This is a genomic window from Acerihabitans sp. TG2 (assembly GCF_035013185.1).
Classification (GTDB): domain Bacteria; phylum Pseudomonadota; class Gammaproteobacteria; order Enterobacterales; family Enterobacteriaceae; genus Acerihabitans.
The window spans coordinates 172,617-279,563 of the sequence record NZ_JAYGJO010000003.1; the positions used below are offsets into that span (position 1 = coordinate 172,617).

At 51.0% G+C, this 106,947-nt stretch carries 93 protein-coding genes, 3 tRNA genes and 2 pseudogenes (1 of these 98 cut by a window edge); 46 read left to right on the forward strand and 52 right to left on the reverse strand.

The window, feature by feature from the left end; translation table 11 throughout:
* The 9 genes from SJI19_RS04040 to SJI19_RS04080 form a co-directional block, all read right to left on the reverse strand.
* Positions 1 to 786, reverse strand: the 5' portion of a protein-coding gene (locus tag SJI19_RS04040; RefSeq protein ID WP_323476983.1) for a ketose-bisphosphate aldolase. It extends 75 nt beyond the left edge of the window; the window shows 786 of its 861 coding nt (coding positions 1–786); its start codon is at positions 784 to 786; its stop codon lies off the left edge, out of view.
* 104 nt (positions 787 to 890) lie between these two features.
* Positions 891 to 1,982, reverse strand: coding sequence for a PTS fructose transporter subunit IIC (locus SJI19_RS04045; RefSeq protein ID WP_323476984.1), 1,092 nt, complete (start codon positions 1,980 to 1,982; stop codon positions 891 to 893).
* A 25-nt stretch (positions 1,983 to 2,007) separates the two neighbouring features.
* A complete protein-coding gene (locus tag SJI19_RS04050) occupies positions 2,008 to 2,322 on the reverse strand; it encodes a PTS fructose transporter subunit IIB (protein WP_323477077.1) in 315 nt (104 codons plus the stop codon).
* Between the two features lie 23 nt (positions 2,323 to 2,345).
* Entirely contained in the window at positions 2,346 to 2,816 is a 471-nt protein-coding gene (locus SJI19_RS04055; RefSeq protein WP_323476985.1) for a fructose PTS transporter subunit IIA, read from the reverse strand.
* A gap of 30 nt (positions 2,817 to 2,846) precedes the next feature.
* Positions 2,847 to 4,412: a transcription antiterminator gene (locus tag SJI19_RS04060; RefSeq protein WP_323477078.1), complete on the reverse strand. Its 1,566-nt coding sequence runs from the start codon at positions 4,410 to 4,412 to the stop codon at positions 2,847 to 2,849.
* A gap of 527 nt (positions 4,413 to 4,939) precedes the next feature.
* Entirely contained in the window at positions 4,940 to 7,360 is a 2,421-nt protein-coding gene (locus tag SJI19_RS04065) for a glucose/quinate/shikimate family membrane-bound PQQ-dependent dehydrogenase (RefSeq protein ID WP_323476986.1), read from the reverse strand.
* 147 nt (positions 7,361 to 7,507) lie between these two features.
* A complete protein-coding gene (locus SJI19_RS04070) occupies positions 7,508 to 7,741 on the reverse strand; it encodes a thioredoxin family protein (protein WP_323476987.1) in 234 nt (77 codons plus the stop codon).
* A 51-nt stretch (positions 7,742 to 7,792) separates the two neighbouring features.
* A complete protein-coding gene (locus SJI19_RS04075; protein WP_323476988.1) occupies positions 7,793 to 8,854 on the reverse strand; it encodes a permease in 1,062 nt (353 codons plus the stop codon).
* A gap of 98 nt (positions 8,855 to 8,952) precedes the next feature.
* Positions 8,953 to 9,498: an RNA polymerase sigma factor gene (locus tag SJI19_RS04080; protein ID WP_323476989.1), complete on the reverse strand. Its 546-nt coding sequence runs from the start codon at positions 9,496 to 9,498 to the stop codon at positions 8,953 to 8,955.
* A gap of 795 nt (positions 9,499 to 10,293) precedes the next feature.
* Here SJI19_RS04080 and SJI19_RS04085 point away from each other — a divergent pair.
* Positions 10,294 to 11,013: a polymer-forming cytoskeletal protein gene (locus SJI19_RS04085; RefSeq protein WP_323476990.1), complete on the forward strand. Its 720-nt coding sequence runs from the start codon at positions 10,294 to 10,296 to the stop codon at positions 11,011 to 11,013.
* A gap of 86 nt (positions 11,014 to 11,099) precedes the next feature.
* Here the strand turns inward: SJI19_RS04085 and SJI19_RS04090 are convergent, their stop codons facing one another.
* The 3 genes and pseudogenes from SJI19_RS04090 to mntA all read right to left on the reverse strand — a co-directional run bounded on the left by SJI19_RS04090 (position 11,100) and on the right by mntA (position 13,302).
* Entirely contained in the window at positions 11,100 to 12,260 is a 1,161-nt protein-coding gene (locus SJI19_RS04090) for a dienelactone hydrolase family protein (RefSeq protein WP_323476991.1), read from the reverse strand.
* 213 nt (positions 12,261 to 12,473) lie between these two features.
* Positions 12,474 to 12,995: pseudogene (hepT, locus tag SJI19_RS04095) on the reverse strand (type VII toxin-antitoxin system HepT family RNase toxin).
* Positions 12,889 to 13,302 carry a type VII toxin-antitoxin system MntA family adenylyltransferase antitoxin gene (gene mntA / locus SJI19_RS04100; RefSeq protein WP_323476992.1) on the reverse strand — a complete coding sequence of 138 codons (414 nt, stop codon included), beginning with the start codon at positions 13,300 to 13,302 and terminating at the stop codon, positions 12,889 to 12,891. Before mntA ends, hepT begins: the two are co-directional and overlap by 107 nt.
* Positions 13,303 to 13,674: 372 nt before the next feature.
* On the opposite strand from mntA, the gene iclR reads away from it, so the two are divergent.
* Positions 13,675 to 14,505 (forward strand): glyoxylate bypass operon transcriptional repressor IclR, encoded by an 831-nt coding sequence (gene iclR, locus SJI19_RS04105; protein WP_323476993.1) that lies wholly within the window; start codon positions 13,675 to 13,677, stop codon positions 14,503 to 14,505.
* A gap of 67 nt (positions 14,506 to 14,572) precedes the next feature.
* On the opposite strand, the gene aceA is transcribed toward iclR, so the two are convergent.
* Both aceA and aceB read right to left on the reverse strand, forming a co-directional pair.
* Complete coding sequence (aceA, locus tag SJI19_RS04110) at positions 14,573 to 15,880, reverse strand: isocitrate lyase (protein WP_323476994.1); 1,308 nt, start codon at positions 15,878 to 15,880, stop codon at positions 14,573 to 14,575.
* A gap of 30 nt (positions 15,881 to 15,910) precedes the next feature.
* Positions 15,911 to 17,509: a malate synthase A gene (gene aceB, locus SJI19_RS04115; protein WP_323476995.1), complete on the reverse strand. Its 1,599-nt coding sequence runs from the start codon at positions 17,507 to 17,509 to the stop codon at positions 15,911 to 15,913.
* Between the two features lie 1,082 nt (positions 17,510 to 18,591).
* Here aceB and SJI19_RS04120 point away from each other — a divergent pair.
* The 11 genes from SJI19_RS04120 (at position 18,592) to SJI19_RS04170 (ending at position 31,571) form a co-directional block, all read left to right on the forward strand.
* Entirely contained in the window at positions 18,592 to 20,538 is a 1,947-nt protein-coding gene (locus tag SJI19_RS04120) for a BglG family transcription antiterminator (RefSeq protein WP_323476996.1), read from the forward strand.
* 106 nt (positions 20,539 to 20,644) lie between these two features.
* Positions 20,645 to 20,968, forward strand: coding sequence for a PTS lactose/cellobiose transporter subunit IIA (locus SJI19_RS04125; protein WP_323476997.1), 324 nt, complete (start codon positions 20,645 to 20,647; stop codon positions 20,966 to 20,968).
* Positions 20,969 to 20,976: 8 nt separating this feature from the next.
* Positions 20,977 to 21,285, forward strand: coding sequence for a PTS sugar transporter subunit IIB (locus SJI19_RS04130; protein WP_323476998.1), 309 nt, complete (start codon positions 20,977 to 20,979; stop codon positions 21,283 to 21,285).
* Positions 21,286 to 21,356: 71 nt separating this feature from the next.
* A complete protein-coding gene (locus tag SJI19_RS04135) occupies positions 21,357 to 22,643 on the forward strand; it encodes a PTS sugar transporter subunit IIC (RefSeq protein ID WP_323476999.1) in 1,287 nt (428 codons plus the stop codon).
* Positions 22,644 to 22,789: 146 nt separating this feature from the next.
* Entirely contained in the window at positions 22,790 to 24,199 is a 1,410-nt protein-coding gene (gene ascB, locus SJI19_RS04140) for a 6-phospho-beta-glucosidase (protein ID WP_323477000.1), read from the forward strand.
* A 77-nt stretch (positions 24,200 to 24,276) separates the two neighbouring features.
* A complete protein-coding gene (gene uidC, locus SJI19_RS04145; RefSeq protein ID WP_323477001.1) occupies positions 24,277 to 25,542 on the forward strand; it encodes a glucuronide uptake porin UidC in 1,266 nt (421 codons plus the stop codon).
* Positions 25,543 to 25,696: 154 nt separating this feature from the next.
* On the forward strand, positions 25,697 to 27,481 hold the full coding sequence (gene uidA, locus SJI19_RS04150; RefSeq protein ID WP_323477002.1) for a beta-glucuronidase: 1,785 nt from the start codon (positions 25,697 to 25,699) through the stop codon (positions 27,479 to 27,481).
* Positions 27,482 to 27,853: 372 nt separating this feature from the next.
* Positions 27,854 to 28,789 carry a zinc-binding alcohol dehydrogenase family protein gene (locus SJI19_RS04155; RefSeq protein ID WP_323477003.1) on the forward strand — a complete coding sequence of 312 codons (936 nt, stop codon included), beginning with the start codon at positions 27,854 to 27,856 and terminating at the stop codon, positions 28,787 to 28,789.
* Positions 28,790 to 28,927: 138 nt separating this feature from the next.
* Complete coding sequence (locus SJI19_RS04160) at positions 28,928 to 29,836, forward strand: DMT family transporter (protein WP_323477079.1); 909 nt, start codon at positions 28,928 to 28,930, stop codon at positions 29,834 to 29,836.
* Between the two features lie 127 nt (positions 29,837 to 29,963).
* A complete protein-coding gene (locus SJI19_RS04165) occupies positions 29,964 to 30,269 on the forward strand; it encodes a hypothetical protein (RefSeq protein ID WP_323477004.1) in 306 nt (101 codons plus the stop codon).
* 288 nt (positions 30,270 to 30,557) lie between these two features.
* A complete protein-coding gene (locus tag SJI19_RS04170; protein WP_323477005.1) occupies positions 30,558 to 31,571 on the forward strand; it encodes a Gfo/Idh/MocA family oxidoreductase in 1,014 nt (337 codons plus the stop codon).
* A gap of 326 nt (positions 31,572 to 31,897) precedes the next feature.
* On the opposite strand, the gene SJI19_RS04175 is transcribed toward SJI19_RS04170, so the two are convergent.
* Both SJI19_RS04175 and SJI19_RS04180 read right to left on the reverse strand, forming a co-directional pair.
* Entirely contained in the window at positions 31,898 to 32,215 is a 318-nt protein-coding gene (locus SJI19_RS04175; protein ID WP_323477006.1) for an NIPSNAP family containing protein, read from the reverse strand.
* 55 nt (positions 32,216 to 32,270) lie between these two features.
* Complete coding sequence (locus SJI19_RS04180; protein ID WP_323477007.1) at positions 32,271 to 33,044, reverse strand: glucose 1-dehydrogenase; 774 nt, start codon at positions 33,042 to 33,044, stop codon at positions 32,271 to 32,273.
* Positions 33,045 to 33,200: 156 nt separating this feature from the next.
* Here SJI19_RS04180 and SJI19_RS04185 point away from each other — a divergent pair, with 156 nt between their 5' ends.
* Positions 33,201 to 34,055, forward strand: coding sequence for a LysR family transcriptional regulator (locus SJI19_RS04185; RefSeq protein WP_416347499.1), 855 nt, complete (start codon positions 33,201 to 33,203; stop codon positions 34,053 to 34,055).
* Between the two features lie 165 nt (positions 34,056 to 34,220).
* Here the strand turns inward: SJI19_RS04185 and SJI19_RS04190 are convergent, their stop codons facing one another.
* The 3 genes from SJI19_RS04190 to SJI19_RS04200 are packed head-to-tail and all read right to left on the reverse strand — an operon-like array spanning position 34,221 to position 36,756.
* Positions 34,221 to 35,303 (reverse strand): 4-oxalomesaconate tautomerase, encoded by a 1,083-nt coding sequence (locus tag SJI19_RS04190; RefSeq protein WP_323477008.1) that lies wholly within the window; start codon positions 35,301 to 35,303, stop codon positions 34,221 to 34,223.
* Positions 35,303 to 36,022 carry a 4-carboxy-4-hydroxy-2-oxoadipate aldolase/oxaloacetate decarboxylase gene (locus SJI19_RS04195; protein ID WP_323477009.1) on the reverse strand — a complete coding sequence of 240 codons (720 nt, stop codon included), beginning with the start codon at positions 36,020 to 36,022 and terminating at the stop codon, positions 35,303 to 35,305. The genes SJI19_RS04190 and SJI19_RS04195 overlap by 1 nt, the downstream gene beginning before the upstream one ends.
* Positions 36,019 to 36,756 (reverse strand): PIG-L deacetylase family protein, encoded by a 738-nt coding sequence (locus SJI19_RS04200; RefSeq protein WP_323477010.1) that lies wholly within the window; start codon positions 36,754 to 36,756, stop codon positions 36,019 to 36,021. Before SJI19_RS04200 ends, SJI19_RS04195 begins: the two co-directional genes overlap by 4 nt.
* Positions 36,757 to 36,888: 132 nt before the next feature.
* On the opposite strand from SJI19_RS04200, the gene SJI19_RS04205 reads away from it, so the two are divergent.
* The 4 genes from SJI19_RS04205 (at position 36,889) to SJI19_RS04220 (ending at position 43,097) form a co-directional block, all read left to right on the forward strand.
* Entirely contained in the window at positions 36,889 to 38,115 is a 1,227-nt protein-coding gene (locus SJI19_RS04205) for a LysR family transcriptional regulator (RefSeq protein WP_323477011.1), read from the forward strand.
* A 260-nt stretch (positions 38,116 to 38,375) separates the two neighbouring features.
* A complete protein-coding gene (locus SJI19_RS04210) occupies positions 38,376 to 39,755 on the forward strand; it encodes an aromatic acid/H+ symport family MFS transporter (RefSeq protein ID WP_323477012.1) in 1,380 nt (459 codons plus the stop codon).
* Between the two features lie 14 nt (positions 39,756 to 39,769).
* The gene (locus tag SJI19_RS04215; protein WP_323477013.1) at positions 39,770 to 41,035 is read left to right on the forward strand and encodes a gallate dioxygenase; all 1,266 of its coding nucleotides are present in this window, start codon (positions 39,770 to 39,772) and stop codon (positions 41,033 to 41,035) included.
* Positions 41,036 to 41,165: 130 nt separating this feature from the next.
* Positions 41,166 to 43,097 (forward strand): FAD-binding monooxygenase, encoded by a 1,932-nt coding sequence (locus SJI19_RS04220; RefSeq protein WP_323477014.1) that lies wholly within the window; start codon positions 41,166 to 41,168, stop codon positions 43,095 to 43,097.
* A 107-nt stretch (positions 43,098 to 43,204) separates the two neighbouring features.
* Here the strand turns inward: SJI19_RS04220 and SJI19_RS04225 are convergent, their stop codons facing one another.
* Positions 43,205 to 44,038, reverse strand: coding sequence for an oxidoreductase (locus SJI19_RS04225; RefSeq protein WP_323477015.1), 834 nt, complete (start codon positions 44,036 to 44,038; stop codon positions 43,205 to 43,207).
* Positions 44,039 to 44,196: 158 nt separating this feature from the next.
* Here SJI19_RS04225 and SJI19_RS04230 point away from each other — a divergent pair, with 158 nt between their 5' ends.
* Complete coding sequence (locus SJI19_RS04230) at positions 44,197 to 45,108, forward strand: AraC family transcriptional regulator (protein ID WP_323477081.1); 912 nt, start codon at positions 44,197 to 44,199, stop codon at positions 45,106 to 45,108.
* A 206-nt stretch (positions 45,109 to 45,314) separates the two neighbouring features.
* Here the strand turns inward: SJI19_RS04230 and SJI19_RS04235 are convergent, their stop codons facing one another.
* From SJI19_RS04235 to SJI19_RS04280, 10 genes are all read right to left on the reverse strand, one after another.
* Positions 45,315 to 45,449, reverse strand: coding sequence for an IS3 family transposase (locus tag SJI19_RS04235; protein WP_323477082.1), 135 nt, complete (start codon positions 45,447 to 45,449; stop codon positions 45,315 to 45,317).
* A gap of 70 nt (positions 45,450 to 45,519) precedes the next feature.
* Positions 45,520 to 46,566, reverse strand: coding sequence for a type VI secretion system baseplate subunit TssG (tssG, locus tag SJI19_RS04240; RefSeq protein ID WP_323477016.1), 1,047 nt, complete (start codon positions 46,564 to 46,566; stop codon positions 45,520 to 45,522).
* Positions 46,566 to 48,341 carry a type VI secretion system baseplate subunit TssF gene (gene tssF / locus SJI19_RS04245; RefSeq protein WP_323477017.1) on the reverse strand — a complete coding sequence of 592 codons (1,776 nt, stop codon included), beginning with the start codon at positions 48,339 to 48,341 and terminating at the stop codon, positions 46,566 to 46,568. The genes tssG and tssF overlap by 1 nt, the downstream gene beginning before the upstream one ends.
* 14 nt (positions 48,342 to 48,355) lie before the next feature.
* Positions 48,356 to 51,439 (reverse strand): ImcF-related family protein, encoded by a 3,084-nt coding sequence (locus tag SJI19_RS04250; RefSeq protein WP_323477018.1) that lies wholly within the window; start codon positions 51,437 to 51,439, stop codon positions 48,356 to 48,358.
* On the reverse strand, positions 51,436 to 52,587 hold the full coding sequence (locus SJI19_RS04255) for a hypothetical protein (RefSeq protein ID WP_323477019.1): 1,152 nt from the start codon (positions 52,585 to 52,587) through the stop codon (positions 51,436 to 51,438). The genes SJI19_RS04250 and SJI19_RS04255 overlap by 4 nt, the downstream gene beginning before the upstream one ends.
* On the reverse strand, positions 52,584 to 52,850 hold the full coding sequence (locus SJI19_RS04260; RefSeq protein WP_323477020.1) for a PAAR domain-containing protein: 267 nt from the start codon (positions 52,848 to 52,850) through the stop codon (positions 52,584 to 52,586). The genes SJI19_RS04255 and SJI19_RS04260 overlap by 4 nt, the downstream gene beginning before the upstream one ends.
* Positions 52,851 to 53,290: 440 nt before the next feature.
* Positions 53,291 to 54,175 (reverse strand): DUF6396 domain-containing protein, encoded by an 885-nt coding sequence (locus SJI19_RS04265; RefSeq protein ID WP_323477021.1) that lies wholly within the window; start codon positions 54,173 to 54,175, stop codon positions 53,291 to 53,293.
* 497 nt (positions 54,176 to 54,672) lie between these two features.
* On the reverse strand, positions 54,673 to 55,557 hold the full coding sequence (locus SJI19_RS04270) for a DUF6396 domain-containing protein (RefSeq protein WP_323477022.1): 885 nt from the start codon (positions 55,555 to 55,557) through the stop codon (positions 54,673 to 54,675).
* An 80-nt stretch (positions 55,558 to 55,637) separates the two neighbouring features.
* A complete protein-coding gene (locus tag SJI19_RS04275) occupies positions 55,638 to 57,443 on the reverse strand; it encodes a phospholipase D-like domain-containing protein (protein WP_323477023.1) in 1,806 nt (601 codons plus the stop codon).
* Between the two features lie 12 nt (positions 57,444 to 57,455).
* Positions 57,456 to 60,155: a type VI secretion system tip protein VgrG gene (locus tag SJI19_RS04280; RefSeq protein ID WP_323477024.1), complete on the reverse strand. Its 2,700-nt coding sequence runs from the start codon at positions 60,153 to 60,155 to the stop codon at positions 57,456 to 57,458.
* 507 nt (positions 60,156 to 60,662) lie between these two features.
* Between SJI19_RS04280 and SJI19_RS04285 the strand changes: the two genes are divergently transcribed.
* The gene (locus SJI19_RS04285; protein ID WP_323477025.1) at positions 60,663 to 60,818 is read left to right on the forward strand and encodes a hypothetical protein; all 156 of its coding nucleotides are present in this window, start codon (positions 60,663 to 60,665) and stop codon (positions 60,816 to 60,818) included.
* Here the strand turns inward: SJI19_RS04285 and dapF are convergent.
* Positions 60,810 to 61,661 (reverse strand): diaminopimelate epimerase, encoded by an 852-nt coding sequence (dapF, locus tag SJI19_RS04290; protein ID WP_323477026.1) that lies wholly within the window; start codon positions 61,659 to 61,661, stop codon positions 60,810 to 60,812. The two genes, SJI19_RS04285 and dapF, sit on opposite strands and share 9 nt — an antisense overlap.
* A 205-nt stretch (positions 61,662 to 61,866) precedes the next feature.
* Positions 61,867 to 62,898, reverse strand: coding sequence for a LacI family DNA-binding transcriptional regulator (locus SJI19_RS04295; RefSeq protein ID WP_323477027.1), 1,032 nt, complete (start codon positions 62,896 to 62,898; stop codon positions 61,867 to 61,869).
* 481 nt (positions 62,899 to 63,379) lie between these two features.
* On the opposite strand from SJI19_RS04295, the gene SJI19_RS04300 reads away from it, so the two are divergent.
* Together SJI19_RS04300 and ascF are read left to right on the forward strand one after the other, a co-directional pair.
* Positions 63,380 to 64,810 (forward strand): 6-phospho-beta-glucosidase, encoded by a 1,431-nt coding sequence (locus tag SJI19_RS04300; protein ID WP_323477028.1) that lies wholly within the window; start codon positions 63,380 to 63,382, stop codon positions 64,808 to 64,810.
* Positions 64,811 to 65,151: 341 nt separating this feature from the next.
* Entirely contained in the window at positions 65,152 to 66,606 is a 1,455-nt protein-coding gene (gene ascF / locus SJI19_RS04305) for a PTS cellobiose/arbutin/salicin transporter subunit IIBC (protein WP_323477029.1), read from the forward strand.
* A 618-nt stretch (positions 66,607 to 67,224) separates the two neighbouring features.
* Here the strand turns inward: ascF and SJI19_RS04310 are convergent.
* Positions 67,225 to 68,409 (reverse strand): MFS transporter, encoded by a 1,185-nt coding sequence (locus tag SJI19_RS04310; RefSeq protein WP_323477030.1) that lies wholly within the window; start codon positions 68,407 to 68,409, stop codon positions 67,225 to 67,227.
* A gap of 234 nt (positions 68,410 to 68,643) precedes the next feature.
* Entirely contained in the window at positions 68,644 to 69,495 is an 852-nt protein-coding gene (locus tag SJI19_RS04315; protein ID WP_323477031.1) for a hypothetical protein, read from the reverse strand.
* A gap of 325 nt (positions 69,496 to 69,820) precedes the next feature.
* Here SJI19_RS04315 and SJI19_RS04320 point away from each other — a divergent pair, with 325 nt between their 5' ends.
* On the forward strand, positions 69,821 to 69,943 hold the full coding sequence (locus SJI19_RS04320) for a hypothetical protein (protein WP_323477032.1): 123 nt from the start codon (positions 69,821 to 69,823) through the stop codon (positions 69,941 to 69,943).
* Positions 69,944 to 69,971: 28 nt separating this feature from the next.
* Positions 69,972 to 70,348: pseudogene (locus SJI19_RS04325) on the forward strand (IS1 family transposase); the annotation flags it as partial.
* A 357-nt stretch (positions 70,349 to 70,705) separates the two neighbouring features.
* Here SJI19_RS04325 and SJI19_RS04330 read toward each other — a convergent pair.
* Positions 70,706 to 71,581, reverse strand: coding sequence for a hypothetical protein (locus SJI19_RS04330; protein ID WP_323477033.1), 876 nt, complete (start codon positions 71,579 to 71,581; stop codon positions 70,706 to 70,708).
* A gap of 347 nt (positions 71,582 to 71,928) precedes the next feature.
* On the opposite strand from SJI19_RS04330, the gene SJI19_RS04335 reads away from it, so the two are divergent.
* Positions 71,929 to 72,945, forward strand: a complete 1,017-nt coding sequence (locus tag SJI19_RS04335; protein ID WP_323477034.1) for a helix-turn-helix domain-containing protein — start codon at positions 71,929 to 71,931, stop codon at positions 72,943 to 72,945.
* Positions 72,946 to 73,382: 437 nt separating this feature from the next.
* Here the strand turns inward: SJI19_RS04335 and SJI19_RS04340 are convergent, their stop codons facing one another.
* Positions 73,383 to 74,144 carry an SDR family oxidoreductase gene (locus SJI19_RS04340; protein ID WP_323477035.1) on the reverse strand — a complete coding sequence of 254 codons (762 nt, stop codon included), beginning with the start codon at positions 74,142 to 74,144 and terminating at the stop codon, positions 73,383 to 73,385.
* A 34-nt stretch (positions 74,145 to 74,178) separates the two neighbouring features.
* Positions 74,179 to 75,144 (reverse strand): alpha/beta hydrolase, encoded by a 966-nt coding sequence (locus SJI19_RS04345; RefSeq protein WP_323477036.1) that lies wholly within the window; start codon positions 75,142 to 75,144, stop codon positions 74,179 to 74,181.
* A 110-nt stretch (positions 75,145 to 75,254) separates the two neighbouring features.
* On the opposite strand from SJI19_RS04345, the gene SJI19_RS04350 reads away from it, so the two are divergent.
* The 7 genes from SJI19_RS04350 to SJI19_RS04375 all read left to right on the forward strand — a co-directional run bounded on the left by SJI19_RS04350 (position 75,255) and on the right by SJI19_RS04375 (position 81,656).
* A complete protein-coding gene (locus SJI19_RS04350; protein ID WP_323477037.1) occupies positions 75,255 to 75,866 on the forward strand; it encodes a TetR/AcrR family transcriptional regulator in 612 nt (203 codons plus the stop codon).
* 157 nt (positions 75,867 to 76,023) lie between these two features.
* Positions 76,024 to 76,212 carry a YjfB family protein gene (locus tag SJI19_RS04355; protein ID WP_323477038.1) on the forward strand — a complete coding sequence of 63 codons (189 nt, stop codon included), beginning with the start codon at positions 76,024 to 76,026 and terminating at the stop codon, positions 76,210 to 76,212.
* Between the two features lie 325 nt (positions 76,213 to 76,537).
* Entirely contained in the window at positions 76,538 to 77,788 is a 1,251-nt protein-coding gene (locus SJI19_RS04360) for an MFS transporter (RefSeq protein ID WP_323477039.1), read from the forward strand.
* Between the two features lie 461 nt (positions 77,789 to 78,249).
* Positions 78,250 to 78,678, forward strand: a complete 429-nt coding sequence (locus tag SJI19_RS04365) for an aminotransferase class I/II-fold pyridoxal phosphate-dependent enzyme (RefSeq protein ID WP_323477040.1) — start codon at positions 78,250 to 78,252, stop codon at positions 78,676 to 78,678.
* Positions 78,596 to 79,438, forward strand: a complete 843-nt coding sequence (locus tag SJI19_RS04370; protein ID WP_323477041.1) for a PLP-dependent aminotransferase family protein — start codon at positions 78,596 to 78,598, stop codon at positions 79,436 to 79,438. Before SJI19_RS04365 ends, SJI19_RS04370 begins: the two co-directional genes overlap by 83 nt.
* A 446-nt stretch (positions 79,439 to 79,884) precedes the next feature.
* Entirely contained in the window at positions 79,885 to 80,043 is a 159-nt protein-coding gene (locus tag SJI19_RS24775; RefSeq protein WP_416347496.1) for a helix-turn-helix domain-containing protein, read from the forward strand.
* Positions 80,044 to 81,173: 1,130 nt separating this feature from the next.
* Positions 81,174 to 81,656, forward strand: a complete 483-nt coding sequence (locus SJI19_RS04375; protein ID WP_323477042.1) for a hypothetical protein — start codon at positions 81,174 to 81,176, stop codon at positions 81,654 to 81,656.
* 107 nt (positions 81,657 to 81,763) lie between these two features.
* On the opposite strand, the gene SJI19_RS04380 is transcribed toward SJI19_RS04375, so the two are convergent.
* Positions 81,764 to 82,117: a nuclear transport factor 2 family protein gene (locus tag SJI19_RS04380; RefSeq protein WP_323477043.1), complete on the reverse strand. Its 354-nt coding sequence runs from the start codon at positions 82,115 to 82,117 to the stop codon at positions 81,764 to 81,766.
* A 64-nt stretch (positions 82,118 to 82,181) separates the two neighbouring features.
* On the opposite strand from SJI19_RS04380, the gene SJI19_RS04385 reads away from it, so the two are divergent.
* Positions 82,182 to 83,150: an AraC family transcriptional regulator gene (locus tag SJI19_RS04385; protein WP_323477044.1), complete on the forward strand. Its 969-nt coding sequence runs from the start codon at positions 82,182 to 82,184 to the stop codon at positions 83,148 to 83,150.
* On the opposite strand, the gene SJI19_RS04390 is transcribed toward SJI19_RS04385, so the two are convergent.
* The 7 genes from SJI19_RS04390 to aspA all read right to left on the reverse strand — a co-directional run bounded on the left by SJI19_RS04390 (position 83,067) and on the right by aspA (position 88,521).
* The gene (locus SJI19_RS04390; protein ID WP_416347500.1) at positions 83,067 to 83,384 is read right to left on the reverse strand and encodes a phage integrase central domain-containing protein; all 318 of its coding nucleotides are present in this window, start codon (positions 83,382 to 83,384) and stop codon (positions 83,067 to 83,069) included. The genes SJI19_RS04385 and SJI19_RS04390 overlap by 84 nt on opposite strands.
* 128 nt (positions 83,385 to 83,512) lie before the next feature.
* Complete coding sequence (locus tag SJI19_RS04395; protein WP_323477045.1) at positions 83,513 to 83,899, reverse strand: hypothetical protein; 387 nt, start codon at positions 83,897 to 83,899, stop codon at positions 83,513 to 83,515.
* 146 nt (positions 83,900 to 84,045) lie between these two features.
* Positions 84,046 to 84,121, reverse strand: a tRNA-Phe gene (locus tag SJI19_RS04400).
* Positions 84,122 to 84,228: 107 nt separating this feature from the next.
* Positions 84,229 to 84,804: a division control transcriptional repressor DicD gene (dicD, locus tag SJI19_RS04405; RefSeq protein WP_323477046.1), complete on the reverse strand. Its 576-nt coding sequence runs from the start codon at positions 84,802 to 84,804 to the stop codon at positions 84,229 to 84,231.
* Positions 84,805 to 84,846: 42 nt separating this feature from the next.
* Positions 84,847 to 86,580 carry a protein-disulfide reductase DsbD gene (locus SJI19_RS04410; RefSeq protein ID WP_323477047.1) on the reverse strand — a complete coding sequence of 578 codons (1,734 nt, stop codon included), beginning with the start codon at positions 86,578 to 86,580 and terminating at the stop codon, positions 84,847 to 84,849.
* Positions 86,556 to 86,939, reverse strand: coding sequence for a divalent cation tolerance protein CutA (gene cutA, locus SJI19_RS04415; RefSeq protein WP_323477048.1), 384 nt, complete (start codon positions 86,937 to 86,939; stop codon positions 86,556 to 86,558). The genes SJI19_RS04410 and cutA overlap by 25 nt, the downstream gene beginning before the upstream one ends.
* A 142-nt stretch (positions 86,940 to 87,081) precedes the next feature.
* A complete protein-coding gene (aspA, locus tag SJI19_RS04420) occupies positions 87,082 to 88,521 on the reverse strand; it encodes an aspartate ammonia-lyase (RefSeq protein WP_323477049.1) in 1,440 nt (479 codons plus the stop codon).
* Positions 88,522 to 88,871: 350 nt separating this feature from the next.
* Between aspA and SJI19_RS04425 the strand changes: the two genes are divergently transcribed.
* The 4 genes from SJI19_RS04425 (at position 88,872) to SJI19_RS04440 (ending at position 92,144) form a co-directional block, all read left to right on the forward strand.
* Positions 88,872 to 89,348, forward strand: coding sequence for an FxsA family protein (locus tag SJI19_RS04425; RefSeq protein ID WP_323477050.1), 477 nt, complete (start codon positions 88,872 to 88,874; stop codon positions 89,346 to 89,348).
* Between the two features lie 218 nt (positions 89,349 to 89,566).
* Positions 89,567 to 89,860: a co-chaperone GroES gene (locus tag SJI19_RS04430; protein WP_323477051.1), complete on the forward strand. Its 294-nt coding sequence runs from the start codon at positions 89,567 to 89,569 to the stop codon at positions 89,858 to 89,860.
* A gap of 61 nt (positions 89,861 to 89,921) precedes the next feature.
* A complete protein-coding gene (gene groL / locus SJI19_RS04435) occupies positions 89,922 to 91,571 on the forward strand; it encodes a chaperonin GroEL (RefSeq protein WP_323477052.1) in 1,650 nt (549 codons plus the stop codon).
* Between the two features lie 216 nt (positions 91,572 to 91,787).
* Positions 91,788 to 92,144 (forward strand): DUF4156 domain-containing protein, encoded by a 357-nt coding sequence (locus tag SJI19_RS04440; protein ID WP_323477053.1) that lies wholly within the window; start codon positions 91,788 to 91,790, stop codon positions 92,142 to 92,144.
* Positions 92,145 to 92,293: 149 nt separating this feature from the next.
* Here the strand turns inward: SJI19_RS04440 and epmB are convergent, their stop codons facing one another.
* Positions 92,294 to 93,322, reverse strand: a complete 1,029-nt coding sequence (gene epmB / locus SJI19_RS04445; RefSeq protein WP_323477054.1) for an EF-P beta-lysylation protein EpmB — start codon at positions 93,320 to 93,322, stop codon at positions 92,294 to 92,296.
* A 41-nt stretch (positions 93,323 to 93,363) separates the two neighbouring features.
* Here epmB and efp point away from each other — a divergent pair, with 41 nt between their 5' ends.
* From efp to SJI19_RS04460, 3 genes are all read left to right on the forward strand, one after another.
* Positions 93,364 to 93,930, forward strand: a complete 567-nt coding sequence (gene efp, locus SJI19_RS04450) for an elongation factor P (RefSeq protein WP_323477055.1) — start codon at positions 93,364 to 93,366, stop codon at positions 93,928 to 93,930.
* Positions 93,931 to 93,986: 56 nt separating this feature from the next.
* Positions 93,987 to 94,112, forward strand: a complete 126-nt coding sequence (locus tag SJI19_RS04455; protein WP_323477056.1) for an entericidin A/B family lipoprotein — start codon at positions 93,987 to 93,989, stop codon at positions 94,110 to 94,112.
* Between the two features lie 161 nt (positions 94,113 to 94,273).
* Positions 94,274 to 94,405 carry an entericidin A/B family lipoprotein gene (locus SJI19_RS04460; protein ID WP_323477057.1) on the forward strand — a complete coding sequence of 44 codons (132 nt, stop codon included), beginning with the start codon at positions 94,274 to 94,276 and terminating at the stop codon, positions 94,403 to 94,405.
* Positions 94,406 to 94,440: 35 nt separating this feature from the next.
* Here SJI19_RS04460 and blc read toward each other — a convergent pair whose 3' ends face one another.
* Entirely contained in the window at positions 94,441 to 94,965 is a 525-nt protein-coding gene (gene blc / locus SJI19_RS04465; protein WP_323477058.1) for an outer membrane lipoprotein Blc, read from the reverse strand.
* A gap of 247 nt (positions 94,966 to 95,212) precedes the next feature.
* Between blc and epmA the strand changes: the two genes are divergently transcribed.
* Entirely contained in the window at positions 95,213 to 96,190 is a 978-nt protein-coding gene (gene epmA, locus SJI19_RS04470) for an elongation factor P--(R)-beta-lysine ligase (RefSeq protein ID WP_323477059.1), read from the forward strand.
* On the opposite strand, the gene mscM is transcribed toward epmA, so the two are convergent.
* The 3 genes from mscM to rsgA form a co-directional block, all read right to left on the reverse strand.
* Entirely contained in the window at positions 96,187 to 99,492 is a 3,306-nt protein-coding gene (mscM, locus tag SJI19_RS04475) for a miniconductance mechanosensitive channel MscM (protein WP_323477060.1), read from the reverse strand. The genes epmA and mscM overlap by 4 nt on opposite strands.
* Positions 99,493 to 99,522: 30 nt before the next feature.
* Positions 99,523 to 100,392 (reverse strand): archaetidylserine decarboxylase, encoded by an 870-nt coding sequence (gene asd, locus SJI19_RS04480; protein WP_323477061.1) that lies wholly within the window; start codon positions 100,390 to 100,392, stop codon positions 99,523 to 99,525.
* Positions 100,393 to 100,456: 64 nt separating this feature from the next.
* On the reverse strand, positions 100,457 to 101,503 hold the full coding sequence (rsgA, locus tag SJI19_RS04485; protein ID WP_323477062.1) for a small ribosomal subunit biogenesis GTPase RsgA: 1,047 nt from the start codon (positions 101,501 to 101,503) through the stop codon (positions 100,457 to 100,459).
* Between the two features lie 103 nt (positions 101,504 to 101,606).
* Between rsgA and orn the strand changes: the two genes are divergently transcribed.
* The 3 genes from orn to SJI19_RS04500 all read left to right on the forward strand — a co-directional run bounded on the left by orn (position 101,607) and on the right by SJI19_RS04500 (position 102,541).
* Positions 101,607 to 102,152, forward strand: coding sequence for an oligoribonuclease (gene orn, locus SJI19_RS04490; RefSeq protein WP_323477063.1), 546 nt, complete (start codon positions 101,607 to 101,609; stop codon positions 102,150 to 102,152).
* A gap of 190 nt (positions 102,153 to 102,342) precedes the next feature.
* A tRNA-Gly gene (locus tag SJI19_RS04495) sits at positions 102,343 to 102,417 on the forward strand.
* Between the two features lie 49 nt (positions 102,418 to 102,466).
* Positions 102,467 to 102,541 (forward strand) — tRNA-Gly (locus SJI19_RS04500).
* Between the two features lie 190 nt (positions 102,542 to 102,731).
* On the opposite strand, the gene SJI19_RS04505 is transcribed toward SJI19_RS04500, so the two are convergent.
* Complete coding sequence (locus SJI19_RS04505) at positions 102,732 to 103,448, reverse strand: glutamine amidotransferase (RefSeq protein WP_323477064.1); 717 nt, start codon at positions 103,446 to 103,448, stop codon at positions 102,732 to 102,734.
* 451 nt (positions 103,449 to 103,899) lie between these two features.
* On the opposite strand from SJI19_RS04505, the gene fraE reads away from it, so the two are divergent.
* Both fraE and SJI19_RS04515 read left to right on the forward strand, forming a co-directional pair.
* A complete protein-coding gene (gene fraE, locus SJI19_RS04510) occupies positions 103,900 to 104,943 on the forward strand; it encodes a fructose-asparagine asparaginase (protein WP_323477065.1) in 1,044 nt (347 codons plus the stop codon).
* A 713-nt stretch (positions 104,944 to 105,656) separates the two neighbouring features.
* On the forward strand, positions 105,657 to 106,226 hold the full coding sequence (locus SJI19_RS04515; RefSeq protein ID WP_323477066.1) for a chorismate mutase: 570 nt from the start codon (positions 105,657 to 105,659) through the stop codon (positions 106,224 to 106,226).
* Positions 106,227 to 106,310: 84 nt separating this feature from the next.
* On the opposite strand, the gene SJI19_RS04520 is transcribed toward SJI19_RS04515, so the two are convergent.
* Positions 106,311 to 106,523, reverse strand: coding sequence for a hypothetical protein (locus tag SJI19_RS04520; RefSeq protein ID WP_323477067.1), 213 nt, complete (start codon positions 106,521 to 106,523; stop codon positions 106,311 to 106,313).
* Between the last annotated feature and the right edge of the window lie 424 nt (positions 106,524 to 106,947).

The window sequence follows — 106,947 nt, forward strand, 5'->3', positions numbered from 1 at the left end:
CGGCTCCGGATAAATGGCGTTCGGATCCCACCAGGTTTCACGGCTAAGCACTTCACGAGCTTTTTTGAAATAGGCAAATTTCATGTCGCTGGAAATATTGATCTTGCCGACGCCCAGCGTCACCGCTTCCGCTATCTCCGCGTCCGGATTGGCGGATCCGCCATGCAGTACCAATGGGATGGTGACCCGCTGCGAAATATCCCGCAGGATATGCATCTGCAGTTCCGGTTTGAGATCCTTGGGATAGATGCCGTGCGCGGTGCCGATGGCCACCGCCAGCGTATCCACCCCGGTGCGTTTGACAAAATCCTCCGCCTGCGCCGGTTCGGTATAAATAACCTTGCTGACCCCGCCCTCGATGGTGGTGCCGGTATCGCCTATAGTACCCAGTTCGCCCTCGACCGACACCCCGACTGCATGCGCCAGTTTGACCACCTCGGTCGTCAGGGCCACGTTGTCTTCATACGGCAGTAGCGAACCGTCGATCATGACCGAGGTAAAACCACACTGGATCGCACGCATCACATGAGCGATAGAAGCGCCATGATCCAGGTGAATCACAAACGGCACAGGGCTACGCAAGGTTCTTTCCCGGACATAAGCGAAAAACTCGTCGGTAACGAACGCCAGTTCGCTGGGGTGAATCGAAATGATCGCCGGGCTATTGGTCGACTCCGCTTCCTCGACCACCGCCCGGATAAAGCAGCTGTCCGCCACGTTAAACGCGCCGATGGCAAAGCGATGTTCGCGTGTAGGTTTCAGCATCTCGTGCATGGAAATAAGCATGTTCATTCTCCTTCAAGAGTAAGATTAGGGGTAAAGTTTTCCCGCATCCGTGAACATCACGGATGTGTGGTGCGTAAACCGGTGGTGGTCAGGCGTCAGGCTTTTTATTCAAGGGTGAACTTGATGTCTTCATCGCGAACGTTGTGATCTTCCACATCATCGAACTCTTCATCAGCCTGGGTAACGGTCTTTTTGATAAGCGAAAGCATCACGCCGCAAATCACCGTACCAATACCGAGCGCCAGGCAGAACATCAGGGGCTTGGTAAACAGCGGCACCACAAACAGGCCACCGTGCGGCACTGGCGCCTCGACACCCCACACCATGATCAGACCGCCGGCCACCATCGAGGCGACCACGCAACTGGCCACCACCCGCAGTAGATCCCGCGCGGCTATCGGAATCACCCCTTCGGTGATCATGCAGATGCCCATGGGGAATGCCGCTTTGAGTGCCTCTTTTTCCGCTTTGGTGTATTTATGGCGCGTCAGCAGGAAAGACAGTGTGATGCCGAATGGCGGGATAATGGAGCCGACGAACTTCACCGCTTCCGGCCCGTAAATACCGTCCACCAGCATGCCATCGGCAAACAGCGACATGGTTTTATTCACCGGCCCGCCGAAGTCGAAGGTCGCCATGGCGCCCAGGATGGCCCCCATGAGAAACTTCGATCCACCTTGCATCGACTCCAGCAGATGTATGAGCACCTTCTGAAGCCAGACTATTGGCTGACCGATAAAGGTCATCATCAGCAGCCCGGCGATAATGGTGCTAAGTACCGGCAGGATCATCACTGGCATCAGGCCTTGCATCGACGTGGGTAACTTGATGGTTTTACGCAATAACAACACCGTATACCCCACCAGGAAACCGCCGAGGATGCCGCCGATAAATCCGGTCTGGATCTGAGCGCAGATGAAACCGATGATCAGCCCCGGCGCAAAGCCGGGCCGGTCGGCAATCGAATACGCAATAGCTGCGCTTATCATCGGCACAATAAGTCCCATGCCCCAGCCGCCGATCTGGTTCAACATCCAGGCAAAACTGCCGGTTTTGCGTGCAACGTCGGGGCCACCAATCACCTGGCCGAGCGCGATACAGATGCCGGCGGCGACGATCAGTGGGATCATCCAGGAAATACCGGTGAGCAAATGCCCCTTTATTTCCTGTCCAAGTTTATTTTTGTTGTTGCTCATAATGTTTTTCCCGAGAAATGTATATTCAGGCTTGTGTTAATGAGTGAGTCACTTTCTCCAGAAATTTAGCAGGGGATTTAATAACAATGTCTGTTTTTACCCGGACCACCGGTTTTCCTTTAAATCGTTCTTCACCTTTTATTTTTATATCCACCGCGAGAATAACCACATCGGCTGCGGCGATATCCTCAGGGGATAATTCATTTTCAGTACCGATGGTGCCCTGGGTTTCAACCTTGATATCGTAGTTAAGCGCTTTGGCACCTTTTATTAATTTTTCGCGCGCAATGTAGGTATGCGCAATGCCCGCCGTGCAGGCGGCTACACAAACTATTTTCATCATATGCCTCGTCTTTGTGTGAGTTAACAGAGGTCTGTTTCCGCGTATTGGCTGAACAGTTGGATAATTTTTTCGGGGTCGGACTCATCCAGTAGCTGATCAATCACCTCATCATCGGCCAGAGCACTGGCAACCTGAGACAGCAGGCGAATATGGGTCGTGTTCTGATCTTCCAGACGCACGGCAAAAAGAATAATGCAGCGGACCTGACTGCCATCCAGTGTTTCCCATTCGATATCCCGGCAGGTGCGGCCAATCGCCAGGGTGGTCTGTTTGACGGCGGATGATTTGCCATGGGGAATGGCAATATGGTTTTCAAAGCCGGTGGAACCTTCAGCTTCACGCAACCAGACATCACGGATAAACGCCTCTTTTGAACTGATAGCACCGTCGTCGTACAGTAGGTCGGTTAATTCGGCAATCGCCTCTTTTTTATTACTGGCTGTCATGGTTAATTTTACGCGATTGGCATTGAGAATTTTAGTAATGTCCATCAATTTTACCTCACCACTACTTTAAGAAAATTAATGCTCAGCCGCCGATAACTGACTCACCGCCTGATACAATTTGCTGGCGATCACTTTATCCGTGACGCGCTTGATATCGTCATCATTAAAAAATGCCGAAACATAGATGATGGGTATTTTATCTTCTCCCAGATGAATGGTGGATATCACCATATCAATCTCTTCCTGCTGACAAAATCCGACCATATTACTGGCTGATACTACCCCGACGATGGTCCAGGATGGAAACGCACGCAGAATTCGACTTTTTAATAAATGGGAGGTGCCGACCCCGCTGGAGCAAACCACCAAAATACGCTTACAGGCAATTTGCCGCTCCAGCGCCGCCTGGAAATGTACCGTCAGGTAACCGACCTCATCTTCGGAAATCTCCTGTAATTGAAAACATTTGCACAGCTGTTGAGTGGCGAAATCGGTAATCTGGTTAATTTCCTGGAATTCTTTTTTTATATCGTCCAACAATGGATTACGGATAAGAATATTATATTTAAGTCGATTAAGTAGCGGCCTAATATGTATCAGTAAACCCTCATACAGTTGAGTGTCGCTACGCAAATCGAGACTAATCAGATCAGAAAAGATATCAATTAAATTCATGGTCAGACGGCGAGATTCGTTATTAGATAATTGATACTCTATGGCCGGATGATTGGCGCGCTCCTCGATAACGATACCGGACGAAATAATATATTGATAAATAAACCAGACCTCATCGGAGGGTAACCGATTATTGACCCGCTGTTCGATTTGCTGCACCATCTTGGCAGCAATAGCGAAAATACGTTTATCCACCTGTTGGTGCCGCGTCCCTTCGCTCAGCATTAACGAGTTACCCAGCGCCATACGGTGCATCATAATCAGGATATGGGTAAAAATATTAATATAATAGGGCTCACCCAGCGGATAAGAGAGTTGCCGCTCCATGTCCTCTAACAGTTGTTGGACAAAATCAATATCATGTTCACCGAAATAATGGACCAGGGCCTTGTAGCTGCCGGGGTCGAGTCTGGAATGATTAATACTGCCCGGCTCTTTATGGTTCATCACGCCATTAATCAGCGAGACCATTGCCTGTCGTACATTGTTCTCGCTGCCTTCGATATGGGTACCACTTTGGCTGCGTATCAGCATCAGGCCCAGCGGATTGATCCAGCTTTCGATGATTCTCAGATCATTGACGATAGACGCACTGCTGATAAAATAGCGCTCGGACAATTTACTGATCGAGGTTTCCTGTGGTGTGTCGCTCAGCAGTTGTGTGGCGATTTTTATCCGTCGCGAGTTATTGACCAGCAGGTCCAGATCGCCGTCGTCTGGTGTGATCTGTTGCTCAAGCAGGAGCAAATGCTGAGCATCATCGGCGATCAGCATAATGCCGGCCCCCACTTTTTTGTCTGGATGAATATTCCAGGCCGAAAGGAAAACCTCAACGAACTGCATGTCGCGATGGACGGTTTTTTCTGATACATCCAGATATTCGGCTATGTTTTTTACCGTGACATACTCTTGATGCTGTAGTAAATATTTCAATAATTTATTTTGTCGCGAGGTAAGTGGTTGCATCATATTACCCTTGCATTGTGCGTCAAATTTGCTGGCGATTATATTTTTGTGTGGTTGCTTGAGACGATTCCCTTGGTTATTACTGCCGGTCAATGACAGCGGTCAGTGGATAATAGTGACTGTAGAGGTTTAAGGAAATACCAACAATACTAAAGATTGTCCGGTGGATTGGACATTATTAAAACATCATGAGGTGTCGGGATTTAATTGTGATTTTAATCACATATTCTATGGATTAATTAATGTGATGATGATCTCATTTAATGGCTAATAAACCTTGGCGGGCGTGGTTACCTAATAATAAACAATAACACGGGTGTGATTGAATAGATCAAACATTTACTTACAATAAGATAGGGAATGGAATCGATACGCAGCGCCACCTGAACATAAAGATGGCCTGGTTGAATAAAACGATAGTTTGCCCGCAATCATGATGAACCGATCCGGCCACACCCTACCGGAGTAGGGCGATGGCATTCTCACGCTTATGCCATGGTTGTCCGTCAGCCTTGCGGGCGTGAGGGTTATTTTGCGTCCGGTAATGCATAAGCAATAACATAATCGCCCAGCTTGGTGCCAAAGGATCCGTGGCCGCCGGCGGCGATCACCACATACTGCTTGCCGTTGACCTCATAGGTCATGGGTGTCGCTTGACCCCCGGCGGGCAGCCGCGCTTGCCACAAGGCTTTACCGTTGGAAACATTAAACGCGCGCAAATAATTATCTGCCGTGGCGGCGATAAACAACACATTGCCCGCGGTGGACATCGGCCCGCCCAGCATCGGCATGCCCACTTTGAACGGCAGCGGCAGCGGCGAACTGTCGCGCACGGTACCAATGCGTTTTTTCCAGACAATATCATTGGTCTTCAGATCAATGGCGGAAATATACCCCCACGCCGGCTGTTTGCAGGGCACACCCAGCGGTGACAAGAACGGGTTGAGTGTCACCCCAAAAGGAACCCCGTACTGCGGCTGAATACCCGCTTCGGTACCGGAACCGCCTTTGCTATTATCTTTAGGCTCCATTGGATTGTTCGGCCCGCGCGGCATCAGCCTTGATACGAACGGCAGCGCCATTGGGTTGGTTATGGCAATTTGACGATCGGTATTCACCGAGATACCGCCCCATTCAAACATCCCCAGGTTGCCGGGGAATACCAGCGTACCTTGCACGGAAGGTGGGGTAAACGGGCCGTCATAACGCAAGCGATGAAACATTACGCGGCAGATTAATTGATCATACAAAGTGGCACCCCACATATCCTTGCCGCTCAATTTTTTCTGTGGGCGATACGTCAGGTCGGAGTAGGGCTGGGTCGGCGACACATGATCGCCTTTGGCTGCACCTTGTGGCACTGGGGTTTCCGGTGCAGGGACGACCGTTGCGCCAGTGCGGCGATCGAGCACAAAGATATTGCCGGTTTTGGCCGGGACATAAACCACCGGAATGGTGTGGCCGCTGTTATCGGTGATATCAGCCAGAGTGGGCTGCGCCGGTACATCCATATCCCACAAATCGTGGTGCACAGTCTGGTAAAACCAGGCCAGTTTACCGGTAGTGGCATTGAGCGCCAGCAGGCCACTGGCAAAACGCTCCATTTCCGGGGTGCGGTTGCCGCCCCAAATATCCGGGGTGGCGACCCCCATGGGCAAATAGACCAGATCCAGTTTGGCGTCATAGGCGGCCGGTGCCCAGGAGTTGGGCGAGTTGGGCGTATAAAGCTGCTGGCCTTCGGGCAGGATATTAGGATTTTTGTTGCCAGGATCAAACGCCCACAGCAGTTTGCCGCTGTTCACATCAAAACCGCGAATCACCCCTGATGGCTCGCGGGTGGAGTAGTTATCGGTCACCGCGCCGGCAATGACGATCACGTTATGGGTGACGATCGGCGGCGAGGTGGGCTCGTAGGCGCCGGCTCTGGCGAACGGCATATTGTTTTGCAGGTTCAGTTTGCCGTTATCAGCAAAATCAGGGCACAGTTTGCCGCTGTGTGCATCCAGCGCGTACAGATGCCCGTCGTTGACCGGCAAGAGAATACGCTGAGCACACAAGGCGGGGCTGGCTGCCGTGGCATCGGCCTGCGCCGTGGCGCCTTGGGTCGCGGCCGGTGCGCTGTCATGATAAGACACGCCGCGGCAGGTGACATGCTGAAATGACGGGTCGGTTTTCAACTGTGGGTCAAAGCGCCATTTCTCTTTACCGGTGGCCGCATCCAGGGCAATCAGCTTTTGGTGCGGCGTACATAAGTACAGGCTATCGCCGATTTTTATTGGTGTGACTTCATCGGTCGTTTCTACGGGATCCGAGGCGGTTTTCATATCGCCGGTACGAAATACCCAGGCTTGTTGCAACCGATCGACATTTTTATCATTGATCTGGTCGAGCGGTGAGTAACGTGTTCCTTTCTGGGTGCGACCATAGGCGGGCCAGTCGCTATCCGCAACGCCACTGGATGATTTGACGGCGGTGGCTTGGGCCGGACTGAGGGTGCCATTGATCTCCTGGGGGTCGTTAAATATCGCATACCCCAACACGGCGACGGTAATGGCCAGCGAAGCCACCAGCGCACCTCGTGCCATCCCCCCCCGTCCCGCCTGGCGATAAATCAGATGGCGATAAATCACCGGCAGTGCAATCCACAAACCAAAAAAGAACACCACATCCAGGCGCGGGGTCAGTGCCCAAAAATCGGGGCCGACTTCCCATAACCCCCACAAGGTTGTGCCCAGCAAGAACACCGCATACAACAGCAACACCGCAGGGCGGCGGCGATACAGTAGCCACGCGCTGGTCAGCATCACCAGGCCGGCAATAATGTAATATATCGAGCCGTGCAGTTTGACCAGCCAAATACCGCCAATCAACAGATATAGCCCGCTCAATGCAGCGAACAGAGCAGTCATTATGACAAGAACTCTTGATAATCCTGGCTTATTGAGCATTAGAATGATCCCCACATAAATTTACATAGTGATCTAAAGAGTAAGATAAATTCGTGGAATTGCGATGTTAATGCCAGATATTCATCAACAGTATAAGGCAATAGGGCACCAGCGCCGCCACAGGCGAGGCCAGAACCCCAGCTCAGTTCAGCTTAGCCATTCCGTCACGGTTTTATGTGTAGGAACCCCGCCGGCATGCACCACCGCGCCGTCGATCACCACTGCGGGTGTACTCATTACCTCATAAGACATAATGGTTTGTATATCTTCTACTTTTTCTAGTGAGACCAGAATACCCCGTTCTTTGGCAACGGCTTCAATCAGCTTGGCTGTTGCTTTGCAGTTGGCACAGCCTGAACCCAACACTTTAATATTTTTCATGATAGATCTCCTGATGGTTAATAGGGTCGGACGAATGACATCTCATGACATCTATAGAACAGCATTAAAAACATACCCAACCAGCAATATGCCGCAGGCCACCACCGTAGCAAACGTGATAATCAGAGGGGGTTTGAGGACTTTTCTGAGGATAATCATTTCCGGGGCTGACAGCGCAATGATGCTCATCATAAAGGCCAGTACGGTTCCAAGCGTAGCCCCTTTGCCAATCAGCGCTTCCACTACCGGAATGATCCCGGCAGCATTGGAATACATCGGGATGCCAAGCAACACGGCGGCAGGCACCGACCACCACGCGGCATCACGACCCATAATCGACGCCATAAAGTCTTGCGGAACATAGCCATGAATACCGGCCCCCAACGCAATACCGGCAATAATATAGGGCCAGACCTTGCCGACGATCTCACGGATGTGGTGGCGTCCGGTGTCAAAGCGCTGTCCCCAAGAAAGCGAGGCTTCTGTCGCAGGGGTTGCGTTTCCCTTAGCGATTTTTTGCACCCAATCTTCGAGAAAACGCTCCATGTTGAGTTGGCCAATGACCACCCCTGAGAAGATGGCGATCAGCAGGCCCATACTCAAATAGAGGGCCGCGACTTTCCAGCCGAACATGCCAAATAACAGCACCAGGGCAACTTCATTCACCATGGGGGCTGAGATAAGGAAAGAAAATGTCACACCCAGCGGCACGCCGGCCGACAGGAAACCGATAAACAACGGTACCGCCGAACAGGAACAAAATGGCGTCACAATGCCAAGACTGGCGGCCAGAACGTTGCCGATACCCAGTCGTTTGCCCGAGAGCATGGCTCGCGTTCGTTTTGGCGCAAAAAAAGTCTGAATGATGCCCATCGCGAACACAATCCCGATCAACAACAACATGACTTTGGGTGTATCGAAGAAAAAGAAATGCAGGGCTTCCCCCAGATGGCTGGCGGTGGTCAACCCGGTCAATCCGAGCAAGGCATTGGCGAAGGTGTCCAGATAAGCATAGGCCACCCCCCACGCCGGTATTAACACGACAAGGGTAACAACCCAATTGCGTAAGGATAGGGTGGGCGAGTGTGGCTGAGGGTGAACATTGTTTTGCATGGCGGATTCCAGTTTATTTCGCTGCTCTATCTAGAAGACGAATGAACTGGGAAAACGATGCTGCAAATCGGTAATTAATGTGAGGACCGAGAATTAAATTAAGAGAGCGGACCGCGAGGTTTATGGCAACACACTTTCCCATCCTCATCGAAACGGACCTGACAATGAAGCAGTAACGCGGCATGCAGACGCTGCCGTGCTCGCATCAACCGCGATTTCACGGCTGACAAGCTAAGTCCATGGTTATCCGCGAAGACCTGATGTTTCATGCCGTGCAAATCGCATTGCGATATGATGTTGTGGTCCTCGATACTCAGCGCGGCGAGATTGCGCATGAGACAGTCATCGAGTTGCTCAACCGGGTCGCGCTCGCCTGCTGGGGGTGCCGCCAGATCATCCGTCATTACACTCTGCGGTTTCGCTAACCGACATTGATCGATCACAGCATGGCGCGCAACCTGAAACAGCCAGGCCCGAGGGTTATCCAATCGGCAGAAATCTGCGCCTTGGCGTAAGGACTTCAGAAATACATCTTGCAGCAGGTCATCGGCGCCATAAGGGTCGCCAAGGCGATGAATCAGATAACCGCGCAGTTCCTTTTCATGGGCATGCCAAGCGGTTAAAATACAGGGATAGGTACTCATATTTTCTCCACACCAGACAGGTCACACTTTATTGAATGTCGACCCAAAACTGTGCACCCACTAACCCGCAACCACTGCGACATCTAGCAACCTCCACCCTAAACGCTTGCCCAATGCGGGCGCGGATCTCATCCGCAGTATTCATTATATATACTACTGCATATAGTGTACGGGTCGTACTGATAATGCCCACATCAAAAGGGTAAACACGGTCTTTTCGGCCCCCCGGTCGTTGTGTTACACTCCTGAAAATAGCCTATCAGGCAAAAACGGATTGGAAAAAGTGAGAGATAATAATTGAGGATTGTTACTTTTTTAGATTGCAATAATCAATATGGGAATTATCATTTTTGATATTTTTATGCTGATAGTGATACTTATTTACAAGAACAACTCTATTTTGTGTGATGGGTTCGATCATTATAATGACAATATAAATTGAGTAACTGTCGCTATTCAGCTGAAAAACATTACAAAAAGCATCTCATCGTTATGGTCTTTATTATCAGCCAGACAACAGCGTAATTTTCCAGGCCGGCGGTACACACAATATTCGGCATCGCCGCCCCTCATCCCTATTTGGGTTAAGTCCAGGAAAGTGAGTCTACGGCGGGATAACGATAAAAACCGATGCGATAGCGACGCGGGACAGTCAGGCGCGTTATCATCGATGTTTAAGCGACACACGGCAAGGTTGTCAATCAGCGTTGAATGTTGACCAGCAAACAGTGCTGAATATGAGTCATACCTCAGAGGTGGACCACGCCTCCAGATCGTCAGTCTGGGAGACACTTTATGAATTGGCGTTACCTCTTTTTTTACATAGGGATCGCTTTCTGGATTTTTGCGTTAATCAGTATGGTCATTCATCCCACGTATTTTACGGTTGCCTTTAGTGTTCTGGCATTAGGCTCATTTTTACTGCACCTTTTACTGCACCGCATTCAGGAGAGTATCTTTACTATGTTTGGAAAAAATAAAACGGTCGTTGATGTGCCTCTGGTGAGCAAAATCACTGCTGCTCCTGTGGTCAAAAAAGAACAGCCAACGGAAGAAACGCAGAGAAATACCATGATTGCCAGCAAAACACGTTTTGACGGCAATATCATCGCCACCGGGCATGTTTATATTTACGGTGAGGTGTATGGCAATATTGATGTGAGCGACGGCCTGGTTAAGGTTATGCAAAATGGATTTGTGAAAGGTAACATCACCACGGGGGACCTGATTATCGATGGCACGACGAACGGGGAGTGCCATGCGACATCTATCAATATTTACGATCACGGAAACGTGAATGGCACTCTGGTGTATGCCACGCTGTCGATAAAAGAAGGCGGTGTTTTCGTCGGTAAAGCAGAACACCTATCGGAAACCAAGGTCATTGACACCCCAGCCAAACGCCCAATGCCCAGTGAAATGAACATTGTTAAAATGAGTGAGTCGCCTTCTCTTTCAGCGCCCAAGCCCCTTCAGGCCAAAAAAGAGGCCATACCACTGGCAAAGAACCACTAGCGTCACCACCGTTTTTTTCCGCCTCGCGGCAGTTGCTCAAAAAAACAGGGGTTCCGACGACATGGGATGATCGTGCGGGTAGGATGTCAAGGCTTCAACCAATGATCCAACCAAGGAAAAACGACATCCTGCTGCTCTTTATAAAATACATGTCCCAACGCCGGCCAAATCCTGGTCATCAAACGCGCATCCGCCTGTTGCGAGCGCCACACGGTGTGGACTTTGGCATAGGCTTGTTCCACCGATGTCTGTGGGAACAGTTTATCTTTTCCACCATTAAACAAAAGCATCGGTTTTGGCGCCGCCAGACTCGCGATATCGGGAAAATCCAGTTTGTTCGCAATACCCGGATGAAGCATGTAGAAAGCGGACTGTCCACGCAGAACATTGTTGCCGGGCGTCATTAACCCCTGATAACTGCCAAACCACGAAATCGCTGCGGTGACCGCGACCTTGTCGGACAGTGCGGCAAGTTGCCAGGCTCGATAAGCACCCATTGAGAAACCCACTACACCTATTCTATGGCGGTCCACCGACGGCAACGTCGCCACAAAATCGACGGTACGCATATCCTCGTAGGCCATGTTACCGGCCAACGATCGGCCAAGATTAAAAAAATTACTCGCTAGCGCCTGTTGTTGTTCGTAGGTCATCGGGCCACGATCGCCCCAGCCAAGGGCATCAATGGCAAAAACCACATAACCCCGTTTTGCGAGTTCATCGCCCACAAATTTCCCGCTAAAAAACTTTTCCGACCACGCTTGGGCCGATGCCAATTGGGCTGGGTTTCCCCACGGGCGAATCATTTTCTCTTTGCCAATATCAAATTTAGACCCATGATCATGTAACAACACAATTGCCGGGTGTGGACCGTGGCTTTTGGGGGTCAATAGTATTCCCTGAATCCGGCTTTCATCGGTAATGTTAAGTGCAATTTTTTTAGCGAGATAACTTCCGCGATCCTGCTGATCAAGGGTCTCGGCGGCGAATGCGATGGTTGAATCTGGCGTCAGCAAGGCTTGACGCAGAATTTTCCGGGTCTGGGTACGCCACACTGAAAAATCATGGTATTTTCCGGCTAACCACGAATCCTGGAAGGTCATCTGCTGTTTAAGTTGAGGATAAAATACGGGAAGATTATCTGAGGTTATGGCTGATGTTTGATAGGTCGCTGGGCTTGCCTGTAAGGCGCCCGACGTTAGCATCACTGCCAACACTAAAGTCCGGGTGAAGATACCTGATGTCATGTAGTCCCCTAGAAATAAAACGGCGTTCCATTTTTAAATGATCATTTTATGGTGGTGACGATTCATTTCTGTGGCGGGGGTTATAAAATCAGAAAAAAACACATTGGTTGGCAATCGTGCGGCAAAATACCTTTGTTTCACCTTCAATCTATCTGCTACGCTCCAATTTCAGACAGTGATGAGATGACAATAAAAGTGGCACAAGGGGGGTAGCTAATGCTGTTCCAACCAGTCCAGTCCCTGCACAGCAAAGGTAAACAACTGGTCGCTATATCCCTGCCTAATTACGCTTCGGATGATCTCGGGGTTAATGTTGAGATAATCATGCACCAAGGCATTACGCAGCCCGATAATCTTACGTCAGCCTATCAATTCATCTGCGGGTTGGACTCCTCGCTGGGTTAGAATCTCAAAAGCCTGATACGCATCCTGGGGGCTGTATCCCGCTAGCGCTTTGGCCGAGTGTTTCGCCACGCCGATACTGGCCTCAATAGAGACTTGCAGGGAGCGCTCGGCAGCCCGGTACTCTAAGTTTGACAGGGGGCGCTGGTCGAGCAAGGTGCGCAGTTCGAGCAATTCGGCTTGATAGCGATTTAGGCTAAGCCGCAGGGCAGTGATATAAGTATTATCAGCCATGAGTATCCCTATTATAATTAAGTTCCATTTGTGACATGACACGAGCCTCTTCCTGTAGCCGTCGACCTTCATCCCGAGTGTACAACGGGTGGTTGGCATCCACTACCGCAAAGGCTAGCGGGGTAGGCGCTTGATTGATATCCAGCACCGATAGTTTACCCTCGTCCAGTCCTAATGCCCGCTGCCAGTCAAGCGCCAGAAGTTCGGGCCGCAGGCGGTTGTCGAGTGGATCTGTCAGTTTCACAGGATTGAAGGCTACCGCCAGGTCCCAGTCGCTATAAGGCCCTGCATCGCCCTTAGCCTGTGAGCCATAGAGCCAGAGCACGACTACCTCCGGGTTAGCGGCGGCGAGTTCGACTAACCGGTCAACCTGTATCGGAGTCGTCTTGTTCCCTTTTCCATTCATGGTATCAACCTTTCAACACTCAGCGTATAGGTGGATTAGTCCCGCAATAGACATATTTCGAAGCCGTAATCTTCACTGCATTTTTCATACAGTTTGTCCGTTCTATTCAACATGGCCTTACCTTAAGGTTCCAACACTGAAAAAGGACGCGCCATATTAAGCAATAAGAACCCCCTAATGATAAAACAAATGCGCACTCAGGGCGCTGATATTATCGACATGCCCGGGTTATGGACCAAGGGACGGCCTCGTCACCCACAGTGAAAAGCGCTTTAACGCGAAAGAAGATACACATTTTGGCCATATTCAGGCATATTGCCATAAGGTATAAAACGAAAATGCATTCCAGAATAGTGTGGAGAGGTCAACTTTATGGCGATCGATAACCCGGTTAAACGTATAAAAAAAACCAGAGTGAATGTGCCTTCCGGCGCGACTCCCGCTGGACAGATCCAATCGCTGACCCGTGGGTTAAAATTATTGGAATACATTGCTGAATCCCACGGCAGCGTGGCGCTAACCGATCTCGCCCAGCAGGCGGGACTGCCCAACTCTACCACCCATCGCCTGCTGACCACCATGCAACAGCAGGGTTTTGTCCGTCAAGAAGGGGATTTGGGACTGTGGACTATTGGTTCCCATGCTTTTGTGGTGGGTAGTAGCTTTTTGCAAAGCCGTAACCTGCTGGTGATGGTCCATCCGATGCTGCGGCAGTTGATGGAGCAATCGGGTGAAACGGTGAACCTGGCGGTACTTGATACCAGCGACTACCAAGCGGTGATTATCGATCAGGTGCAGTGTACCGCCCTGATGCGGATGTCAGCGCCTATCGGCGGTAAACTGCCCATGCACGCCTCCGGCGCCGGCAAGGCGTTTCTTGCTACGTTGCCCGATGAGCAGGTGGTACAACTGCTGCATAAAAAAGGCCTGCATACCTACACCCCGCATACCCTGAGCGCGCCCCATAACCTGAAAGAGGCGCTGTCGCAAATCCGCAAGCAAGGATTTTCTTTTGACGATGAAGAACATGCGCTGGGATTGCGCTGCGTGGCGGCCTGCATTTATGACGAACATCGCGAGGTTTTTGCTGCGATCTCCATTTCCGGCCCGGTGTCCCGTATTACCGACGATCGGGTCATCACCCTGGGCGCGCTGGTGATGCAGGCCGCTCGCACCATTACCGCCCAGTATAGCGGCGCTTAAACAAAAAAGACCGCCAACGGCGGTCTCGTTCAATGGCCGGTTTGCTGTAAACCGGCCTCTACAGGCATTAAAACTGCTGTTCTTCCGTCGAGCCGGTGAGGGCCGTTACCGAAGAGGCGCCGCCCTGGATAATGGTGGTGACTTTATCGAAATAACCGGTGCCCACTTCCTGCTGATGAGACACAAAGGTATAACCCCGTTCGGCGGCGGCAAATTCCGGCTGCTGCACCTTTTCCACATAATGTTTCATGCCCTCGCCCTGTGCATAGGCATGGGCGAGATCAAACATGTTAAACCACATGCTGTGGATCCCGGCCAGGGTGATGAACTGGTAGCAATAGCCCATGGCTGACAGGTCGTCCTGGAAGCGGGCGATTTGTCGGGCATCCAGTTTTTTCTCCCAGTTAAACGACGGAGAGCAGTTATAGGCCAGTAATTTCCCGGGGAAACGGGCATGAATTGCCTGGGCAAAGCGCCTGGCGTGTTCAATATCCGGGGTTGAGGTTTCACACCAGACAATATCGGCATAAGGAGCATATGCCAGACCGCGGCTGATGGCCTGTTCAACGCCGGCATGGGTACGATAAAAACCCTCCGGGGTGCGTTCGCCACTGATAAAAGCTGCATCATAAGGATCGCAATCAGAGGTGAGCAGATCGGCGGCATCAGCATCGGTACGTGCCACCAGCAGCGTCGGTACACCAAGTACATCGGCGGCCAAACGCGCTGCCAACAGCTTTTGCACGGCCTCCTGGCTGGGTACCAGCACCTTGCCCCCCATATGGCCACATTTTTTAACCGCCGCCAGTTGATCCTCAAAATGTACCCCGGCGGCGCCGGACTCAATCATGGCTTTCATCAGTTCGAATGCATTGAGCACGCCGCCGAATCCCGCTTCAGCATCGGCCACTATGGGTAAAAAGAAATCGGTATAACCGGTTTTGCCGGGCTCGACGCCGCTGGCCCACTGGATTTGATCGGCGCGACGAAAAGTATTGTTAATGCGCGCCACTACCGAGGGAACCGAGTTGGCCGGGTAGAGGGACTGGTCTGGGTACATGCTGCCGGCCAGGTTGGCGTCCGCCGCGACCTGCCAGCCGGATAAATAAATCGACTCAATCCCGGCCTTGGCCTGTTGCAACGCCTGGCCGCCGGTGAGTGCGCCGAGGCAATTCACATAGCCCTTACGTGCACCGCCATGCAGCAGTTTCCAGAGTTTTTCCGCCCCATGGCGCGCCAACGTACATTCGGGATTAATGGAACCACGCAGACTTACCACATCTTGCGCACTGTAAGGCCGGACAATGCCTGCCCAGCGCGCTGTTTTCCATTCTTCTTCCAACTGCTGAACTTGTTGAGTACGAGAGATGACCATGATAAGTATCCTTTTTATTATGAGGTAGGGTTAAGGCAATAAGGCATAACCGGGCAACGTCAGGAAATCGATCAGTTCTTCCTGGGTGGTGATCCGCTCCATCAATTGTGCTGCGTCGTTGAAACGTCCGCTGTCAAAACGCTCGGCTCCCAGTTCCCGACGTATCACCTGCATCTCTTCGTCCAGCATGCTGCGAAATAAGGTGCGGGTGACCGTGCAACCATTGCTCAAAGGCTTTTCATGGAAAATCCATTGCCATATAGAGGTACGGGATATTTCGGCGGTGGCCGCATCTTCCATCAGGCCGTAGATCGGTACGCAGCCGTTGCCGGAAATCCAGGATTCGATATATTGCACCGCCACCCGAATATTGGCCCGCATGCCGGCATCAGTCCGCTCCCCGGGGCAGGGGGCCAGCAGTTCCTCGGCGCTAATAGGCGCATCCTGCTGCCGGGAAACGTCAAGCTGGTTTTGACGCGGCCCCAGAACACGGTTGAAGATATCCATAACCGAATCAGCCAGCCCAGGGTGGGCAATCCAGGTACCGTCATGGCCGTTGCCGGCTTCCAGCTCCTTATCGGCCCGCACTTTTTCCAGCACCCGGCGATTTTGTTCCTGGTCCTTGCTGGGAATAAATGCCGCCATACCGCCCATGGCAAAGGCGCCGCGCCGGTGGCAGGTTTTGATCAGCAGGCGAGAGTAGGCGCTCAGGAACGGCTGATCCATGGTCACCGATTGACGATCCGGCAGTACACGGTCGCCATGATTTTTTAATGTTTTGATATAGCTGAAAATATAATCCCATCGTCCGCAGTTGAGTCCGACGATATGATCCCTCAGGTGGTAAAGAATTTCGTCCATCTGGAAAACCGCCGGTAGAGTTTCAATCAACACCGTGGCCTTAATGGTGCCACGAGGCAATTGGCAGTAGTCTTCACTAAAGCTGAACACGTCGCTCCACCAAGCTGCTTCCTGCCAGCTCTGGGTCTTCGGCAGATAAAAATAGGGTCCGCTGCCTTTGGCCAGTAGTGGGCGATAGTTGTGGAAAAAGTAGAGAGCAAAATCAAACAGTCCGCCAGGTATGGCCTCTCCTTGCCACAATACGTGCTTTTCCGGCAGATGCAGGCCGCGTACCCGGCAAACCAGCACGGCGGGGTCGGGTTTGAGCTGGTAGATTTTACCTGCGTCATTGGTATAGGTAATAGTGCCGTTAACCGCATCGCGTAAATTGATTTGGCCGTCGATCACCTGGGCCCAACCGGGTGCCAGAGAATCCTCGAAATCCGCCATAAACACTTTTACGTTGGCGTTGAGTGCATTAATCACCATTTTTCTTTCTACTGGACCGGTTATTTCCACCCGCCTGTCCAATAAATCTGCCGGAATGCCACGGATTTTCCACTCTTCATCATGAATGGAAGTGGTTTCCATAAGAAATCCAGGCAAAGCACCATCGTCGATTTTTTGCTGCCAGACGGTGCGTTCCGCCAGCAGTGCCTGGCGCTTTGCCGAAAATCTGGTTACCAGCGCTACCAGAAATTCTACCGCTTCAGCGGTCAGTATATGTTTTTCCGCCGCGCCAATCGGCTGTGTGAATGTCAATTCCGATCCGATTATCTGTTGCGTCATGCCGTTTTTCCTCTGCTGTTTTCCGCACCAATGTCTTTTGCCTGCCGCTGGATGCCCCTTGGTGTGGGGACTGCTCTTTAAATAGGTACTGCTCATCTTTTGTGCCGACGACCCAGCATACCCAGTTAAATATAAAAATCAAAAATGATTTCCATTTTTAATTACTTTTTTAATTTTTGATTTATTATCAATAAGTTACTATGTATTTATAAATAATTATTTTGAGAAGTAACTTCCATTATAAAGTTAAACTGCATTTAACTCTTTATTTTTTCGAGGAATTTAAGGTATGTGAGCGAATCTTACGGTTTGGAAATATCGGATAAACCTCAGAGGGCGCGTTGTTAGCCGTCGCGAATGTTGCACAAGGGTGCTGACATCGAGGGATCAGGCTATGCGAGGTTTGAAGGCCGATCTGGGCGCTTAACACGCAGTGCGGTTCCGTACTTGTAAAAAACGTATACCAGACCAAGCCGAAAGCAAGAATAGCGCGTTATTAAGCCACCCGGGATAACCCTACTCAATAAAAATGCTGTAGTTTTAACCGAAGGCTATTTTGACGGTAAATTGGATGCAAGCAATGACAGGCGTGCCATGGCTATTTTCGCGTTAGAGAGTCATTTACTGATATTGCGGTGTTGGGGAAAATGAAAAAATATTTCTTGTTATTGACAATGGAGGAAGATAAGTACTTGTAACCGAATGATTTTTCGCGTGTGTAAGCTTTCTATTTGGCCGATTTCAAAGCAAAATTGAGTTATTCAATAACACCATGAAAAAGTAAAACGTTGACGTACTCAGGCGCGTAGAAAACCAATATCGTTATGATGCAGACGTGGTTGCTTCGAAAATAATGGATCATTGACATGAAGTATGTATTTTTTATATTTTTAATGTTTGTCACAATATCGCTCAAATACACTTGTCATAAGTTATTTTAATTGTGAGGTGGATCGCATTTTGTATATTACGGTTATCTGCATCCAATTTTTACCAGATTCGTTTATGTGATTATCTGGGTGGATTTGTCCATTTTTTATATATATAATCATCAATATTTTCATTATCAAAAGAAGAAAAATATGTTTTTCGAAAAATGTAATGATAAAATTAATTATAAATTTTATTCTATTGTTAATGAATTTCTAGATAAAAAATATCATACTGCATATGAATTGGCCAAAAAAAATAGTGTAAGTGAGAAAACTATTAGGATGAGAATAAAGGAATTGAATGATATTTTAATATTAAACGGAGCGATTATAAATTCAAAATCTAAAATGGGATATCAATTAGCTATTTTGAATGAAGAAAAATTTAGCGAATTTAATGAAAAAATAGAACGGAATGATAAAAAGAAAACACCCACAACCTCTAATGAAAGGGTGCTCTATGTTTTGGCATTACTATTAAATCGAAATGAATATATAAAGTTGGAGGAGATCTGCGATTTATTGTATGTTTCCAGAAATACGATGACATCAATTTTGAAAAAAATAGACTGTATTCTTGATGTTTATAATTTATCACTTGATAGAAGGCCTTATTATGGAATAACCATACAAGGGAAAGAAATTGATAAAAGAATATGCATAGCTAATAATTTGCAGAGACGAAGTGGATTAAATAAAGAGAATGGCCACAAACAGTTAGAGCTGAAAATCATTGGTAAAATAGTTCTTGATATGATCTATAATCACGGATTACGTATTTCTGAAATATCGTTGGATAATTTTATTTTGCATATATATGTATCGATTGTGCGCGTCAGACAGGGATTTATCATGTCTATCGATAATGATAAAATATGTTCCTTGATTGATGCGGATACTCTTTTTGTAGCAAAAGAGATCGTATCAAAAATACAGGAAGAAATCAGTGTCAATTTCCCTGAGCAAGAAACGGTTTATTTGGCGTTGCATATGGAAGCTAAACTTTCACCTAGGTCGGGCAAAAATATAGCATCTAACATTATTATATCTGGAGAGATAGATAGTTTATCGCTTGCAATGTTAGACGTTATTTTTGGTAGTTTTAAAATTGACTTCCGTAATAATCTTGAATTACGAATGTCCCTTAATCAACATATGGTGCCATTTGATATAAGAATGCTATATGGCATTCCGTTGAAAAACCCTCTTCTTGATGAGATTAAAAAAGAGTATGCCTTAGCTTACACTATTGCTATAACTGCGTGTATTGTTTTAAAACAACATTATAAGAAAAATATTCCTGATGATGAAATAGGATATTTTGCTATGATTTTTGAACTGGCGCTTGAAAAGAAAAACACTGTTATTGAAAAAAAGAACATTGTCATTGTGTGTTCCTCTGGAAAGGGAACGACGCAATTGTTTATGTATAAATATAAGCAGGCTTTTGGTAAATACATAAATAACATATACGAGTGTACCGCTTACGAGTTGGTTTCTTTTGATTTTAAGGCGAATAATATAGATTATGTTTTTACGACTATCCCTATTAATATGAGTGTACCCGTACCTGTATTTGAAGTGAACCCATTTCTAGAACAAAAAGATATTGTCACCTACAGTGAGATGTTTAAGATGGGTAGTAACGAATTTTTGAAAAAATATTACAGCAAGTCTTTGTTTTTGAATAATATTAATGTTAAAACCAAGAAAGAAGCGATAAAAGTTCTTTGTGAACATACAAAAAAATATGTTGAACTTCCTGATGAGTTTTATGATGCTGTAATAAAAAGAGAAGATTTAGGACAAACTGATTTCGGCAATTTGGTTGCTATTCCACATCCGTTTCAAGTGATCACCAAAGTCAATTTTGTCACGGTGGGGATATTAAAAGAGTCATTATGGTGGGGTAATAACGAAGTGCAGGTCATCTTTCTTATTGCACTCTCCGATGAGGAAGATGAAGACATAGAACGGTTTTATCAATTGACTACAAAACTATTGTTCAATAAAGAACACATTGATTTTCTTATTGAAAATCAGAAGTTTGAGGTAATGATCGACTTACTTGGCTCCGGATCCAGTCCAAGTGAATGACCTCGCGAAATCAGTATTTACCACATTGAAAATGGTAATTTTGGGGTTGGAGTTTTCAAACAAAAATTTGTAGAGTAAAGACAAATAGCCATTAGGAGAAGTCAGCGTGTCGGACATTAGCTTGGAAGATATCATAACCGAACTTGTTGTTAATAGTGGCAGTGCGAAAAGCAAAGCAATTCAAGCTATTAGAGCTGCAAAATTGGGGGACTTTGAAAAAGCCGCATTGAAAATAAAGGAAGCAACCGAATCTCTACAAAATGCACATCGCTTCCAAACCGAAATCATTCAGGCAGAGGCCAGAGGAGAGAACAAATGCGAAGTCTCTCTTATTATGGTCCATGGGCAAGATCATTTGATGAATGCCATTACAACAAAAGACCTTGCGATTGAAATTATTGATCTCTGTAAAATCATTTATAAAAAATAAGGGTAAAAATGATCTATATCACATTAATATGCGCAGCGGGTATGTCAACGTCCATGCTGATGGCAAAAATGCAACAAAGTGCCGAGAAAAATAATATTTCAGCAAAAATTGTCGCCATGCCTGAAGCCAAATTTGAAAATTACAACGAGCCTACTGAAATACTACTTTTAGGTCCGCAGATTGCGTATCTCGAGGATGATGTCAGAGAAAAATACGAACCTAAAGGAATCAAAGTTGCAGTGATCGATATGGTGGATTATGGCACCATGAATGGTGAAAAAGTTCTCAAAGATGCTCTGGCTTTGTTGAATAGCTGATCTCAGTTTTCTGAGGTTGATACTTAAAATAAGGACGGCCAAAATTATAGATTATTTTGGTAGGAGTCTATATGTTTAATTTTGACTTTGATAAAAAAACGATTACAGGTAAAATTAATCCAATAGTAAATAAATTACAGACCAGTAAATTGGTTAACGGTATTACTGGCGGTATGATGGGCGCGATGCCGATTACTATTCTCGGTGCGTTTGCCGCTCTCTTACTTAACCTTCCCATACCCGTCTATAAAGAATTTATTGCAAGTGTTGGGATAGCCAGTGCTTTAAAAATAATAATCATGTTTACCACAAACTTCCTGGCAGTAATTTTTGGTGTGGCTATCGCTGGGAGTTATGCTAAACAACATCAAGAAGATGGCCTTTTCTGTAGTCTGCTGGCCTTGATTTGCTTTTTCATTGTCACGCCCGTAACCATTCCAGATAAGGGATTTGTTTCAATCCCAATGCAGTGGTTGGGGGGGACGGGTATTTTTACTGCAATGGTTGTCAGTCTGTTGTCGACCAGAGTGTATGTTTTTCTCAAAAGAAAAGGATTCACTATAAAGATGCCGTCGAGTGTTCCACCGGTGGTAGCCAGTAGTTTTAGTAGCCTAATACCCGGGTTTGCATCTATTATTTTGTTTGCCATTATTGCAACGCTGTTTTCCGCCACACCGTTCAAAAACATGCACCAGTTTGTTTATTCATTTTTGCAAACGCCGCTTGAAGGTTTAGGCGGTAACATTTTCACAATACTCATTGTTTGGACCTTCGCGCAACTTCTGTGGTTCATGGGCATTCATGGCACAATGGTGGTGTACTCAGTCTTTCTGCCAATATTGACCTCATTGGATGCAGTTCAATTGGCAGCCTACTCGGTTGGCGCCCCGTTACCGAATATTACTGGTCGATCATTTATAAGCACTTATACCATGTCGTCAAGCGCCATTGGTTTTACACTGCTTATGTTGTTTGCATCCAAAAGCCAACGGTACAAAGCCTTGGGGAAACTGACTACTATTCCAGCTCTATTTGGTATATCTGAGCCGTTAGTCTTTGGGACGCCACTGGTGTTCAACTTTAGATTCGCCATACCTTTTATTTTTATGAATGCGCTGGCGTTATTGATAGCCTATGTTGCAACTTATTTGGGTATTGTGCCAAGAGTCGCAGGAATAACACCAATATCGGGCGTACCCATTATTCTTAGCGGGATTATGGAAGGAAGTTGGAAAATCGCAGTATTACAAGTGTTTTTGGTCGGCATACAGGTGCTTGTCTGGTACCCGTTTTTTAGAAAAGCTGACAAGGAATCTTATATTCTTGAGAAAAACGGAAAGCAAGAACCTACTGAATGAAATCCGTGGAATATATTAATTAATTACCCTTATGCATTATCAAACAATAAGAGTGTTATAGGATGAGATTACGGCAATACCTAACTCATCAATATGTTCATAGCGAAAGAATATACGGTAGTGCCTAATATTATAGAGAGATGATAATGAGCAAATGTTTTCCTGACAATTTCCTCTGGGGAGGCGCCATTGCCGCAAATCAAGTAGAAGGGGCTTATTTGACTGATGGCAAGGGACTCTCTACTGCGGATCTATTGCCGCATGGCATCATGGGTGAACGACAGTTACGCACGCCTGGGGATAGCAATATCAAGGATATAGCGATCGATTTTTACCACCGCTATCGGGAAGATATCGCCCTTTTCGCCGAGATGGGTTTTACTTGTTTACGCATTTCCATCGCTTGGACGCGGATCTATCCGCAAGGTGATGAGGATACGGCAAATGAGGAGGGGCTGGCTTTTTATGATCGTGTGTTTGACGAACTGGCAAAATATAATATCCAACCAGTGGTGACATTATCTCATTATGAGATGCCTTACGGGCTGGTTAAAAACTATGGTGGTTGGGGTAACCGGCAAACGATCACTTTCTTTGAGCGTTACGCACGCACTGTTTTTTGCCGTTATCGTGACAAGGTGAAATATTGGTTAACATTCAATGAGATCAATATGTCGCTTCATGCCCCCTTCACCGGCGTTGGTCTACCCAACACGAGTGATAAATCGGCAATTTACCAAGCGATCCATCATCAATTAGTGGCGAGTGCGCGCGCGGTCAAGGCCTGTCATGCGCTAATATCAGATGCCAAGATCGGCAGTATGCTGTTGGGAGGGATACTTTATCCGCTAACGTGTAAACCGGATGATGTGATCGAGACCTTACAGCAAAACCGTGAATGGTTATTCTTTGGGGATGTGCAGGCCCGTGGTGCCTATCCCGCTTATATGACGCGTGTGTTTTCTAAACACGGCATCAGGTTATACATCACCGACCAAGACCGTCAGGATCTGCAGGAAACTGTGGATTTTATTTCCTTCAGCTACTATATGAGCGGTTGTGTCACAAAAGATCAAGAACTGAATCAACAGGCACGCGCCAACATCTTAAATATGGTTCCAAATCCTCATCTTCCACATTCCGAATGGGGCTGGCAAATTGATCCCGTTGGCTTGCGCTATCTGTTAAATGTGCTTTATGACCGCTATCAGAAACCACTTTTTATTGTGGAAAATGGTCTCGGTGCCAAGGATGTTTTGACCGAAGATGGCTCAATACAAGATGAGTATCGGATCAAATACCTCAATGATCACCTTTATCAGGTTGGCGAAGCGCTGGAAGATGGCGTTTGTATTTTAGGTTATACCAGTTGGGGACCTATCGATCTCGTCAGTGCCTCGAAAGCTGAAATGTCGAAGCGGTATGGGTTTATTTATGTCGATCGCGATGATGATGGCAATGGCACCTTGGTGCGTCGACGTAAAAAAAGTTTTTATTGGTATGCCGAGATTATTAAAAGTTGTGGAAAAACGTTGAAAGCGCCTCACATTGAATAATATATATTTACAATATCAATCAATATTTTAAATATAAATAAAAAATAGAATCTGACCCTATCAATAGAGAGTGAAATATGATGGTAAATAAACACAGTATATTAATGCTTATTTTGGTATTGATTACAACCACGATTCACGCAGCTGAAATAAATGATGATGAAGATACTCTGCGATTTCGCTTGAAAAATGATTTTCGCCGGGCCGACCGTCCTAGTGCTGGCGCTTCGGCTAGTGATATTTATGGCTGGGTGCAAGGTGGAATGGTAGATGTCAATACTCATTACTACAATGACTTTATCGGTGCATCCGGGGGGGGATATTATGTCTATAAACTCGGAGCCAAATCAAGATGGAGTACACGAGGTTATCTAGCAGATCACGATAGTTTCGGCATCGCGTTAGGGGCAATTAAACTTAAGCCGGCAGAAAATATACACATCAAAATTGGTCGTTTTAGCACTGATAATGGATATGGGAGTTTGCCGTATCGAGTGCCGCTGATTGCTGGAGGATCGACACGGACCATGCCGACAATTTCACAAGGAATTCTCGGACGTTACGATCCTACTGAAAATATCGACCTCTGGGGAATGTGGCGGACACGTGTTTTCTATTGGTCGGATGCGGCCGTTGGGGTGCGTGACGAAGGCGTATATAATACCTCAACCGGGCGTTACGATATTCACCGCCCGCGCTCATTTCTCGCTGCAAGTTGGCATGATGCCAGCAGTCGTTACTCCGTCGGAGCATCCATGCAGGAGGATGTTTCCAACCAATATCAAACTATTGTTGAGAAAAAATTTCTTCTCGATAACAAAAACAGTATCAAAGTTGAGATGCTGGCATTTTATGCCCAAGTTGACGGTATTTCGCGGGCCAATAGTTATTATGATAATACGTCGGTCTATTCTGGTCAGGTGACCTATGCCATGAATGATATCAGTTTTTTTAGTTCAATAGGTAAGCTGACACATGCACTACCTGGATCCATCGTTGATACTGACATCGGTTACCCAAACTCGCTTAGTATCGATAGAAATAAAGAAGATATGCTTTCATGGCAGGTCGGTGTTCAATATTTCTTTCAGCCTAATTTCAGCGTAATGCTTGCCCCGCTTATGACACGTGGTTATGAGGATTCACAACGAACCATTGAGATCCACGGCCAAGGCGTACTCGCCGGTGTGTTTTATAATGTGACCGAAGGGCCTCTGTCCGGCATGAAAATGTATGTTGCATCCGACGTGGCAAAAGAAAAACGTAACGGAAGTAGTTTAGGCAATTCACTGCACTATTGGGATGTTAAGGCTGGAATACAATATGACTTTCTCATGAAATAAATATCTAGAATTTTATTTTTTATGCAAGTTATTATTGAAGAACACATCAGTATATTATTATAACGGCGGAGGGTAGCTCGCATGTTTATCTGTCGAGTGAGATTGGTAAAAAATTCGCCTCCTATGCGCTATTTATCAATATATGGAGTTTAACATGCTAAGACCCATTGAAAATGATGTACGTGAATGCAAAAAAATCGACGGATTATGGGACTTCAAAATAGACCAACATCGATGCGGGCATAATGAGGAGTGGTGGAAAAAGCCATTGCAGGAAGCCAGAAAAATTGCCGTGCCCGCCAGTTATAACGATCAATTCGCCGATGACGCGGTGCGTGACCACGTGGGCGATGTATGGTATCAAACCACGGTAAGACTGCCTCAGGGTTGGGATAATCAACGTATTGTTCTCCGGTTTGACGCTGTTACCCACCGAGGCGCCGTTTGGGTTAATGACACCTTGGTCATGAACCACCAGGGAGGCTATACACCTTTTGAGGCTGATATCAGTTCCTATGCCGTTGGTGAACGGGTGTTCAGGTTGACCGTGTGTGTCAATAACGAATTGTCCTGGCAGACCATTCCGCCTGGCATGGTCGTGGAACAAGGCGGGGTGCGCAAACAACATTATTTTCACGATTTTTTCAACTATGCAGGCATCCACCGCCATGTTTGGCTTTATACCACTCCCAAGAAATTTATTCGAGATATCACGATAACCACCGATTTACATTCACCGCTTAACCAAGGGTTGGTGAACTACCACATTGACGCGGTGGGAGAGGTAACGTGTCAATTAGTTGATCGTGACAACATCGTTGTGGGGGAGAGTAAAGGGAAGGATGGCACCCTGATTGTTAATAATCCCGTACTGTGGCAACCAGGTAACGCCTATTTATATACCTTGCAGATCGACACTGAGCACGATAGCTACGCATTACCCGTCGGCATTCGAACCGTCAGGGTAGAGGGTGATAATTTTCTTATCAATAACGAACCTTTTTATTTTACCGGCTTTGGACGTCATGAAGATGCGGATCTGCGAGGTAAAGGATTTGATAATGTCTTGCTGGTCCACGATCATGCGTTGATGTCATGGATCGGGGCAAATTCTTATCGTACCTCCCATTATCCTTACGCGGAAGAAATGCTGGATTGGGCGGATGAGCACGGTATCGTTGTGATCGATGAAACGCCCGCGGTGGGGTTTAACATGTCATTGCCCATGATCAGAAATTTTGCCCGGCCTGAAAAGCTCTTTGGCCCCGAGACCCTTAACGATGAAACTCAACGAGCGCATCAGAATGCTATCTGTGAACTCGTTGCTCGTGATAAAAATCATCCCTCTGTAGTGATGTGGAGCCTTGCCAACGAGCCTGATGCCAGGGAAGCCGCTAGTCGCGACTATTTTCAACCTTTGGTAGAAGTGGCAAGAAAGCGTGATCCTTCTCGGCCTATTTGTTGTGTCAATATCACTAAATCTTCTGTACACGAGGATAAAATCAGCGATCTTTTTGATGTGTTGTGCTTGAATCGTTATTATGGATGGTATGAATATCCAGGTGATTTGGTTGCGGCGGAAATAGCATTATCCGATGATCTTACCGCATGGCATGAAAAACACGCTAAACCTATCATTATCACTGAGTACGGTACTGATACTTTGGCTGGATTGCATTCAGTCCATGGCGACATGTGGTCAGAGGAATATCAATGTGCGTTTCTCAATATGTATCATAAGGTATTCGACCGGCTACCGTTCGTCATAGGCGAACATGTATGGAATTTTGCCGATTTTGCGACGTCACAAGGAATTGTGCGCGTTGGGGGAAATAAAAAGGGCGTTTTCACCCGCGATAGACGCCCCAAATCAGCTGCTTTTGTTTTGAAGGCACGGTGGACAACGATGTCCTATGGGCGTAAGCCAAACCGAGAGTGAAAATGCGTTTATACGGGGCTGCGCTCGTGACGCGCATGTCCCGTAGCTCACGAGGCGTAAGTCGCCTTGTCGACGTGGTGGGATCACCACCAACCTGGTCGGCGAGTTTGATCTCGCCAATGGGACCAAAACCACTGATGTCCACGAGCAGCACAAACCGCACGAAAATCAATCGAATATAGATATATTTTACAATTAATTCATCATGTTGTGGATGATTAACCATGCTGCGAATTGTCAGCTTCGCATCGTGTATTTTGTCGAAGGTTGTGTTTTTATGTGTATTTTGCACATTTATCATTGACGTCATTCAGCGGTAAGCATAATGTGTGCATATTACACTTATTATCTCATTCACTGAAGGTGACAAAAATGAAAGCAGCTGTGGTTTCTATGGCGGGAAAACTGCCGGTATACGATGATTTTCCTGAACCTAAAGCCGATGACAACCATTTGGTGGTCACGGTGAAAGCGACCGCGATGAGCCAACTGGCCAAATCCCGCGCCGCCGGCACCCATTACAGCTCAACGACACAGTACCCCTTTATCACCGGGGTTGATGGCTCGGGGTATCTCAGCAACGGTGACCCGGTATACTTCCTGGCGTTGACTTCGCCCTGGGGCAGCATGGCGCAGAGAACACGAGTGGGGGTCAATAGTATCGTGCCGCTACCCGCAACACTTGACCCGGTACTGGCCGCCGCGCTGGCCAATCCCGGCATGTCGTCCTGGGCGGCATTAACGCGCCGTGCGCAGTTGCGCAAGGGTGAAACTGTGTTGATTAATGGTGCGACCGGCACTTCTGGTGGTCTGGCAGTCCGCATCGCACGCCATCTTGGTGCCGGTAAAATCATTGCTACCGGTCGCAACCGTGAGGTGCTGGAGAAACTGCGCACGCAAGGTGCCGATATCACGCTGACGCTGGATGCCTTGCCGGCGGAACTGCCTGCGCTGATGGCCGAGGGCATTGACGTAGTGCTGGATTATCTTTGGGGCCAGAGCGCACTCGACATCATGCATGCTGCCGTTGCCGGTGGCGAAAAGGTGGTGCGCTTTGTACAAATCGGTTCGCTGAGCGGCCAGGATATTTCGCTACACAGTAAATTGCTACGCTCCTCTGGGCTGACCCTAATGGGTAGCGGCCTTGGTAGCGTATCGAACGCAGAGCTGGTTGCTTGTATCGGCGAACTTCTGCAAGCCGCCGCGCAGAGCGATTTTTCCATTCCATTCCAGATACGTCCGCTAAGCGAGGTGAACAACGCCTGGGGCGAGGATGATAGTCGTTGCCGCACGGTGTTTACGCTGTGATAAGCTGCGAGTGATCAGGCGTTTTTGCCATCGCTGGTTTTCAGTTGGCATCGACGCTCAATCACCTGCTGACCTTAGCATGGCTGAAGAATTAATGGAGGCTTTTTGACCCATTCTGAGGTTAAACGCCTGACCGGCATGGCCTGCGTATTTATAGCGTCAATTCTGTGGGGCACCACCGGAACGGCGGCCACGTTTGCACCTGAACTCAGCCCGCTGGCTGTCGGTGCCGTAGCGATGGGCATCGGCGGTCTGCTGCAGGGCCTGATCGCCGCCGACATCATGGTACGCCAACGCCAACAGATCGCTCGTCAGTGGCCTTATTTGCTTACCGGGGCGCTGGCTGTGGCCGTGTACCCGCTCGCATTTTATGCCGCCATGCGTTATGCCGGCGTAGCGGTGGGGACCGTCATCTCGATTGGTTCGGCTCCGCTGTTGTCATCGCTAATTGAATATCGCCTGGATGGGCTGCGCCTGACCCGCAAATGGATATGCGGGGCGGTCATCGGGGTCGCTGGTATGGCGCTGCTTTGTCTGGCGCAACGTGGTGCGCATCCTGCGGGTGGTGGTGAGCATGCCACAACAGGCATGCTGCTGGGTCTGGTGGCCGGGTTCACCTACGCCCTGTATTCCTGGTCTGCACGTCGACTGATGTGCAAAGGCATCGCGCCCCGGGCAGCCATGGGCGCGACCTTCAGTGCCGGTGGTGTTCTACTGATGCCGGTCCTGCTGATGACCGGTGCGCCGTTGTTACACTCTTGGACGAATGCTGGCGTAGGAATCTACATGGCGCTGATCCCGATGTTCTTCGGGTATATCTGCTACGGAATAGGGTTGGCCCGGATAAGCGCCAGCACAGCGACCACGATCACGCTGCTTGAGCCCGTGGTGGCAGCGGTGCTGGCGGTGATGCTGGTTGGCGAAACACTCCCCCTGAGTGGCTGGATCGGCATCGGGCTGATTGTCGCTTGTCTGTCTATTATTACCGTACCGGCAGGGCTGCTTATCCCGCGCTGGCGTGGCCCAAGGCGTCCAGCACGGTTTTAACTGCTTCTTTTGATCCCGCACGGTAAACCGGCTTTACACCAGCGATAAATGCCTTGTGGTACGTTGACGCCACCTATTTTATCGAATTAGGGGGCGGAAACTACCGGTTAACGCTGGAGCTTCAGTAATGTCTTCTTCTGTGGCACAGGACGGACCGATTGTGACCATCAAGTACAAAAAAAGTTATGTCGTGTGCATGCTAAAGGGCGCCGGTACTGGGTCTGATCAGAACGTGGCAACCTCGACGTGTTATGCCATGAACTCGTCATCTGGATTGGTCTTGGTTTGCGCCAACGGCGAACGGCGGCTCTGCCCACCCATCAAGAGTCACCGCGATCTTAGCGAAGTGAACACCCTGCTGCGTCGAACTCGCGTACGATCAGTGACAGACTTTCTCCACGGTCAAGCGGAGAAGTTTAGCCGCGCCAGATGATCTGTGACCGAGCAATCCCTGTTCTAAGGGGCGGGGGCGTGACGATCGTTCAGGTGCAAGATGGCAACGATTGAGAGAGATGACGGGAGCAATAATTTACCTTATCCTCATATCCTTCAGGTCTTGAATACTGCTCATATTCACTTTACTGATAGTTGGGCTCGTCGGTCGCCTTTGCTACAATCCAGCATTGATCGCGATTGAGCATTTGGTGTTGTCGCAGCAATCTTTCTCAAGAACGACCTACCCATCCTGGCTTGTATAAGCCCACAGTATTAGAGATAACGCATGGAAACGATTCGCTGGGGCATGATCGGTTGCGGTGAGGTTACCGAGGTAAAAAGCGGGCCTGGACTTTACAAGGCTGCGCATTCCACGCTGTTGGGCGTGACCAACAGAACGTTAGCCAAGGCCGAGTCATATGCATTACGTCATGGTGTGTCCCGGGTCTACCCGGATGTGGCTGCTTTGCTGGCCGATCCCGAGATTGATGCGGTGTATATTGCTACGCCGCCGGCCGAACACCAGGCACTGACCTTGCAGGCAGCTGCTGCCGGCAAACATGTGTACGTGGAAAAACCGATGGCAATGAACCACGACGAGTGCAAGGACATGATTGCTGCTTGCCAATCCGCCGGTGTACGGCTCTATGTGGCGTTCTACCGTCGTGCCATGCCGCGTTTCTTGCAGGTGAAGGACTGGATCGATCAGGGTGCCATCGGCACTGTGTGTACAGTGAGCATTCTGCAGCGCCAGAAACCGGCACCCAACGAACTCTCACCAGAGACGTTGCCCTGGCGTTTGCATGCTGATGTGGCTGGGGGCGGCAAATTTTTGGATATGGGTGTGCATGTGCTCGATATGCTCGCATTCTGGTTTGGGCCGGTCAGCGAAGTACAGGGTCACGCCAGCAATCGTGGCGGTCTTTACGATGTTGAAGACACCGTCACTGCGACCTGGCGCCATGCTAATGGTGTCACAGGTGTCGGTAACTGGTGTTATGTGGGCCACGATGATGCCGATCGCGTTGAAATTACCGGCACGCACGGTCGCATCGAATTCGCGTTTTTTGCCGATTCACCATTACGCCTGGTCACCTTGGCAGGGGTGAAGGAAACCGCTATCGCCAATCCGACCCATGTGCAGCAACCCTTTATCCAGGGTATTGTCGACGATCTTAATGGCATAAGTGGTTACCCGGGTGATACTCAAGCCGCAGCGCAAACCACTGCCGTCGTCGATAGGATCCTGGATTCGTTTCGCCGAGGAACGGCGGGCCCCGTGCTGGGGACCAACCGCTGAGGGGTAACAGTTATAAAAGGAATTAAATAGGGTTCAGGAATACTGAATGCCTTAACTGTGCATGGGTTTCATGTATTCCTGATCTGGGCAAGGCGTCGGGCGGTCATGCAACCCCCTATTGACAATGGCAAGATTACTGCTGGACGATATCACTGCATAAGAGAAGTGATAGGAAACTGGCAACGTGTGCATCCTTTGGGCAGACGGCACCAGTTGAACAAGCTTCAGGCGCGTTAGTGGGTACAGTGCTGCAATGACTGCCAAGACATAAGGCGCGGCTGTGGCGCGAGTCAATGTTGTATTGTTCAGGCGGTTAAGCATTCCGTTCAGTTGAGTGGCGAACCCGCACCTGGCGAGAGGGTCTGGACCTCGACCCGCGTGATCTGCGACATGTCGAAACCGGCCATGTCCTGCGCGAAGCCCGGACTCGCCATGTAGGCCCGGATGGCCTGCTCTGGGTCGATGCCCTTAGTGAAGCGGAGCAGAGCCACCACTTCGCGAGAGTTCTCTGCAACCGTGAAAAAACCTTCGGTGGTGATGCCTAATGCGCCGAGGCTGGCGATGTGGGCGCGCCAGATCGCAAGGTAAGCGATGGTGGCGTTTTCGCACGCCAGAAAGTAACGGCGTAACTGATAAGTCGTCATTTGACGATCCTCGATGTGTCGATAGTTCCAAAAATGGAATGCGTTATACCGCGCGTCAGGATGCAGTGTGGAGATGTTTCCACACCCCACCGTAAGTGCCAAGCTCACTGAAACCGCCATCGGCGGCCAGGTCAATGCCAGTGATGAAGCTGGAGGCGTCGCTCGCGAGAAAAAGAACTACCTCTGCCATCTCCTCGGGACGGCCCGCGCGACCTAGCGGTGTCAGCTCAACCAACTCGCGAAATAGCGTACCGGCAGGGTCCATCATTGGCGTTGCTATTACTCCGGGATGGAGCGCGTTGACACGGATGTTGGCGGGCGCGAGCTCGATCGCCGCTGATTTTGTCAGGCCACGCACCGCCCATTTGGACGTAGAATAGCCAGCGACCGGGTGGCCCATGATGCCGGCAGTGGAGCCCAGGTTGACAATACTGCCGCCACCACCGTGCTTCATCAGCGGCGCGCACGCCTGTATGCCAAGAAATTGTCCCGTCAGGTTGACGTTCAACATGCGATCCCATTCCTCCCGCGTGGTATCGGTGAGTGCATGGCGAACGTTGGTGCCCGCGTTGTTAATGAGAATGTCGAGCCGGCCTGTCCGTTCCTCTATTTCGCTTACCACCCTCTGCCAAGCCCCGGCATCAGTGACGTCAAGACGTTCGAAACTGGCACCCTTACCGATCTCTGCGGCGAGTGCGTGGCCTTCTTCCTCCAGCACGTCGCACAGGAACACGCGCGCGCCCTCACGAACGAATAAGCGCGCCTCTGCCTCGCCTTGTCCGCGCGCGCCACCCGTTATCAACGCGACCTTGTGCTCAAGCCTACCCATGTCATTTCTCCTGGTTCTGTGGTACTCAGTCGATTGATCGGCGCAAACGCGCCGAGATCCCAAGCGAGCACTATAATTGAGAAGTTTTATTTGGATAATCCGCTAAATTCTGCGAACATATCCAATCAGGAGTGTGGAATGGATCGATTAGAGAGCATGTCTGTGTTTGCCCGTGTAGCACAAGCGGGCAGCTTCAGCGCAGCAGCCAAGGTGTGCGGGTTATCCCCTACCATGGTTGCAAATCACGTTCAGGACTTAGAGCGCCGGCTTGGTACCAAGCTGATTCAGCGCACGACTCGCAGGCAAAGCCTGACGGAGGTGGGTCAAACCTTCCTCGCCGATTGCTTAGACGTGCTTGCCCGCGTCGAGACGGCGGAGGACGCGGCGCGAGAACGGCATAGCCGTCCCTCCGGGCATCTGCGGGTAAGTGCCACTGTGTCGTTCGGCACAAGCGTCGTGACGCCGCTTATTCACGATTACCTCAGGCTCTACCCAGACGTGGAAGTCGACCTACGGCTAACCGATCGGGTCGTTGACCTGACTGAAGAGGGCATCGAGGCCGCATTCCGCTTCGGCGATCTACCCGATAGCGGGCTGATTGCCCGGCCACTGCGCCCTTGCTTTAGGGTAGTTTGTGCATCACCCGACTATCTCGCGAAGCATGGTGTTCCGCTCACCCCAGCTGACTTGGCACAACACAATTGCCTCTTGTTCCGCGATGGGGCTCCGCGCAATCACTGGCAGTTCTCCGGTTTGTTGCCCGTCCAAGTGTCGGGCCGCTTCGTTGTCGATAATGGAACGGCATTGCTGTCGGCGGTGAGGGATGGCTTAGGTGTGGCGCTGCTGGCGGATTTCGAAATAGCCGATGATATTGCTACGGGGCGCCTGGTTAGGCTGTTGCGCGATACCGCCACTCCGGCATGGCCGCTGGCTCTCGTTCACTTGGCTGACCGGCGCATGACGGCCAAGCTAAGCCGGTTTGTTGAACTCGCTCTTCAACGATTGGGGTGATCAGTGACTGACCCGAGAGATCCCAGTGTGCGCCCACCGATGTAGGAAATAATGGCAGGCTAAGAATTATCCCGCCGCCGTAAAGGCCGGTATTGACCCTTTTTGATCGTCCGACGTGACTGGGTGATTCACAACCCTGGTTTTGTGGGGGGATATCTTCACCCCCTACCTACCGTCCCAGAGCGATCCCGGAATAGCCACCTGACCATCAAACAACAGGCGAGCCGTACGGACCAATCCGCTACTCACTACGTTGCCGTTCGCGTCGCACTGCAATATCACGCTAAATTCCCCACTGGGGTGTTCGATCGCCAGGCGGTGTGTTGCCTCGGTGCCGACCTGCGCCAGGCCCGCAGTGATACTGCCGGCAATCAGACAGGCTGTCGCCACGCTTACCGCCCCCAGCACGCCGATAGACGTGTGGCAGCGATGCGGGATAAACGTGCGGGTAGTGAGGGTGCCTCCCTGTGTCGGCGGCGCGATCAGCGTCATTTTTGGTACGGTACGCTGGCGCACATCACCGAGATGCATTTTTTCTCCGGCTTGCAGACGAATCGATTCCAGACGGGCTTTCAGTTCTTCGTCCTTATCCAGCGCGTCGCAGCTTTCATAGCCTGTTCGATCCAAATCGGCCGCGCTGAGCAACACCACCGGCATCCCATTGTCGATGCAGGTCACCTCAATACCATCAAAACAATCACGCGCCTGCCCGGTGGGTAACAGCGCACCGCAGTTGGAACCGGCAATATCCTCGAAGTTCAGGATTTGTTCAGCGCCGCACCCTGGCACGCCGTCAATCCGGGTATCCCCTTCATATTCCATCATTCCATCTGGCGTGGTGACCACCGCTTCGGCGATGTTGCCGGTGTTTACCATAAAAATCCGCACCACCGTGGTCTGGTGTTGTACTGCCACCAGACCTTTTTCAATGGCGTAGGGCGCGATAGCGGCAAGGATGTTGCCGCAGTTTTGACCATAATCCACTACGGCCTTATCAACATTGACCTGGGCAAACAGATAATCGACATCGGCCTTAGGATGTGACGACGGCGAGATAATAGCGACTTTACTGGTCAGCGGATCGGCGCCGCCGATGCCATCAATCTGTCGGGCATCCGGGGACCCCATGATTGCCAACAAAACCCGGTCGCGCAGGATGATGTCGGCAGGGAGATCGGCGGCTAAAAAGCAGGCGGCCTTTGAGGTTCCACCACGCATCAACACACAGGGAAGCCGCGTCTGTTTCATCAGAGTTCACTCCGCAGTTGTTCAAGTGAATCCACATAACGCAGGCCTTTCTCCGCCAGTTGCGCTCGCATCTGATAGATATCCAGTCCCAACTCGCCTGCAGCCAACCGCTGGCGCTTGCCCTCTTCCAGCTCAACGCGTTGGTGCGCCGCCAGAGCGACCGCCGGCGCCTGTTGGCGGGAGACAATCACGACGCCGTCGTCGTCCGCCACCACGATATCGCCGGGATAGACTAACTGCCCGGCGCAGATCAGGGGAACATTCACCGAACCCAGCGTGGCTTTAACGGTGCCCTGGGCATAAACAGCGCGCGACCAGACGGGAAAGTTCATGTCGCGCAGCGTCTGGCTATCACGAATACCAATGTCCCCGACCAATGCCACCACGCCGCGCGCCTGCAAAGATGTCGCCAGTAGATCGCCAAAAAAGCCATCGTGACACTCGGAGGTCGGCGCAACCAGCAGAACGTCGCCCGGCTGGCATTGCTCTATGGCAACATGAAACATCCAGTTATCACCTGGTGAAACCAGTACCGTGACCGCGCTGCCCGCAATGGATTTCCCTTGCTGCACCGGACGGATGCGCACATCCAGTAATCCCTGACGTTGCTGGGCTTCATGCACCGTTGCCACGCCATAACTGGCGAAGCGAGACATTAATGTCGCATCGGCGCGCGTTATATGGCGTACCACCACGCCTTTTTTACCCGTCAGACTCATGATAGATCCTCCGTGACGCGTGGGAACAGGCTCTGATACCCCTCGGCATAACTGATAACATGGGCGCTGGCGATACCCACGTTACGTTTTGCCTGCACTGCGCGTTGCAATGCCGCTCGGGTATAGTATTCCCACAGATGCTCCTGACCCTCCATACACTGGATAGCCGCGTATTTTTTATCCCACACGGTGGTGATATCCAACAGCACGTCCGGTTTCCAGAGGCATTGTTCGGATTGATGCGGTTCGAAACAGTATACCGGCGGCGCGCCTATGATGGCTTCTCCAGGACGATATCCTTCAGCCTGCGCAATGATGCGCGCTTCCTGAGTCAGGTTGGACGCCCGTGGATGATCATAGTTGTAGGGATCGCTAACCGAATGCGTTAAGACAAAATGTGGCTGTACACGTCGGAAGACATCTGCCAGCCGAAACAGATCCTCCTTGTCAGCGTATAGCGGGTAATCACCGAGGTCAAAAAACTCAATACTGGCACCGAGGATCTCTGCTGCGGCCTGCGCTTCCGCGCGTCGCGTCAGTTTAACGTCCTCTTCGCTCATATTGCCCCGGCGCCACAGCTTCGCTGATTCGCCACGCTCGCCAAAGGACAGACACACCACATGAACCTGATAGCCTCGCGCAACGTGCAGGGCGATAGCGCCACCGGCGCGCCAGACAAAATCCGCGGAATGAGCACTTACCACCAGGGCATTTTTTTCTGCGTTATTCACCATTATTGATTCCTGCGTTGGCCGTTTATTTCATCCTGGCATGGGCTACGCCACTTTGGATAATGCCTTTCATTGCGCAGGCTATGATTTTTATTTATGTTGTGATCTTCCCCTCGACGATGACAGGGTACGGAAATGAAAAATAAAAATGATGATAATTCGATAAAAGTCATGCAAATAAGGGCTTTTTGTATGATTGCCGATCGTGGAACGGTTTCCGCCGCCGCCGATAATTTATTTCGCACCCAGTCAGCCATCACCCGTTCAATACGCGATCTGGAACTGACGCTGTCCGTACCGTTGTTTGAACGTCACGCCAGCGGTATGTTATTGACGGAAATGGGGAAATGCGTATTGCCACGCGCCCGGCGCGCCGTTCAGGAATTGCACCAGGCGCCGCAGATGTTGCACCGGCTAACACTGCGTGACACCGCCCGGCGTAATGATGCAGAACCGATTTGGTTATTCAATCTGCGCCGCTTGCACATTTTTTTGGCGCTCTACCGTTTGCACCATACCCAGAGCGTGGCCAGCGCGTTAGGGATCAGCCAACCTGCGGTCAGTGCCGCCTTGAAGGTGCTGGAGAAAGGGGCCGGCATGCTGCTGTTTCAGCGAACGCCCAAAGGAATGATGCCCACCCCGGCTGGCCGCGAAATGGCACCGTTTATCAGCCGCGCCCTGAATGAGATCCGCCGCATTCCGGAAGAAATTGCCGCTTATCAAGGGGCGTTGACCGGTACGGTACACATCGGCGCGCTGCCATTGTGCCGCAGCAGTCTGCTCCCTCGAGCCATTTGTCAACTGTTGACTCGCTATCCCGGCATTAAGGTGGTGACCAATGAAAGTGCTTTCAGTGCGTTGGTGACAGAGCTACGTGCGGGCGATATTGATTTTATTCTGGGGGCATTGCGACAGGATGAAGCCGTGCTGGATATTCACAACCAGGTGCTGTTCGAGGAAGATCTGATCTTGCTGGCGCGGCCTCAGCATCCACTGGCGGGACGCCCGCTGGTCCCAGCCGATCTGCATGCCACGCAATGGATCTTACCACGCGATAACACCCCCTCGCGCCATCTACTTGACTGCGCCTTTCAGTCCCTGGGGATGGCTGTCCCCCTGCCCATGGTGGAAAGCGGCGATTTAGCCATCGTACGCGGCCTGCTGCTCAATTCGGATATGGTGGCGGCGGTGTCATCTCATCAGTTGGAATATGAACTCAGCGCCGGCATTCTGCAGCCCTTACGTTTGAATCTGCCCGATACGCGACGGCAAATAGGCCTGACCTTTCGTCAGGGCGCGCTGCATTCTCCAGCCGCGAAGGCACTGCTGCAGTGTATTAGCGAAGTGGTGCAGCCAGTCTGACCCCTAGCCTGGCAGGCTAAACAAAATTCATATGTCTTTTATTAACAACCTTCGACTAAACGCCCGTGTACAGAGTTTGGTGCAGTATTTTCCCTGACTGAAACTTTGCTATCTTTATCACAATATAAACCTAACTCATACCTCTAAAAGTCTTTTTTGACAGACACTTTTCATCAGCGCGCTTAACGTGCTACAGGATTGTTAAATTTCTCTCACTCTACCTTTAGCTGCCATTAGTGGCATGACAGAGAGCGTACCCGATGAATGAAAACAACCTGGTCAACGTGAAGTCATGGATTGACGCGCAGCCTATCACCCCCTTCCAATGGCGTGTGCTGGTGCTATGTCTGATTATCATTATGTTTGATGGTTATGATGCGGCGGTAATGGGATTTATCGCCCCGGCCCTGATTGAACAATGGGGAATTAGCCGTGCTGCTATGGGCCCCATCCTAGGCGCCGCGATGTTCGGCGTGGCGCTTGGCGCGCTGATCGCCGGCCCTCTCTCCGATCACTATGGTCGCAAGTACACCATCCTGCTTGCCGTACTGATATTTTCCACGTTTAGTCTTGCCTGCGCCTTCGCCTCCTCACCGCCGCAGATGGCGCTATTACGCTTTATCGCCGGACTGGGTCTGGGTGCGGTGATGCCCAACTGTGTAACGCTGTTGGCGGAATATATACCGGAGCGCCGCAAGGGGCTGATGATAACGCTGATGTTCAGCGGATTTAATATCGGTTCTGGTCTCGGTGGATTTATTGCGGCAGGCTTGCTGGCGCATTATCACTGGCAATCCGTGTTAATTCTTGGTGGGGCGGTGCCTCTGCTGATGTTACCGCTGTTTTTCTGGCTGTTACCCGAGTCAGCGCTTAATCTGGTGTCGCGCAAAGTGGCGCATGAAAAAATCGCCATGCTGCTCAATCGTATGGGCGGCACTTTCGCTGCTGAAACCAGGTTTACGCTTCCAGCATCTTACGTGAAACAGAACAGCAAAATTGCCGAGCTCTTTCGCCATGGCTATGCCCGCGGCACCATCATCCTCTGGCTGACCTACTTTATGGGGTTATTCGTCATTTATCTGCTTAATGGCTGGCTGCCGACCATCATGCACTCCGGCGGCATTTCACTTGAGCAGGCAGCCATCATCGCCGGACTGTTTCAGTTGGGCGGGCCATTGGGCGGCATAATCGTTGGGATCCTGATGGACAAACTGCGAACCAAATATGTGATTGGCCTGTTCTACCTGATGGGTTTTGTTTGTCTGTTGATACAAGGGATCTTTGGGTTTAGCGGCGTGGCGCTGGGCGTGATCATTTTTATTACCGGCATGTGCATTAATGGCGCACAGAACGGTCTGCAGGTTTACTCGCCTGGCTATTACCCAACGGAAATCCGCGCCACTGGCGTGAGCTGGATGCATGGCATTGGCCGCATTGGCGCTATTACCAGTTCATCGTTAGGCGGCCTGTTGATGGGGGCGTTTCCCGGGCAATCAGCGATATTTTTCGTGCTTGCTTTGTCGGCGTTTTTTGCCGCATTCAGCATTATTTTTCATAAAAGCATTACTCAGGTCAAAAAAGTAACGGACACCGGGCTCGGTGAGATCCCTGCACTGTCACAAACGTTAAATAACCGATAAGTGGAGTCATCGTTATGGCAAATATCATAGGCGGCCTGGCCGTGTCTCATACCCCAACCATCGGCTTTGCTGTCGATCACGATAAACAGAAAGAAGGCGCCTGGGAGCCGATTTTCGACGGTTTCGCCCCCATACAGCAATGGCTGGCCGAGAATAAGCCGGATGCGCTGATCTATATCTTTAATGATCATGTCACGTCGTTTTTCTTTGACCATTATTCTGCCTTTTCACTGGGGATCGACCACGAGTATCACGTCGCCGATGAAGGCGGCGGTCCGCGCGCCTTGCCCGCGGTGAAAGGCGACGCAGCGTTATCTCGTCATATTGGCACCAGCCTGATGAGCGATGAGTTCGACATGTCATTCTTTATGGATAAGCCGCTGGATCACGGATTATTCTCCCCCCTCTCAGCGCTGATGCCATTCAGGGACGGCTGGCCAACCCGTGTCGTTCCGCTGCAGGTTGGCGTGTTGCAATTCCCCATTCCCTCGGCAAAACGCTGTTACAAACTGGGCCAAGCGTTACGCCGCGCCATCGAGAGTTACCCGGAGGACATCAACGTGGCGATTGTGGCCACCGGAGGATTATCACATCAGGTACATGGTGAACGCTGCGGCTTTAACAACGTTGAGTGGGACGCGCAGTTTATGTCGTTATTGGTCAATGACCCGCTACGCCTGACCGAAATGACCATTGCAGAGTATGCCGAACTCAGTGGCGTTGAAGGTGCCGAGGAGATCATGTGGCTCGTCATGCGCGGCGCACTTTCGGCGAATGTGGTGAAAAAACATCAGGCTTATTATTTGCCTTCCATGACCGGCATTGCCACCTTAATCCTGGAAAATCAGGCGGGCACGCTACCGGTGAACACCGTCAAACGCCATCAGGCGAAGATGGCGGAACAGCTGGCGGGGATAGAAAAACTGCCGGGTTCTTATCCGTTCACCCAGGCGCGCAGTCTGGAGGCATTGCGACTGAACCGTTTTTTACACCAGTTGATTAAGCCCGCGCTGCGCGAACGTTTCCGCCGCGATGAGCAGGCGATGTTTGCCGAGGCGAAGCTGAGCGAACAGGAATGCGACATGATACGCCAGCGCGACTGGCGCAAGCTGATCCAGTACGGCGCCAGTTTTTTCCTGCTGGAGAAATTCGGTGCGGTGACGGGGGCGTCAAACCTGGATATCTATGCGGCCATGAAAGGCATGTCGCTGGATGAGTTTATGAAAACCCGTAATCAGCAGGTCACCTATTCAGTGGCGGGAAAAGAGCCAACGGCATGAGGCGTGGCGATCATCCCTGCTTTATCAGGGTGACGTACCTTGATCCTCTTGCGCGATAAACCCCGCAATCATTGCCTTGCTTGAACGGCGGTATCGCTAGCCTGCTAGCCCGCTAAATGGAGAAAAGAATATGCAATATCATCTTAATGGTTTTCGGCCCGGCGATCCGGAATGGTTTGAAGATGGCAGGAAAAACGTACGAGCGCCGGGTACATTACCTGACAAAATCGATGTGCTAATCGTCGGTTGCGGCCCGGCAGGACTCACCCTGGCCGCACAGCTAGCGGCTTTCCCCGAGATAGAGACGCTGATTGTGGAAAGAAAACCAGGACCACTGCAAAAGGGGCAGGCAGATGGCATTTCCTGTCGTTCAATGGAAATGTTTAATGCGTTTGGATTTGCCGGACAGATTTTAAAGCAAGCCTGCTGGGTGAATGAGACCACTTTTTGGAAACCGGACCACAACGCGCCGACCACCATTACCCGCAATGGACGCGTTCAGGACGTCGCCGACGGGTTATCAGAGATGCCGCATGTGATCCTCAATCAGGCCCGTATTCACGATATGTACCTGGAGTTGATGCGTAAATCCCCCTCCCGCCTGGAGCCGGTTTACTCCATCAGCGTAACCGACATTCTGTTGACGCCGGAAGTAGACTCGACTTACCCGGTTGAGGTCACCCTCGTCCGGCTGGTTGACGACGTGCCGACGGGCGAGCAGATAACCGTTCGCGCCCGGTATGTGGTGGGGTGTGATGGTGCACGCAGTACGGTGCGCCATGCCATTGGCCGCGAGCTGATTGGCGATTCGGCAAATCAGGCCTGGGGGGTGATGGATGTTCTGGCCGTGACGGATTTTCCGGACATCCGCTGTAAGTCGCTGATCCAGTCCGCTTTCGAGGGCAACATCATCATTATTCCCCGCGAGGGCGGTTATCTGACGCGGCTCTATATCGAACTGGATAAACTTAACGAGGGCGAAAGGATCCGCAATCGCCATATCGACATTGATGATTTGATTGGTGCGGCACAGCGTATTTTTCAACCCTATCGCTTTGACGTCAAAGAGGTGGTCTGGTGGTCAGTGTATGAAATCGGACAGCGGCTGACTGATAAGTTTGATGATGTTCCGCAGGCGGCAGTGGCGCACCAACTGCCCCATATTTTTATCTGCGGCGATGCCTGCCACACCCATAGCCCGAAAGCCGGGCAGGGAATGAACGTCTCCATGGGCGATGCGTTTAATCTTGGTTGGAAGCTGGTTGCCGTGATGAAAGGCATCAGTCCGCCAGAGATCCTGCACACGTACTCAGAAGAACGGCAGAGCGTGGCGCAGGATCTGATTAATTTTGATCGCGAATGGTCGCGCATTATGAGTGAACGACCAGAACTGAATGACGACAGCCAGGAGAATGAGCCGAAATTTCAACGCTATTTTATCCAGCATGGTCGTTATACGGCGGGGATGTCGGTAACGTATCAGCCCTCCAGACTGACCGGCATAACCACCTGGCAGGAGCTCGCTTGCGGATTCATCATCGGCAGCCGTTTCCACTCGGCCCCGGTTCTGCGTCTGGCGGATATCAAACCGGTACAGCTTGGTCATGTCATTAAAAGCGATGCCCGCTGGCGTATATTTATTTTTGCCGCTGATGAGGATCCTTATCAGGCGTCGTCAGCCGTCAATCAGCTTTGCGTATTTCTTAGTGAGGATAGTCGCTCTCCGCTTAATCGTTTCACTCCACCCGGCGGTGATTGTGATGATGTATTTGACGTTCGGGTCATTTTCCAGCAAGCGGCCAGCGGGCTGAAATTGGATCAACTGTCACCCTGTTTGTTCCCCCAGAAAGGTCAATACGGATTGATTGATTATGAAAAAATATTCTGCCCTGACCTGAGGTCGGGCAGTGATATTTTTTCCGTGCGGGGCATCAATCGTGCATCGGGCGCTGTTGTGGTAGTCCGTCCCGATCAGTATGTCGCTCATATCCTGCCGCTGCAGGCCTTTGACGAATTGTCGGCGTTTTTTGCGGGTTTTATGCTGCCGGTGAACAAACGCTGACAACCTTAACTCTCCCCCCTGCAGGCGCCAAGACAATCCTGCGGGATCCGCGACATGACGTCATTCTTGCCATTGTTTGGGGGCAATGGCAAGCCGGCCTACATTTCTTAACCGTCGGTTGAACGCGTTAGAGCTTCCCAAACATCGATTTCTGCGCGATAAGCGTTCAGTTTATCGCGCACCAGATCGAGTGCATCGCTTCCCAATAATAAATGGACCGGTGGAGTGTCACTCTCAATGATTGCCAGCATGGCACGCGCTGCTTTGGCAGGATCACCAAGTTGCTTACCCTTTTTCTCCTCCCGTGCCTGTCGTATCGGGTTAAATAAGGGGTCATAATCAGGGATCTTACGCGGGGTTCTGACCATTGATCGTCCTGCCCAATCTGTGCGGAAAGATCCTGGGGCAACGGCTGTTACCGCAATATTAAAAGGGTTGAGTTCTTTGCTCAAAGCGTCGGAAATCCCCTCCAAGGCGAACTTACTGCCACAATAATAGGAAATACCTGGCATGGTAATGAATCCGCCCATTGATGTGATATTGATAATATGTCCGCGGCGACGTTCGCGCATATAGGGCAGCAGCGCTTTTATCATCGCTACCGCACCGAATACGTTTACGTCGAACTGGCGTTTCATGTCATCCAACGCAGACTCTTCCATCACACCTTCATGACCATAACCGGCATTGTTGACCAGCACGTCAACCGGACCGATATTTGCCTCGACATCAGCAACCATATTGTCGATCGATGTAAAGTCCGTCACATCAAGCATCCGTGCGAAGGCGTGTGAAGGGTTTACTGCCTCGAAAGATGCCTTCGCCGACGTGTTACGCACTGTTCCCACGACGCGATGACCGATTTTCAATGCTTCCTGAGCTAATGCACGACCAAAGCCGCTGCTGACACCGGTGATCAAAATAATTTTGGATGGAGACATAGTAAAACACCCGTTGGTTAAGAGATATGTGCATACTATTCTCTTAAATTTTCACTTTTTAGACCAAATATTCTCTTTTTATTGCCTAATTCTATGAGGAGTCATTTGTGGGGGATAAAACGACAGTGTTTTCTGGCTTTGTTTCTGAGCAGCAGTATATGGCTAACCTGCTTTTGGCATTGGCGTCACAGGAAGGTTATAACCTTACTGTACTTCCTGGTGTCCGTTTTCTCCGTTCGGATCGCCCGCTGGCCCGCACGCCAGTTCTTTACGATCCCGGTATCGTCATTGTGTGCCAAGGCTCAAAAAAAGGTTATTTTGGCGATCAGACTTACGTCTATGACGAGCAGCATTATCTTGTGGTCTCTGTACCGGTGCCCTTCGTGATGGAAACTGATGCTTCTCCAGAGCACCCATTACTGGCCATATATTTACATCTGGATTTCCAACTCGCTGCCGAATTACTGATACAAATAGATAGGCTGGGCGTTGCATTACCAAAGGCTAATCCCGAGAGTATGATCTCCAGCCCAATGGACGCGGCCCTAAGCGCTTCGGTACTTCGCTTCCTCGAAACAATGAGCAAGCCAATTGATGCCGAAATACTCGGACCCGCGCTGGTGAGAGAACTCTATTTTCGTGTGCTCACCGGCGCTCAGGGCAATGTCATGCGCTCGGCGTTAGCGATGCACGGTCAATTCGGAAAAATTGGCAAGGCGTTACGCCGTATTCATGCCAACTATGCGCAATCCCTAAATCTTCCCAAGCTGGCAGAAGAGGCAGGGATGAGTGTGCCGACCTTTCATAGCCATTTTAAGGCCATTACACGGACATCACCCATGCAATACGTGAAATCGACACGTCTGCACCAGGCCCGTTTGCTGATGGTTCGCCAAGGCTTAACTGCGGCTGTCGCGAGCCAGGCCGTAGGGTATGAAAGTCCTTCGCAATTTAATCGCGAATTCAAACGATTATTTGGGCGTCCCCCCGCCGAAGAGACAAAGCGCATGCGTGAGCGTTTTGCCCTGCCACCGGCGCATGCAACGTCAGAATTCGTTTCTTCGCACTAGATAACTAAAAGAAAAATTCAAAATATTATCAATTTGGCATGTTGCTATAAGGGCTAAGTCGTTTTCGGGCGGTCATCTCCCTACAACACTGGGGCTGGAATGAAGTGGTGGAGTGGCATAGTGAATTTGGCCACCTGGACAGAGGTGATATCATCACTTCAGCACACAAACAGGTGACACAATGATCGGATCTAACAAAAGAATATTTAAACCGCTGCTCGATAATCGTTCTTCTCGAAAGTTGCCGGTGAAAGATACCCCAGTCGGGAATGATGGCGCTGTCGGTTGTAGACGATCTCGCTAAATTCCCTGATTACCCAAGCGCCTTCTTTTCGGGTAATAAACTGTCAATACCAATCGAATTATGCCCCACCGGGGGGATCAGAATGACATTGGTAGCACATCTCTTTTTCAGGTCGTTGGCTTGAGCCGGTTTTTTTTGCCCCGAAGTCGCCCCAGATTCATGGTGACCTGTGCGGGCATCTTCGCCAGGTTATCGCCTCGCAGCCCCAGCACCGCGTTATAGCCCGCCAGCAGCGCACGGTTGCCCAGTTGTGGCAGTGGGGCCAACGTCGTTGGAATGGTCAGTTTCAGGCTGGCATCGTAATCACAACCCAGATAGACACCCAACAGCGCAAACACGTCCTCGTGCAACGGGCCTCCCGGTAACCAGCTTTTGGCTTCGGCGGGGTCTTCGGTGTACAACGCTACACCGATAAGGTAATTCGCCTCTTTCGCCTGACGGCCCAGGATAAGCTTATCGCCTAACCGCTGAGGCTGTGCCAGTGATAATCTGGCCCGCTGGCTCCCGGCCGACATCCTCGTGATCTGGTGAGGTGTGACCGTCACCTGCGTATGGGGGGCATGCGTCTTTATCACGCTGACGATGCCTTCCGCCGTGCGGGTGGTTCTCATCAGGGGTTGCAACAGGGCCAGCAAGTGCGAGCTCGGGCCGTTCATGATACCGGTCAACGCCATCAGGCAACGTGAGGTTTTGTCGCTACCACCCGCCTCAAAGGTGGCCGGGTAGTGGTATTTGCGCCAGATGCGGTAAAACTGCGTCATCATCCGGTGGTTGAAAATATCTAAAAACGCTTCCAGCCCTTCATGCCCGTCACGCCGTTGGGCGATGTCGTCGATATAACCGGTGGGCAGCGGCGAGTCGACGCCGTACAACCCCATAAAGGTGGTGCGCACTGTCGGTGGCCGCTCGGGATGGTCAGGATCGGTCTCCACCGCGTTGAGGGTGCTGACTGGGAACCCCATGCCCGGATGAGGACGAAAGCGCACCGCATCCTGCTCGAGGGAGAAGGTGCTGCCCAGCGGGGCCTTGTCGGGGGACAACTGTTCGACTATCTGGCAGAAACGGTAGAAGTTGAACTGGTGCGCCCGGTCGTGACCGTCGCTGTCCTGCCAGAACGCGGGCAGGATTTTATCATTGTTGTGTGTGTCATTCATCAGAACAGGATCCGTTCAATGCGCCGCTCTGGCCAGGCCCATTGCGTGCCGGACGGGCTGAGCGTCACCGTCAGTTGGGTAAAACGGCGGATGTCGGCGTACTGGGTATAAAACTGCTCGAGTAGTTCACTGAACAGCAGTGCGTCACCCTGACCGAAAAACGGTGTTTCATCGAGTGCGACCCGGATGGCAACCCCGTGCCAGCCTTCGCCGGGATGGTGGGACTGTGAATAGTCCACCTGTTGGATACCGGCGATGCGTCGGGCATTGTCGGGGACGTCCGTCCAGTCCAGCAAGCTGAGCGCATGGCGCAAGGCATTGGTCTCCATCAGCCCGGCAATGGACTGTGGGTGGAGCAGGGACATCATCTGCCATTGGTACAAAGCAGTGGTCGGCGGGTAGTGTGGCATGCCCGGAGGCGTGCGGGTAAGGCAGGACAGTTCCAGGTTGCCGAGGGACATCTGGCCGTCAAACACCGCCTGCGCCAACGCCCTGCGCGGGTAGGTGCCGCTGGTGCAGGTCAGGTTCAGGCGTATCTTCAGGCCCAGGTTCTTTTCATGGGTACGCCCGCCGAGCATCAGCACGGTGTCGTTCAGCCCGGCCGCACCTCGCTGCAGGCGGGTATGGTAATAACGTTCTGGCCACGCGTCGTCGTGCTTGAGCATGCCGCCTTTCTGGCGAAAATGGCTGTAGGGCACATAGTGGAACTCGGCCTGGTCTTCGGTCACCTGCGCGACATCATCCACCGTATAAATTTCGGTGTGCTCGTCGCTGAACCGGTGTGGCCGCAGGCGATACCGCGTTACGGTGGGTTCGACCGTCAGCGGTTGAGCCAGCAAGCGGAACAGGTTAATCACCGGCACACAGTGCATGCGGATAGCGGTCGGCGGTAACGGTAAATCATACGCCCAGCGTTGACTCAGGGTGACGTCGACATCGAATGCCGTGGTGTCCGGTGGGAACACCAGCGTCTCCAGCCCACGCAGTTGCATAAAAAAATAGCGTTCCGGGCCGGTGAAATACTCCAGCCACGGGCGGATTTCACCGCACAACGCCGGGCTGTCGCTCACTGGCCACAGGCTGGGGTCGTGCTCCGACTGCCAGCGGGGTACAAACTGTGCCGCCACTGTCATGAGGTCGGACGACTGTTGCCAGAAGCACACCTGTATCTGTTTGACCTGGCGGCTAAGCGCCAGATACAGCGCCGACTGCAATACCCGGTCACCGTGCAGGTACAGGCTGAGGTTCTGCCAGTCGGCGGGGCGAATTTCGCTGAGTGTGGGCAACGTGAAACGCAGGCGTAGGGCTTGCTGCCCTTTCGGGCGGGTAAACAGCGTGACGTTATCCAGCGTAAAAGGATGCACGCGAAGAGCTCGTGTGGTGCGGTACGGACAATGTTGCCGGTCGCTACCCAACGGCTGGGTGAGCAGTTCGCTGCCTTCAGGCAACACCTCTTCCCGTGTATGCAACGCCGGGGTGGCAGGTGTCAGTTCGACCACGGCGGTTGAGGGTAATGTACGGTTGACCACCGGCAGCAGATGGGCATGCAACGGCTCGGTCAGTTCCGGGATATCATCATCCACCTTCTGGCGTAGTCGGGCCATCAGCAGCGCAAAGCCCTGGAAAAGCCGTTCGACGGACGCATCGCGCTGGGCGGGGCCACCGTCCACGCCCAGTGTCCGGCCCAAGTCCGGGAACTGGTGGGCAAACTCCCGCGCCGCTTCCTTCAGGTAACGCATTTCGCCGTCAAAATAGTTTAAGAAATCGTCTTTCATCACCGTTCTCTGCGTTATCGGAAAATCTGGCTGGGAAACTGAAAATTCTCAAGGCTCAGCAGGCTGAGCGGATCGTGACCCGGTGTAAACGCCAGTTGGTAATTGAGCTGCAAACCATCATCAGCACGCCAGGTCAGTTGATAGTGCGTATCGTCTACCTGTGTGACTTTCGCTTTTTTCAACAAACGGTAAAATGCCCAGACGCCGGGGGTGTCGAAATACAGTCGGGCCCCGGCCCTGATGCTGGTCCATATCAGCGAGGCTCTGGGGTAGTAGGTCTCCCCCGGCCATTGCATATCCTGCCAGAACGGCTGCTGGTTAACGTATGTCAGCGTTTGCCCGTCGATACGCAATTCGGTTTTGACCACGTCACGCGCCGTGCCTGCCTGCAACTGAAAACCTATACCCTCGCTGTTTCCGTTGAGCGTTCGCCCCAGTTGGTCGAGGTGGTTGAGCTGTGTCAGAAATTGCGGGTTCACGGACAGTCCGGGGGGCAACGTGTCCGCGACCTGCCAACGGTGGTTTTTGTACGTCAGCACACCGCGCAGGTGTTCATTGATAAAGCGTACAATCCTGCCGGTCAGCGGGTTGATAAAAGTATTCAGTGTCGGCAATGACGCCTCTTTGCGGCTGTCGACAAACGGGAAGGTGTGGTCAAACGCCTGATGCCAGGGGCCGACAATCTCCGCTTGCCACTGCACGTTCATCCTCTTGACGCCGGGGATCATCACGGTTTTCCAACTCTGGCTCAGGGGGGCCAGCAATAGCGCCTGTGTCATCGGCTGCCACCCTGTGCCTAACTGGTTACGCAGGCGTCCTGGCAATTCGGCGATGGTATTATCAATCTGTGTGCCGCTAAATACCGATTGGGACAAGGCCGCCGTACCACCGTTCGCGGCCGACAGGTGACGCATCTGGTCACGCAGGCTCGCCGCACACATCCGCCAGGTGGTGAGCGTGATACCGTGTTCCACCGCCTGATTGGACACCATTGCCACCACGCCGCCAAAGACTGGTTGCAGGGCTGGATTGACCTCATGGTGTTTTTCGTTCGGACTGCCCGCCAACCCCTGCCAAGCCAACTGCTTCATTAGCGCCATCTGAGGAGAACGGTTCAAGTCGGCCGCCACGCTCAGTTGCACCGCTGGGTTAGCCGGACGGGCCTTGACCTGATTAAGTGTCTGCTGCCATGCGCGGGCGTAGTCGGCCAGATAGCGCGCCGTCAAACGGGCCCCCAAAGCACTCGGCAGCAGCGAGGCTTCCATGGCTTCCCCCGGCTCGACCAGTACCCAGTTGATCTGCTCCTGACGGTGGGTCACCCGGGTGGCAATCTCGGGGAATACCGCGCCGTCATACGCCTGGCGGGTAAACCGGCCCGGCACCTCGGCATCCAGGGTAAACATGCCCTCAGCATCCAGTCCATCGAGCAACTGCATCAGCGACAGATCGCCGAAGGTGAGCGCCGCACGGTCAAGAATGAGCTGATAGAGCCGCGCCTCGGCCTGCGGGCCACTCATGCTGTGCAACAGCGCGGCGCGGGCGTGGGCCACCCGTGCACTGTCCGGGGTGATTTTCCATTCGTGATGGTGGGCAAACTGGCGGGTAAAGAAGGCGATAGTTTGCGAAGGGACCGTTGGCAACAGTGCCGTGAGTTGCGCCGCGAAATAGGGTGGTGCGTCAGGGGCGGTGGTTTTCTCCGGGTGAGCCAGCATTAGGTAGGTTTTGAGCTGGTCATAGCTCGGTGAACTCGAGGTCAACGAGGCACTCAACTGCAGTTGCGCCGGTTGGACAATAAAGCGTTGGGCAAGCTGTGCGTAGGCGGGCCAGAGTGTGGGCAACAGCGCGTCGGTGACGTCCAGGCCCACGCGACGGTAAAGTGGCGCGCCCTGCTGCTGGTGCGTCAGCAGGGTTTGTATCTGCTGTTGCAGTGCGAACAAGACGCTAACGGAAGGCCTGACGTTAGCCTGTTGTACCAGGTTGGCCCCCTGTGTGACCAGCCGGTGATTGCTGCCCCACGACACCAGTACCCCCAGGGCGATGATGGCCACCATCGCGACAGCGGCCCCTTGGACAACAGCCAATGCGGTGATACCGACAGGACGACCAGCGCGGCGCTGAATGCCGCTAGCCAACTCCCGCCAGATGGGAGAGTCTGCCTGTTCATGTGGCGTATACGCGTGGAAACTCAGTGGGGGTGAGAAGGTGACGCCATATAACGGTAATGGACGATATGCCGACAGCAATGACGTGAAAATATCGCGCCAGGAAACCAGACTGTGTTGCAGGTCACTGGACAGGCGCAGCAGGAATGGGCCCAGGTCAGTGTTAATCTGGGCCATGGCCTGCGCCCGCAGTGCAGGAATAAGTGCCTCAAGGCGGGATATCAGCGATTCTGGTGTCAGGCGCTTGGCCTGCAACACACCGACCAATTGCCGTGGGGGGGCCGGCAGTGGCCAGGCCAACTCACGGGTGTCCAGCAGATAAACCGGTGCCTCCCAGCGTAACCGACGTCGTACCTGTTCATGACCACGCCGTACCGCCTCGGCATGTACCACGTTGGTATATTTTGCTGCATGGCTGACCCAAATCAGCGCATCCACCGGGCGATGGCGGCGCAATCGGCGCACTGTCTGAAGGTCATGCATATTCCCCCCTTTCGCCAGTGAGCCGCCCCACAGTAACAGCACCTGACCGACTAACAACCCGCCCTGCGCGGTGAGCCCCGGCGCCACCCGTTCAACGTCATCCACCTCACCCATGACCAGCAACCAGGGGATTTTACGTTGCCAATGGTCGCCGTAACGCTCACGCAGAAGCTGTGTTAACGGTGAGAGGTCTCGTCCCCCCACCGGGGGGCCTTCATTGCCATTCAGAAGGGCCGGTGGGGCAATCATCCCTTCGTGGTCCAGTTGCGTCGGCGCGCGACGGTAAGAACGCCAGATGATCAACAGATAACTCACCACCAGGCCAATGCAGAAAAGCAGGTATCCTGGCAGGAGATGTTCTCCCGGCATGTAGGCCAGCGACTGGGGTAAAAAATGAGGCGCTGCAAACGTCAGGATGCCACTGACGATAAGGACGACCAGAAGGCCTATCATTGTGACGCACCTGGAGGATGGCGTAACTGTTGCACCAGGCACTGGCCTTGATGTTCGGTGAACAGCAGGTTATTGCCATGGTGCTCGGCCGCCAGCGTGACCTGCGTGGCATGACGAGCGATGCCCGATAAACCCAGGGCATTGTCGATGTCAAACCGTTGTGTGGCCCGAAAGCGCATGTTCAGCTCAGCGCACGCCACGGGGATGTTGTCACGCACTATGTCGGACTGAGCCCTCTGCCAACCGGCACTCAGATCAGCCGGCGCACATTGTTGCGCGCACAGTTGGGTCATGGCCTGCGGCAGTGTACTGGCCGGTGTCAGCAACGGACGCAGCAGCTGGGCTTTTGGGGTGATGTTAGCCTGGCGGCACAGATCATCGGCAGCGATCAGCAAGGATACGGCTTCTTCACTGGCTGGTGACCTGTCGCTGACATCGATAAACACCAGGCAAAGCAGGCCGTTGAGGGGCTGGTCGTAGGCCGTCAGTAGCCATTGGGAAAAATCATGCGACGCGAAAGGTGCTATCGCGGTGAAGGACAGCGATTGCCGTTGGGCTTCCTGCGTCAACAGTTGCCCCCAGTCAGCCTCGTTGGCGGCAGCGGGAGGGACCTGCCACAGCAGCGTCAGGGGTTGCGTCAGGGGATGCGCTTGCCCGAACGCGCTGATGGGGTGCAATACGCGGGCAATCAATAGCGTTCGGCTTTCCCAGGCTGGCAGATCGGCGAACTCGCTTATCACCAGACGATTGCCCTGATTGACCGGCGATTGTTCACTTACCATCAGCGCGTGATCCTGCGGCCCCAGGGCGGTCTGACGGCTCCAGGCCAACAGGTTCAGCGTTTGATTGGCCCAACGTTGCCACTGTACGCGGCGCAAGGCAACAACCTGATTTCGGGCATTCACCCTGGCGGACTGCACCCCATAACCCACCAGTCGCCCACCGAAGATCAGGCTCCAGATCAGCAAGGGGGCGGCAAAAGCCACCAACATCAGGTGTTTTTTGTTGCGTAATTCTTCCGGGGATAACAGATACACTGCCAGGAAAAAACCGGCAACCAACATCACCAGCAGCCCAATGCTCCAGCGTAAGATGCCGGGAGCAGACGGCGAAGGTGAATCAATCAGTGGGGGAACACTCCAGTTCATGCTGACTGTTCCCCGGCATTGCTTAAGCTGGCTATCACTCTACAGCCACATTCCGTTTTAAAGTGGTCCAACGCGGCCAGTTTATTGTTGATATTAATCCGCGTCTGGCCAGGCAGGATGGCGTTAACCCCATGCCCAGGGATCGGGCAGGTTACTTTATCGCCCACCAGGGCGACGTTTTTGCCATACACCTGCGGGCCGGACGCGGTGATCACCTCACCACCGTGGTCTGTTTTATCGCCCAATCGAATAAATGCGCGCATCGTGTCTGTCTCGTCCTTGATAAAAATGAATCTTGCAGAGGAATATCGTCACACACCGGTTGTCGGATCTGGCTGACATTGACACTGCTGATATAACCCGCAATCCCGACATAATAACTCTCATGCTAATCGTATTGCGGTTTACGCAGTTCGTCTCATCTGTCGGCCTTGCTGGCGTGTTTAAACACCAACCGATACCTGGCCACCGATCGGCAATACGAATGGTGTAGGGTATACCTGCGTAAAATGTCCTTAAAATCTCACAAAATACAACACAAAAAGAAGATATGCAGCCAAGGCAACGAAAAATATCCCCTTGACAATTTTTTTATGGGTATCTTTTTTTACACAATAGCAAACAATTAATAAAAAAAGAGCCACCACAGCAATTGGGAACATAATAAAACCCAATGCAACAATTAAATAAATTACATATACCATTATTTAGTCTTTATTTTATATTCAAAGGAACCATCCCACTCCGGTAACGGCGTCGGTGGCAATGGTACAATTTTGTCAATATCGGGGAAACGGGCCAATCGATTTTGATCTATTTCTTTTTCAATCAAACCATAGCGGCGCACCCGCTCAGGATCGTTGGGTAATGCTAAATATTTTAACTCATCACTAGGCGGTGGACCGGAAAAGCATTCCTTCAGGATAAACGGGGCAAGTTCACTACCATGTTTAATGGCCACTTGATAATAGGTTACCGCCATAGGGTAATTTTTTTCCGCAACTGCATAATACCCAGCCAAGTTCATGGCGGCTTCCGCATTCCCCTGATTGGCGGCACAGGCCAGCATCGCTTTGCCGATCTCGGGGCGGTACGCCGGATTTGGGCGCTGCTCGGGAATCAGCACTCTCGATCTGAACAGATTACCAACCACATTTTGCCCTTCCGGGTTGCCTAAATCAGCAGCCTTTCTAAAATAGGCCAGCGCGGCTTGTTGATCCCGCTTAACCGCGTAACCGGTTTGTAAATGGGTGCCCATAACGTAATAACCGGCGGGAATATTGAGTGTGATCAGCCGCTCCGTGATGGCCAGCACCATTTGCGGGGCGGATCGCCCCGGTTGTGGTGCCAGCAAACCGCTTCTGAGCATATTCTGCAGGTTGATCATCGCCTTGTAGTGGTCCTTTTGCGCCGCCTTGCGGTACAGCGCGCCGATAGCGGCAAAATCTTTCGGGCCACTGGCTTTTTGCATCGCTCTGGCCTGTTTAAACCAGATATCCGCCTGCGGATCAAGCGGCGGCAGGTGGTCGGCCTCCTGGGTACAGGTGAAGGCCAGCTTTTGTTCTTGGTTTATATCAGGTTGAAGCATGTTATTACTCCGAGGGTCACAACCGTTGAGTATCAAGGGAAGCAATAATAACAACCCTCTATAATCGCGCATTTTTCCGCCTAATCTTTATCTTGTTAAACACTGTTTAACACCGTTTAACAGTGTTCAACGCGGCCAGTATATGGCTGATATTACTACTCGTCTGTCATGGCAGAACGGGGTTACCCTCTATCCAGTGATCGGGTGGGTTATATTACAACCCAACAGCAATAATATGTTAATTGAACATTCTCTTTCTATAATTAAGCTAATAGATATATTTTACATGCCACTATCGCCAAGAATATAAATACAATGCAATCAATAGTAATGCTAAATACACCAATACCTACAACGTTCAATTCATTATGTTGAATCGGGGTGGTTGATCATTAAGTAGGACATTACTATGTGTTTACCAATATAAGCCGCGATGATTGTCATGGGTGTGGCTATTATCTCAACCATCACACCATCAGGTATGTGCTAAACCTCCATTATTTTAATACCTTTTTATACTCAAAACTACCATCCCACTCCGGTAACGGCGCCGGTGGCAATGGTACAATTTTATCAATATCGGGGAAACGGGCCAATCGATTTTGATCTATTTCTTTTTTAATCAAACCATAGCGGCGCACCCGCTCAGGATCGTTGGGTAATGCTAAATATTTTAACTCATCACTAGGCGGTGGACCGGAAAAGCATTCCTTCAGGATAAAAGGGGCAAGTTCACTACCATGTTTAATGGCCACTTGATAATAGGTTACCGCCATGGGGTAATTTTTTTCGGCAATTTTATAATGCCATGCCAGGTTCATGGCGGCTTCCGCATTCCCCTGATTGGCGGCACAGGCCAGCATCGCTTTGCCGATCTCGGGGCGGTACACCGGGTTGTCTCGCTGATCGGGAAGCAATAATTCCGAGGTAAATAAATCGCCAATCACATTTTGCCCTTCCGGGTTGCCTAAATCAGCAGCCTTTCTAAAATAGGCCAGCGCGGCTTGTTGATCCCGCTTAACCGCGTAACCGGTTTGTAAATGGGTGCCCATAACATAATAACCGGCGGGGATATTGAGTGTGATCAGCCGCTCCGTGATGGCCAGCACCATTTGCGGGGCGGATCGCCCCGGTTGTGGTGCCAGCAAACCGCTTCTGAGCATATTCTGCAGGTTGATCAGCGCCTTGTAGTGATCCTTTTGCGCCGCCTTGCGGTACAGCGCGCCGATAGCGGCAAAATCTTTCGGGCCACTGGCTTTTTGCATCGCTCTGGCCTGTTTAAACCAGATATCCGCCTGCGGATCAAGCGGCGGCAGGTGGTCGGCCTCCTGGGTACAGGTGAAGGCCAGCTTTTGTTCTTGGGTTATATCAGGTTGAAGCATGTTATTACTCCGAGGGTCACAACCGTTGAGTATCAAGGGAAGCAATAATAACAACCCTCTATAATCGCGCATTTTTCCGCCTAATCTTTATCTTGCAACGACGTGGCATGGTCAATAAATTTGATTAATCGGCCAACCGGCTTATCCCTCTTTTTTTTCTGCTTTTTGGTATTTTCACCGATAATCCAACCCCACTGATCAAATGCGGCTGCCTCATTATCATCCGCCCCTTGGCCATCGGTGTGTAACGTCCATAACGCTGTTCTGATGGGTTTCACGATGGGATACACATCGGTATCCTGTACTAGCATGGCGATTTCGCTGTCGTAGGTCATACTGCGCAGATTGATATTTGCTGAGCCCTGGATCATAAAGGTATCGTCAATCAGCATCAGCTTGCTGTGTACATAGGTTCTTTGCCAGTTATCCGCGGGTGAGTCAGGTGAAACCAAGCTGCAGATATGCACTTTCAGCCCTGGGATGTCGACCTCGGTGATATCTTCGGGTTTGCGTTTTTCGCCTTTATTGTTCGGCTCAAGGTGTTTCGCTGCATAATCAGGCATCACATCGGGTCGCCCCAGGGCATTCACCATCTCGAAGGTGCGTTTGCCCCCGCTGACGATATCCGGGTCTGATGAGCTGTTGGTCACCACAAAAAGATACAAACAGCCGGTCCAGCCATATTCCTGCCATTCTTTTACCGTGGCCTTAATCTGCTCGGCCAGCTCGACAAAACGAAAGTATTGATTTTCAATATAGATATACTTGCGTGCGCGCCGGACACCTTCCATATAGGCTTTAAGGATGTCATAGCGATTGTATTGTGGCTGGGTGCGACAGATTTGCCCTAGGGTGAGTATCAACTTTTCCTGATTTTTCAGCCCCAGACGTTGATTGATTTTGTCGACAATCGTCTGTGTCGGGGTGAACACCTCTTTTTTGACGCTGGCACGTTGGTTTTTCAGCGTGCTGTCACCGGTATCTTTTTCCCATGACAGGACAAAATTCTCATTCAGATGTTTGAGCACTTCACCGTACACGCAACCGGAAATATCCTGCCAGGCTTTATCGCCATCACGCCCTGCTGATGGGCCTAACCTGGTGCTGCTATGCGCATCGGTATCCCAATATTCAGACAGCATATTGTGCCCCATGGTGAAACCAACGGCCTCTTCAGGGGACATATAGTCAATCAGCACCGATTTTTGGTGATGCGTCGGGCCAAACTGGAGCGCAATATTGCGTATCACCGAATACGATTGACCGGTATCGATGTTGTAAGGCAAATCGGCTAAGCGGTTGGTTAATAGCTGGAAATCTTTTATCAATTTCATTTTTCTGTGGCGAATGGCCAGATTGGGGATGTTTCCCGTTTGTGCTCGCCAATGCCAGTCTTGATCAAAAAAGTACTGTTCTTTGGTCTCGAAACCCAGCCGGCCGCCCACCGAACTGATCGATTCAGGGTAAGGGATTGCCTGAGTGGAGCCATGTGGGTGAGCGACGCCAGCGGGGTGACGGGTGCTCTGCCACCCCGGAAAGTTCGGCCCGGCCAACGCCTGCCCAGTATTGGAAAACCATACCAACACCCGGACCTGAACCCCTCGCGCTGCGGCCTCTTCCAGCAACTCACCGATGTTTTTTTCTGCCCCCCCGCGCTCAAAATACATCGATGCCTGAAACCCCCAGGTGATGATATCGATGCTGAGCTTGGCCTGTTTTATTGCTCTGGCCACGGCCCCAAACGCGCTCTCGCCATTAATCAGCGGTGCATACGCCGCGACACAAGGGGGGTATTCCGTATCTTCAGGAAACCACTGTGGGGTTATGATCACACAGGTATCTACCCCTGGAACAATGTTGATGTCTTGCGGTGTGGTCTTGATCATGCTGCTATCCTGTTAAGCGTTGTCGTCTGATTCAGCGGAGGTAGGGTTCAGCAAGTGATAGAGCACGGTACGCCACTGATGACCAAGCTGTGAGGCATCTTCGGTGCTGCCCGGATCAACCGCTCTGAAGCCGCTGCGAGGAATGGCATCTTCCGATTTGCCCTGCCCCTCATTGAGCACGTTGATGTTGAAATGTTCGCCACTCATCAGTTCCAGCGTGTATTTCTGCGTCGGGATCTGGTGCTCAATCGCGATATTGCCATCGGCATCCGTCAACCCCTGCTGAATCAGCGCACCATTGGCATACAGCTTGTACGGCTCATTGGCCCGCACTTTGGTCTGGCTTTGTGGTGAGCTACCGAACTGAACACGCAGCGCCTGCTTTGGTATGCTTTGCGGAAACGTCGGGTGGGTGATATCCATATTTTCCGCGCCTTGAACCACCCAGTTGGTTGCCTTGACCGTCTGGTTGCCCGGACTGCCGTACTCGATCTGGCCGCCTTTGAGGCGGATAAACGCACCACCACAGGTCAGCAGCAGTTCATCTTTCGCGGCAATAATGGTTTTGCCCGCATGGCTGCTGATGGTCATATCCTTGAGGGCAGACAGGTGCATTTCATCGCTCTGCGCCTGAAGCTCAACCTGCCCTTTGGCGGCAAACAGCTTCATACCCGCCTCGTGCGCAAACAGGCTGATGGTTTTACCCGCCGCCAGGGTGATGCGCTTCAAGACGGAAATATCTGCCTGTTGACGGGCGGTGAACGTCAGGTTTTCTTCCGCATTCAGTTGCAGCGTTTTCGGCGTGGTCAAGGCGATCCCCGCCGGGGCACTGATCAGCACTGCCGCCTGCTTCATGTCATCAATGGCTTGCAGCAGCAATCGCTTTTGTGACGACAAATCAGCCAGTTCCGCTTTGGCCACTTCCGCCGCATCACGCAGGGAACGGGTCAGCGTGATGGCATCTTTCAACTGCTGTTTGGCTTCACGCATATCCAACTGGCTGGCAGAGGGATCACCGCGTAAATCGGTGGTGATAAACATCCCTTTACCGGCGCGAAGCGTGCCATAACTGCCGGTTTGCAGCTCAAAACCTTCACCGCGTTGTTTTCTGCCGCTGTTGACCAGATGCCCCAGCCCTATCCAGGTTTTCCCCGAATGGACCGTGGAAATCTTGATATGCTCCTTACCCCGCTCATCATCGAGTCGGATTGTGTTTTGGGCCGGCGTTGTTATCAGGTTGCGTTTATGATTCGGCAAGGCCACGTGATCCGGGTGACGCGAGTCGTGCAGGGCAAACGCGATGTAGGGCCTGTCGACGTCGCCCCCCTCAAAGCCGATGGCGACCCCGGTTGAATCCAATAGAGGCATATGGAATCCGTAGGTATCGCCCGCATACGGCTTGGCCAATCGCAGCCAGCAGCTCTCGAATCCCTTCTTCCACTCAGTGCGGTCAAAACCAAACTGCGCGCGGTATAGCCCGTCAGCATTGATATGCGCGTAAGGTTCATCAGGATGCGCACTGGAAATACGCGCGGGCAATGTACCGGTCATGGTTGGCCACGGCAGCAACGGTGGACGATACGGATGCGGTGAATGATATGGCACGGCGGTAAAGGTGATCATATAGGCGCTGTCGCGCGCGATGCTTTTTGATTCGGTGGAGACAATCAGCAGGCCGTCCGGGGCTTCCGGCCAGTCCTTGCCCGGGGTGGTGATGACCATGCCGGGGCGCAAGGTCATGCAGTTGGATTTGCCTTCCAGGGTGATTTGCTCGGTCAGGTAACGTTCTTGCCGACGTTTGGCATACCACATGCCCTGACCGGGCTCACTGCTGTATTCTTTGCCTGGTTCGGGGTAATACTCACCCCAACGATAATCTTCGGCAACCAGCGCGGGATAATCGGGATTGGTTTGCGCCACCGCCATCATGTCGCTTTGTGCGTGCGGGTAATAGTCGTCGTTCACCCGCACCTGTTTTGGGATGGCCTTGCGGCTGGTCGACATCTCCCAGACCGACTCCAACCCACCGTCAAACAATCCGGCCGGATGACGAAATGGAATGGCCCCCTTATTTACCCAGGCGTAAGCATTATCGGCCAGCACCATCACGTCACAATTATTCTCTTCGTCGTACTCAAAGTAATATGACACACCGCTGTCGGCAAGACGGCGGGCGATATGGGCGTATTCGCTCTCGCCGAACTGGATCATGATGGGCTTGCGGGGGTACTGGTCATGGAGTGCAAAACGGAAATCCAGCCGGTCCATGTTGTAACGCAGGAAGGTGTTCTCCATCATGCTGATGATACTGTCATTCTGGTACACCGCATTGTTGGCCCCGAGGGTTAATCGGGTCAGACGGTGTTCAAGTGTCACCGCATAACGGGTTTCATCAGCTGAGGTGCCGTACTGGCGAAACTGGGTGATAACGCCAGGCAGAATGCGCGGTTTGACGGATTCCCACGGCTTGCCGTCGGGGTACATCAGAAACTGGGCGGAGTAGTTGATAAGGTGTTGCGCGGGGATATCTTTGGTCGCGCTGGTAAATTCAATCTCGTAACGCAAAAGGGTGCTGATGGCTTCAACACCCGAGAATCTGAGAACCGAAATCCCCACCCCTGGTTGCTGGGACTCAAGTTTGGGCAGTCTTAGCTGATAATGGTTGTGGATCGGTAATTTACTGCCAGCAAGAATAGAGTCCTGAATACGCATCTTTCTTTCCCTAAATGATGTGGCTCATGACAAAAGGAGGTCTACCCCGCAAACCTTGGGCCTACGTTCACTACCCAGAGGGGGGATCGCCTGATCCTCAGGCTGTCTGAGCGAGCACTCGGGGTCTTGCCGCCGGCTGTCTGCCAGCGCCACAGGATTGCCCTTATCCGGTGTATTTTTCATTAAAAAAAATTAACCATGCGAAGGCATGGCTAAAAATAGCACGCGATATAGAAGAAAAAAATAAACGAAACGTTATAAAGATTAAGGTATTTAGCCGCCGAACGGTGCTGTCGATCACTCACACATCAAGCCAGAATGTCAGCGAGCCGCGATTGATGGGCGCCGTGTGGTCAGTATTCCAGTGAGTGATGTTGAACTGTGGTGTAGCCACGGGATAGCGCGATATCTTCAGGAATATTGAACTCTGATCCTGATGGCGGCCAAAAGTCGAGTTATTCAACAAAGCCCATGTATCTGCAAAATGTGCATAAAAAACGCTGAAAAATGAGTCTATCCCGCGTTCCCGCTACGCCCAGGGTGAGTGACATTGACCAGAACGGGTCGCCAGTAGCGGTTGGTTATGACGGTTATCCCCTGAGCAGCCCACGTCCAGCCGATGCGTATCGCGATCGGCTCAACATCAGCGATAGATTAGGTTGATGGCATATCAAAAAAACACTCTTCGTCGAGTATCGATGTTGCGATTTTCTGCACTGGGCCGCACATTCTGACCTGGAAATGAGCACTGAAACTGATGACCAGCTTCCCACCAGGCATATGCACGGTAACGTTGTCATCAACCAATCCTCGCTTACGCATCGCACTGGCGGCGGCGCAACTGCTGCTACCCGACGCCAATGTGTAACCCGCACCGCGCTCCCATATGCCAATCCTGAGATTGTTGCGATCCTGAACTTCCACAAACTGGACATTCGTGCGTTTAGGGAAGATGGGCAACGTTTCTATTTTCCCGCCGAGGGCCTTCACCAAAGCAAGATCCAACGTCTTCACCTGTATAACGCAGTGTGGGTTACCCATCGACACCAGGGTTGCACTCAGCTTATGGCCGTCAATCAGCAGGGGTAATGTCAGTGCCTCTTCACCCGCCACCAAAGCAGGTAATGCCGACGGTGTGAAAGTAGCGTGCCCCATATCAACGATGACTTGATGCGCGCCTGCTGTCACTTCACAGCGTACCTGACCACCGAGGGTATTCACCTGAAATGGCAAATGTGATACTCGGCCTATATCAAATAAATAGCGGGCATAGATGCGCAGACCGTTACCACTCTTTTCTGCCTCAGATCCATCAGGATTGACTATACGTAACGTCGGAATAGCCAAACCCTCAACATCAATAAGTAAACCATCGGAACCCAGCCCATAATGACGGTCACATAGGCGTTGTATCTGCTGATGGGTCAGGCGATCCGCCACGTGGCGCTGACAAACCAGATAGTCGTTACCTAACCCGTGGTAGCGGTGAAAAACAAGTTCATTCATTGGCGGCTCGTAACGTGATTTGTTCAGAGGAATGGATTAAAAAATACCATACCGTCAGTACTTACCATACCGCTAGGGTTTAATGAGATTGGCGGTTCTGTCGCATGAGTGGCCACAGGTCAGCAAAAGTTGCATTGCCTTATCCAGCGTTTGAATTTGCCACCGACGACCCGTGCGGCGCTTATGCCGGCAAATTATCGTGTACTCAGATGATATTCTGCGAAGAAAACTGCGGCCCATTAATGACCGAATCCCGTAGAATAAGATCTGATGTAAAGGGGTTCTGCTTGGACAAATATCCACCATCGAGCATCGAAATAATCTGATTAATCACTTCGCTTACCATATCGCTGACGGGATCTTTCACGCTGGATAGTGCTGGAATAAGAAACGGAGCGGCCGGAATATTATCAAACCCGATCACCGAGACGTCAGCAGGCACTGTTATACCAGCGTCGTTGAGTTTTTTTATTGCACCGATCGCCATTTCGTCGTTACTGGCAAGAATAGCGCTGAACTGCTGATTGCCCGCGAGAAGCGTTTCAACTGCGGCTGCACCGCTGGCCGATGACCATTTACCTTGAACGATCAGCGCTTCCTTCACCGGTAAAGCATAGGCTGTCAATGCCTCTTTATAACCGGAACAGCGTTCAATGGCCGTCGGGGAATCCATAGAACCGGTAATAAACGCAATGTCATGGTGACCACGTTCAATTAACGCTTTGGTGGCATTAAAACTCGATCCTTTATGATCACAATAAATACAATGACTCAGATGCTTTCTCAGTTTTCGGTTCACCACCATTACCGGTATTTTATATTTATCGATGATAGCGTCCATTTTATCGATGGATAAAAAACGGGGATAAATAATGATCCCATCGCAACCTAAATCATGCAGAAACTCAATAGCTTCCTGTTCCTCTGCGACGCTGTTTTTCCCATCCACCAGAATCAGCTTACGCCCGTTAGCATCCAGTTTTTTGGCCGCCTGAGAAATGAGCTCACTAAAATAATTACCATGGTACAACGTATTGGTTACCACCAGCCCGATACACTTGGATGTGCTGGTCGCCAGATTACGTGCCAGTAAATTCGGGCGATATCCCGTTTCTTCGATAGCCTGAAAAACCAGATCCTTCGTTTCCTGGCTGACATAACCTTTGCCCGAAAGCACGCGTGAAACCGTGGCTTTTGAGACACCTGCTCTGGACGCCACTTCCTGCATTGTCGACATCACGCATACCTAAAAGGAAAATGATACGTCATTCTACACATTTTGTGAGTTTTCCGAAGATGCCGACATGCAATGTATCCGCATATTGATAGCCATCACAAAAATGAATCAGCGTTGAAATTAATTATTGAAATTATAAAAATATACACACATTATCGTGTGAAACCGGTTACTCACCGTTTCAGTAAGAAAACAAAAACAACGACAGGACAGGCTTATAGGCAACCGAGTAATCTATAACGATATGAATTATAAATATTTTTATTCATGCCTGCGTATTTTACAGCAATATCACCGTCAAATGTCGACGCCATGATAATACCGTCTGGGACCACGTTATCGCTCGGCTTTGAAAATATTCCGGTCGAGACAGCGCATTCCAAAGGTGGCAAGGCGACAGATGCCGCGATTTCCATACCCTTTGCCATTTCGCAACACGTTGTAGATATTTATTAAAGAACGTATCAAAGAGGATTTTTAGATGGCTGCATCATCATTCCCCGACGGTTTCTTATGGGGTGGCGCGATTGCCGCCAACCAGGCCGAAGGCGCGTGTTTCGACGGTGGAAAGGGCTTGGCAACGGTCGATATGATCCCGCACGGCGAACATCGTTTGGCGGTTAAACTCGGTCAGGAAAAGCGTTTCACGCTCAAAGACGATGAGTTCTATCCGAACCATCAGGCGATTGATTTTTACCATCGTTATAAAGAAGACATCGCACTAATGGCAGAAATGGGGTTCACCGTGTTCAGAACCTCGATCGCCTGGAGCCGCCTTTATCCGAACGGTGACGAACTGACGCCGAACGCCGAGGGTATCGCGTTCTACCGTGACGTGTTTGCCGAATGTAAAAAGTACGGCATCGAACCGCTGGTAACGCTGTGCCACTTCGACGTGCCGATGTATCTGGTGGTCGAATACGGTTCATGGCGCAACCGCAAAATGATCGAATTTTTCACCCGTTATGCGCGAACCTGTTTTGACGCTTTTGACGGGCTGGTGAAATACTGGCTGACCTTCAACGAGATCAACATCCTGCTGCATAGCCCATTCTCCGGTGCCGGTTTGGTATTCGAAAAGGGTGAAAATCAGGAACAAGTAAAATATCAGGCTGTGCATCACGAGCTGATCGCCAGCGCGCTGGCGACGAAAATAGCTCACGACGTGAACCCGAAGAACCAGGTCGGCTGCATGCTGGCAGGCGGGAATTTCTACCCGAGGACCTGCAAACCGGAAGACGTCTGGGCGGCGCTGCAAAAAGACCGCGAAAATCTGTTTTTTATCGACGTGCAGGCGCGCGGTGCTTATCCGTGCTACACCAAACGCGTTTTTGCCGAGAAGGGCATTACCCTCGACAAAGCGCCTGGGGATGACGAGATCCTCAAGAATACCGTCGATTTCGTCTCCTTTAGTTATTACGCTTCACGCTGTGCCTCGGCGGACATGAACGGCAATAACAGCCGTGCGGTCAATGTCGTCAACTCATTGAAAAATCCATATATTGAAGTCAGCGAATGGGGTTGGGGCATTGACCCATTGGGCCTGCGTATCACGATGAATATGATGTACGACCGCTACCAGAAACCGTTATTCCTGGTGGAAAACGGCCTAGGCGCGAAAGACGACATCAACCCGCAAGGTGAAATCGTCGACGATTACCGTATCAACTACCTGCGTGAGCATATCAACGCGATGGGCGAAGCCATCACCGACGGAATCCCGGTGATCGGTTACACCTCGTGGGGCTGCATCGATCTGGTTTCCGCCTCCACCGGCGAAATGAGCAAACGCTACGGTTTCGTCTACGTTGATCGAAACGACAGCGGCAATGGCACATTGGAAAGAAAAAGAAAGAAATCGTTTTATTGGTATAAGACGGTGATTGCGAGCAATGGGGCAGATTTGGGTTAACCTGCACAATAAATCGATAACCGGCAATTTAACCCACAATGCCAAAATCAGGCCTGGGTAAGTGACATGACCTTCATTTTGATCGGTGAACGTTGGATTTATTTCGCCGTCATGAATGCCAACAATAGGTTGCCTGAATATCGGGGTGGCCAATAAATACGTGGGCGACTGCCTGATGCGTTATAACGCGCCAATATCAGACCCCCATAGCTATAACACGGCTATGTCACCCGTATTAGCTGAAAATAGGTCTAATTTACTGTCCGGACATGGTGGATCACAACACTATTGGGATCAGTATTTATTATAGAACCGGATTCCTACTTAATAGGATTTTATTTATGTCTAAAAATTATGCGGCATTATCACGATCAATAATCGATGCCCTCGGCGGGGCAAATAACATTGCCGCAGTCACCCATTGTATGACGCGCTTACGCTTTGTTATTAATGATGATTCGGCGGTAGATTCAGGAAAACTGAAATCCATCAGCGGCGTGCTGGGCGTGGTAAAAAACAACAACCAATGCCAGGTGATCATCGGCAATACGGTTTCACAGGCTTATGCCGAAGTGCTCAAGCTGTTGCCAGAAAATGCCGTTGCGCAACACCCCCTACCGGGGAAAAATAAAATCACCCTGAAAGGCATTGGTGCGGGCATTCTGGATGCGTTGATCGGTACCATGTCACCGCTGATCCCAGCGATTATCGGCGGTTCGATGGTGAAACTGCTCGCTATGGTTTTCACTATGACCGGCGTTCTTACCAGCACCTCGGCGACACTGATTATTCTTAATGCTATTGGCGACGGCGCGTTCTTTTTTCTGCCGGTGATGGTTGCAGCATCCGCAGCGGTAAAATTCAAAACGAATATGTCGCTGGCGATTGCCATTGCCGGTGTATTGATTCATCCCAGCTTTATGGATCTCATGGCCAAAGCCGCACAAGGTCAACACGTCGAATTTATGGGAATTTCTGTCACGGCGGTAAAATATTCCTACACGGTGGTCCCCGCGCTGGTGATGACCTGGCTGCTTTCCTACATTGAACGCTGGGTTGATAAAATCACCCCAGCGGTGACAAAAAACTTCCTCAAACCGATGTTGATCGTATTGATCGCAGCCCCTATCGCCATCGTGCTAATTGGCCCGTTAGGGATCTGGATCGGTACCGCCATTTCCGCGTTGGTCTACACCATTCATCGCTATCTTGGCTGGTTGTCCGTGGCAATTATGGGTGGGATTTGGCCGCTGTTGGTCATGACCGGTATGCACCGTGTGTTCACGCCAACCATTATTCAGACCATTGCCACAACCGGGACCGAGAGCATGGTTATGCCATCGGAAATCGGTGCAAACCTGTCGCTCGGTGGCTCATCTCTCGCGGTGGCATGGCGAACTAAAAATTCCGCGCTACGCCAGACGGCCCTTGCCGCAGCGGCTTCCGCGATTGTGGCGGGGATTTCGGAACCTGCACTTTATGGTGTGGCCATCCGTTTGAAACGCCCACTTATCGCGTCGGTAATCAGTGGTTTTGTGTGCGGTGGCGTGGCGGGTGCGGTAGGGCTGGCGAGTCATTCAATGGCGGCGCCGGGGCTTTTCACCAGCGTACAGTTCTTTGATCCCGCCAATCCGATGTCTATCGTCTGGGTCTTCGGGGTAATGGTGCTTGCTGTGGTGCTCTCTTTTGTATTGACGCTGTTGCTGGGCTTTGAGGATATACCGATGTCAGGAAACGAAAGCAAAAATGTGCAACCTGCACAAGCTGTATTAGCGTATAAGAGGCAAAGAGAATGATCTGCTGAAACGGTGTATCACCACGGCTGCAATATAGAGTTGTTATAAGATATCGATTTTTACGGGGATATATCCTAGTTATCGACACCTTCATTATTATGCCATTTTTATATTAATGACATTATTACGGTGTTCTGAACGCGTAAATTTGCCATTTGCGTATCAAAAACACGTAATGTTGATAAAGGCCGTTTATAATGGAAATGCCCCTCGTTACACTGTTGATTCCTGCATTATGGGCTTCAGCAATCTCCGGGATGGCAAAAACGTATAATAAAGAGGGCAATAATCTTTTTGGTTAGCTCACGCATCGATCTGATGCCCGATTTTATGATCGGTTTTAAGCGCACCACGAACCGGAAGGGTTAAGTCGTCCATTGCTAATGAAATTTGTGGCTGCATGGCAGGGGAAAGCGCCGTTTTTACAAAGAAGTGGTACCGAGAGCGTCATGCTATCCGCGATCTTTCAATTTGCCGATGCGTTGGCTGCTCTCTTTCACCCGAATAACCTATATTGGTAAGCGAGTCAATGAAAATAGAGGTTTCTACTCATCATCGTTATCGTTTTTCGGGAAAAATGTATTATAGGTAATTCTAATCCCATGAGTTTTTAACATGTTATTCAATGCGTTTTTGTCGGTTGAGAAGTAATAAAACAAATAGGGAAAATGAAGAAAATGCCAGTGATAAAATAATAACGTTTTTACTGCCTGAATTCGTGAGAATATTGACTAGAATAGGAGGCGCAACTGCTGATATAAGATTGATGGGTAACGCAATATGAGATAAAGCTTTTGAAAATTCTTCTTTATCAAAAAATACCAGCGGAATAGTCGCGCGTGAGACAGCAAAAGCGCCGCTACCAAGGCCATAAATAAAGATGAATGCGACTATTGTCCAGCTAATCCCGTTTCCAACTAGAAGCAATAGCAGAGCAAAAAGAATAGCAAGTGTCGAAAAAACCCCAGTCGTTAGACCATCCCAACTGCGTCCACCAACATAATCAATAGATCTTGCTGTAACCTGAATTATCCCTAAACATGATGAGAAAAACACAGCCTTTGCGGCGGGAATTCCTTCATGTTTCAAAAGTTCGACTAATACAGCAGCAAAACCAAAAGTGACAAAAGCATTTGCGCTAATGGCTAGGGCAATCAGTGTAAATATAGATTTGCGAGGCGTTGAATATGAAGATTGATGATGAATGTATTGATCATCATTTTCCCCCTCTTTACATTTTACGAAGACAGTAAGTAAATAGAGTGGGATACACACCATGGCCAAAAGTCCAGCATAAACTAGACAGGTGTTTCGCCAGCCAATTTCATGAGATAGGAAAGAAGTCAACGGCCAGAAGATGCTATTAGAAAGCCCGGTCATGAGCATTATTGCGCTGATGGATTTCTTTGCATTTTTACCCGCTACATTATTTAATAAAATATACGCGGGCGTTGATAGCGTTGCTGCGCCGGCAATACCCAGTAATGTCCAACTTGAAAAATAGGTAAATGGGCCATTAGACACTGAAAAAAATATAAATGAAATTGATGCTAATGCTGAACCAGACGCCATAACTTTATTTACTTTTACGCGGGTCAAGGCTTTGGGTAAAAATATTGAGCATAGTCCCATGGTGACGAAAAATATTGAAGTGCCACTAAAGATGGTTGTTAAGCTTAACGCAAGACTATTAGAAATTTCACTGCCCATCACCGCAGGAAAACCGATGGTTCCCCATCCAATAACTTGCGTGATCGCAAGTACTAAAAGGAGTCCTCTTGGGCAATGTTCGACGTCGTTCATGTTAGCGTCACTTTGTAATCAGCATTCAGCGACGTACTTTACCCACTGAATATAATAGCTTTATGACAAAATACTGCAATATTTCGCAACAACCCCATTTTGCCACATTTTTGACGGTAGCGGCCATCGTCCAGAGCACCACATGCGGTGGATCTAGCAACCAATGAAACCACTCAATGTGTAGTGATGAAATGGGCGTCCACCCCAAGCTTTAACTCCTGTCACACTTATTCCTCATACCAGCCTGGGAATGTGTACGCGTCCGTAAACAAGACAGCCTTCATACTGTTCTCGTACGGGCAATGTTTCGCGTTCAAATGCATGGTGCCATGCCACACAATCGGGAGGGATGCGAGACGCGGGGAAAAGGGTGTGGCTAACAACATCGAGATGCATTTCCAGCGACAGCGGATCATCGATCTGAAAATTAAACGGTGTTAAATCATTATGCAGTGCTCTGCCACCGCGTGCGAGCTGGGCTATGGAATGACTTTGTTCAGGTATGATTTTCTCAAGGTATTCACGCACAGAACGTAACCGCAGACCGTTATTTTCTCGGCTACCTTGTCGTTTAATATGCAGATTGTGCAACATAATCAGCATACGATGTTCCGGGTAATTCATCGCGGCAATAAGCACATTGTCCGCCATCCTGGCATCACGTTGTTCAAAATAATCCGTTGACGACTTCATCTCGAGATACTCAGCCACTTCGTGGCGACGTTGCTGCTGCCAGGTCGGTGGGAAATCAGTCAAATCGTGGCGGGGAATACAATCGATACCGAGACAAGGGAGCTGCCTGTCGATGCCCCATGTCAATAGCTGTAGAATTTCTTGCGTACGCATTACGCGCGGGAAGTTTTTCAGACGAAGATATGCGGTTTCCCTGCGCTGATGAGAAAGCAGCATGCCTGTACTGTCAGCCTCAAACAGTAATATGCTATTTTCACAGAAAAAACGCCGGGCTACAGCCAGTCGGAATCGAGTAAACTCAGCCACTCCGTGTATTGCTTCGCCAAGAAAGACAATCCTTGATTCACTGAACAACGCTCTCTTTTCTCTGGTATCAGTCATTTTTTCCAACATAACGGCTTCTCCGCCCCTGTTCCCAGTTCTGCTTTTGAATATTATACGGCGAAGTTTTCACATTCGTATCTGATTCGTGGGGTGATTAAGGTTTTGCGGGAAGGTGGGTTTATTCCTGATTTGTAACCACAATTTAGGCACTGAACCATGACGAACAAGAAGTATTGGTGCAATGGTTTTATAGTGAGACAGATGATGAAAACCCTTGCTACTACTGGGAAAAAACGCCTTTTTTCTAAAGTGTATTTATTGATAATTGATATAAAAATAATCAATTGTATGGTGGCTTATTGCTCGACCGCTGAGAAAAGTAAGCAAAGGAGGTGTGTTTTACACACGGCGTGATTCCATTGAGGAAGACATCGTTGAGCTTGAAAATCTCGACAATGATGAAATTGCAACCAGCGGAATGGTTGGTTATGTATTCAATTTGGTGATTATCAAGTAAAATCCTCACATTTATCTGAGGGGTTTTGATGAACACGGTTGATATGAAATGCCCATTTTGTGAGCAGGCAGCGCCGGTTAAAAAGCACGGTCTAGGAAGTCACGGGCATCAGCGCTACCGCTGCCAGTCCTGCTGCCGGAGCTTCCAACTGGAGTACGAATACCGTGCTTGCCTCCCTGGAATGAAGGCGCAAATTGTCGACATTGCTATGAACAATGCCGGTATCCGCGATACTGTTCGAGCACTGCATATCAGCATTAATGCGATGATGTGCACACTAAAAAACTTTCGCCACGCGGTGTAACCACGTTTCCTCTTGCTAACCTGCAAATCCAGCTCATTTGTGAAGTCGATGAAATGTGGTCATTTGTGGTTAACAAAAAGCAGCAACGCTGGCTCTGGCACATCACGGGCAAACTTTACACTCAGTGGATTGAACGTGAGCATTACCTTTTATAAGGTAAATCACAATATTGGATACACAACCAATTTTAGCGGGCAATGATCTGGGAACGGACCCACAGCGGGCTGGAGAATGCGCGACAGCAGGGACGTACCAGAGGGCGCGTCCCAAACTGACTTCACAGCAGCAGCGGGAGATCATTATGCTGGTAAGTCCCGGGCAGGAAACAGCAACTGATGCTGCGCGTCTTTTCAGCGTTAACCCATCCACGGTTGCCAGACTAATGGCAAAAAATATACGTGAGAGAATGGACAAAGTGAACACTTAACTCCTGCCAGATCACTGTAAATTATGTTTACTTACTCATCGGGTGTAAGTTCATGCTTGAAAAAAGAATTTACCATTCGTATTAACTGTTGGTGGATGTCATGTCGTGAACGTTCTCCACCGTCAGTGCATACCGGATCGTCGATATGAGCAGCCTTTAGCACGGTTTCTGCACCAGGCCGGCATTCACCAAACATGCTGAAGTGACTAGCATCACTTATAAGTGTATAGCGTCCGGCCGGGATGAGCTTTGCTAATTTTTCCGCCCTGGCTGTAGAGGGAATTTTTTCTGCTCTGCCAAGATTTATGATATGGACTGGAATACTGATTTTCGACAGGCTTTTTAAATCAAAAATGTCGGCAGGGGCCGGATCAATAGCCATGGCGAAACGGATGCGCTTATCACGGTAATCATTGCCGGAATTTTCGGGTACCATTTTGTGCAGATTTACTCCGCTTAATCTAATCCACTCACAGAGAGAAATATTGTGCAATTCGTCATCACAATAGTCAGCGAGGAGTTTGGGCTGGATCCTGCCCCCAGCAATCGAAATAGCGGTACTTCCCCCCATTGAAAGTCCCAACACGCCAACACTACCCGGGCGCAGATGCTCACGTATTAGTACATCTTCATTAATTCTGTTTAATGTTTCAGACAGATCAGCCGGTCTCAGCCAGAGTCTCATGGTTACCGCGGCGGATCTTTGCGGGCCTGTATTTTGTGGATGGGTCGGTGCCGCTACGATAAAACCATTCTCAGCCAGGGGGGCGGCAAGCCAACTGACTGCTTGCGCATTACCTCCCAGCCCCGCCCCATGTGACAGCAGGATAAGAGGAAACCGTCCACTGGCAACTGGCGCATTCAGCGCGGAAGGTGTGCCGGTAAATAATGGGGTATCCCCGGTCATGATCTTTTCTCCTCCGGCGCTGGCAGGATACCATACAGTCACATCAAGGTTGCGTCCCCGTTCTTGTGAAAATAAGGATATATAACGGACACCTGTCTGACTACCTGCGTTGGTAATCCTGGTAACCAGGAGGCATGTCATTACAAGAAAGATGAATAATAAACGCGCGTATTTAACCATATGATTAGCTATGAGGATTTCATCCTCACTCCGTAAATTGAGGAAAATCGGGTAACATCATTAAATACGCTCACAGCCGTCAGATGAGACCTGAAACGCGTTTCAGGTCGTTCTTGATCGCGATTCAGTACATGACAGTGGCTTGCTCATCAGGAGATGTCCTTATTATGGTTTACGTGCCCCTGCCTTTTGTTGTCGCACTCTTGCTGTTCATGAACCTGATGGCGCTGCTGAAAACACTGAGCTGGCGAAGGATTAGTCCCGCTTTTCTGGCTCTCCTTGGCATGACGATTCTGCAGGCGGTCTTATTAGGTCTCCGATGGGGATACGGTATTACAGAACTGAGATACATTCTCCCTGTTACCGCAGCAGCGATACCACCTCTTGTACTGGCTAGCTTTTACAAGCTGACTGATGACCAGAGAACTTACAGAATTCCGGCCTGGGTAGGTTTCGTCTTTCCACCCTTGATTATTACGCTTTTATTCATCAGATCTCAGCTGATTGACGCAGCACTGATAATCATTTTCATCGCGCACGCTGCTGCTTTAATTGATTTGTACCTGCAGGGCCCTGATCGCCTGAATGAAAGTCGCTTGAATGAGTCTGTTCCGGTACAGCGTGCTCTTTTGATAGCAGCTGTGTCGCTCAGCATGAGTGCGCTCTTTGACCTGTCTGTATTGCTGAATTTTGAATGGAACAGAGGAGAACATGCTGCTTTCATTATAAGTGGTGGAAATATTCTCAGCCTCCTGTTAACTGGTCTGACAGCCCCGGTCGTTGCGCGGGCAAAAAATCATGTTCCATCCTCCGGCAGTAAAGAAAAAGTCAGTTCACCGGACCAGAAACTCTCACAGGATGAATCTGTGATGTCCCATATTGACAGTTTACTGTGTAAGGAAAAGTTATACCTCGATCCTGATTTAACGCTTTCAAGACTTGCCCGGCGAGCGTGTATTCCCTCCAGGCAGATATCAGTTGCGATAAACCGAATACGGAGTAAAAATGTCTCACAATATGTTAATGAATTCCGTGTCTCGGAGGCATGCCGCAGACTGGAGTCCGGCAATTCAGTAACCGAAGCAATGTATTCGTCAGGTTTTCAGACTAAATCCAACTTTAACCGCGAATTCCGCAAAATAACCGGTCTTAATCCATCAGAATGGCGGGTTAAACATAAGTAGCAGGATTATATGAATTGGATCCTCAAGCTGTGCAACACAGTCAGGGTTCAAAAGTCAGAATTTTCGTTGGTTGGGCTCACTACCCCATTGTAAGACAGTATGACTTTCCGTGAGACAGGTGCTGGCTTGGCGTGAAGTATTTAACGCGGGTTAACATCACTGCCAGAGCCGCATGGGTGGGCATGAGCCGCACCCCGGCATTTCCCTCACGGAGGTCAGCATGAACAACAATAGCACGTTGTATGTCGGATTAGATGTCCACAACGAGTCGATTATTGTTGCCGATGCCATCAACTCAGAACCGGTTGTACTGCCGGGAGCCCACCGATGGCGTGGATCGTCCGTCGTCAGAACCGCTTCGTGATCCAACAACGCCAGCGCGCCGCACACGACGTGAACTGCGGAACATGCAACAGGCTTGCACCTCCAGGGTGTTTTTATGCCGACCACATAGCCTCGTTCAGTCCCTTGAACATAGCGTCATATCGGCCCTGTTCGGCGGCGAATCGAAGCGGCTTGCTTCGTTCGACGACGACCTCTGTCGCCTCGGGATTGTCACGCAAGATGGCCATCGTCTCCGTGATGAAATCGGCAAGCGGCATGGCGCGGGGGTCAGTCCCATGGCCCGGTCCCAGATTGGTCTGAACGTAAGGCGGGATGATTTCGATGACACTGACGCTGGTTTGCCCGAGCTGCCGCCGCAGGGACTGGGTGTAGGAATGCATGGCGGCCTTCGTCGCGCAGTAGGTCGGGACGCCCACGCCGGGAACAAAGGCCAGTGAGGAGGTCACATTGATCACCGTCGATAGCTTATGGCGCAGAAGAAGCGGCAACATGACGCTCGTCAGGCGCATGGGGCCAAGCAGATTGGTCGTGACCATCGCTTCCATCGCAGCCCAATTTTCCAATGGACTCAGCAGATTTTCCGGCTGCTGGATGCCGGCATTATTGACCAGAACATTGAGGGTCGGAAAGCGCGCCGCCATGGTCGCTGCGAAGGCGGGGAATGTGGCGGCATCTTCCATGTCGAGCAGCGTCGACTGCATCCCGGGATTGGCGGCGGTCACTTTGTCCAGCGCCGATTGCCGCCGCCCGGCGATGATGACCTGATTGTTGAGGCGATGAAGGGCCTCGGCCAGGGCCTGGCCGATGCCGGAACTGCCCCCTGTAACGAGTATCGTATTGTCGGTGATTTGCATGATGTTCTCTTTTGCTGTTTGTGAATGTGGTTGATCACTTCACCTGACTGGCGTCCAGCCGCGCCGAGAGGAAGGTCCCCATCGCCTCTAGCGCCTGATCGGCGGCAGCCAGTCGGCCCACGCCCGCCAGAAAACCATGTGGCATGCCGTTCCACACCTCCGCCGCGGCATCGACCCCGGCATCGATGGCCCGCCCGACGTAACGCAGCGAATCGTCCAGCAGCACCTCGGCATCGCCGACATGCACGCGCAGCGGTGGCAGTCCGGAGAGCGTGCCGTAAAGCGGCGAGATCAGGGGCTCGGACGGATCGCGGTTGCCGATGTAGGAACGGGCGAGTTGGCGCGCTTGCGACAGGGTAAAATAGGGGTCAGCCGCCGCCCGGGTTTGCCAGCTTTTCCCGCTCAGCGTCAGATCCGTCACCGGGGATAGAACCACGGCTCCCGCCGGAGCGGGACGATCTGCAGATGCCTGAGCCGTGGCGAGTGACAGCAGCACCAACGCCAGATTCCCGCCTGCCGAGTCTCCGGTCAACGCGATCCGGTTCACCCCCCGCTCAAGCAGCCCGTGGTAAGAGGCGAGCGCGTCGTCGATGGCGGCCGGAAACGGGTGCTCGGGCGCAAGGCGATAGTCCGGCACAAAAGCGTCGACGCCCGCCCGCCGGGCGATATGTCCGACGAGGTGTCTGAACGCTTGCGCCGAACCCCAGTTGAACCAGCCACCGTGCAGGTGGAGAATGGCCTGTCGCGGTTGCGCCTCATTGGGCAGGCACCACCAACCGGATATGCCGCCAATAACGTCAGGGCGGTATGCCACGCCCTCAGCCGGCGCAACGCGCTCCATGATCGCATCGAAGGGGCTGCGCGCAGAAATCCCTTCGAGCGTCCCCTTATTGGGTTCGACTATCGCGCGCAGGGCAGCGATGGCGTTTTGGTCTTCGGGCGTGAGCGGATGCTCAACAATTGCGGGGTTGCGGGCCGATGATTGGGCAGCTGTTTGCATGTTGGTCAGTCCCGTCGTGGTGAAATAAATATAATTTACGTTACGTTTCGTATCCTATATTAAACCACAATGGCTGTCAATTTAGGTTCCGTTCCGTTAAGATAAGTCGCATGAACGCATCGCCGACGACACAAAAGCGGCCCGGCCGCCCGCGCAACAACGCAGCCGACTCCCATGCCGCGATTATCGATGCGGTCTATACGCTGTTGCAGGAACGCTCGGTACGCGACCTGACTATGGAGGCCATCGCCAAGCGTGCGGGCGTAGGAAAACCAACCCTCTACAAGTGGTGGCCGTCCAAGGCGGCGCTCATCTTCGCCATGTTCCACGAACGTCTCGTCGCCAAGCGGGAGGTGCCCCATGCCTCGACATCGGAGGCGGTGATCCGCGCCAAGATGCGCCTTCTCATCGTCGCCTTTAACGGGCCGTTCGGCAAGGTGATGGCTGACCTGATCGCCGAGGGTCAGAGCGACCCGTCGATTTTGCATGAACTCTATGATCGTCACATCAGTGTCAGACGCGCCTCCACCATCGCCGACATCGAAAGGGGCAAGGTAAGCGGAGAATTTCCCGCGCATGTCAACGCGGAATTGCTCGTCGACGCCATTTTTGCCCCTGTTTATTATCGGTTGCTGCTGCGGTTTGCACCCTTGACGGAACAATACGGGCAAGACCTGATCGATAACGCCCTCAGACCATGGCAATCTCCGCTATCTTCATGACGACTGCCGCCTACGATGATCTGAATGTCGTTACATATTAGAGCGAAAACGGCACCATTTACCGCTAAAGTTGTTCCCGAAAATGCCGATAAACATTTAAAGCTCGGTTCCAAACCGTAATCAGTTCCTTTTTGGTATATTGAACGGGAGAGCAAAAATGGATGTATCGCAAATTGTGTCACTGGCAACCAGTCTTAATAGCCAGGATCTCAGTAATCAGGTGAACACCCTACTGCTAAAAAAGACACTGGATAACCAGCAGTCCACGGCAGCCAGTATCATCGAATCAATCCCACAGTTACCGGCTAACCCGGCGATCGGACGGAATATCAATACCACCGCCTGAACGGCAAAGTGATGCGCTGATTTGCTTGCCGATCTAATAACCTGCTCCCTTCTCAGGGGAGCAATATATTTCCCCGGTTTGCAGCAATGTGATCTGTTCCTCATTGATTAACACACGCTGGTATTTTGTCTCCCCGCTTTGCGCTCCTGACCCTGGCGCCAAACCGCCCACAGTGAGGAAAATCGACGACTAAGGGCATGACACGGACGTTATGTCCGTCTGCATCGAAACTGCATGATTTTGTGCAAGCGCCAGCTTATGCTCAAGTATTATTGAAACGCAGGTATTCTAAAGTAGAACCTCTAACCCAGAAGCCATTGTCACAATGAATACGGATAATAAAAAAGTTCGCGTTTTTCACTTCACCCCCTTTCGTCACCTGTTTTTTGCGCGCCTGCTTACCGTTCTGGGTAATGGTATTGCACCGATTGCACTGGCGTTTGCTGTACTTGATATTGGCGGGTCTGTTTCTGACTTAGGTATTGTCGTTGCGTCCCGTTCCATCTTTAATGTTGCATTCTTGTTGATCGGTGGCGTATTAGCGGACCGTTACTCTCGTAGCCGGGTGTTAGTCTCCTCCTCAGTTATTGCGGCAGTTTCGCAAGCTATAGTCGCATGGTCTGTGCTGGATGGTTCAGCAACGGTGATGAGTCTGGCATTACTCGGCGCCCTGAATGGAGCGGCAGCCGGCATCGCATTACCTGCATCCTCTGCGCTGGTTCCCCAGACTGTTCCCGCGCAAAATTTGCGTGAAGCCAACGCATTAATCCAGCTCGGTATTTATAGTGGTACGGTGATCGGTGCTTCGCTAGGTGGGATCCTGACCAGTTCTTTCGGACCAGGTTGGGGGCTGGCAATTGATGCGATGGGCTTCGCAGTCTCTGCGCCGCTTTACCTCTTCATTCGCGTTACGTCAATCACAGCATGTCCATCACCAGGTAATATCCTGCAGGACTTAAAAGAAGGGTGGAAAGAATTCGCCAGCCGAGCTTGGGTATGGTCGATTGTCGTCCAGTTTACCATTATCAATGCTGCATTTAGTGGCGTGGTGATGGTACTCGGCCCTGTAATTGCTGATGCCTCTTTTGGGCGAACCCATTGGGGGATTATTGTTGCTGCGCAAAGTGTTGGCCTGATCGCAGGTTCGTTCCTCGCCCTGAGATGGCGTCCACGCCGCGATCTATTTATTGGTGTAATGCTGGTTGCACTTTGCGCAGTGCCAATTTTTATGCTTAGTCAGCTTGTTTCGGCATCGTGGCTTATTGCCGCTTTTTTTATTGCTGGCGTTACGTTTGGCCTCTTCGGCGTGTCCTGGTCTCATTCGCTACAAACTCATATTCCGCAGGAAAAACTGGCTCGCGTATACGCCTATGATGCGGTGGGTTCGTTTGTGGCCATTCCCTTCGGTGAACTGGTCGCCGGACCGCTGGCAATAGCTTATGGTAGTAGTCATGTGCTTTTGGTTTCAGCGATGGCAGTAGTCATCGCCACTTTAGGCGCCAGCCTGGTCCCTGCGATTAGACAGCTCGATAATTCCTCACAGGTTAAGCCGCACAAGGCGGCGAACCCCTCATGATAATGCTCAAAAACGCAACACACTACGGGGTATAAACCAAGGTTATAGACTATAGAAGACCGGTACGCGTCAATATGGCCAAGAGTTGATGCTTACTTTGAATCGGACAAATGGGACGAAATTATTCTGGGACTGGCAGGCATTTTTACCAGAATTTCGGAAGAAATTAATATTATCAGCTACACCCGACTGAGCGAAGAGAAGATAAAATCTATACCCAGTTGTTATCGTCAAAAACCTTGTTTTTATAAATAAGGTTTGAACTAACCAGTGCATTTAAGCTTTATGCCAGCCGTTGCAAAACATAAAAAAGCCGCCTGCTTTGTTGTAGGTGGCTTTCCTGCCTTTTTGAAAAAATAAGGATTACAGCGCCGTTATGGCTATCACATTATTGTAGTTACAGAAATTTAACAGTAAGATAAAACGGTAATTAAAAATATAATTTACATTGGGAGTTAGCCATGCTTTCTAAAAAGTCCGCTGGTATCAAATCTTCCGCAGTCAGGGAATCGCTGAAATTCAGCAAAATCCCCGGTGTTATATCGCTTGCTGGCGGCATACCCGCAACAGATCTTATCGATGTGGAAGGTATTGATACTATTCTCAGGGATATTTTATCCCGCGAGCACAGGAATTTATTCCAGTATAGCGTTACTGAGGGAGAGGAACATCTGCGCGAGCAGCTTTCTCGCTGGAACAGGGCGCATAATCTGGATATTGATGCAAAAAGCATTATTATTACTAACGGGTCGCAACAGGCTATCGATCTTTTGAGTCGCATTTTCCTTGAAAAGGGCGATAAAGTATTTGTCGAACGCCCAACCTATCTGGCTGCCTGCGCTGCAGCTTTTTGGCTATACCGATGCCAGCGTAGTCGAGCTAGAATATAATTCAGAAGGCATTGATCTGGGCCTGCTAAAAAAAGAGATGGCCGCAGGTGGGGTAAAAATGGTTTACCTGACGCCAAACTTTGCCAATCCCACCGGTAATACAATCAGTTACGAACATCGCATTGAAATTGCTAAACTATCACAACAGTATCAGGTTGTTATTATAGAAGATGATCCTTATGGGCATCTGCGATTCAGCGGCAGCCCGGTCCCTTCAATATTTTCTATAGCACAAAGCCTCTTTGGCAAAGATCATAACGTCTGTTACATGTCCAGCTTTTCAAAAATCTTCTCTCCGGGATTAAGACTGGGCTGGCTGGCCGTACCGGAACATTTCCATATGGCAGCGGTGATCGCCAAACAGGCGCTGGATCTGCATACTTCCACGCTGAATCAGAGTATTGCTGCCCATTATCTTGAGTCCGGAAGGATCAACGAAAGGGTGGAGATGTTGAAAGCGACCTATAAGGATCGACGCGACTATCTGATGCAGGCGCTGCATGAATATATGGGCAATGACATGACCTGGAATACGCCTTCTGGCGGAATGTTCCTGTGGTGCCACCTTGCTGAAAATATCGATGCGTCACAGCTTCTGCAGGAGTGTATTAAAGAAAACGTTGTTTTTGTACCAGGAGAAGTATTTTTCGCGCACAATCCGCAAAAGAACTCATTGCGATTATCCTATTCCATGCTTACGGCAGATAATGCGCAGGAAGCGGCAATAAGAATTGCCCGAGCTTTGAAAAAATTAAAATAATTTAATAAATAGCCATTGGCCTTACAGTTAATGGTTTTTTATAAAAAAGTACAGTGTTGCTTTTTGCGACGTTAATTGTATCTGTGTTTTATTTATAATGCAGCATTAGAATACGTCATAATAATTTCAGGCACTGCGAATAAACGATCAATTTTAGATGGCAGGGTAATCCCTCCATTTTTAACAGATGTGGATTCAGATGGTCACTGCAACACTCTATTGATATTCGATTGATATTCGATTGGTGGAGGTGTGAAATGGTCAGTATTCACTGTGCCATGACTACGGAAAGAAAGTCCCAGATCTGGCAACTATGGCGAAAGGGGACGTCGATGAGCGTCATTGCCCGAGATATTGCCAAACTACCCGCGACGGTTTACTCGTATCTTCTATACCATGGTGGCGTGGTACCTCGGCGAAGGACTCGCCGTCCCGGGGCCCTGTCGATGCTTGAGCGCGAGTCGATTTCACGTGGGCTTGCATGCGGGATGCGCTATCGGGCCCTGGGCCGCCAATTGGGTCGTTCGGCGTTGACGGTTTTGAGAGAAGTCAGTGCTAATGGTTGGCTAAGCCCGGGACACGATGAACGAAAGAACCTCGATTAGGGCGGTGTCCGTTATTGCTGGGTAGGATCACTTAGAAAGAAGATACCTTTACAGTACACTAGTCGACATCATACTGAGAATAGCTGAAGCTGTCCAAATTTTGACGTTTCACGCATATTCCCCACAACTGAACAAGATCTATGCTAGAGTTGTTAAAACTCATGCCAAATCCAAGAACCTGAGAGTACACATTGAGGGGGCATGTTATGTTATACGAACGGAATACTGAGAACATGAAAACTCAAATCGATTATGCAGCCATTCGTAAAACGAAGCAGGCTATGATTCAGCGTTTTATGCAAGCCAAAAAGCAGGCTGAGCAGAACGGACAGATAGTGACTAAACTTATCTAATTGATTTAGAAAAGGAAAAGGCTCCCTTGGGAGCCTTTTTTTATAGCTGATTAGCCATATTTACTGTAAGAGTAAAGCCAGCACGGTCTTTTATATGAGCCCCAGGATGGGTAGGTTAGAGCTCCGTCTCATTTAGAAGGAGCTCTGTTTATGGTAACCCACCGACTGGCGTAACAACTGTAAGCGTCCACCTCGGACCGTCTGCCCAAAATTGATATGAGCAGATAACGTAGATGCCCATCTATCAACAGACGGACATCTATTGTGGACAATCCTCAGAATAAATCTGATTGGCGCTCAACACCCCCTAGTGTCAGCATACATGTCACCCCCATCAAAAATTCTAATGAGGTCATGGGGACACGATATGAAACGCCTTTCACCGGAGTGTAAAGCCGTTGCACCGGCAAAATGAGTTCCTCCGTGCAACATGACTGACGCCCGTGACTGAACGCCAAATGCTTATCGGCTACATTTGCGTGGGATGAAGAACTGAACATTACGCCACGCATAACGCCAGAAAACCGACACATAGCATCCTTCGCTGCCGAACGGATACGTCATGATCACATGCGTGCCCGCATGTTTTTGCAAGACGCATTCCAGATTAGCGTTACGCCATGTTTACTGTGGTAAAAACCCTTGCAACGCGTTGTCGTTAACGGTATTTTTTAGCTGCGCTTGCAAAATCAAGCGCCGGGATTAGCCTCCTGCATAACTTCACTGACGACATATGGCGCGTCTGCGTCTTTTTTGTTTACTCACTGGAGGCTGCCTATGGCTACTATCCCCACTTATACTCACGCATTACTGTCCATCCCATTCGATTCAACCACCGATTTCACCGTTCTGGCCGGCCATTGTGAAAATCTGGCCGACGCGTTGCTACAAAGCGACGATCCGGCGCAGCGCCAAGCACTCTGCCTTCGGCTTACCGATTGCTTGGCACAGTTGCTCCCCACCTTGGACGACCCCATCCCGCCTCATCTGATTGACAGCCTGACCGTGGATGAGCGGCCCATGACTTCACCTTGCTTTGAGCCCGATGCCGATCTGCTCTGCGGGTACAGCCAGACTCTGGCGCAGTTGTTGTCGGAAGGGACATTATCGCCAGAGATGGAGCCCATTCTTGCCGGGTTACTGTTCGATTTGGTGGTGTATTTCACTGAGGAACTCCGGGCACCGCGCTGGGTACGTACCGCGCAGGGGGTGAAATTTATAGAGGAATTAAATAGGGTTCAGGAATACGCCATGCCCTAAAAGCCAAAAACCAGCCGTGAGGCTGGTTTCTTTAAATCGTACTGACGTTGTGCTGGCGGCCGCGTACGCCGCCGCACGAGTAGCGCATCATTATGTCGACGATTGCATCAAGGCTGCCAGAAGCCGGCCAGATGGACGATACGTTCCCCTTCACCCCATCGGGCGTAGCTGTTGCCGTTGAGGATCACCGCGCCGGTCCGGTCGAGCATCGACCAGGTTGCAAGCAACTGGTTGTTCTGAACGATCAGAACGGTCGTATCGAAGTACGCTCCTGGATAGGTGCGCTGGAATTCCTCCAGCATGCTTATCAGGTCTGCGACGCCACGACCGCTCGTGCCCGGTGCTGTGAATGTGACGTCATCGGCAACACTTGACTTAAGAAGGCGGCCACGCTCTTGCGAAGAGACCTCGCGCCAGGCGTTGGAATACGTTGCCCAAAGCTCTTGAATATTCACTGTCATGATAAACTCCGTTGCGCTATTTTGGTTTAACTACACTAGGCGTTTGTCGGAGCACAGTCGATAATTGAAAGACCAAAATCGTTTATCAATCGTCCAATATCAAGGCGATCCTCTTTCAGGGTTGATCCGTCTGCTTCGACCGAAAACGACGCTGTGGGCTCGCATTGATGCACATGGGCGATGGGGCGTGAGTTTTCGCCAGCGCGACGACCTGTTGTTCTGCTGGGTCGAGCGCGGCGAATGCACTCTTCTGCGGCCCGATGCCGATCCGCTCCTACTGCGGGAACATGACTTCGCCTTCGTGCGGACATCCACACCCTTTACCCTGGCCTCAGATCACAGTGCGTCACCGGTCGACAGCGATGACATTATCGCAGCAACCGGACTCTTACACATGAGCCTCGGCGATGGTGACGTGACAGGAAAGCCCACAGTTGTGCGCGGTGGACGGTTCGTCTTCGACATTGCCAACGAGGCGCTCCTGATGGGCATGCTTCCTCACGTCATCATGTTGAATGCGGGTGAGCCACGATCCTCAGGACATCTGAAGGCGCTACTCACGATGAATGAGGAGGAAAGCCGGTCTCAACACTTGGGGAGCCAATTTTTCGTCGGGCGCCTCATGGAACTGATATTGCTCGAAGCGCTGCGAAGGGTTGCGTTCGATATGGATCCACAGCAGACCGGGCTGCTTGCAGGACTGGCCGACCCCAAGGTGGCGCTCGCTATCACCTCAATACACGAGAAACCGTCGCATCCATGGTCCGTGAATACGCTGGCACGCCTCTGCGCCCTTTCGCGATCCGGCTTCGCCCATCGGTTCAGCGCCATCATGGGGATCGGCGTCATCGAGTACCTGCAGCAGTGGAGGATGGCACTTGCGAAGGATGCGCTGCGGTCGAGTGCATCCACGATAGGTGAGATTGCCCTACAGGTCGGATTTCAGTCCTCAAGCGCCTTCAGCTCGGCGTTCAGCCGCATCGTCGGCTGTTCCCCCAAGCAGTTCCGTGACGGCGAAGCGCCACTCGCTTGAGCACAGAAAAACATGCAGATTGAGCCCCAGCGCCAAACGGATAAACACCGGGCTTTTGTCTTTATTCATGTCCTCAATACATTTGATTGGCTGCGTCAGATGCTGTGTTTCGATCTCCCCGATGTCCATTGAGCCAATGTCAAAGAAGGCATAGCGCTTCAGGCAAGTCAGCATTTTATCCGCATGGTTCTCCGACCAGAGCCTGAGACTGCTGGTGTGCCATGAAGTGGCGATGTGTTTAACGGTGCGGGTTTCTTCTACATTTTAAATCAAAATAATGGGTTTGATTGTTTAAAAACATTCTCGGTTCGATACGCTGGTTCGATTCCTTTGAGTATCGTCGCCTTTCCCTGTCATGATTTTCAAAACTCTGGCGCAGAATTACTCTGAAAATCCCGTTGTACCTGCTGCAATAATCCAGTGATTTCCGCCGTTAAAAACACGAAGAACTTCTCTTTATGCAGCGTGCGTTCCTGCACGTCCTGAGGGATAAAGCGCGCCATTTCGTTACGGAAAGCATCGCCTTTAATGATATCTGATAGGCGCCCCAGCATAGTAGTCAGTTTTTCTGGGTAATCGTCAATGGAATAATCGGCCACTTTATTGCGTACCCAGTCAGTACGTACCATCGCTCCCTGCTGCTTCAGCCAGCGTAGATCCCAGATATCACAGTGGCGTACATAACGCTGCGTATTAACCAGTGAAACTAACTTATCAACTGCTAGACAGGTTATACAACTTATTGACATTTATCACATTTCGCAATAGCGATATGCAGCCTAGAGCCATGTGAGGGGCACTTCATTCATCGAACCCGGTTCGATGGAGAGTCCGTACGCCAGAAAGCAAAAAACCAGCCATTAGGCTGGTTTTTTTAAATCTGTTTTTTCAAAAATGGTGCCCGGACTCGGAATCGAACCAAGGACACGGGGATTTTCAATCCCCTGCTCTACCGACTGAGCTATCCGGGCAACGCGCCGCATTAAACCGTATTGGCCGCATTTCGTCAATGGATTTATCCGCGAAATATGCGAAACCCCACTCAATTGCTGTCTTTTCAGGCAAAACGCGCTTTTCCTTAGGTTAATGCGCCGTTTTTGCGACACAGGGACAACCGCAGAATGTCCTCTGCCAGGCGGCGTGCCACCGCGACATCCTGCAGTTGGTGTTTCACCAGCAGCCTGCTGAGACAGCCTTCCAGTATCAACTCCATCTGCTGGGCCACCATGGTAGGATCGTCGGCGTCCAACTGGGCCAGCAGTGCACGCGTGTAGTTGTAGGACGCCTGTTTTTGCTGCTCGGCCAACTGGTGAATCGGATGTTCTGCGGCGGGAAAGAAACTGCAGGCTGCGACAAACAGACAGCCCGGGTAACGTTGCTGCCGCACATGCTCATCGAGCACCTGGTAGCGGGCCAGTAATTTCTGCTGCGGGTCAAGCGTATCGTCCAGCAACAACTGTCTGCGCCAACTGTCCACCTGTTCGCCATGGTAGTGCAGGCAATCATAAAGCAATGCCTCGCGATCTGGCCACAATAGCTGCAACTCGGCCTGATCAAGCTTCAGCTCGCTGGCAAGCATCTCCAATGAGACCAGGGTAAAACCTTTTTGCTCCAAAAGGTTCAACGCATAATCAAGTACTTGTTCGCGCTGCACGTATGCCTCCTCAATGCGGGTTATGGCTGCTCCCTGGGGTCGTTAATGGATAATTTTTTGCAAATGACCACTAAACGCATCGGCGTTCATAAAGCCGGTTACCCGTGAATCAGGAATTTCCCGTCCCTGACGGTCAAAAAACAAGATGGTGGGTAATCCCAGAACCTGCAGTTGGCTCAATAATGCCTTCTGCGTCGGCGAATTCTGCGTGACGTCCGCCTGCAACAACGTCAGTTTACCCATGCTGTGTTGCACACTATCGGCGGTAAAAGTATATTTTTCAAATTCCTTACAGGCCACGCACCAGTCGGCGTAGAGATCCAGCATCACCGGTTTATCGGGCGTGCGCTGCAAGGCGTCGCCGATGTCCGCCACGCGGGTGATCGGGACAAACGCCGGGCCTTGGGCTATAGCCGCCGAAACGGTGCCGTCCGGCGATGCAAAGGCCCAATCCTGTAGTGGTCGGGTGGCGACCAACATGGTGGCCAGCAGGATAATCTGCACTATCCGACTGCCTCGATACGCGCCGTGCAGACTGAGCAGGAAAGCCCAGCCTAAAAACGCCACCGCCAGCATGCTCCACAGCCGCAGACCCCAGGTATCGCCCAGAATGCGTTCCAGCAGGAACACCGGTAGCGCCAGGATCACAAAACCAAAGCCTTCTTTGACCAGCTGCATCCACGGACCGCTGCGCGGCAATAGCCGATGGCCGAACAGTGCCACCGCCACCAATGGAATGCCCATGCCCAGCGCATAGAGATACAGCGTGATACCGCCAATGGCCAGATTACCGCTTTGGGCGATATAGAGCAAAATGGCGCTCAGCGGTGCGGTGGTACATGGCGAGCAAAACAGGCCGGCCAGTGCGCCCATGATAAAGACACCAGGGAACGACCCGCCGCGTTGTTGGTTACTCCATAGCGTTAGCCGGGTTTGCAGGGCCGAGGGCAGTTGAAGGGTGAATAAACCAAACATGGACAGCGCGAGCATGATAAACAGTATCGACAGCCCAATGAGCACCGCGGGTTGTTGTAACGCCGCCTGGAATTGCAGGCCGGCGGCGGCCACCGCCATGCCAAGCAGGGTGTAGGTTATCGCCATACCTTGCACGTAGACCAGCGCCAGGGCCAGCACGCGACCAGAGCCCACCACGCGGGTGCCGCCACCGAGGATAATGCTGGCAATCAGCGGATACATTGGCAGCACGCAGGGGGTAAACGCAATGCCGATGCCAATCAGCAACGCCCACAGCGGGGTAAAGGGCATACCGGTGTTGCCCGGGTGAACGGTGCCGTTGTCAGTTGCATCGGCCTGAGGCAGCGCTGTTGCAAGGGCCACTGCTGATAACGGGATTTCCTTGGTTTCCGGTGGGTAGCAAAAACCGGCTTCGGCGCAGCCTTGATACGTGACCCGTAGCATGGCGCCTTGCCCCGCCTGACGCAAAGGAACATTGAGGTGCAACGGGGTTGCGTATACCTGGGTATCGCCAAAAAATTCGTCGTGATGAGCGGTTCCGGGTGGCAACGACAGGTCATCAAGGGTCGCGTTAACCGCTTCCAGTTTGAGCTGCTGACGATACAGGTAATAGCCGGGGTGTATTTGCCAACTGAGCTGCAGCTCGGGTCCTTGCTGCAAAAAATCGAAACTGAACGCCCGATCTACCGGCAAAAAGGTGGAGCTAGCCGAATTGTCGAACAATGCAGCGGCTGCCGGGACAGGGGCCAGGCCGAGTCCCAGCCATGCCAGAAGGATCAGTGTAAGGATGCGCTTAGCCATGATAGATAGTCTGGATCGCCACCCTGAACGGGTAATACCAGTAGCTCCGGTGTTTGATAGGGGTGGTGTCGTTTAATGCAAGCAATCAGATCCTGCTGATGCCTGACGTGGCTTTTTATCAGCATTTGCACTTCATCTTCCTGCTCGAGTTTGCCTTCCCAGAGATAAAAGGAGGTCGCTGCAGGCAGTAAAGTGACACAGGCGGCAAGTTTCTCGTTTAACAATGTGCCGGCTAACGTTTGCGCGGTGGCAACATCAGGTGCAGTGCATAACACCACGATAATGCCATTTTCGGCAGACGCACCGGCACTGGAAGAGGGTAAGGATACTGGTTTTGCTGCGGGAAATTTAGCTGCCATAACAACCTCGCGGTATAACGCCGAACGGCAGTATAACCCGTGTGGCACGCTGGCAACAGCAATCAAAGCATCCTACCTCGGCCATCACGGCAGAAGAGGGCCGGCCCCGTCACAGACGCTGAACATTCGGAGCCGGCAGGGACTATAACTGCCCTTTTTCATCGCTATAACGTACGGCCTTATAGGTCGGGTGCATCAAATTTTCCAGTGAAAAAATGTCATCGAGTTCCGTTGGTGTCAACAAGCCCCGCTCCAGCACCACCTCGCGCACGCTTTTGCCCGTTTCAGCGCAGATTTTACCGACAATATCGCCATTGTGGTGGCCGATAAAGGGATTAAGGTAGGTGATGATGCCGATAGAATTAAACACATAGGCCTCACACACCTCACGATTGGCGGTAATGCCATTGATGCATTTGTCCAGCAGGTTATAACAGGCATTGGTCAGAATATGCACCGATTCAAACATGGCTTGTCCTATCACTGGCTCCATGACGTTTAACTGCAATTGTCCGGCTTCTGCCGCCATGGTGATGCAGGTGTCGTTGCCGATGACCTTGAAGCAAACTTGATTAACCACTTCCGGGATCACCGGATTGACCTTGGCAGGCATGATGGATGACCCGGCCTGTAGCTGCGGCAGATTAATTTCATTCAGGCCGGCGCGGGGGCCTGAGGAGAGCAGGCGCAGATCGTTGCAGATCTTCGACAGTTTCACCGCCAGTCGTTTTAAGGCGCTATGCACCATTACATAGGCGCCGCAGTCCGAGGTCGCCTCGATCAAATCTTCAGCCGGCAGTAGGGGCAGGTTGGTTATCTCGGCCAGCTTTTGTACCGCCAGCACTTGATAACCGTCAGGGGTATTGAGACGGGTGCCGATCGCGGTGGCGCCCAGATTGACTTCCAGCAACAATTCGGCAGTGCGCAGCAGGTTTTTGTTTTCTTCTTTTAGCAGCACAGTGAAGGCATGGAACTCCTGGCCTAGCGTCATGGGTACCGCGTCCTGTAATTGGGTACGGCCCATTTTTAACACCGTGGCGAATTCCAGTGCCTTGTTTTCAAAACCTTTGCTAAGCTGGTCAACCGCTTCCACTAATTTCAGAATGGCGGTATACACCGCGATGCGAAATCCCGTGGGGTAGACATCATTGGTTGACTGGCATTTGTTCAGGTGATCGTTGGGGCTAAGAAATTGATATTCTCCTTTGCCGTGGCCCATCAGTTCCAAGCCCAGGTTGGCGAGCACTTCATTGGTGTTCATATTCACCGAGGTCCCGGCCCCACCCTGGAACACATCCACGGGGAATTGGTCCAGGCAACGACCTTTGTTCAAGACTTCGTCACACGCAGCAACGATGATGTCGGCGATATCATGGGGCAGGGTGCGTAACTCCTTGTTTGCCAGCGCGGCGGCTTTTTTTACCATCACCATTCCCCGGACGAAATCCGGGATATCGCTGATTTTTGTGTTGCTGATGTAGAAGTTTTCGATGGCGCGCAGGGTGTGGATGCCATAATAAGCTTCAAATGGAACTTCCCGTGTTCCTAATAGGTCTTCTTCTATACGAATAGTGTTCACCATGGTACTTCCTTAATGAGCTGTTTTCTTAACTGATGTCGATGGATAATAGCAACATATTTTCATTATCCAGTTTGTTAGACTAGATTGTTGCTTCTGCATATAATTATATGCTGTTTAAATGTTAACACTATTAAGTTGATCACGATTATGTAAGCGATTTTCCATATCTGACGATGCCGGGCATGATGTAAAGTGCGGTAAAGAAGTCGAGATGAAACTGTCTCTTCGCGATATCATTAGGGTATAGGTGTTTCAATTATAGGCGTGTGTGCCTATTGGAACCTAAAACCGTCGTCGACCCACCCAGGAACAGATGATGGTCCAGGCCGGTTGAACCAAAGGAGAATTCGGTGCGTTGGATACCGTTGTTACTGATTTTTATTGTCGCCTATATCGAGATAACCCTGTTTATCCAAGTATCTCATGTCATTGGCGTGCTTTTTACCTTAATGCTGATTATCCTGACGTCGTTCATCGGGGTATCGCTGGTCCGTACCCAAGGGTTGAAAATTCTGACCCAACTGCAGATCAAAATCGCCAATGGTGAAAATCCAGCAGCGGAAATGATTAAAAGCGTATCTATTTTGTTGGCGGGATTCCTGCTGCTGCTACCGGGATTTTTCACCGATGTCCTTGGCCTGCTGCTATTGCTGCCGCCGGTACAAAACTCCCTGACGCTAAAATTGTTACCTTATCTGCGTTTTTATCATGGCGCGGCGGGTGGGGGGGGTGACCAAGCCAGCAACGGCGACACCTTTGAAGGTGAATTCAGGCGCAAGGATATTCCCCACGATGGGATTGAGCACCGTCACGACGATGAAAAATAGGCAACAATCAACAGGTGATGATAAATTTTGCAAGCAATTGATAATAAAGTAATTTTATTTGATGATTGCAAAATTTAACCTGCCAGACAAAAAAATTCTTTTTTTCCCCCTTGAAGCGTAACTGAACGCCCCCATCTTGATCACCACGAGGCAGGGCGTAAAGGCATGCCCGGCATTCATCCCGAAAAAGATACGGACTTTCTTAAGGAGAGCTATCAATGAACTACCGTCCATTACATGATCGCGTTTTCATCAAACGTCAAGAAGTTGAAGCAAAATCGGCTGGTGGCATTGTACTGACCGGCTCCGCAGCGGGTAAATCCACGCGTGGCGTTGTGCTGGCAGTCGGCAAAGGCCGCATCGGCGATAATGGTGAGACCATTGCACTGGATGTGAAAGTAGGTGACATCGTGATCTTCAATGAAGGTTACGGCGTGAAAGTGGAAAAAATCGATAACGAAGAAGTGCTGATCTTGTCGGAAAGCGACATTCTGGCCGTTGTTGAGGCGTAAATCGCCATAATTCGCGTTAAATCATCTGAACTGAACTGAACGAATTGAAGGGAAAATTCCAATGGCAGCTAAAGACGTAAAATTTGGTAACGAAGCTCGCATTAAAATGCTTCGCGGCGTAAATGTCCTGGCCGATGCGGTTAAAGTTACCCTGGGCCCTAAAGGTCGTAACGTAATTTTAGATAAATCATTCGGCGCACCGGTCATTACCAAAGACGGCGTTTCCGTCGCACGTGAAATCGAACTGGAAGACAAGTTCGAAAACATGGGCGCGCAGATGCTTAAAGAAGTGGCTTCTAAAGCCAATGACGCTGCGGGCGACGGTACCACTACCGCCACCGTTATCGCTCAATCCATCGTCAACGAAGGCCTAAAGGCCGTTGCCGCTGGCATGAACCCGATGGATTTGAAACGCGGTATCGACAAAGCAATCATTGCTGCAGTTGAAGAGCTTAAGACCTTGTCCCAGCCTTGCTCCGACTCGAAAGCCATTGCTCAGGTAGGCACCATCTCCGCCAACTCCGACGAAACCGTGGGTAAACTCATCGCTGAGGCCATGGGCAAAGTGGGTAAAGAAGGCGTCATCACCGTTGAAGAAGGCACTGGCCTGATCGACGAGCTTGATGTGGTTGAAGGTATGCAGTTTGACCGTGGTTACCTTTCCCCTTATTTCATCAACAAACCGGAAACCGGCACGATTGAACTCGAAAGCCCGTTTATCCTGTTGGCTGATAAAAAAATCTCCAATATCCGCGAAATGTTGCCGATCCTGGAAGCCGTTGCCAAAGCAAGCAAACCGCTGCTGATCATCGCTGAAGATGTTGAAGGCGAAGCACTGGCTACCCTGGTGGTTAACACCATGCGTGGTATCGTTAAAGTTGCGGCCGTGAAAGCGCCTGGTTTCGGCGACCGTCGTAAAGCCATGCTGCAGGATATCGCAGTACTGACCGCTGCTACCGTGATTTCTGAAGAAATCGGTCTGGAGCTGGAAAAAGCGACCCTGGAAGATATGGGTCAGGCTAAACGTGTGGTCATCACTAAAGATACCACCACCATCATCGACGGTGTCGGCGATAAAGTTGTTATCGAAGGCCGCGTAGCCCAGATTAATCAACAGCGTGCTGATGCAACCTCCGATTACGATCGTGAAAAGCTGCAGGAACGTGTTGCTAAATTGGCCGGCGGTGTTGCAGTGATTAAAGTTGGCGCTGCGACCGAAGTTGAAATGAAAGAGAAAAAAGCCCGCGTGGAAGATGCTCTGCATGCTACCCGTGCGGCCGTTGAAGAAGGCGTGGTTGCCGGCGGCGGCGTGGCGCTGATTCGTGTAGCGAACAGCATCACCGAACTGCGTGGCGATAACGAAGATCAAAACGTCGGTATCAAGATTGCCCGTCGTGCCATGGAAGCACCTTTGCGTCAGATCGTGGCCAATGCCGGTGAAGAACCTTCTGTTATTGCCAATAAAGTGAAATCTGGCAACGGTAACATGGGTTATAACGCGGCAACGGAAGAATACGGCGATATGATCGATATGGGTATCCTGGATCCGACCAAGGTAACCCGTTCTGCGCTGCAGTATGCGGCTTCTATCGCCAGCTTGATGATCACGACCGAATGTATGATCACTGATCTGCCGCGTGAAGACAAAGCCGACATGGGTGGCGCCGGTGGCGGTATGGGCGGTATGGGTGGCATGGGCGGCATGATGTAATGCCCCTTTTGCGCCAATAGCGTATCTAAAGCCCTCGTTATTTGACGGGGGCTTTTGTTTTTTTGGCGAAAAATTATTAACCGCTCCGTTTTTAAGGTATAAACAGGTAGCAATAGGGCGAGGTAGACCGCGCGTGTTTTTTCGCTGTCGGTTGCCCAAGGGGAGCTCGGTGCACAGCAAAACTTTTGCCGGACATATCATCATTCGAGGAAAAAGATGCGAAACAAATTTCTGTTCTGTCTTTGTGCAGGCACTTTGTTGTTAGCGGGATGCAGCACGACTAATGCATTAACCGCCGGTGGTCAATCGGTTAAATTTACCGATAGCCAGCCAGGTAAAGAATGTCATGCGGTAGGCACGGTGGTCGGTACGCAAAGCAACTGGTTGTCGGGGCAAGGCGGGGAGGGCAGCTCCATGCGTGGTGCGGCCAACGATCTGCGCAACAAAGCGGCCGCCATGGGTGGCAACGTGATATACAATGCCTCCAGCCCGATGTCGGTCAAAGAGACCTATTTAGCCAGCTTTGTCCCCCTTGACAGTAAAATTCAAGGACAGGTGTTTAAATGCCCGTAGAGCCTGATTCTGCCCTAGGTCATATGTAGTCGATCGCCAGCCGCAGGTCGGTGGCTGATGCTGGCTTACTGAGTGACTCGGTTAAACCAGCATCGCCGACACACCTGCGGCGTGAACGATGGCGGGTCGATTACTGGATGAGTCATCCGCTACTGCTGACGTAAACCCAAATCCAGCAGGGTCTTGCTGCGCTCCCCGCCGATTTCGCGCGCCAGTCGAGGCACCAAGTACCCAGAAACCTTGAGTAATAGCTGCCCCATGATGGCTCGAGCCTGGTCATCACCGACATAATAATGTGCTGCGCCCTGTACTTTGTCTAAAACATGAAGGTAATAGGGCAGAATGCCGATGGAAAACAGCGTTTCGCTCAGTTCGGCAAGCGTATCGGCGTTATCATTGATGCCGCGAAGCAGCACGCTTTGATTGAGTAACGTCACTTGGGCCAGTCGCAGTTGTGTCATACTCTCCTGTAGCGGTAGGTCAATTTCGTTGGCATGGTTGATATGCGTTACCATAACCACCTGCAGCCGGCTGCTGGCCAGCCGCTGGCACAGTGTCGGTGTGATGCGCGCGGGTATGACTACCGGCAAACGGGTGTGGATGCGCAGCGTTTTGAGATGCGGGATATGCTCCAAATCGCTGATTAACTCGTCCAGTTCATGGTCTTTGGCCATGAGGGGATCGCCGCCGGAAAAAATTATTTCGTTCAGTTCCGGATGTTGGCGGATATACTCCAAGGCTATGGACCAGTTGGCTCTCGTCCCCTGGTTGTCATGATAGGGGAAATGTCGGCGAAAGCAGTAGCGGCAGTTCACTGCACAGGCCCCTTTAACCAGCAGCAGGGCGCGATTATGGTATTTATGCAGTAGGCCTGGTACGACGCTGTGTTGCTCCTCTAGCGGATCGGTGCTAAAGCCCGGCGCTTGCTGGAACTCTTCGCGTTGGGTGATGACTTGCCTTAGCAAGGGGTCGGCTGGGTTGCCTATTTCCATTCGCGCCACGAACGCTTTTGGCACGCGTAAAGGAAAAAGACGACGGGCCGTAGCGCCGGCCAGCAGGTCTGGGTGTTCGCTGAGCTGTAAATGCTGCAGGAGTTCGACGGGATCGGTAATCACATCGGCAAGTTGACGCAACCATTCTTCTCTAGCCGGGGTATTTCGGGTTACAATATCTGCCATTTTTTTGGCTTATTTACCAAGTTTATATTAAGAGGACCACCATGGCGTCTTATAGTACCAATGAATTTCGTTCTGGTCTCAAAATCATGCAGGACGGCGAGCCGTGCGCGATCATTGATAATGAATTCGTAAAACCGGGCAAAGGCCAGGCGTTCAATCGCGTCAGGATCCGCAAACTGATTTCCGGTAAAGTGCTTGAAAAAACCTTTAAATCCGGTGACTCCGTTGAGGCGGCTGACGTCATAGACATAAACCTGACTTACCTGTACAACGACGGTGAGTTTTGGCATTTTATGAATAATGAAAACTTTGAGCAACTGGCTGCCGACGTTAAAGCGGTTGGCGAAAACGCTAAATGGCTGGTTGAACAGGCGGAATGTGTACTGACCTTATGGAACGGCCAACCGATCGCCGTGACGCCACCGAACTTTGTCGAGCTTGAGATCACGGATACCGATCCCGGCCTTAAAGGCGACACCGCGGGTACCGGCGGGAAACCCGCTACGCTGACCACTGGCGCAGTCGTTAAAGTTCCGCTGTTTGTGCAAATTGGCGAAGTCATCAAAGTGGATACCCGCTCTGGTGAGTATGTGTCGCGCATAAAATAATACTTTACCGGCGATCTCGCGTTGCGCGACGTTGCCGGTTTTCCCAGGGACTTCTCATGTTAAAACTGATGGTTATCGCGGTATTAATGATGACAACGCTTAGCGGCTGTAATACTGCTCGTGGTTTTGGTGAGGATATCCAGCATCTGGGCGGCGCAATCAGTCGCGGCGTAAGTAAATGACATTATCGACGCGCAATACAACGGCGTAGTGTCAGTCCTTGATGTTGCCAACCAAGGGCAGTAAAAGCACATAAATATGTGCTTGGGGTATTTTTTTGAGGTAATGCGCTAAATATAAACTATGCTTTATAGGTCATGTTCTCCTATAAAAGGAAAAGTTTATGTTTAAAAAGATTATTATCGCCCTTTTTTCCGTACTGGTATTATCGTCACTTACCGCGTGTAATACCACGCATGGTGCAGGCGAGGATATTTCCGCTGGTGGCCAGGCTATACAGCACGCCGCACAATAACTGTCACTTTTGCATGTGGTCCGCCCGGGCCGGGTTTACGACTGATTTACCCAAATCAACTGCTCAACTGGAAAACCCAGGTCCGCGGCGCGTTGCACCAGTTGAGCACGCGTTGTTTCGGGTAGGGTCTTGGTGCGGGCCAGTATCCAAAGATAATCGCGGTCAGGTCCGGCCACCAGGGCGTAGCCATAGTCCGGGTCCAACGCAATTACATGATAACCACCATAAAAAGGTCCAAAAAACGAGACTTTAAGCGAGCCTTCATTGGGTGATGCCAAAAAGTAGGCCTTGCCTTGACTCTGCTGCCAGCGTTGTTTGGCCGGCGAGAAGCCCCGGTTAATAACGGTGATCCCACCATCGTCCCGCGGGCTATAGTTCGCCGTGACGTGATCCAGCCCGCGTTCAAAACGGTGATCCAATCTGGCGATCTCATACCAGGTGCCGAGATAGCGGTTTACCTCAAAATGATCCACCGGTTTGACGCCGGAGGGCGGACTGACGCTACAAGAAAGTGATAATAACGACGATATTATCAGTACGGTGGTTCTCCCTATGTGCATAATAACTCCTAATAGATCCTCAATATATCCCAGTGTAGTCGTAAATTGCCTACGGTGAACGCCATAGTGTGGTGATAATGCGGTGATAGTGTGGTGATAGTGTGGTGAACAAGTGCGGTAAAATGCCAGTCAATCAGCACTGGTTTCCTCATTAACCGAACGGGCGCATCATTCACTCATCAACAAGGTTTGTTTGCCAGAAAAGATACAGGTAGACTTCACCCCCAGTTTAACGGGAGAAAATATTATGAGCGAAATCGCAAGTTGGTTACCAAGCGCCCCCATCGCCAATCTGTTAAAAAGAGCCGCGGTAATCACACAAATTAGGCGATTTTTTAGCGATCGTGGGTTATTGGAAGTGGAAACGCCGGCCATGAGTCAGGCAACGGTCACTGACATCCACTTGTTTCCTTTTCAGACGCATTTCATCGGCCCCGGCGCGGCACAGGGATTGTCACTGTACCTGATGACCAGCCCAGAATACCATATGAAGCGGTTATTGGCGGCCGGCAGCGGGCCCATTTTTCAAATAGGGCGCAGTTTTCGCAATGAAGAGTCTGGCCGACATCATAATCCCGAGTTTACCATGCTGGAATGGTACCGGCCGCATTACGATATGTATCGCCTGATGAATGAAGTGGATGATTTTCTTCAACAAATTCTGGATTGTGGCAGTGCTGAAACCGTCTCCTACCAGCAGGTGTTTATCCGTCATATCGGGATCGACCCGCTGTCCGCCGATAAAGCGCAGCTTTGTGACGCGGCGGTCAAGCTTAACCTAGGTGACATCGCCAACAGCATGGATGACCGGGATACCCTGTTACAACTGCTGTTTGCTATGGGTGTGGAACCGAATATTGGCCGGGATAAACCCACCTTTGTTTATCATTTTCCCGCAACTCAGGCCGCGTTGGCTGAAATCAGCACCGAAGATCACCGGGTAGCGGATCGCTTTGAAGCGTATTTCAAGGGCATCGAGTTGGCCAATGGTTTTCGTGAGTTAAGTGATGCCACCGAACAGCGCCAGCGCTTTAATCAGGATAATCGCAAGCGGGCTACGTTAAACTTGCCACAACAGCCTATCGATGAAAATCTGCTCTCGGCGCTGGAACATGGCATTCCGGCATGTTCAGGCGTGGCTCTGGGGGTGGACCGCCTGGTGATGTTGGCATTAAAGGCCGACAGCCTGGCGGAGGTTATCGCTTTCCCCGTTGATCGCGCTTAAACCTGCGGGGGTGTTGCCGGGGTTTCGCGCTTGGCCGTGGTCATGCGTACCTGAAACGGTGGGTAGGGCATTTCCAGTCCATGCGCGCGGTAGCCTTCCAGAATTAATTGGTTAACCTGATGGCGCAATGGCATGCGATGGCCCATTTCCGCCGCATGCACCCGCAGATCAAACAGCATGATGCCTTGTTGTAAATCTACCAGGTAGGCCTCGGGGGGAGGATTATCCAGTACCAGCGGGCAGTGTAGCGCCGCTTGCAGTAGGATGTAGGTCACCTCTTCACTATTGGCGTCGGCAGGTGCCGGGATGGTCAGCACAATGCGGGTCACTGAATCCGACAGTGACCAGTTGACGAATTGCTCGGTGATAAAGGCTTTATTCGGCATGATGATTTCCCGATGATCCCAATCGGTAATCGTGGTAGCCCGCGTATTAATACGGGTGATATTGCCGGAGTGCTCGCGGATAGTCACGCTGTCGCCGATACGAATCGGCTTTTCAAACAAGATGATCAGGCCAGAAATAAAATTGGCAAAGATCTCCTGCAAACCGATCCCTAACCCGACGCCCAGAGCTGCCACCAGCCACTGTAATTTTGCCCATTCGACACCGATCCATGAAAAGCCAATCAGGCCGCCAATCAGCATCAGTACATATTTGGTGATGGTGGTGATGGCGTAACCGGTACCGGGGGTTAAATCCAAATGTTGCAGCAGCGCCAGTTCGAGTAACGCTGGCAGATTACGCACCAGTTGGGTGGTAATAATCAGCGCCATCACTGCGATCAACACCGAGGCGAGAGAGATGGTGTGAATACCCGCCACCCCCTTAACCGTCGAACTGACATCCCATAGCTGGATGTTTTCGAGAAAACCGAATGCCGAATGGATCTCCGACCAGAGTAAAATCACTGAAATAAAAGCAACGAGCGTCAAAAGTGAACGCACCAGTCGTAGGGATTGAGCGCTGATCACATCCAAATCGACGATGGGCTCATCCACTTCGGCGGCGGCGTCGTTTACCTGGGAGAGTGATAACTCATCTTCATTGCGTGCCCGCTGGGCAAGCATCTCCGCCCGTCGCTGTTTGGCTCGGTCAAAGGCAATGCGCCGTCGCTGGATAAACATCCAACGACGGATGATATGGTAAATGACCAGCAGGAAAAACCAAATGGCCACTGAGGTTTCCAGACGGGCCAGCAGAGCCTGTGCCGTGGTCAAATGACCCAGGCAGGCGGCCAAGGCTGCCACCAGCGGCGCGCAAAACAGCAGATTCCACAGTGTACGGTTAAAAACATTATCCCCGGAACCGCTTTTATCCAGGTACAGCGGAATGCCGGCCCGTTTTAGATTGTTGGTCACCAGGCTTAAGGCCGCGCACAGCAAGACAAAACACACCCGGCCCAAGGTGCCGGAAAATTCACGGTCATTCAGGTTGTCAAAAGTGATAAGCGCCATGATCAACGGGACGATGAGCCAGGTGGACAGGGTATAATAACGCATGGCACGCGCCACACGACGTATCGGCCAACCAAGATGGACGACAAACAGCCCACAAGGGTGGGCAAAGTGGGCGCTCACCATCACCAGCCATAGCACCGGAACAGTGGCGATAACCCCGTCGCCGATGGCTACCGCCACCGGATATGGCCAGGCGTTCTGTAGGCCATATCCTAGCGCCGCCCATAGCACCGGCAGGGGCAGTGCCACCACGATTGACCAGAAAACGGTGCGCAGGGTCAGGAAAAAATGATCCTGGGTGACTTTGCCAACCTTACTGGCGGAACGGTCAAGAAATGCGTGGTAATGACGGCGCGAACTGATACTGAACCCTACCAGCAGCAAGGCGCCAAACAGTGGTAGCAGGGTTTCCTGACTGGTCACCATCATGATCAGGGCACTACCAAGCTGGGTGAAGGTATCCAGGGAAATTAAGCGGCGCAGGTCCTGCACCAGATGCAGTGGAAAAGCCAAGGTAACCGGGCTGACATCGGCCACCCAGAACAAGTAGCGGTGGGCTGCTTCCTGGATTTCCGTCATCGCCTCTACCAATTGGCTGTTGGCGACCTTGAGTTTGGTCAGTTCCAATATCTGGGTATCGTAGCCGGACAACAGCGAATTCAGTAAATCGCGTTGGGTCCGCAACTGCGCATCCATGATCTTGCTTTGCTGCGCTGTCAGCGGGGAGCCGTCGTCCTGTTTGCTTTGCGTCAACTGCGGCAGCGTGTTCATCAGTGCTTCATAATGCAGGCGTTTGACCCGCACCTGCGCCATGTCACTGTCCAACTGCTGGGGTTTAGGCAAGTCCGGCAGGCGTGAAACCTGGGCACGTAGGGTCTCACCCAGTGCGGGGGAATCACCTAACCATTGAGCCTGTTCACGCAGGGTATTGAGCGCTTGTCTGACCAACAGCGTCTGCGAGGCCGCCTGGCGCTGCTGTGAGGCGATCAGGTCCATTCGCTGTGCCTGCTCATTCAATGCCGCCGACAGCTCGCGATTGAGCTGCAATTGATGTGCGATGGCGCTTGGCAGTTCGCCGCTTTGTTCCGCCAACTGTTCAGTGCGTTCCAACACCCGTTCCGCCTCTTGCTGACGTAGCAAGTTCAGTCGGTTACGCAAGCTTTGCAGCTCCGTGTCGATGCGATCATGGCGTTTTTTTAGCAGGTCCATGCGCAGGCGTGCGAGTTCTTGGCGATTGTTGGCGCTGAGTTGCGCCAGTTCCAGCTCGTTAACCCCGGTGCGTCGGGCGGCGTATTCCGCCTGCAACAGGGTGTTTTTGGCCCGGGACAACGGCGAGGTGTCGGCACTGTTTTGCGATTGCAAACGTTGTTCGACATCACTTAAGGCTCTACGCGCCTCGGCCTGCTGCTGAGGCAACACGGACAGGGAATCACTGACTTCCCGTGACATCTCTTGTTCTTGCTGCATTTGCCGAGCCAGCTCAAGCAGTTGGCCGCTGGTTTGCAACACCATTTGCTCCAGTTCGCTGATGGAGAGTTTGGGATTAACGTCGCTGTTTTTTGTCCGCTCCTCGGCCTGCTGATCGCGCAGTTCCTGGGTGAGTTTTGAAAAATTATCGATGGTGTTGCGATACTGGCTGGCACGTTCGGCAGAGGCCTTGCCTTCAGTGATAAAATTCAGCGCAGCCTGCAGGGTTTCTGTAATGGGTACCTGATTTTCCGTATCTTTATTGGCCTCGACAAGCTGCAAATCCTTTTTGACCTGGGATTCATCGGGGAAAGTCACGGCAAAACACGGGGCGGCAAGCCACCACCCCAGCATGATAATAATGATCAGGCGCAATCGGATTCTCTCTGGTTAAACTGCGTTAATTCACGGCTGTGGGCCATCGGCCAGGTGTTCGCCCACCCGGGTCACTCTGCCGCTGTGCAGGTGATCGCCCAGTAATACACCACCGGGGGCAAAAAGATTCACCACTGTAGAACCGAGCTTAAATCGGCCCATTTCCTGGCCTTTTAACAGCACGACGGCGCCGTCTTCTTCCGCCTGCGGATAGTGCCAGCGTTTGATAATGCCTTCACGGGGCGGGGTCACCACACCGGACCAGACGGTTTCGATGCTGCCCACAATGGTCGCACCCACTAGAATCTGCGCCATTGGGCCGAAATCGGTGCTAAACAGGCAGATAATCCGTTCGTTGCGGGCAAATAAATTAGGGATATTAGCCGCAGTAAGCGGATTAACCGAGAACAGATCCCCTGGCACGTAGATCATCTCGCGCAAAATGCCGTTACAGGGCATATGCACTCGGTGATAGTCCCGGGGGGCCAGATAGGTGGTCACAAACGCACCGTCACGAAAATCGCCCGCCAGTTGCTCGTTACCGGCCAGCAGGGCTTCCAGACTGTACTCATGGCCTTTAGCCTGGAAAATCTGTTCACCTTTTATGGGACCGGATTGCGAAATAATGCCATCCGCCGGCATCACCAGCACGTTGGGATCGCTATTGATCGGGCGAGCCTCATCGCGCAGCGGGCGGACAAAAAAGTCATTAAAGGTCCGGTAGTCCGCCACGTCTGATTGCTGCGCTTCTTGCATATCTACGCGATAGACCCGCACGAACACACTAATAACCAGACGGGTAAGCCAGCCGCCCTGCCGCTCGGCGCCCCAGCCGGCAAGTTGGGTTAGCCAAAGCTTGGGCAATAAATGTTGCAATGCTATTTTGATGCGATCGAGCACAGAAACCTCGTATATGTATGGAAAATAAAAACCCGAGAAATTGTAGCGACGGTCAGGATAAATGTCAGTGATCCGTTGCGGAAAATGATTTACGTGTTTTTACCTGCGACATGCTATCGAGAATCTGGTGATAGTTCTCAAAACGGACTTCGGCAATCTCTCCGCGTTCAACGGCGGCGCGAATGGCGCAACCGGGATCGGTATCGTGCCGGCAGTCGCGGAATTTACAGTTGCCAAGGTAGTCCCGAAACTCAATAAACCCTTGGGTGACCTGTTCTGGTTCCAGATGCCAGAGCCCGAATTCACGTACGCCGGGAGAGTCGATAACCTGGCCGCCGGTTTTAAAGTGGTACATGCGTGCGGCAGTGGTGGTGTGTTGGCCGAGTCCGGAGTTATCCGAGACGGTATTGACCACAATTTTCGCCAGTTCCGGCGGTAACAGAGCATTGAGTAAACTGGACTTGCCGACCCCGGATTGGCCGGCGAAGATGCTGATGCGGTCGGTCAGTGCCGCTTCGAGGACATCCATGCCTTCGCGCGTTTGGCTCGATACCATGATCACCCGGTAGCCGATGTGGCTGTAGACTTCCATGGTTTTGTCCACCCAGGCGCGCGCTGTTGCATCCAGCAGGTCGATTTTATTCAGTACGATCAAGGGTTCCACTTCCACCGTTTCGCAGGCCACCAGATAGCGGTCGATGATATTTACCGACAGCTCCGGTAAAATCGCCGAAACAATGACAATCTGATTCATGTTGGCGGCGATAGGTTTTACACCGTCATAAAAATCCGGCCGGTTCAGTACCGACGTGCGCGGATGGATCGCCTCGATGATACCCTTGATACCCGAGGCCGCTTCACTGCCGGGACGCCAGACCACCCGATCGCCGGTGACGGCCGAGGCCAAGGTACGGCGCAAGTTGCAGCGATGAATAACCCCGTCCGCTGCTTCCACGTCGGCGTGCATGCCAAAACGGCTGATAACCGTCCCATCCTGGGCTTGTCCCAGCAGGGTGTCATCCCAATCGACGCCGCGATCGGTTCGTAGGCGACGTTGGTGATTCGCCTTGACGCGACGTTGCTGGCCTATGGACAGTTTATTTTTACTCACCGTGCCTCACTTGTTGCTCATGAATCGCCCGCGGCGATGAAAACGTCTATGATACACAGTATTCTAACAGAAACGCCGTAAAACCCTTTGCAACGAGAAAATCATGCCGGTAAATGAGAACAACCTGATTTGGATCGATCTTGAAATGACTGGGCTGGATCCTGAACGTGATCGCATTATTGAAATTGCCTCCTTGGTCACAGACGCCAATCTTGTCATCCTGGCTGAAGGCCCGGTATTGGCTATTCATCAATCCCAGGCCCAGATGGACCTGATGGATGATTGGAATGTACGCACGCATACTGGCAGTGGCCTGGTGGAACGGGTCAAGGCCAGTACGCTGACCGAGGACGACGCGGTGGATCACACCCTGGCGTTTTTACAGCAGTGGGTGCCCGCCGGGAAATCGCCCATATGCGGCAACAGCATTGGCCAGGATCGTCGTTTCCTGTTCCGTTATATGCCACGCCTGGAAGCCTACTTCCACTACCGCTACCTTGATGTCAGTACTCTCAAGGAGTTGGCCCGGCGCTGGAAGCCGGAGATCCTGGTAGGTTTAACCAAAAAAGGGTCCCACCAGGCGCTTGACGATATCCGCGAGTCGGTGGCTGAACTGGCATACTATCGGGAACATTTTATTCGTCTTTAAGTTATTCCAGTGTAACCGCCGCTCGGAAATCCATCATTTTGCTGGTTTTATCGACACTTGAGCAAAAAGAACAGATTTTTCCGTCCGGGGGCTTGCAGCGAAAACCAATTCTCGTATAATGCGCTCCCCGTACCGGTGCAAAAATGTATTGCCGTAATAAGTACAAACGATAAGTACGGAATAAAAAAAAGCGGGAATAGCTCAGTGGTAGAGCACAACCTTGCCAAGGTTGGGGTCGCGAGTTCGAGCCTCGTTTCCCGCTCCAAACGTTACCCTCAGGGGGACGTGTCAGTAACGGTACGGTCGATAAAAAAGCGGGAATAGCTCAGTGGTAGAGCACAACCTTGCCAAGGTTGGGGTCGCGAGTTCGAGCCTCGTTTCCCGCTCCAGTTTATGATCTACAGACAGGCACTACGTCTGTAACTCTTTAAAAAAGGACCTTAGGGTCCTTTTTTTGTGGTTCCACTGAGTTGACCTCATTCCTGAGTGGGCTTGCGAAGCGGTATCAGCGAGCGCGAGATCGGTAAAAAGGGGGGGGGCGTGGGTGATCCTAGTCCGTTGGCGCAGGTCATCATCTGGTCAAGCAAAGCGGTTCACAAAATCCAGCAGCAGGCGCCTGGCCCAGATCGGTTTTTCCCCCAGTTGCCGCATCTCGTCCACATCCCGACCCAGTCGTTTTAACGCGGTCTCATTGCGACTTATACATGCCAGCATGGTATCCGCCGTAAATTCCGGATGAAACTGCGAAGAAAGCACGCGATCGCTATAACGAATGATCTGGCAGTGGTCCATGTCTGATGTCGCCAGTACCTGCGCCCCCACTGGCGGGACCAACACCGACTGTTTGTGTGTCAGGTAAGCGGTAAAGTGTGAAGGGAACGATCCCAATAATGCGTCGTCTTGCGCTTGTGCGGTTAATGTCACCGGCAGAAGCCCCATTTCCAAGCCGTTCGGATTATCACCCACCGTACCGCCCAGCGCATGCGCCAATAACTGATGCCCGTAACAAATCCCCAGCATAGGCATGCCGGCGTGAAAAGCGTCTCGTAGCCAGGCCCCGGTGCGCTCACTCCATGGTAGTCGATCGGTCACCATTGCCCAGGAGCCGGAGATCATCACCGCCGACACTTCGGCATAAGCGGGAAGCGCGAGTCCAAGATCGGGGCGTACAAGATGAATAGGGTATCCAAGCTCCGCCAGCGCGGCGTTAAACCAATCAGCTTGTTCGCCCACTTGTGCTGCTATTTCCTGCGGGGGTTCTCCCAGTTGAAGCAGTAATAATGGTTTCTTACGCATTTTACCTCTATCTGATCTGACTAATCGACAATAATAGCCTGACGTACCCGCGCGTTACCATTGACAGGCCATACCGGCAGGTTATTTGTTACCCGGCTAGCAAGCGTCCTTGAATCAGCTTTTCTTATCACCACCAAACGACCTAGGCCACATCTGGCTGTTACCGCGTCGATTTAGCATTTTTGTATCAGTGCCTGCAATCGTTGGCCGTTTGTGTCAGCAGGTAAGATCATGGGTGATCGATTTTATTGGCTACTCCGTCCCGCCTCATTCTAATGACGTTAGTGATGCACAATCCGTTCCTGTGCACTATTTTGGCGCGAGCTATCATAAAACTCCCACATAAATATCCAGCTAATGATTTTTTTGGTATACATAATATACAAAAAAAGGCATCGATTTTGCATTACATGCCCGCGTATCTACATAATCCTCCTGGAGAAAAATTATAATGAGATTGAATGCATTTTTGGCAACCGTGTTACTCATAATAAGTACCTGCGCGTTAAGCGCTACCAAAATTCCTCATATAGTGATACTGGCAACGGGCGGAACCATTGCCGGTTCGGCCGCCAGTAATACCCAAACTACGGGTTATAAAGCTGGCGCACTTGGTGTGGACACCCTGATTAACGCAGTGCCGGAAGTTAAGAAAATTGCCGATGTCACTGGGGAGCAAATTGCCAACATTGGCAGCGAAAACATGACCAGTGACGTCATTCTTAAACTGTCTAAGCGGGTAAACGAGCTTTTAGCGCGGGACGATGTCGATGGCGTGGTGATTACGCATGGTACCGATACGCTTGATGAAACCCCCTATTTTCTTAACCTAACGGTGAAAAGTAATAAGCCTGTAGTGTTTACCGCATCGATGCGTCCTGCTACTGCCATTAGTGCGGATGGCCCGATGAACCTGTTAGAAGCGGTTACTGTGGCCGCCGATCCTGATGCCAAAGGCCGTGGTGTCATGGTGGTGCTAAATGACCGAATCGGTGCTGCACGGTTTATGACCAAAACCAATGCCACAACGCTAGATACCTTTAAGGCACCGGAAGAGGGTTACCTCGGGGTCATTGTGGGGGGTAAACCACAATTTGAAACACGCGTAGATAAAATCCATACTCTGCGTTCTGTATTCGACGTGCGCAACGTTAAACAGCTACCACAAGTGGTAATCATCTATGGTTACCAGGACGATCCAGAATATGTTTATGATGCTGCCATTGCCCATCACGCGGATGGCATCGTGTATGCGGGTACCGGTGCGGGCTCTGTGTCTGTGCGCAGCGATGCCGGCATTAAAAAAGCGGAAAAAGCCGGCATTATCGTGGTGCGAGCATCGCGCACCGGCAGTGGTGTGGTCCCCCCTGATGCTGGACAGCCTGGTCTTGTCGCCGACTCTCTTAACCCGGCAAAAGCGCGTATTTTGCTGATGACTGCGCTAACCCAGACGCACAACCCCGAACTGATCCAGCAATTCTTCCATACTTACTAATATGCTTAGCCGCCTTATGTCATCAATAAGGCGGCAATTTTTTCAGTTCATGCCCCACGATCTGTCATGTAGCAATGCCAACAGCGTTTATTTTGTTATGCCGCTAAGGGACGGGATGGCGAAGCTATACCCGTCATGCTGTACCTTGCAGGTTCCTTGTGTCGCTTCTCGCTGACTAACCGTCAATAATCCTAAACACCCTGTTTGTGGTTAGTCATTAATGAGACGTGCATATTGCGCTGTTAATATTCCATTATACGTAACGTGGTTAGAAATTTATTTTGGAATTAATACGGTAAGATTTTGCTTAATTATGTCGGATTACGTTCCCATTAAAATAATCTGGATATGCCTATCGTACTTCAGTTTACAAAGGTGTTGGCCATATTTGGTGTTTCCCTAAAATAAAGTTATTTAAGACATAAACCAATAGAATAGTGTTTAATTATGTGGTAAGTGAGATATTGTTTTTTTAGTTTATGTTAATTTATCATTTTGATTATATTGATTTTATATTTTAATTTGGTGAGTTTGGTCAGTGGATAAGGCTTATTTTTTTTTGCTAGATATTGCGGCGGTGTTTAAACACCAGTCAAAAGGTTTTGTCATAATGTTGTCATTGAAATTACGTTATTTCCATTTATCGTAGATTGGGCGAGTGAACGGTGAAGTTCGCTGCTTATTGACCACGCTTCTTTAGGAGAATCCATGTTATGAATCGTTATCTACCTGCCGTTATTTCAATATGTTGGTGTTTATGCACACCGGCTATTGCGGCGATGGAAGCCCCTACGGGCATTTTTATCCTTATTGAACAACGTATGCAGTTAATGAAGGATGTGGCCGGTTATAAAGCGCAGCAACATTTGCCCATTGAGGATGAAAAACAGGAGGAAAAAGTGCTGGAGAACATCCGGCGACAATCCATAGTGCTGGGGTTGGACCCAACCGGCACCCGGCGTTTATACGTGGCGTTGATTAACGCCAGCAAGGCGATCCAATATCGCTATCGCGCCGAATGGCTGGCCACGCCGGAGACGGATTGGACGCCTCGTTCGTTAAATAATGAGGTGCGGCCAAGGTTGGTGACACTTGATGACGCGCTGTTGAAGGGAATAAAAAACTACCTGAGCCATGGCGGTACGCTGGCCACGCAGCAACAGCAGCGCGATGTGCTCCAGCACATCCAGGTGCGGTTTTTATCCGAAACCGACAAGTTACGTATTTACCAGGCATTGTCCGAGGTTCATCTGGCGGTAAATTCAGCCTCCCGCCATACCTAATAATCTAGCATGGGCAAAGGGGTGGGAGGCCCTTTGCCCATTGTCGACGGTGAGCGACTTGTGTGGGTGTTGATGGGTTCTTGGCTAACTTTTGGCTGTGGTGGTTTTATTCTGAGCGGCTTTTTTCGCCATATGATGGCCAACGGCGCATCCTGCGGCCATTCCCGCCAAGGTGTGTTTGACCGCATGGCCGGCCAGACCACCGACGATAGCACCTTTGATACAACCGGCCGCCTGGGCGATAGGGGCGCTACAGAGTGCCGTGAGCAATATCAGTAATGCAGTGCAGTGTTTCATCGTGTCTTCTCTATATTGATACTAATATTATGATCAGCCGCTCGCAGGCCGCCAACGGGACACTCAGCATAAAGCCTAGCCAAAAAATTTCAGTAAATTTATGTAACAATGTTACGGCCCAATCCGACCACTTATTACCCGTCATTTTCAAGCTAGTTGTTGTCTTTTTATGCCACCCGTCGTTGCTTTTACGGGTTTAGTGATACTGATCCCTCGGGGTTCCAGTTCCTTGTTTCCCGCGACCAGCGTGCCGGATTCTGTCTTCGGGCTTTTTCATACCGTGCTTTGCGCTGCGTCACGATCTCGACATCCCGTTGCTGATGCTTGTCATCCGGCGTCACTCGTCCCCCCCCGTCGTCCCAGAGGGCTGTCAATCCGCTTTTCGCATCCAGTGAATGCTGTTATCACCGGAGGACGGATCAAA

Bases quoted from the DNA above. Each gene is read 5' to 3' on its own strand.
- SJI19_RS04045 (WP_323476984.1), bottom strand. From the start codon at position 1,982: ATGAGCAACAACAAAAATAAACTTGGACAGGAAATAAAGGGGCATTTG.
- SJI19_RS04050 (WP_323477077.1), bottom strand. From the start codon at position 2,322: ATGAAAATAGTTTGTGTAGCCGCCTGCACGGCGGGCATTGCGCATACC.
- SJI19_RS04055 (WP_323476985.1), bottom strand. From the start codon at position 2,816: ATGGACATTACTAAAATTCTCAATGCCAATCGCGTAAAATTAACCATG.
- SJI19_RS04060 (WP_323477078.1), bottom strand. From the start codon at position 4,412: ATGCAACCACTTACCTCGCGACAAAATAAATTATTGAAATATTTACTA.
- SJI19_RS04065 (WP_323476986.1), bottom strand. From the start codon at position 7,360: ATGCTCAATAAGCCAGGATTATCAAGAGTTCTTGTCATAATGACTGCT.
- SJI19_RS04070 (WP_323476987.1), bottom strand. From the start codon at position 7,741: ATGAAAAATATTAAAGTGTTGGGTTCAGGCTGTGCCAACTGCAAAGCA.
- SJI19_RS04075 (WP_323476988.1), bottom strand. From the start codon at position 8,854: ATGCAAAACAATGTTCACCCTCAGCCACACTCGCCCACCCTATCCTTA.
- SJI19_RS04080 (WP_323476989.1), bottom strand. From the start codon at position 9,498: ATGAGTACCTATCCCTGTATTTTAACCGCTTGGCATGCCCATGAAAAG.
- SJI19_RS04085 (WP_323476990.1), top strand. From the start codon at position 10,294: ATGAATTGGCGTTACCTCTTTTTTTACATAGGGATCGCTTTCTGGATT.
- SJI19_RS04090 (WP_323476991.1), bottom strand. From the start codon at position 12,260: ATGACATCAGGTATCTTCACCCGGACTTTAGTGTTGGCAGTGATGCTA.
- mntA (WP_323476992.1), bottom strand. From the start codon at position 13,302: ATGAATGGAAAAGGGAACAAGACGACTCCGATACAGGTTGACCGGTTA.
- iclR (WP_323476993.1), top strand. From the start codon at position 13,675: ATGGCGATCGATAACCCGGTTAAACGTATAAAAAAAACCAGAGTGAAT.
- aceA (WP_323476994.1), bottom strand. From the start codon at position 15,880: ATGGTCATCTCTCGTACTCAACAAGTTCAGCAGTTGGAAGAAGAATGG.
- aceB (WP_323476995.1), bottom strand. From the start codon at position 17,509: ATGACGCAACAGATAATCGGATCGGAATTGACATTCACACAGCCGATT.
- SJI19_RS04120 (WP_323476996.1), top strand. From the start codon at position 18,592: ATGTTTTTCGAAAAATGTAATGATAAAATTAATTATAAATTTTATTCT.
- SJI19_RS04130 (WP_323476998.1), top strand. From the start codon at position 20,977: ATGATCTATATCACATTAATATGCGCAGCGGGTATGTCAACGTCCATG.
- SJI19_RS04135 (WP_323476999.1), top strand. From the start codon at position 21,357: ATGTTTAATTTTGACTTTGATAAAAAAACGATTACAGGTAAAATTAAT.
- ascB (WP_323477000.1), top strand. From the start codon at position 22,790: ATGAGCAAATGTTTTCCTGACAATTTCCTCTGGGGAGGCGCCATTGCC.
- uidC (WP_323477001.1), top strand. From the start codon at position 24,277: ATGATGGTAAATAAACACAGTATATTAATGCTTATTTTGGTATTGATT.
- uidA (WP_323477002.1), top strand. From the start codon at position 25,697: ATGCTAAGACCCATTGAAAATGATGTACGTGAATGCAAAAAAATCGAC.
- SJI19_RS04155 (WP_323477003.1), top strand. From the start codon at position 27,854: ATGAAAGCAGCTGTGGTTTCTATGGCGGGAAAACTGCCGGTATACGAT.
- SJI19_RS04160 (WP_323477079.1), top strand. From the start codon at position 28,928: ATGGCCTGCGTATTTATAGCGTCAATTCTGTGGGGCACCACCGGAACG.
- SJI19_RS04165 (WP_323477004.1), top strand. From the start codon at position 29,964: ATGTCTTCTTCTGTGGCACAGGACGGACCGATTGTGACCATCAAGTAC.
- SJI19_RS04170 (WP_323477005.1), top strand. From the start codon at position 30,558: ATGGAAACGATTCGCTGGGGCATGATCGGTTGCGGTGAGGTTACCGAG.
- SJI19_RS04175 (WP_323477006.1), bottom strand. From the start codon at position 32,215: ATGACGACTTATCAGTTACGCCGTTACTTTCTGGCGTGCGAAAACGCC.
- SJI19_RS04180 (WP_323477007.1), bottom strand. From the start codon at position 33,044: ATGGGTAGGCTTGAGCACAAGGTCGCGTTGATAACGGGTGGCGCGCGC.
- SJI19_RS04185 (WP_416347499.1), top strand. From the start codon at position 33,201: ATGTCTGTGTTTGCCCGTGTAGCACAAGCGGGCAGCTTCAGCGCAGCA.
- SJI19_RS04190 (WP_323477008.1), bottom strand. From the start codon at position 35,303: ATGAAACAGACGCGGCTTCCCTGTGTGTTGATGCGTGGTGGAACCTCA.
- SJI19_RS04195 (WP_323477009.1), bottom strand. From the start codon at position 36,022: ATGAGTCTGACGGGTAAAAAAGGCGTGGTGGTACGCCATATAACGCGC.
- SJI19_RS04200 (WP_323477010.1), bottom strand. From the start codon at position 36,756: ATGGTGAATAACGCAGAAAAAAATGCCCTGGTGGTAAGTGCTCATTCC.
- SJI19_RS04205 (WP_323477011.1), top strand. From the start codon at position 36,889: ATGAAAAATAAAAATGATGATAATTCGATAAAAGTCATGCAAATAAGG.
- SJI19_RS04210 (WP_323477012.1), top strand. From the start codon at position 38,376: ATGAATGAAAACAACCTGGTCAACGTGAAGTCATGGATTGACGCGCAG.
- SJI19_RS04215 (WP_323477013.1), top strand. From the start codon at position 39,770: ATGGCAAATATCATAGGCGGCCTGGCCGTGTCTCATACCCCAACCATC.
- SJI19_RS04220 (WP_323477014.1), top strand. From the start codon at position 41,166: ATGCAATATCATCTTAATGGTTTTCGGCCCGGCGATCCGGAATGGTTT.
- SJI19_RS04225 (WP_323477015.1), bottom strand. From the start codon at position 44,038: ATGTCTCCATCCAAAATTATTTTGATCACCGGTGTCAGCAGCGGCTTT.
- SJI19_RS04230 (WP_323477081.1), top strand. From the start codon at position 44,197: ATGGCTAACCTGCTTTTGGCATTGGCGTCACAGGAAGGTTATAACCTT.
- tssG (WP_323477016.1), bottom strand. From the start codon at position 46,566: ATGAATGACACACACAACAATGATAAAATCCTGCCCGCGTTCTGGCAG.
- tssF (WP_323477017.1), bottom strand. From the start codon at position 48,341: ATGAAAGACGATTTCTTAAACTATTTTGACGGCGAAATGCGTTACCTG.
- SJI19_RS04250 (WP_323477018.1), bottom strand. From the start codon at position 51,439: ATGATAGGCCTTCTGGTCGTCCTTATCGTCAGTGGCATCCTGACGTTT.
- SJI19_RS04255 (WP_323477019.1), bottom strand. From the start codon at position 52,587: ATGAACTGGAGTGTTCCCCCACTGATTGATTCACCTTCGCCGTCTGCT.
- SJI19_RS04260 (WP_323477020.1), bottom strand. From the start codon at position 52,850: ATGCGCGCATTTATTCGATTGGGCGATAAAACAGACCACGGTGGTGAG.
- SJI19_RS04265 (WP_323477021.1), bottom strand. From the start codon at position 54,175: ATGCTTCAACCTGATATAAACCAAGAACAAAAGCTGGCCTTCACCTGT.
- SJI19_RS04270 (WP_323477022.1), bottom strand. From the start codon at position 55,557: ATGCTTCAACCTGATATAACCCAAGAACAAAAGCTGGCCTTCACCTGT.
- SJI19_RS04275 (WP_323477023.1), bottom strand. From the start codon at position 57,443: ATGATCAAGACCACACCGCAAGACATCAACATTGTTCCAGGGGTAGAT.
- SJI19_RS04280 (WP_323477024.1), bottom strand. From the start codon at position 60,155: ATGCGTATTCAGGACTCTATTCTTGCTGGCAGTAAATTACCGATCCAC.
- SJI19_RS04285 (WP_323477025.1), top strand. From the start codon at position 60,663: ATGAGTCTATCCCGCGTTCCCGCTACGCCCAGGGTGAGTGACATTGAC.
- dapF (WP_323477026.1), bottom strand. From the start codon at position 61,661: ATGAATGAACTTGTTTTTCACCGCTACCACGGGTTAGGTAACGACTAT.
- SJI19_RS04295 (WP_323477027.1), bottom strand. From the start codon at position 62,898: ATGTCGACAATGCAGGAAGTGGCGTCCAGAGCAGGTGTCTCAAAAGCC.
- SJI19_RS04300 (WP_323477028.1), top strand. From the start codon at position 63,380: ATGGCTGCATCATCATTCCCCGACGGTTTCTTATGGGGTGGCGCGATT.
- ascF (WP_323477029.1), top strand. From the start codon at position 65,152: ATGTCTAAAAATTATGCGGCATTATCACGATCAATAATCGATGCCCTC.
- SJI19_RS04310 (WP_323477030.1), bottom strand. From the start codon at position 68,409: ATGAACGACGTCGAACATTGCCCAAGAGGACTCCTTTTAGTACTTGCG.
- SJI19_RS04315 (WP_323477031.1), bottom strand. From the start codon at position 69,495: ATGTTGGAAAAAATGACTGATACCAGAGAAAAGAGAGCGTTGTTCAGT.
- SJI19_RS04330 (WP_323477033.1), bottom strand. From the start codon at position 71,581: ATGACCGGGGATACCCCATTATTTACCGGCACACCTTCCGCGCTGAAT.
- SJI19_RS04335 (WP_323477034.1), top strand. From the start codon at position 71,929: ATGGTTTACGTGCCCCTGCCTTTTGTTGTCGCACTCTTGCTGTTCATG.
- SJI19_RS04340 (WP_323477035.1), bottom strand. From the start codon at position 74,144: ATGCAAATCACCGACAATACGATACTCGTTACAGGGGGCAGTTCCGGC.
- SJI19_RS04345 (WP_323477036.1), bottom strand. From the start codon at position 75,144: ATGCAAACAGCTGCCCAATCATCGGCCCGCAACCCCGCAATTGTTGAG.
- SJI19_RS04350 (WP_323477037.1), top strand. From the start codon at position 75,255: ATGAACGCATCGCCGACGACACAAAAGCGGCCCGGCCGCCCGCGCAAC.
- SJI19_RS04355 (WP_323477038.1), top strand. From the start codon at position 76,024: ATGGATGTATCGCAAATTGTGTCACTGGCAACCAGTCTTAATAGCCAG.
- SJI19_RS04360 (WP_323477039.1), top strand. From the start codon at position 76,538: ATGAATACGGATAATAAAAAAGTTCGCGTTTTTCACTTCACCCCCTTT.
- SJI19_RS04365 (WP_323477040.1), top strand. From the start codon at position 78,250: ATGCTTTCTAAAAAGTCCGCTGGTATCAAATCTTCCGCAGTCAGGGAA.
- SJI19_RS24775 (WP_416347496.1), top strand. From the start codon at position 79,885: ATGCTTGAGCGCGAGTCGATTTCACGTGGGCTTGCATGCGGGATGCGC.
- SJI19_RS04375 (WP_323477042.1), top strand. From the start codon at position 81,174: ATGGCTACTATCCCCACTTATACTCACGCATTACTGTCCATCCCATTC.
- SJI19_RS04380 (WP_323477043.1), bottom strand. From the start codon at position 82,117: ATGACAGTGAATATTCAAGAGCTTTGGGCAACGTATTCCAACGCCTGG.
- SJI19_RS04395 (WP_323477045.1), bottom strand. From the start codon at position 83,899: ATGTCAATAAGTTGTATAACCTGTCTAGCAGTTGATAAGTTAGTTTCA.
- SJI19_RS04410 (WP_323477047.1), bottom strand. From the start codon at position 86,580: ATGGCTAAGCGCATCCTTACACTGATCCTTCTGGCATGGCTGGGACTC.
- cutA (WP_323477048.1), bottom strand. From the start codon at position 86,939: ATGGCAGCTAAATTTCCCGCAGCAAAACCAGTATCCTTACCCTCTTCC.
- aspA (WP_323477049.1), bottom strand. From the start codon at position 88,521: ATGGTGAACACTATTCGTATAGAAGAAGACCTATTAGGAACACGGGAA.
- SJI19_RS04430 (WP_323477051.1), top strand. From the start codon at position 89,567: ATGAACTACCGTCCATTACATGATCGCGTTTTCATCAAACGTCAAGAA.
- groL (WP_323477052.1), top strand. From the start codon at position 89,922: ATGGCAGCTAAAGACGTAAAATTTGGTAACGAAGCTCGCATTAAAATG.
- SJI19_RS04440 (WP_323477053.1), top strand. From the start codon at position 91,788: ATGCGAAACAAATTTCTGTTCTGTCTTTGTGCAGGCACTTTGTTGTTA.
- epmB (WP_323477054.1), bottom strand. From the start codon at position 93,322: ATGGCAGATATTGTAACCCGAAATACCCCGGCTAGAGAAGAATGGTTG.
- efp (WP_323477055.1), top strand. From the start codon at position 93,364: ATGGCGTCTTATAGTACCAATGAATTTCGTTCTGGTCTCAAAATCATG.
- SJI19_RS04455 (WP_323477056.1), top strand. From the start codon at position 93,987: ATGTTAAAACTGATGGTTATCGCGGTATTAATGATGACAACGCTTAGC.
- SJI19_RS04460 (WP_323477057.1), top strand. From the start codon at position 94,274: ATGTTTAAAAAGATTATTATCGCCCTTTTTTCCGTACTGGTATTATCG.
- blc (WP_323477058.1), bottom strand. From the start codon at position 94,965: ATGCACATAGGGAGAACCACCGTACTGATAATATCGTCGTTATTATCA.
- epmA (WP_323477059.1), top strand. From the start codon at position 95,213: ATGAGCGAAATCGCAAGTTGGTTACCAAGCGCCCCCATCGCCAATCTG.
- orn (WP_323477063.1), top strand. From the start codon at position 101,607: ATGCCGGTAAATGAGAACAACCTGATTTGGATCGATCTTGAAATGACT.
- SJI19_RS04505 (WP_323477064.1), bottom strand. From the start codon at position 103,448: ATGCGTAAGAAACCATTATTACTGCTTCAACTGGGAGAACCCCCGCAG.
- fraE (WP_323477065.1), top strand. From the start codon at position 103,900: ATGAGATTGAATGCATTTTTGGCAACCGTGTTACTCATAATAAGTACC.
- SJI19_RS04515 (WP_323477066.1), top strand. From the start codon at position 105,657: ATGAATCGTTATCTACCTGCCGTTATTTCAATATGTTGGTGTTTATGC.
- SJI19_RS04520 (WP_323477067.1), bottom strand. From the start codon at position 106,523: ATGAAACACTGCACTGCATTACTGATATTGCTCACGGCACTCTGTAGC.